Annotated in this window: 99 protein-coding genes (2 of these 99 running past the window's edge); 59 read left to right on the top strand and 40 right to left on the bottom strand. The window is 60.2% G+C overall.

What is annotated here, in order from left to right; genetic code table 11:
- Together dnaN and dnaA are read right to left on the bottom strand one after the other, a co-directional pair.
- On the bottom strand, positions 1-432 hold the 5' end (the start) of the coding sequence (gene dnaN, locus AACY19_RS19870) for a DNA polymerase III subunit beta (RefSeq protein WP_339453159.1). 672 nt of this gene lie to the left of the window's left edge; 432 of the gene's 1,104 nt are visible here — the first part of the coding sequence; its start codon is at positions 430-432; its stop codon lies off the left edge, out of view.
- 39 nt (positions 433-471) lie between these two features.
- Positions 472-1,998, bottom strand: a complete 1,527-nt coding sequence (dnaA, locus tag AACY19_RS19865) for a chromosomal replication initiator protein DnaA (RefSeq protein ID WP_339453157.1) — start codon at positions 1,996-1,998, stop codon at positions 472-474.
- Positions 1,999-2,565: 567 nt separating this feature from the next.
- Here dnaA and rpmH point away from each other — a divergent pair.
- The 24 genes from rpmH to AACY19_RS19745 all read left to right on the top strand — a co-directional run bounded on the left by rpmH (position 2,566) and on the right by AACY19_RS19745 (position 26,758).
- Positions 2,566-2,700, top strand: a complete 135-nt coding sequence (gene rpmH, locus AACY19_RS19860) for a 50S ribosomal protein L34 (RefSeq protein WP_003213577.1) — start codon at positions 2,566-2,568, stop codon at positions 2,698-2,700.
- Positions 2,701-2,716: 16 nt separating this feature from the next.
- Positions 2,717-3,118 carry a ribonuclease P protein component gene (rnpA, locus tag AACY19_RS19855; RefSeq protein WP_339453175.1) on the top strand — a complete coding sequence of 134 codons (402 nt, stop codon included), beginning with the start codon at positions 2,717-2,719 and terminating at the stop codon, positions 3,116-3,118.
- Positions 3,111-3,356 (top strand): membrane protein insertion efficiency factor YidD, encoded by a 246-nt coding sequence (gene yidD, locus AACY19_RS19850; RefSeq protein WP_010465488.1) that lies wholly within the window; start codon positions 3,111-3,113, stop codon positions 3,354-3,356. Before rnpA ends, yidD begins: the two co-directional genes overlap by 8 nt.
- A gap of 2 nt (positions 3,357-3,358) precedes the next feature.
- Positions 3,359-5,041, top strand: a complete 1,683-nt coding sequence (gene yidC / locus AACY19_RS19845; RefSeq protein ID WP_339453155.1) for a membrane protein insertase YidC — start codon at positions 3,359-3,361, stop codon at positions 5,039-5,041.
- A gap of 81 nt (positions 5,042-5,122) precedes the next feature.
- Positions 5,123-6,493 (top strand): tRNA uridine-5-carboxymethylaminomethyl(34) synthesis GTPase MnmE, encoded by a 1,371-nt coding sequence (gene mnmE, locus AACY19_RS19840; protein WP_339453153.1) that lies wholly within the window; start codon positions 5,123-5,125, stop codon positions 6,491-6,493.
- A gap of 555 nt (positions 6,494-7,048) precedes the next feature.
- Entirely contained in the window at positions 7,049-8,947 is a 1,899-nt protein-coding gene (gene mnmG, locus AACY19_RS19835) for a tRNA uridine-5-carboxymethylaminomethyl(34) synthesis enzyme MnmG (RefSeq protein WP_339453150.1), read from the top strand.
- Positions 8,944-9,588 carry a 16S rRNA (guanine(527)-N(7))-methyltransferase RsmG gene (gene rsmG, locus AACY19_RS19830; protein WP_007911906.1) on the top strand — a complete coding sequence of 215 codons (645 nt, stop codon included), beginning with the start codon at positions 8,944-8,946 and terminating at the stop codon, positions 9,586-9,588. Before mnmG ends, rsmG begins: the two co-directional genes overlap by 4 nt.
- Before the next feature lie 18 nt (positions 9,589-9,606).
- Positions 9,607-10,404 carry a ParA family protein gene (locus tag AACY19_RS19825; RefSeq protein ID WP_008084406.1) on the top strand — a complete coding sequence of 266 codons (798 nt, stop codon included), beginning with the start codon at positions 9,607-9,609 and terminating at the stop codon, positions 10,402-10,404.
- Between the two features lie 9 nt (positions 10,405-10,413).
- Complete coding sequence (locus tag AACY19_RS19820) at positions 10,414-11,286, top strand: ParB/RepB/Spo0J family partition protein (RefSeq protein ID WP_250605570.1); 873 nt, start codon at positions 10,414-10,416, stop codon at positions 11,284-11,286.
- A 148-nt stretch (positions 11,287-11,434) separates the two neighbouring features.
- On the top strand, positions 11,435-11,842 hold the full coding sequence (locus AACY19_RS19815) for a F0F1 ATP synthase subunit I (protein ID WP_008084411.1): 408 nt from the start codon (positions 11,435-11,437) through the stop codon (positions 11,840-11,842).
- Positions 11,843-11,858: 16 nt separating this feature from the next.
- Positions 11,859-12,728: a F0F1 ATP synthase subunit A gene (atpB, locus tag AACY19_RS19810; RefSeq protein ID WP_339453143.1), complete on the top strand. Its 870-nt coding sequence runs from the start codon at positions 11,859-11,861 to the stop codon at positions 12,726-12,728.
- A 134-nt stretch (positions 12,729-12,862) separates the two neighbouring features.
- Positions 12,863-13,120, top strand: coding sequence for a F0F1 ATP synthase subunit C (atpE, locus tag AACY19_RS19805; protein ID WP_003097235.1), 258 nt, complete (start codon positions 12,863-12,865; stop codon positions 13,118-13,120).
- A 59-nt stretch (positions 13,121-13,179) separates the two neighbouring features.
- Positions 13,180-13,650 carry a F0F1 ATP synthase subunit B gene (locus AACY19_RS19800; protein ID WP_003229781.1) on the top strand — a complete coding sequence of 157 codons (471 nt, stop codon included), beginning with the start codon at positions 13,180-13,182 and terminating at the stop codon, positions 13,648-13,650.
- Between the two features lie 12 nt (positions 13,651-13,662).
- Entirely contained in the window at positions 13,663-14,199 is a 537-nt protein-coding gene (locus AACY19_RS19795) for a F0F1 ATP synthase subunit delta (protein WP_007911956.1), read from the top strand.
- Between the two features lie 21 nt (positions 14,200-14,220).
- Positions 14,221-15,765 (top strand): F0F1 ATP synthase subunit alpha, encoded by a 1,545-nt coding sequence (atpA, locus tag AACY19_RS19790; protein ID WP_016984064.1) that lies wholly within the window; start codon positions 14,221-14,223, stop codon positions 15,763-15,765.
- Positions 15,766-15,815: 50 nt separating this feature from the next.
- Positions 15,816-16,676 carry a F0F1 ATP synthase subunit gamma gene (atpG, locus tag AACY19_RS19785; protein ID WP_007911960.1) on the top strand — a complete coding sequence of 287 codons (861 nt, stop codon included), beginning with the start codon at positions 15,816-15,818 and terminating at the stop codon, positions 16,674-16,676.
- Positions 16,677-16,703: 27 nt separating this feature from the next.
- The gene (gene atpD, locus AACY19_RS19780; RefSeq protein WP_016772406.1) at positions 16,704-18,083 is read left to right on the top strand and encodes a F0F1 ATP synthase subunit beta; all 1,380 of its coding nucleotides are present in this window, start codon (positions 16,704-16,706) and stop codon (positions 18,081-18,083) included.
- A gap of 45 nt (positions 18,084-18,128) precedes the next feature.
- Positions 18,129-18,554 carry a F0F1 ATP synthase subunit epsilon gene (locus AACY19_RS19775; protein WP_007954164.1) on the top strand — a complete coding sequence of 142 codons (426 nt, stop codon included), beginning with the start codon at positions 18,129-18,131 and terminating at the stop codon, positions 18,552-18,554.
- Between the two features lie 118 nt (positions 18,555-18,672).
- Positions 18,673-20,040, top strand: coding sequence for a bifunctional UDP-N-acetylglucosamine diphosphorylase/glucosamine-1-phosphate N-acetyltransferase GlmU (gene glmU / locus AACY19_RS19770; protein ID WP_339453138.1), 1,368 nt, complete (start codon positions 18,673-18,675; stop codon positions 20,038-20,040).
- A gap of 229 nt (positions 20,041-20,269) precedes the next feature.
- On the top strand, positions 20,270-21,046 hold the full coding sequence (locus AACY19_RS19765) for a DeoR/GlpR family DNA-binding transcription regulator (RefSeq protein WP_339453136.1): 777 nt from the start codon (positions 20,270-20,272) through the stop codon (positions 21,044-21,046).
- 2 nt (positions 21,047-21,048) lie between these two features.
- Positions 21,049-22,881, top strand: coding sequence for a glutamine--fructose-6-phosphate transaminase (isomerizing) (glmS, locus tag AACY19_RS19760; protein WP_339453134.1), 1,833 nt, complete (start codon positions 21,049-21,051; stop codon positions 22,879-22,881).
- A gap of 125 nt (positions 22,882-23,006) precedes the next feature.
- Entirely contained in the window at positions 23,007-23,924 is a 918-nt protein-coding gene (locus AACY19_RS19755) for a LysR family transcriptional regulator (RefSeq protein WP_339453132.1), read from the top strand.
- A gap of 113 nt (positions 23,925-24,037) precedes the next feature.
- The gene (locus tag AACY19_RS19750) at positions 24,038-24,664 is read left to right on the top strand and encodes a glutathione S-transferase family protein (RefSeq protein ID WP_339453131.1); all 627 of its coding nucleotides are present in this window, start codon (positions 24,038-24,040) and stop codon (positions 24,662-24,664) included.
- A gap of 63 nt (positions 24,665-24,727) precedes the next feature.
- Positions 24,728-26,758 carry a pyridoxamine 5'-phosphate oxidase family protein gene (locus AACY19_RS19745; RefSeq protein ID WP_339453129.1) on the top strand — a complete coding sequence of 677 codons (2,031 nt, stop codon included), beginning with the start codon at positions 24,728-24,730 and terminating at the stop codon, positions 26,756-26,758.
- A gap of 45 nt (positions 26,759-26,803) precedes the next feature.
- Here AACY19_RS19745 and AACY19_RS19740 read toward each other — a convergent pair whose 3' ends face one another.
- From AACY19_RS19740 to AACY19_RS19705, 8 genes are read right to left on the bottom strand one after another with little or no spacing between them, the layout of a single operon-like run.
- Positions 26,804-27,934, bottom strand: coding sequence for a glycosyltransferase family 4 protein (locus AACY19_RS19740; protein WP_339453127.1), 1,131 nt, complete (start codon positions 27,932-27,934; stop codon positions 26,804-26,806).
- Positions 27,935-29,065, bottom strand: a complete 1,131-nt coding sequence (locus AACY19_RS19735; protein ID WP_339453125.1) for a glycosyltransferase family 4 protein — start codon at positions 29,063-29,065, stop codon at positions 27,935-27,937.
- Positions 29,049-30,425, bottom strand: a complete 1,377-nt coding sequence (locus AACY19_RS19730) for a glycosyltransferase family 4 protein (protein WP_339453123.1) — start codon at positions 30,423-30,425, stop codon at positions 29,049-29,051. Before AACY19_RS19730 ends, AACY19_RS19735 begins: the two co-directional genes overlap by 17 nt.
- On the bottom strand, positions 30,422-31,687 hold the full coding sequence (locus tag AACY19_RS19725) for an ABC transporter ATP-binding protein (RefSeq protein WP_339453121.1): 1,266 nt from the start codon (positions 31,685-31,687) through the stop codon (positions 30,422-30,424). The genes AACY19_RS19730 and AACY19_RS19725 overlap by 4 nt, the downstream gene beginning before the upstream one ends.
- Positions 31,687-32,484 (bottom strand): ABC transporter permease, encoded by a 798-nt coding sequence (locus AACY19_RS19720; protein WP_339453119.1) that lies wholly within the window; start codon positions 32,482-32,484, stop codon positions 31,687-31,689. Before AACY19_RS19720 ends, AACY19_RS19725 begins: the two co-directional genes overlap by 1 nt.
- Positions 32,485-33,927, bottom strand: a complete 1,443-nt coding sequence (locus AACY19_RS19715) for a mannose-1-phosphate guanylyltransferase/mannose-6-phosphate isomerase (RefSeq protein WP_339453117.1) — start codon at positions 33,925-33,927, stop codon at positions 32,485-32,487.
- A 3-nt stretch (positions 33,928-33,930) separates the two neighbouring features.
- Positions 33,931-34,902, bottom strand: coding sequence for a GDP-mannose 4,6-dehydratase (gene gmd, locus AACY19_RS19710; RefSeq protein ID WP_339453115.1), 972 nt, complete (start codon positions 34,900-34,902; stop codon positions 33,931-33,933).
- On the bottom strand, positions 34,899-35,813 hold the full coding sequence (locus AACY19_RS19705; RefSeq protein WP_339453113.1) for a GDP-mannose 4,6-dehydratase: 915 nt from the start codon (positions 35,811-35,813) through the stop codon (positions 34,899-34,901). The genes gmd and AACY19_RS19705 overlap by 4 nt, the downstream gene beginning before the upstream one ends.
- A gap of 426 nt (positions 35,814-36,239) precedes the next feature.
- On the opposite strand from AACY19_RS19705, the gene AACY19_RS19700 reads away from it, so the two are divergent.
- The 7 genes from AACY19_RS19700 (at position 36,240) to AACY19_RS19670 (ending at position 45,482) form a co-directional block, all read left to right on the top strand.
- A complete protein-coding gene (locus tag AACY19_RS19700; protein WP_339453111.1) occupies positions 36,240-37,892 on the top strand; it encodes a glycosyltransferase in 1,653 nt (550 codons plus the stop codon).
- Positions 37,886-39,181, top strand: a complete 1,296-nt coding sequence (locus tag AACY19_RS19695) for a glycosyltransferase (RefSeq protein ID WP_339453109.1) — start codon at positions 37,886-37,888, stop codon at positions 39,179-39,181. Before AACY19_RS19700 ends, AACY19_RS19695 begins: the two co-directional genes overlap by 7 nt.
- Entirely contained in the window at positions 39,178-40,053 is an 876-nt protein-coding gene (locus tag AACY19_RS19690) for a class I SAM-dependent methyltransferase (protein ID WP_339453107.1), read from the top strand. Before AACY19_RS19695 ends, AACY19_RS19690 begins: the two co-directional genes overlap by 4 nt.
- Positions 40,050-41,204 carry an acyltransferase family protein gene (locus tag AACY19_RS19685; RefSeq protein ID WP_339453105.1) on the top strand — a complete coding sequence of 385 codons (1,155 nt, stop codon included), beginning with the start codon at positions 40,050-40,052 and terminating at the stop codon, positions 41,202-41,204. The genes AACY19_RS19690 and AACY19_RS19685 overlap by 4 nt, the downstream gene beginning before the upstream one ends.
- Positions 41,198-42,013: a class I SAM-dependent methyltransferase gene (locus AACY19_RS19680; RefSeq protein WP_339453103.1), complete on the top strand. Its 816-nt coding sequence runs from the start codon at positions 41,198-41,200 to the stop codon at positions 42,011-42,013. Before AACY19_RS19685 ends, AACY19_RS19680 begins: the two co-directional genes overlap by 7 nt.
- 156 nt (positions 42,014-42,169) lie before the next feature.
- Complete coding sequence (locus tag AACY19_RS19675) at positions 42,170-43,357, top strand: DUF3142 domain-containing protein (protein ID WP_339453101.1); 1,188 nt, start codon at positions 42,170-42,172, stop codon at positions 43,355-43,357.
- A complete protein-coding gene (locus AACY19_RS19670; RefSeq protein ID WP_339453099.1) occupies positions 43,344-45,482 on the top strand; it encodes a hypothetical protein in 2,139 nt (712 codons plus the stop codon). The genes AACY19_RS19675 and AACY19_RS19670 overlap by 14 nt, the downstream gene beginning before the upstream one ends.
- On the opposite strand, the gene AACY19_RS19665 is transcribed toward AACY19_RS19670, so the two are convergent.
- On the bottom strand, positions 45,479-46,108 hold the full coding sequence (locus AACY19_RS19665) for a LysE family translocator (protein ID WP_339453097.1): 630 nt from the start codon (positions 46,106-46,108) through the stop codon (positions 45,479-45,481). The genes AACY19_RS19670 and AACY19_RS19665 overlap by 4 nt on opposite strands.
- Before the next feature lie 144 nt (positions 46,109-46,252).
- Between AACY19_RS19665 and AACY19_RS19660 the strand changes: the two genes are divergently transcribed.
- Positions 46,253-46,726 carry an Lrp/AsnC family transcriptional regulator gene (locus tag AACY19_RS19660; RefSeq protein ID WP_339453095.1) on the top strand — a complete coding sequence of 158 codons (474 nt, stop codon included), beginning with the start codon at positions 46,253-46,255 and terminating at the stop codon, positions 46,724-46,726.
- 66 nt (positions 46,727-46,792) lie between these two features.
- Here the strand turns inward: AACY19_RS19660 and lpdA are convergent, their stop codons facing one another.
- The gene (gene lpdA / locus AACY19_RS19655) at positions 46,793-48,193 is read right to left on the bottom strand and encodes a dihydrolipoyl dehydrogenase (RefSeq protein WP_339453093.1); all 1,401 of its coding nucleotides are present in this window, start codon (positions 48,191-48,193) and stop codon (positions 46,793-46,795) included.
- 211 nt (positions 48,194-48,404) lie between these two features.
- On the opposite strand from lpdA, the gene hflK (AACY19_RS19650) reads away from it, so the two are divergent.
- From hflK (AACY19_RS19650) to cfaB, 8 genes are all read left to right on the top strand, one after another.
- A complete protein-coding gene (gene hflK, locus AACY19_RS19650; protein WP_339453091.1) occupies positions 48,405-50,357 on the top strand; it encodes a protease modulator HflK in 1,953 nt (650 codons plus the stop codon).
- The gene (hflC, locus tag AACY19_RS19645; RefSeq protein ID WP_339453089.1) at positions 50,354-51,394 is read left to right on the top strand and encodes a protease modulator HflC; all 1,041 of its coding nucleotides are present in this window, start codon (positions 50,354-50,356) and stop codon (positions 51,392-51,394) included. Before hflK (AACY19_RS19650) ends, hflC begins: the two co-directional genes overlap by 4 nt.
- Positions 51,391-52,452 (top strand): protease modulator HflK, encoded by a 1,062-nt coding sequence (hflK, locus tag AACY19_RS19640; protein WP_339453087.1) that lies wholly within the window; start codon positions 51,391-51,393, stop codon positions 52,450-52,452. Before hflC ends, hflK (AACY19_RS19640) begins: the two co-directional genes overlap by 4 nt.
- The gene (locus AACY19_RS19635; protein ID WP_339453085.1) at positions 52,449-54,356 is read left to right on the top strand and encodes a heavy metal translocating P-type ATPase; all 1,908 of its coding nucleotides are present in this window, start codon (positions 52,449-52,451) and stop codon (positions 54,354-54,356) included. The genes hflK (AACY19_RS19640) and AACY19_RS19635 overlap by 4 nt, the downstream gene beginning before the upstream one ends.
- A gap of 110 nt (positions 54,357-54,466) precedes the next feature.
- On the top strand, positions 54,467-54,718 hold the full coding sequence (bufA2, locus tag AACY19_RS19630) for a BufA2 family periplasmic bufferin-type metallophore (RefSeq protein ID WP_339453083.1): 252 nt from the start codon (positions 54,467-54,469) through the stop codon (positions 54,716-54,718).
- Between the two features lie 63 nt (positions 54,719-54,781).
- Positions 54,782-55,627, top strand: a complete 846-nt coding sequence (bufB, locus tag AACY19_RS19625) for an MNIO family bufferin maturase (protein WP_339453081.1) — start codon at positions 54,782-54,784, stop codon at positions 55,625-55,627.
- Entirely contained in the window at positions 55,618-56,406 is a 789-nt protein-coding gene (locus tag AACY19_RS19620) for a DNA-binding domain-containing protein (protein ID WP_339453079.1), read from the top strand. Before bufB ends, AACY19_RS19620 begins: the two co-directional genes overlap by 10 nt.
- Before the next feature lie 85 nt (positions 56,407-56,491).
- Complete coding sequence (gene cfaB / locus AACY19_RS19615; RefSeq protein WP_339453078.1) at positions 56,492-57,679, top strand: C17 cyclopropane fatty acid synthase CfaB; 1,188 nt, start codon at positions 56,492-56,494, stop codon at positions 57,677-57,679.
- An 11-nt stretch (positions 57,680-57,690) separates the two neighbouring features.
- Here cfaB and cls read toward each other — a convergent pair whose 3' ends face one another.
- The gene (gene cls / locus AACY19_RS19610; RefSeq protein ID WP_339453076.1) at positions 57,691-59,130 is read right to left on the bottom strand and encodes a cardiolipin synthase; all 1,440 of its coding nucleotides are present in this window, start codon (positions 59,128-59,130) and stop codon (positions 57,691-57,693) included.
- Between the two features lie 131 nt (positions 59,131-59,261).
- On the opposite strand from cls, the gene AACY19_RS19605 reads away from it, so the two are divergent.
- Positions 59,262-59,780 (top strand): DUF3617 domain-containing protein, encoded by a 519-nt coding sequence (locus tag AACY19_RS19605; protein ID WP_339453074.1) that lies wholly within the window; start codon positions 59,262-59,264, stop codon positions 59,778-59,780.
- Between the two features lie 83 nt (positions 59,781-59,863).
- Here the strand turns inward: AACY19_RS19605 and AACY19_RS19600 are convergent, their stop codons facing one another.
- From AACY19_RS19600 to folE2, 6 genes are read right to left on the bottom strand one after another with little or no spacing between them, the layout of a single operon-like run.
- A complete protein-coding gene (locus AACY19_RS19600) occupies positions 59,864-61,195 on the bottom strand; it encodes a dihydroorotase (protein ID WP_339453071.1) in 1,332 nt (443 codons plus the stop codon).
- Positions 61,196-61,199: 4 nt separating this feature from the next.
- Positions 61,200-61,760, bottom strand: coding sequence for a gamma carbonic anhydrase family protein (locus AACY19_RS19595; RefSeq protein WP_339453069.1), 561 nt, complete (start codon positions 61,758-61,760; stop codon positions 61,200-61,202).
- Complete coding sequence (locus AACY19_RS19590) at positions 61,757-62,632, bottom strand: metal ABC transporter substrate-binding protein (RefSeq protein WP_339453067.1); 876 nt, start codon at positions 62,630-62,632, stop codon at positions 61,757-61,759. Before AACY19_RS19590 ends, AACY19_RS19595 begins: the two co-directional genes overlap by 4 nt.
- A gap of 11 nt (positions 62,633-62,643) precedes the next feature.
- On the bottom strand, positions 62,644-63,510 hold the full coding sequence (locus AACY19_RS19585) for a metal ABC transporter permease (RefSeq protein ID WP_339453065.1): 867 nt from the start codon (positions 63,508-63,510) through the stop codon (positions 62,644-62,646).
- Positions 63,510-64,178: a metal ABC transporter ATP-binding protein gene (locus AACY19_RS19580; protein ID WP_339453063.1), complete on the bottom strand. Its 669-nt coding sequence runs from the start codon at positions 64,176-64,178 to the stop codon at positions 63,510-63,512. The genes AACY19_RS19585 and AACY19_RS19580 overlap by 1 nt, the downstream gene beginning before the upstream one ends.
- A complete protein-coding gene (folE2, locus tag AACY19_RS19575) occupies positions 64,175-65,071 on the bottom strand; it encodes a GTP cyclohydrolase FolE2 (protein ID WP_339453061.1) in 897 nt (298 codons plus the stop codon). The genes AACY19_RS19580 and folE2 overlap by 4 nt, the downstream gene beginning before the upstream one ends.
- 85 nt (positions 65,072-65,156) lie before the next feature.
- Between folE2 and AACY19_RS19570 the strand changes: the two genes are divergently transcribed.
- On the top strand, positions 65,157-66,359 hold the full coding sequence (locus AACY19_RS19570) for an N-acetylmuramoyl-L-alanine amidase (protein ID WP_339453059.1): 1,203 nt from the start codon (positions 65,157-65,159) through the stop codon (positions 66,357-66,359).
- Here AACY19_RS19570 and AACY19_RS19565 read toward each other — a convergent pair.
- Positions 66,356-66,733, bottom strand: a complete 378-nt coding sequence (locus tag AACY19_RS19565; protein WP_339453057.1) for a glutamine synthetase — start codon at positions 66,731-66,733, stop codon at positions 66,356-66,358. The genes AACY19_RS19570 and AACY19_RS19565 overlap by 4 nt on opposite strands.
- Before the next feature lie 226 nt (positions 66,734-66,959).
- On the opposite strand from AACY19_RS19565, the gene zigA reads away from it, so the two are divergent.
- Both zigA and AACY19_RS19555 read left to right on the top strand, forming a co-directional pair.
- Positions 66,960-68,168 (top strand): zinc metallochaperone GTPase ZigA, encoded by a 1,209-nt coding sequence (gene zigA / locus AACY19_RS19560; protein ID WP_339453055.1) that lies wholly within the window; start codon positions 66,960-66,962, stop codon positions 68,166-68,168.
- Entirely contained in the window at positions 68,168-68,818 is a 651-nt protein-coding gene (locus AACY19_RS19555; RefSeq protein ID WP_339453053.1) for a DUF1826 domain-containing protein, read from the top strand. The genes zigA and AACY19_RS19555 overlap by 1 nt, the downstream gene beginning before the upstream one ends.
- A 4-nt stretch (positions 68,819-68,822) precedes the next feature.
- On the opposite strand, the gene AACY19_RS19550 is transcribed toward AACY19_RS19555, so the two are convergent.
- Complete coding sequence (locus AACY19_RS19550) at positions 68,823-69,179, bottom strand: NADH:ubiquinone oxidoreductase (protein ID WP_339453050.1); 357 nt, start codon at positions 69,177-69,179, stop codon at positions 68,823-68,825.
- 28 nt (positions 69,180-69,207) lie between these two features.
- On the opposite strand from AACY19_RS19550, the gene AACY19_RS19545 reads away from it, so the two are divergent.
- Positions 69,208-70,173 (top strand): CobW family GTP-binding protein, encoded by a 966-nt coding sequence (locus tag AACY19_RS19545; protein WP_339453048.1) that lies wholly within the window; start codon positions 69,208-69,210, stop codon positions 70,171-70,173.
- 39 nt (positions 70,174-70,212) lie between these two features.
- Here the strand turns inward: AACY19_RS19545 and AACY19_RS19540 are convergent, their stop codons facing one another.
- A complete protein-coding gene (locus AACY19_RS19540; RefSeq protein ID WP_339453046.1) occupies positions 70,213-70,626 on the bottom strand; it encodes a DUF3301 domain-containing protein in 414 nt (137 codons plus the stop codon).
- Between the two features lie 117 nt (positions 70,627-70,743).
- On the opposite strand from AACY19_RS19540, the gene pdxY reads away from it, so the two are divergent.
- The gene (pdxY, locus tag AACY19_RS19535) at positions 70,744-71,616 is read left to right on the top strand and encodes a pyridoxal kinase PdxY (RefSeq protein ID WP_339453044.1); all 873 of its coding nucleotides are present in this window, start codon (positions 70,744-70,746) and stop codon (positions 71,614-71,616) included.
- A gap of 104 nt (positions 71,617-71,720) precedes the next feature.
- Here the strand turns inward: pdxY and AACY19_RS19530 are convergent, their stop codons facing one another.
- Positions 71,721-72,203: an acyl-CoA thioesterase gene (locus AACY19_RS19530; RefSeq protein WP_339453042.1), complete on the bottom strand. Its 483-nt coding sequence runs from the start codon at positions 72,201-72,203 to the stop codon at positions 71,721-71,723.
- A 280-nt stretch (positions 72,204-72,483) separates the two neighbouring features.
- Between AACY19_RS19530 and AACY19_RS19525 the strand changes: the two genes are divergently transcribed.
- A complete protein-coding gene (locus AACY19_RS19525; RefSeq protein ID WP_339453041.1) occupies positions 72,484-74,247 on the top strand; it encodes a cation:proton antiporter in 1,764 nt (587 codons plus the stop codon).
- Positions 74,248-74,267: 20 nt separating this feature from the next.
- Here the strand turns inward: AACY19_RS19525 and AACY19_RS19520 are convergent, their stop codons facing one another.
- The 3 genes from AACY19_RS19520 to uvrD all read right to left on the bottom strand — a co-directional run bounded on the left by AACY19_RS19520 (position 74,268) and on the right by uvrD (position 78,168).
- Complete coding sequence (locus AACY19_RS19520) at positions 74,268-74,675, bottom strand: SMI1/KNR4 family protein (RefSeq protein ID WP_339453039.1); 408 nt, start codon at positions 74,673-74,675, stop codon at positions 74,268-74,270.
- 139 nt (positions 74,676-74,814) lie between these two features.
- Positions 74,815-75,690: a Tim44 domain-containing protein gene (locus AACY19_RS19515; protein WP_339453037.1), complete on the bottom strand. Its 876-nt coding sequence runs from the start codon at positions 75,688-75,690 to the stop codon at positions 74,815-74,817.
- Positions 75,691-75,984: 294 nt separating this feature from the next.
- Entirely contained in the window at positions 75,985-78,168 is a 2,184-nt protein-coding gene (gene uvrD, locus AACY19_RS19510; RefSeq protein WP_339453035.1) for a DNA helicase II, read from the bottom strand.
- A gap of 257 nt (positions 78,169-78,425) precedes the next feature.
- Between uvrD and AACY19_RS19505 the strand changes: the two genes are divergently transcribed.
- The 3 genes from AACY19_RS19505 (at position 78,426) to AACY19_RS19495 (ending at position 82,721) form a co-directional block, all read left to right on the top strand.
- Positions 78,426-81,299 carry an EAL domain-containing protein gene (locus AACY19_RS19505; protein ID WP_339453033.1) on the top strand — a complete coding sequence of 958 codons (2,874 nt, stop codon included), beginning with the start codon at positions 78,426-78,428 and terminating at the stop codon, positions 81,297-81,299.
- A gap of 127 nt (positions 81,300-81,426) precedes the next feature.
- Positions 81,427-82,293: a transcriptional regulator HexR gene (hexR, locus tag AACY19_RS19500; RefSeq protein ID WP_007912071.1), complete on the top strand. Its 867-nt coding sequence runs from the start codon at positions 81,427-81,429 to the stop codon at positions 82,291-82,293.
- A gap of 224 nt (positions 82,294-82,517) precedes the next feature.
- On the top strand, positions 82,518-82,721 hold the full coding sequence (locus tag AACY19_RS19495) for a PA3496 family putative envelope integrity protein (protein ID WP_339453031.1): 204 nt from the start codon (positions 82,518-82,520) through the stop codon (positions 82,719-82,721).
- Here the strand turns inward: AACY19_RS19495 and AACY19_RS19490 are convergent.
- Positions 82,663-83,625: a LysR family transcriptional regulator gene (locus AACY19_RS19490; RefSeq protein ID WP_339453029.1), complete on the bottom strand. Its 963-nt coding sequence runs from the start codon at positions 83,623-83,625 to the stop codon at positions 82,663-82,665. The genes AACY19_RS19495 and AACY19_RS19490 overlap by 59 nt on opposite strands.
- A 190-nt stretch (positions 83,626-83,815) precedes the next feature.
- Between AACY19_RS19490 and AACY19_RS19485 the strand changes: the two genes are divergently transcribed.
- Both AACY19_RS19485 and oadA read left to right on the top strand, forming a co-directional pair.
- Complete coding sequence (locus AACY19_RS19485; protein ID WP_025112637.1) at positions 83,816-85,231, top strand: acetyl-CoA carboxylase biotin carboxylase subunit; 1,416 nt, start codon at positions 83,816-83,818, stop codon at positions 85,229-85,231.
- Positions 85,232-85,242: 11 nt separating this feature from the next.
- Complete coding sequence (gene oadA / locus AACY19_RS19480) at positions 85,243-87,051, top strand: sodium-extruding oxaloacetate decarboxylase subunit alpha (protein WP_339453026.1); 1,809 nt, start codon at positions 85,243-85,245, stop codon at positions 87,049-87,051.
- 140 nt (positions 87,052-87,191) lie between these two features.
- Here oadA and AACY19_RS19475 read toward each other — a convergent pair whose 3' ends face one another.
- The 4 genes from AACY19_RS19475 to AACY19_RS19460 form a co-directional block, all read right to left on the bottom strand.
- Positions 87,192-88,793: an autotransporter outer membrane beta-barrel domain-containing protein gene (locus AACY19_RS19475; protein WP_339453024.1), complete on the bottom strand. Its 1,602-nt coding sequence runs from the start codon at positions 88,791-88,793 to the stop codon at positions 87,192-87,194.
- Between the two features lie 323 nt (positions 88,794-89,116).
- Positions 89,117-89,788: a GNAT family N-acetyltransferase gene (locus AACY19_RS19470; protein WP_339453022.1), complete on the bottom strand. Its 672-nt coding sequence runs from the start codon at positions 89,786-89,788 to the stop codon at positions 89,117-89,119.
- A 12-nt stretch (positions 89,789-89,800) separates the two neighbouring features.
- Positions 89,801-90,247, bottom strand: a complete 447-nt coding sequence (locus AACY19_RS19465; RefSeq protein ID WP_339453020.1) for a GNAT family N-acetyltransferase — start codon at positions 90,245-90,247, stop codon at positions 89,801-89,803.
- A gap of 10 nt (positions 90,248-90,257) precedes the next feature.
- Positions 90,258-90,881 (bottom strand): FMN-binding negative transcriptional regulator, encoded by a 624-nt coding sequence (locus AACY19_RS19460; RefSeq protein ID WP_339453018.1) that lies wholly within the window; start codon positions 90,879-90,881, stop codon positions 90,258-90,260.
- A gap of 93 nt (positions 90,882-90,974) precedes the next feature.
- Between AACY19_RS19460 and pdxR the strand changes: the two genes are divergently transcribed.
- Positions 90,975-92,531: a MocR-like pyridoxine biosynthesis transcription factor PdxR gene (gene pdxR, locus AACY19_RS19455; RefSeq protein ID WP_339453016.1), complete on the top strand. Its 1,557-nt coding sequence runs from the start codon at positions 90,975-90,977 to the stop codon at positions 92,529-92,531.
- Positions 92,532-92,564: 33 nt separating this feature from the next.
- Here the strand turns inward: pdxR and AACY19_RS19450 are convergent, their stop codons facing one another.
- From AACY19_RS19450 to AACY19_RS19430, 5 genes are all read right to left on the bottom strand, one after another.
- On the bottom strand, positions 92,565-97,091 hold the full coding sequence (locus tag AACY19_RS19450) for a hypothetical protein (protein WP_339453014.1): 4,527 nt from the start codon (positions 97,089-97,091) through the stop codon (positions 92,565-92,567).
- A gap of 30 nt (positions 97,092-97,121) precedes the next feature.
- Positions 97,122-101,726, bottom strand: coding sequence for a hypothetical protein (locus AACY19_RS19445; protein WP_339453012.1), 4,605 nt, complete (start codon positions 101,724-101,726; stop codon positions 97,122-97,124).
- 157 nt (positions 101,727-101,883) lie between these two features.
- Positions 101,884-102,984, bottom strand: coding sequence for a polyamine ABC transporter substrate-binding protein (locus AACY19_RS19440; RefSeq protein ID WP_339453010.1), 1,101 nt, complete (start codon positions 102,982-102,984; stop codon positions 101,884-101,886).
- Positions 102,981-104,006: a histone deacetylase family protein gene (locus AACY19_RS19435; protein ID WP_339453008.1), complete on the bottom strand. Its 1,026-nt coding sequence runs from the start codon at positions 104,004-104,006 to the stop codon at positions 102,981-102,983. Before AACY19_RS19435 ends, AACY19_RS19440 begins: the two co-directional genes overlap by 4 nt.
- Before the next feature lie 192 nt (positions 104,007-104,198).
- Complete coding sequence (locus AACY19_RS19430) at positions 104,199-105,194, bottom strand: AraC family transcriptional regulator (RefSeq protein ID WP_339453006.1); 996 nt, start codon at positions 105,192-105,194, stop codon at positions 104,199-104,201.
- Between the two features lie 373 nt (positions 105,195-105,567).
- Between AACY19_RS19430 and AACY19_RS19425 the strand changes: the two genes are divergently transcribed.
- Positions 105,568-105,999: a hypothetical protein gene (locus AACY19_RS19425; RefSeq protein WP_339453004.1), complete on the top strand. Its 432-nt coding sequence runs from the start codon at positions 105,568-105,570 to the stop codon at positions 105,997-105,999.
- A 60-nt stretch (positions 106,000-106,059) separates the two neighbouring features.
- Here the strand turns inward: AACY19_RS19425 and AACY19_RS19420 are convergent, their stop codons facing one another.
- From AACY19_RS19420 to aspA, 3 genes are all read right to left on the bottom strand, one after another.
- Positions 106,060-107,064, bottom strand: coding sequence for an asparaginase (locus tag AACY19_RS19420; RefSeq protein ID WP_339453001.1), 1,005 nt, complete (start codon positions 107,062-107,064; stop codon positions 106,060-106,062).
- Positions 107,065-107,172: 108 nt separating this feature from the next.
- Positions 107,173-108,621 carry an alanine/glycine:cation symporter family protein gene (locus AACY19_RS19415; protein WP_339452999.1) on the bottom strand — a complete coding sequence of 483 codons (1,449 nt, stop codon included), beginning with the start codon at positions 108,619-108,621 and terminating at the stop codon, positions 107,173-107,175.
- A 533-nt stretch (positions 108,622-109,154) separates the two neighbouring features.
- Positions 109,155-110,579, bottom strand: coding sequence for an aspartate ammonia-lyase (gene aspA / locus AACY19_RS19410; protein ID WP_194935750.1), 1,425 nt, complete (start codon positions 110,577-110,579; stop codon positions 109,155-109,157).
- Positions 110,580-110,759: 180 nt separating this feature from the next.
- Between aspA and AACY19_RS19405 the strand changes: the two genes are divergently transcribed.
- From AACY19_RS19405 to AACY19_RS19380, 5 genes are all read left to right on the top strand, one after another.
- Positions 110,760-111,668, top strand: coding sequence for a LysR substrate-binding domain-containing protein (locus AACY19_RS19405; RefSeq protein ID WP_123469962.1), 909 nt, complete (start codon positions 110,760-110,762; stop codon positions 111,666-111,668).
- A 331-nt stretch (positions 111,669-111,999) separates the two neighbouring features.
- Positions 112,000-112,491: a 5-(carboxyamino)imidazole ribonucleotide mutase gene (gene purE, locus AACY19_RS19395; RefSeq protein WP_007954291.1), complete on the top strand. Its 492-nt coding sequence runs from the start codon at positions 112,000-112,002 to the stop codon at positions 112,489-112,491.
- 10 nt (positions 112,492-112,501) lie between these two features.
- Positions 112,502-113,584, top strand: a complete 1,083-nt coding sequence (locus AACY19_RS19390; protein ID WP_339452986.1) for a 5-(carboxyamino)imidazole ribonucleotide synthase — start codon at positions 112,502-112,504, stop codon at positions 113,582-113,584.
- Between the two features lie 111 nt (positions 113,585-113,695).
- Positions 113,696-113,941 (top strand): GlsB/YeaQ/YmgE family stress response membrane protein, encoded by a 246-nt coding sequence (locus AACY19_RS19385; RefSeq protein ID WP_007920223.1) that lies wholly within the window; start codon positions 113,696-113,698, stop codon positions 113,939-113,941.
- A 93-nt stretch (positions 113,942-114,034) separates the two neighbouring features.
- Complete coding sequence (locus tag AACY19_RS19380) at positions 114,035-114,571, top strand: DUF3299 domain-containing protein (protein WP_339452985.1); 537 nt, start codon at positions 114,035-114,037, stop codon at positions 114,569-114,571.
- Positions 114,572-114,681: 110 nt separating this feature from the next.
- Here AACY19_RS19380 and AACY19_RS19375 read toward each other — a convergent pair whose 3' ends face one another.
- A protein-coding gene (locus AACY19_RS19375) for a D-hexose-6-phosphate mutarotase (protein ID WP_339452983.1) crosses the window boundary here: on the bottom strand, positions 114,682-115,343 show its 3' portion. Its footprint extends 238 nt past the window's final position; the window shows 662 of its 900 coding nt (coding positions 239-900); its start codon lies beyond the right edge, outside the window; its stop codon occupies positions 114,682-114,684.

Below are 115,343 nucleotides of genomic sequence, written 5' to 3'. Positions count from 1 at the left end.
GAAACTGGTGCGCTCGATGAGACGACGCAGTTTGCTCTGCTCGAGGCTGCAGGTCAGCGAACCCGGGCCTTCTTCAACCGTCGGGAAATCGTTGGCTGGCAAAGTCGACAGGGTGAAGCGGCTACGGCCAGCCTTCACGACCAGCTTCTGCTCGTCGACCTTGATGTCAATCAGCGCGTCGTTGGGCAGGCTCTTGCAGATGTCCATCAGCTTGCGCGCAGGCACGGTGATGGAACCTGTTTCAGCCGGCTCCTCAAGTTGCACGCGACCGACCAGTTCGACTTCCAGGTCAGTACCGGTCAGCGACAGTTGCTGGCCTTCGACTACCAACAGCACGTTGGAGAGTACCGGCAAGGTCTGTCGGCGCTCGACGACGCCTGCGACCAGTTGCAGGGGTTTCAACAGGGCTTCGCGTTGAATGGTGAAATGCATGGTCTAGTCCCTTGCCTTAATAAGCTGCGCTGGTGTTCATCAAGTGGTCAGTGTACGCAGCAGGTTCTTGTAGTCCTCGCGGATGTCCGCGTCGGATTCCTTAAGTTCGTTGATCTTGCGGCAGGCGTGCAACACGGTCGTATGGTCGCGGCCGCCAAACACATCGCCGATTTCCGGCAGGCTGTGGTTGGTCAGTTCCTTGGACAAGGCCATGGCCACCTGACGTGGACGAGCGACCGAGCGCGAACGGCGCTTGGACAGCAAGTCGGAAATCTTGATCTTGTAGTACTCGGCGACCGTGCGCTGAATGTTATCCACAGAGACCAGTTTGTCCTGCAGCGCCAAGAGGTCTTTCAGGGATTCGCGAATCAGCTCGATGGTGATGTCGCGGCCCATGAAGTGCGAGTGGGCGATCACGCGTTTCAGCGCGCCTTCCAGCTCACGGACATTGGAACGAATGCGTTGGGCAATGAAGAACGCGGCATCGTGCGGCAATTCGACTTTGGCCTGATCGGCCTTCTTCATCAAGATCGCGACACGGGTTTCCAGCTCCGGCGGTTCGACGGCAACCGTAAGGCCCCAGCCGAAGCGGGATTTGAGGCGTTCTTCAAGGCCTTCGATTTCTTTCGGGTAGCGGTCACTGGTGAGAATGACCTGCTGGCCACCTTCAAGCAGAGCGTTGAAGGTGTGGAAAAACTCTTCCTGCGAACGCTCTTTGCGGGCGAAGAACTGAATGTCGTCGATCAGCAACGCATCCACCGAACGGTAAAAGCGCTTGAACTCGTTGATCGCGTTCAGTTGCAGTGCCTTGACCATGTCGGCGACGAAACGCTCGGAATGCAGGTACACGACCTTGGCATTCGGGTTCTTCTTTAATAGATGGTTACCCACCGCGTGCATCAAGTGGGTTTTACCCAGGCCGACGCCGCCATAAAGAAACAGCGGGTTGTAGCCGTGCTTGGGGTTGTCCGCCACTTGCCAGGCCGCCGCGCGGGCGAGCTGGTTGGATTTACCTTCGACAAAGTTTTCGAAGGTAAAGGTGCGATTCAAGTAGCTGGTGTGCTTGAGCGCACCTTCAACCTGCACGGTGCGCTGTTCGGCGCGAACCGGCGCCTGCTGAGACGCGGCACCGGACATCGGATCAAAACTGTCGCGAGACGGTTCATCGCTGACTTCGGGGCTTTTCTGCGTAGAGCGCTTGGCCGTCGGCGCAGGCGTCTGCGCGGGTGCCGGCGTGCTGACAGGCGCGGCATTTGCCTGGGCCTGGGAAACCTGTGCGGCGGCCAATGGCGCATTGGGTGCGGCACGCGGTGCCGAGCTGCGCTTGCTGCCTATTAACAAGGAAAGCGCCGGCGCCAAACCATTGCCATGCTCATCCAGCAGTTCAAGGACGCGGCCCAGGTACTTTTCGTTGACCCAGTCCAGCACAAAACGGTTCGGTGCGTAGACGCGCAACTCGTCGCCTTCGGCTTCGACCTGTAGTGGACGGATCCAGGTGTTGAATTGTTGGGCAGGCAGCTCTTCGCGCAAAAGCTCCACGCACTGCTGCCAAAGTTCCACTGACACGGATATCCCCTAAGTTTGAAAGCCGGTGAGGCAAAAACAAGCGGCCATTGTAGCGGCCAGCCGTCCACTTATCCACATGCAGGTTGCCCGGTCGCCATGATTTATCAATACGTTAAATCGAAAAAAGGCGACCAACGGTGGGTGAATAAGCTCTGTGGATAACCGCCTCTAAGGGCACTGGACAACTGGGGGTTGAACTCAGTGGATAACCAGCCTGTGGATAACAGCCCATTCCACACACAGGTTATCCGATAGCGCAGCACAGGCTGAACACGGTTTTCCACTGTAGTTGTCATTCTCTGTACATCACGCCGTTTAAGGGCTTATGCCACTTATCCACAGAAGAGGGCGTACCTAGCTTTTACAAGCTTTACAGAAAAGCTTTAAATAATTCCCTTCTTTATTTTTATGTTTGGCAGACGGGCTTTCAGCCAGAGATAGCCTCGAGATCTATTTATAAGGAAACGCTGGTTGGAAATTGACCTGAAGGCTTGCTTTCTCTAGAATCCCCGGTCTCTTAAAACGGGGGCCATTCCGGCCCGTTGTGGACGAACCAGGTAACACGACATGAAACGTACTTTCCAACCAAGCACTATCAAACGCGCTCGTACCCACGGTTTCCGTGCTCGCATGGCTACCAAGAACGGCCGCGCAGTCCTGTCGCGTCGTCGCGCCAAAGGTCGTGCGCGTCTGGCAGTTTGATAATCCGGTACTGGAGGTGAGTCAGGACTTCAGTCGGGAAAAGCGTCTGCTTACCCCCCGGCATTTCAAGGCAGTCTTTGACTCCCCTACCGGCAAGGTTCCGGGGAAAAATCTCCTGCTCCTTGCACGCAACAACGATCTCGATCACCCCCGTCTCGGGCTGGTTATCGGGAAAAAGAGCGTAAAGCTCTCCGTTGAGCGCAATCGCCTCAAGCGTTTGATGCGCGAATCGTTTCGTCTGCACCAGGATTCACTGGTCGGCTGGGACATCGTTATCGTCGCGCGCAAAGGTCTGGGCGATGTAGAAAACCCCGAATTGATTCAGCATTTCGGCAAACTCTGGAAGCGTCTGGCACGCAGCAAGCCAGTTCCAGCAGCCAAAACCGAAACTGTAGGGGTAGACAGTACCGATGCGTAAACTGGCCCTCGTTCCGATCCAGTTTTATCGCTATGCCATTAGTCCTTTGATGGCCAGTCACTGTCGTTTCTACCCCAGTTGTTCCTGCTACGCGTATGAAGCCATTGAAAATCATGGCCTTCTGCGCGGTGGCTGGCTGACCTTTCGTCGTTTAGGTCGCTGTCATCCGTGGAATCCCGGTGGTTATGACCCGGTTCCACCTATCCCTACCTCCCGTTCTTCTTCGATGGCCGAGTAATCATGGATATCAAACGCACGATCCTGATCGTCGCCCTGGCAATCGTGTCCTACGTTATGGTTCTTAAATGGAACCAGGACTATGGCCAGGCTGCCCTGCCGACTCAGAATGTTGCTTCCAGTACGACTACATCCGGTTTGCCGGACACCGCCACTGGCAATAATGCTGCCGCCAGTGACGACATTCCGCGCGCCGCAAGCGATACCAGCGCACCTGCCGAAACACCGGTAGCCGCCAGCAAGGATCTGATCCAGATCAAAACCGACGTGCTCGATCTCGCGATCGATCCACAGGGTGGCGATGTCGCTCAACTGACCTTGCCTCTGTATCCACGTCGTCAGGATCGTCCTGATGTGCCGTTTCAGTTGTTCGATAACGGCGGCGAGCGTGTTTACCTGGCGCAAAGTGGCTTGATTGGCACCAACGGTCCGGATGCAAACCCGGCCGGTCGTCCGGTTTACTCCTCCGAGAAGAAGACTTATCAACTGGCTGACGGTCAGGATCAACTCGTCGTTGACCTGAAATTCAGCAAGGACGGCGTCAACTACATCAAGCGTTTCACCTTGAAACGCGGCCTGTATGACGTAGCCGTTTCCTACATTGTGGATAACCAGAGCGCGCAGCCCTGGAATGGCGCGATGTTCGCCCAGTTGAAGCGTGACGACAGCGCCGATCCTTCGTCCACAACGGCTACTGGCACCGCGACTTACCTGGGCGCAGCCCTGTGGACAAGTTCGGAGCCGTACAAGAAAGTGTCCATGAAGGACATGGACAAGGCGCAGTTGAAAGAAACCGTTACCGGTGGTTGGGTAGCCTGGCTGCAACACTACTTCGTAACCGCGTGGATTCCGGCCAAGGGCGAAAACAACATCGTCCAGACCCGTAAAGACAGCAAAGGCAACTACATCATTGGTTACACCGGTCCTACGCTGACCGCTGCACCGGGTGCGAAAGTTGAAACCAGCGCTGTTCTGTACGCCGGTCCGAAAAGCCAGGCTGTGCTGAAAGAGTTGTCCCCAGGTCTGGAACTGACCGTCGACTACGGCATTTTGTGGTTCATTGCCCAGCCGATCTTCTGGTTACTGCAACACATCCACGCCATTGTCGGTAACTGGGGCTGGTCGATCATCTTCCTGACCATGCTGATCAAGGGCCTTTTCTTCCCTCTGTCGGCTGCCAGCTACAAATCGATGGCGCGCATGCGTGCCGTTGCGCCGAAACTGGCGGCTCTGAAAGAGCAACATGGCGATGACCGGCAGAAAATGTCGCAAGCCATGATGGAGCTGTACAAGAAAGAGAAGATCAATCCACTGGGCGGCTGCTTGCCGATCCTGGTGCAGATGCCGGTTTTCCTCTCGCTGTACTGGGTTCTGCTGGAAAGCGTGGAAATGCGTCAAGCGCCGTTCATGCTGTGGATCACTGACCTGTCGATCAAGGACCCGTTCTTCATCCTGCCGATCATCATGGGTGCAACCATGTTCATCCAGCAGCAGCTGAACCCGACTCCTCCGGACCCTATGCAGGCGAAGGTCATGAAAATGATGCCAATCATCTTCACCTTCTTCTTCCTGTGGTTCCCGGCTGGTCTGGTGCTGTACTGGGTTGTGAACAACTGCCTGTCGATTGCACAACAGTGGTACATCACGCGTAAGATCGAAGCGGCGACGAAAAAAGCCGAGGCGTAACTTGCACTGTGGATAACACCACTCAAAACGCCCCCTAGTGGGGCGTTTTGCTATCTGCCACTTTTGTCTGGATTCCGGTTTATGAGCACACCTCGTGAAACCATCGCCGCTGTCGCCACCGCCCAAGGTCGTGGCGGTGTGGGCATCGTCCGTATTTCCGGGCCGTTGGCCAGTGTGGTGGCCAAAGCCATCAGCGGCCGCGAGCTGAAACCACGCTACGCCCATTACGGGCCGTTTTTCAGTGATGACCAGCAAGTACTCGATGAGGGGCTGGCGCTGTATTTTCCGGGACCGAACTCCTTCACCGGCGAAGATGTGCTGGAACTGCAGGGTCACGGCGGCCCTATCGTGCTGGATATGTTACTCAAGCGCTGCCTGGAGCTGGGCTGTCGCCTGGCCCGTCCGGGAGAATTCAGCGAACGCGCCTTTCTTAACGACAAACTCGACCTGGCCCAAGCCGAAGCGATTGCCGATCTGATCGAAGCGAGTTCTGCACAGGCAGCGCGAAATGCCCTGCGTTCCTTGCAGGGCGCATTCTCCCAGCGTGTGCATAACCTCACCGAACAGCTGATCGGTTTGCGCATCTATGTCGAAGCCGCCATCGACTTTCCGGAAGAAGAAATCGACTTCCTTGCCGATGGCCATGTACTGAGCATGCTCGACAAGGTGCGGGATGAATTATCCACAGTCCTGCGCGAAGCCGGACAGGGGGCTTTGTTGCGGGACGGCATGACCGTGGTAATTGCCGGTCGTCCGAATGCCGGCAAGTCCAGCCTGTTGAATGCTTTGGCAGGACGCGAGGCGGCCATCGTTACCGAAATTGCCGGCACCACCCGCGACATCCTGCGCGAACATATCCACATCGACGGCATGCCACTGCATGTTGTAGATACTGCCGGGCTTCGCGATACCGATGATCAAGTGGAAAAGATCGGCGTCGAACGTGCGCTCAAAGCTATTACAGAAGCCGACCGAGTGTTGTTGGTCGTCGATGCTACAGCGCCGGAAGCCGCAGATCCGTTTGCCCTGTGGCCGGAATTTCTCGAAACCCGGCCCGATCCGGCGAAAGTGACCCTGATCCGCAATAAGGCGGACCTGACAGGCGAGGCGATTGCCCTGGAAGTCAGCGATGATGGGCACGTCACCATCAGCCTCAGCGCCAAAGCGGCGGGTGAAGGGTTGGAATTGCTGCGCGAACACCTCAAAGCCTGCATGGGCTACGAACAGACCTCGGAAAGCAGCTTCAGCGCACGCCGCCGGCATCTGGAAGCTCTGCGCCACGCCAGTGCAGCGCTGGAGCACGGTCGCGCGCAACTGACGTTGGCCGGGGCTGGTGAACTGTTGGCTGAAGATTTGCGTCAGGCCCAACACTCTCTGGGTGAAATTACCGGTGCATTCAGCTCGGATGACCTGCTTGGAAGGATCTTCTCCAGCTTCTGCATCGGCAAATAACCCTCCTGCCATTCACAGACAGGTCCGTTCGGGACCTGTCTGCTCCCCTCCTTTTTAAATTCCTTCCACGAGTGCCGGGCAGATTTTTTCGCCCTGAGCGGTTTTCCGCTGCCCGCTACCTCCTCGTTCATCAGATTTCTGTGGATTAAGCCCTGTGAATAACTGCCACTGAGGGCAGTTGATAACAGGGCCTGAAAACTGGATATAAACCCCTCTGTGGATAAGCACCTCATTCATCCACAGGCTTACACCGGTTATCCAAGGGCCTTATTGGCACATGAGCACAGGGTTTTGAATCTCTGTACACATTGTAAAACAAGGCCTGTAGAGATCTATCCACAGAAATGGATGTCAGTAAGAATAAACATAAAAACAAAGGTTTTATAAATTTCTCTCTTTTTTATTCTTTTAACCTCGAGTTCTCCACAGCTGGTTAAATTTTGTGCAAAGGGTTCTTTAGGAAGGGCGAAGTCCCTATACTTGTCGACCAGGTTCAGAAACCTGATCTCAATCTATATTCCTGAATGACCTACTTAAGCAGGCACGAGGTGCGTGGTGGATTTCCCTTCCCGTTTTGAAGTGATCGTCATCGGCGGCGGTCATGCCGGTACCGAGGCAGCACTGGCCTCAGCACGCATGGGTGCAAAAACCCTGTTGCTGACGCATAACGTGGAAACCCTCGGTGCCATGAGTTGCAACCCGGCCATCGGTGGCATCGGTAAAAGTCATCTGGTCAAGGAAATCGATGCCCTTGGCGGTGCCATGGCCACGGCCACCGATCTGGGTGGCATCCAGTTTCGTGTGTTGAACAGCCGTAAAGGCCCGGCCGTGCGTGCAACACGCGCCCAGGCCGACCGTATTCTTTACAAAGCCGCTGTCCGCGAAATCCTGGAAAACCAGCCGAACCTGTGGATATTTCAACAGGCCGCCGACGACCTCATCGTCGAGCAGGAACAGGTTCGTGGTGTTGTCACGCAAATGGGTCTGCGTTTCTTCGCTGATTCCGTAGTGCTGACCACTGGTACGTTCCTTGGCGGACTTATCCACATCGGTTTGCAGAATTTTTCCGGCGGTCGTGCCGGTGATCCACCGTCGATTGCACTGGCTCACCGTCTGCGTGAACTGCCATTGCGTGTCGGTCGTTTGAAAACCGGCACACCGCCGCGTATCGATGGCAAGTCTGTGGACTTCTCGGTGATGACCGAGCAACCGGGTGATACACCCATCCCGGTGATGTCGTTCATGGGCAACAAACAACAGCATCCGCGCCAGGTCAGTTGCTGGATTACTCACACCAATGCCCGCACCCACGAAATCATCGCGGCGAACCTCGATCGTTCGCCGATGTATTCCGCTGCGGGTGAAATCGAAGGCATCGGCCCGCGTTATTGCCCGTCAATCGAAGACAAGATCCACCGCTTTGCCGACAAGGAAAGCCATCAGGTGTTCATCGAACCGGAAGGTTTGACCACCCATGAGCTGTATCCGAACGGGATATCCACAAGCTTGCCGTTCGACGTGCAATTGCAGATCGTGCAGTCGATCCGTGGCATGGAAAACGCGCACATCGTGCGTCCGGGTTATGCGATCGAGTACGACTACTTTGATCCGCGCGATCTGAAATACAGCCTGGAAACCAAAGCCATCGGCGGTCTGTTCTTCGCCGGGCAAATCAACGGCACCACCGGTTACGAAGAAGCCGGAGCTCAAGGTCTGCTTGCTGGCGCGAATGCCGCACTGCGGGCCAAGGGCAAAGAAGCCTGGTGCCCGCGTCGCGACGAAGCCTATATCGGTGTATTGGTCGACGACCTGATCACCCTCGGTACCCAAGAGCCGTACCGCATGTTCACTTCCCGTGCCGAGTACCGTCTGATTCTGCGCGAGGACAACGCCGACCTGCGTCTGACCGAAAAAGGTCGCGAGCTCGGTCTGGTCGATGACGCGCGTTGGGCGGCCTTCTGCAAGAAGCGCGAAAGCATCGAACTCGAAGAGCAGCGCCTGAAAAGCACTTGGGTTCGCCCGAATACGCAGCAGGGCGATGCGATCGCGGAAAAATTCGGCACACCGCTGACACACGAATACAACCTGCTCAACCTCTTGAGTCGTCCGGAAATCGACTACGCTGGTCTGGTCGAAGTGACCGGCAACGGCGCTGAAGATCCACAGGTCGCCGAGCAGGTTGAAATCAAGACCAAATACGCCGGTTACATCGACCGTCAACAGGACGAAATCGCCCGTCTGCGCGCCAGTGAAGACACGAAACTGCCTGTGGATATCGATTACACCAACATTTCCGGCCTCTCCAAGGAGATCCAGAGCAAGCTCGGTGCCACGCGTCCAGAGACGCTGGGTCAGGCTTCGCGGATTCCCGGAGTGACCCCGGCAGCGATTTCGCTGTTGATGATTCATTTGAAAAAACGCGGCGCGGGCCGTCAGTTGGAGCAAAGCGCTTGAGTTCTAAGGTCACTTCGCAACACGCCGAAGAGTTATCCACAGGAGCCCGCGAGCTCGGTGTCAATCTCACTGAAACCCAGCACGAATTGCTACTGGGTTATCTGGCCCTGTTGATCAAATGGAACCAGGCCTACAACCTGACTGCTGTGCGTGATCCGGACGAGATGGTTTCGCGTCACTTGCTCGATAGTCTGAGCGTGATGTCGTTCATCGAAAACGGCCGCTGGCTCGATGTCGGCAGCGGCGGCGGCATGCCGGGGATTCCGTTGGCGATCCTGTATCCGGACTCGCAAGTGACCTGTCTGGACAGCAACGGCAAGAAAACCCGTTTCCTGACCCAGGTCAAACTCGAACTCAAACTGGATAACCTGCAAGTTATCCACAGTCGTGTCGAAGCCTTCCAGCCTGCCCAGCCGTTTAACGGGATCATTTCCCGGGCATTCAGCAGCATGGAGAACTTCACCAACTGGACTCGTCATCTTGGCGATGCCGATACACGCTGGCTGGCAATGAAGGGCGTTCATCCGGCCGATGAGCTGGTAGCATTGCCGGCAGACTTCAAACTCGATAGCGAACACGCCCTGGCCGTACCCGGTTGCCAAGGCCAACGCCATCTGCTGATACTGCGCCGCACGGCATGATTGGGAACACAAGCAAGAATGGCTAAGGTATTCGCGATAGCGAACCAAAAGGGTGGTGTGGGCAAGACCACCACCTGTATCAACCTCGCAGCATCCCTGGTCGCGACCAAGCGCCGGGTGCTGTTGATCGATCTCGATCCACAGGGCAACGCCACCATGGGTAGCGGTGTGGATAAACACGGTCTGGAAAACTCGGTCTATGACCTGCTGATCGGCGAATGCGACCTGGCCCAGGCCATGCATTATTCCGAGCACGGCGGTTATCAACTGCTGCCGGCCAACCGCGACCTGACCGCTGCCGAAGTCGTGCTGCTGGAAATGCAGATGAAGGAAAGCCGTCTGCGCAGCGCACTGGCACCGATCCGTGAAAACTACGATTACATTCTGATCGACTGCCCGCCGTCGCTGTCGATGCTCACGCTCAACGCACTGGTCGCCGCTGACGGGGTCATTATCCCCATGCAGTGCGAGTACTTTGCGCTCGAAGGTTTGAGCGACCTTGTGGATAACATCAAGCGTATCGCTGAACTGCTGAACCCCAACCTGAAAGTCGAAGGTTTGCTGCGGACCATGTATGACCCGCGTCTGAGCCTGATGAACGACGTTTCGGCGCAGCTCAAGGAACACTTTGGCGATCAGCTGTACGACACGGTAATTCCACGCAACATCCGTCTGGCGGAAGCGCCGAGCTATGGTATGCCGGCCCTGGCGTATGACAAGCAATCCCGTGGCGCGCTGGCCTACCTGGCCCTGGCGGGCGAGATGGTTCGCCGCCAACGCAAAAATTCACGTATCGCCGCCGCTCAGGCAACTTAAGGAATCCCCATGGCCGTCAAGAAACGAGGTCTCGGACGTGGACTGGATGCACTGCTGAGTGGTCCGACCGTCAGCGCGCTGGAAGAACAGGCTGCGCAAGCTGACACTCGCGAGCTGCAGCACTTGCCGCTGGATCTGCTCCAGCGCGGTAAATACCAGCCGCGTCGGGACATGGACCCGCAGGCGCTTGAGGAGCTGGCTGCGTCGATCAAGGCTCAAGGTGTCATGCAGCCGATCGTGGTGCGCCCGATTGGCGGCGGCCGTTTTGAAATCATCGCGGGTGAACGCCGCTGGCGCGCGAGTCAACAGGCCGGGCAGGAAACCATTCCGGCCATGGTCCGCGATGTGCCGGATGAAACCGCGATAGCCATTGCGCTGATCGAGAATATCCAGCGCGAAGACCTCAACCCGATCGAAGAAGCGGTGGCCCTGCAGCGTTTGCAGCAGGAATTCCAGCTGACGCAGCAACAAGTCGCTGAGGCTGTGGGTAAGTCTCGCGTCACTGTGGCTAACCTGTTGCGGCTTATTGCGCTGCCGGAAGTCATCAAGACCATGCTGTCCCATGGCGACCTGGAAATGGGTCATGCCCGGGCATTGCTCGGTCTGCCGGACAATCAGCAGGTGGAAGGGGCGCGACATGTTGTCGCACGCGGCCTGACTGTGCGCCAAACTGAAGCACTGGTTCGCCAGTGGTTGAGTGGCAAACCAGAGCCTGTGGAAGCCGCCAAACCCGACCCGGATATCGCCCGCCTCGAACAGCGTCTGGCCGAGCGCCTGGGCTCTGCGGTGCAGATTCGCCACGGGAAGAAGGGAAAGGGACAGTTGGTGATCGGTTATAACTCGCTCGATGAGCTTCAAGGTGTGCTCGCACACATCCGCTGAAACATTTACTCATGTAGCGCGCAGTCGGAAATCACTACCTGACAGTTGAATAGGGGCAGAACCGCCCCTATACTCTGCGCGCATTTTGTCGGCACAAATTATGCCAAGTTATTGAATTCTGGCAGCCGACCATTGGAGAGCAAATGTGATGGAAACCCGCAAGCCAAACCGCCTGCCGTTCCATCGCCTGGCGGTTTTTCCGGTGTTGATGGCTCAATTTGTCATTTTGCTCATTGCCGCTTTGGCGCTCTGGCAATGGCACGGAGTCGTTGCCGGATACTCGGGACTTTGCGGAGGCCTGATAGCCTTGCTGCCCAATGTTTATTTCGCTCACAAGGCATTTCGGTTTTCCGGCGCCCGAGCAGCCCAGTCCATCGTCCGGTCTTTTTATGCCGGCGAGGCAGGCAAACTGATTTTGACGGCAGTGCTTTTTGCGCTGGTGTTTGCAGGTGTGAAGCCATTGGCGCCGATAGCTGTATTCGGCGTGTTCGTGTTGACTCAGTCGGTCAGCTGGTTCGCTCCCCTGCTCATGAGAACAAGACTTTCGAGACCTTAGGGCGTTTGAGGCAACCATGGCAGAAACAACCGCTTCGGGCTATATCCAGCACCACTTGCAGAACCTGACCTTCGGTCAGCTACCTAACGGCGGCTGGGGCTTTGCCCATACCGCAGCAGAGGCCAAAGAAATGGGCTTCTGGGCTTTCCACGTCGATACTCTCGGCTGGTCGGTCGCGTTGGGTCTGATCTTCGTACTTCTTTTCCGCATGGCGGCAAAGAAAGCGACTTCGGGTCAGCCGGGTGCTTTGCAGAACTTCGTTGAAGTATTGGTCGAATTCGTCGATGGCAGCGTGAAAGACAGCTTCCATGGCCGTAGCCCGGTGATCGCACCGCTGGCACTGACCATCTTCGTCTGGGTGTTCCTGATGAACGCCGTCGACCTGGTACCGGTCGACTGGATTCCTCAACTGGCCATCCTGATCTCCGGCGACCAGCACATCCCGTTCCGTGCGGTGTCAACTACCGACCCGAACGCGACTCTGGGCATGGCGTTCTCGGTGTTCGCACTGATCATCTTCTACAGCATCAAGGTCAAAGGCCTCGGCGGCTTCATCGGCGAGCTGACCCTGCACCCGTTCGGCAGCAAGAACATTTTCGTTCAGGCCCTGCTGATTCCGGTGAACTTCCTGCTGGAATTCGTCACCCTGATCGCCAAGCCGATCTCTCTGGCTCTGCGTCTGTTCGGCAACATGTATGCCGGTGAGCTGGTGTTCATCCTGATCGCTGTGATGTTCGGCAGCGGCCTGCTCTGGCTGAGCGGCCTGGGCGTTGTTCTGCAGTGGGCGTGGGCTGTTTTCCACATCCTGATCATCACCCTGCAGGCATTCATCTTCATGATGCTGACCATCGTCTACCTGTCGATGGCGCACGAAGAAAACCATTAAGACCAGTTTCGACTAGTCTGATGTCCCTCCCGGTCAAACGGGAGGGGGCTCCTCACGGAGCACCATGAAACGATTTGTTTTACCGCTTTAATCTAAAAAACCTAAACCATACGACGTAAAAGTCGGGAGGAAAGATGGAAACTGTAGTTGGTCTAACCGCTATCGCTGTTGCACTGTTGATCGGCCTGGGCGCACTGGGTACCGCAATTGGTTTCGGCCTGCTGGGCGGCAAGTTCCTGGAAGGCGCAGCGCGTCAGCCAGAAATGGTTCCAATGCTGCAAGTTAAAATGTTCATCGTTGCCGGTCTGCTCGACGCCGTAACCATGATCGGTGTTGGTATCGCTCTGTTCTTCACCTTTGCGAACCCGTTCGTTGGTCAGATCGCTGGCTAATTACCCGGATTCTTCCGAGTAATTTGGTGTGATGGACAACGTAACTGCGAGGTGTTGGCGTGAACATTAATGCGACCCTGATTGGCCAGTCCGTTGCGTTCCTGATTTTTGTACTGTTCTGCATGAAGTATGTATGGCCTCCGGTCATCGCTGCTCTGCACGAACGTCAAAAGAAGATCGCTGATGGTCTGGACGCTGCCAGCCGTGCAGCTCGCGACCTGGAGTTGGCCCAAGAAAAAGCGGGTCAGCAACTGCGCGAAGCGAAAGCTCAGGCAGCTGAAATCATCGAGCAAGCCAAGAAACGCGGTAACCAGATTGTCGAAGAGGCCGTTGAAAAGGCCCGTGTCGACGCTGACCGTGTGAAGGTTCAGGCTCAAGCCGAGATCGAACAGGAACTGAACAGCGTCAAAGACAAGCTGCGTGCCCAAGTGGGCTTGCTGGCTGTCGGCGGCGCCGAGAAGATCCTGGGTGCCACAATCGATCAAAACGCGCACGCAGAGCTGGTTAACCAACTGGCTGCTGAAATCTAAGCGAGGGCGATCATGGCAGAACTGACCACGTTGGCCCGACCTTACGCTAAGGCGGCCTTCGAGCACGCTCAGGCCCACCAGCAACTGGCCAATTGGTCAGCCATGCTCGGCCTGGCTGCAGCGGTGTCGCAAGACGACACCATGCAGCGCGTGCTCAAGGCCCCGCGACTGACGAGCGCAGAAAAGGCCGCCACGTTTATTGACGTGTGCGGCGACAAGTTTGATGCCAAGGCACAGAACTTCATCAATGTCGTTGCCGAAAACGACCGTCTCCCGCTTCTGCCGGAGATTGCCGCTCTTTTCGACCTGTACAAGGCCGAACAAGAGAAGTCGGTAGACGTTGAAGTGACCAGTGCTTTTGCATTGAACCAAGAACAGCAAGACAAACTCGCCAAGGTTCTCAGTGCACGACTCAACCGGGAAGTGCGCCTGCAAGTTGCGGAGGATGCTGCCCTTATAGGTGGTGTCGTTATCCGCGCCGGCGACCTGGTTATCGATGGCTCGATTCGCGGCAAAATCGCGAAACTTGCCGAAGCATTGAAATCTTGAGTTTGAAGGGGCAGCAGAGCAATGCAGCAACTCAATCCTTCCGAAATAAGTGAAATTATCAAGGGCCGCATCGACAAGCTCGATGTGACCTCCCAAGCCCGTAACGAAGGCACTGTCGTCAGCGTGTCTGACGGTATCGTGCGGATTCACGGTCTGGCCGACGTTATGTACGGCGAGATGATCGAGTTTCCGGGCGGCGTCTACGGTATGGCCCTCAACCTGGAGCAAGACTCCGTAGGTGCCGTTGTACTGGGCGCTTACCAGTCTCTGGCTGAAGGCATGAGCGCCAAGTGCACCGGCCGCATCCTTGAAGTTCCGGTTGGTAAGGAACTGCTGGGTCGCGTAGTCGACGCACTGGGTAACCCTGTTGACGGCAAAGGTCCACTGGGCAACACCGAGACCGACGCGGTCGAGAAAGTTGCTCCGGGCGTGATCTGGCGTAAGTCGGTAGACCAGCCTGTACAGACTGGCTACAAGGCTGTCGATGCCATGATCCCTGTCGGCCGTGGCCAGCGTGAGCTGATCATCGGTGACCGTCAGATCGGTAAAACCGCTCTGGCAATCGACGCGATCATCAACCAGAAAGACAGCGGCATTTTCTGCGTCTACGTAGCTATCGGTCAGAAACAATCGACCATCGCCAACGTGGTTCGCAAGCTGGAAGAAAACGGCGCCCTGGCCAACACGATCATCGTGGCTGCCAGTGCTTCGGAATCTCCTGCGCTGCAATTCCTGGCACCGTACTCCGGTTGCACCATGGGTGAATTCTTCCGCGACCGCGGTGAAGACGCGCTGATCGTTTATGACGATCTGTCCAAGCAAGCAGTGGCTTACCGCCAGATTTCCCTGCTGCTGCGCCGTCCACCAGGCCGTGAAGCTTACCCAGGCGACGTGTTCTATCTCCACTCCCGTCTGCTGGAGCGCGCATCCCGTGTTTCGGAAGAATACGTAGAGAAGTTCACCAACGGCGCAGTGACCGGCAAAACCGGTTCCCTGACCGCACTGCCGATCATCGAAACCCAGGCTGGCGACGTTTCCGCGTTCGTTCCGACCAACGTGATTTCCATCACCGACGGTCAGATCTTCCTGGAATCGGCCATGTTCAACTCGGGCATCCGCCCTGCAGTGAACGCCGGTGTTTCGGTATCCCGTGTGGGTGGTGCCGCTCAGACCAAGATCATCAAGAAGCTGTCCGGTGGTATCCGTACCGCTCTGGCTCAGTACCGTGAACTGGCGGCATTCGCCCAGTTCGCTTCTGACCTGGACGAAGCGACCCGTAAGCAACTTGAGCATGGTCAGCGCGTTACCGAGCTGATGAAGCAGAAGCAATACGCACCAATGTCGATTGCTGACATGGCGCTGTCGCTGTATGCCGCTGAGCGTGGGTTCCTGACTGACATTGAAATCGCCAAGATCGGTAGCTTCGAACAAGCGCTGATTGCTTTCTTCAACCGCGATCACGCCGATTTGATGGCCAAGATCAACGTTAAAGGTGACTTCAATGACGAAATCGACGCTGGCATGAAAGCCGGTATCGAGAAGTTCAAGGCCACCCAAACCTGGTAAGCCGCAGCGGGAGCCGCGAGGCTCCCGCTTGCTAACCTGATAGGTGTTACATGGCAGGCGCAAAAGAGATTCGCAGTAAGATTGCGAGCATCAAAAGCACGCAAAAGATTACCAGCGCCATGGAAAAAGTGGCGGTCAGCAAAATGCGCAAGGCACAAATGCGCATGGCTGCTAGCCGTCCTTATGCGGAGCGTATCCGCCAGGTAATTGGGCATCTGGCCAACGCCAACCCGGAATACCGCCACCCGTTCATGATCGACCGCGAAATCAAGCGTGTGGGTTATGTCGTCGTGAGCAGTGACCGTGGTCTGTGCGGCGGCTTGAACACCAACCTGTTCAAGGCCCTGGTCAAGGACATGGCGGTAAACCGCGAAAACGGCGTCGAGATTGATCTGTGTGTTGTTGGTAGCAAGGGTGCGGCCTTTTTCCGCAACTTCGGCGGTAACGTCGTTGCAGCTATCAGCCACCTGGGTGAAGAGCCGTCGATCAATGATCTGATCGGCAGCGTCAAGGTGATGCTGGATGCCTACCTGGACGGCCGTATTGACCGCCTGTCCGTGGTGTCCAACAAGTTCATCAACACCATGACGCAACAGCCTACCGTGGAGCAGTTGATTCCACTGGTGGCCACCCCGGATCAGGATCTCAAGCACCACTGGGACTATCTCTACGAACCGGATGCCAAAGAGCTGCTTGACGGCTTGATGGTCCGCTACGTTGAGTCGCAGGTCTACCAGGCGGTGGTCGAGAACAACGCGGCTGAACAAGCTGCGCGGATGATCGCGATGAAGAACGCTACCGACAACGCCGGTGATTTGATCAGCGATTTGCAGCTGATCTACAACAAGGCGCGTCAGGCTGCGATCACCCAAGAGATCTCGGAAATCGTCGGCGGCGCTGCCGCGGTTTAACGGTTCAAATATTCAGAGGATCCAGCTATGAGTAGCGGACGTATCGTTCAAATCATCGGCGCCGTTATCGACGTGGAATTTCCACGCGACAGCGTACCGAGCATCTACAACGCGCTGACTGTACAAAGCGCGGCCGCAACCACTCTGGAAGTTCAGCAGCAGCTGGGCGACGGCGTGGTTCGCACCATTGCGATGGGTTCCACCGAGGGCTTGAAGCGCGGTCTGGAAGTTACCGACTCTGGCGCAGCCATCTCCGTACCGGTCGGTAAAGCGACCCTGGGCCGGATCATGGACGTCCTCGGCAACCCGATCGACGAAGCTGGCCCGATCGACACCGAAGAGCGCTGGGGCATTCACCGCGCAGCACCTTCGTTCGCTGAACAAGCAGGCGGCAACGACCTGCTGGAAACCGGCATCAAGGTTATCGACCTGGTTTGCCCGTTCGCCAAGGGCGGTAAGGTCGGTCTGTTCGGTGGTGCCGGTGTAGGCAAAACCGTAAACATGATGGAACTGATCCGTAACATCGCCATCGAGCACAGCGGTTATTCCGTGTTCGCCGGTGTGGGTGAGCGTACTCGTGAGGGTAACGACTTCTACCACGAGATGAAGGATTCCAACGTTCTGGACAAAGTGGCACTGGTTTACGGTCAGATGAACGAGCCGCCGGGAAACCGTCTGCGCGTAGCACTGACCGGCCTGACCATGGCCGAGAAGTTCCGTGACGAAGGTAACGACGTTCTGCTGTTCGTCGACAACATCTATCGTTACACCTTGGCCGGTACTGAAGTATCCGCACTGCTGGGCCGTATGCCTTCGGCAGTAGGTTACCAGCCGACCCTGGCTGAAGAGATGGGCGTTCTGCAAGAACGTATCACTTCGACCAAGGAAGGTTCGATCACCTCGATCCAAGCGGTATACGTACCTGCGGACGACTTGACCGACCCGTCGCCAGCGACCACCTTCGCCCACTTGGACGCCACCGTCGTTCTGTCCCGTGACATCGCTTCCCTGGGTATCTACCCAGCGGTAGATCCACTGGATTCGACTTCGCGCCAGCTGGACCCGAACGTAATCGGCCAGGACCACTACGACACCGCTCGCGGCGTTCAGTACGTTCTGCAACGTTACAAAGAGCTGAAGGACATCATCGCGATCCTGGGTATGGACGAGCTGTCGGAAGCCGACAAGCAGTTGGTAAACCGTGCTCGTAAGATCCAGCGCTTCTTGTCGCAGCCGTTCTTCGTGGCTGAAGTCTTCACCGGTGCATCGGGTAAATACGTTTCCCTGAAAGACACCATTGCTGGCTTCAAAGGCATCCTCAACGGTGACTACGACCACCTGCCAGAACAAGCGTTCTACATGGTTGGCGGCATCGAAGAAGCGATCGAGAAAGCCAAGAAACTGTAATCCCGGCGCCCGGCAACGGGCGCTCATTTAGGTTGAGGCAATCAGATGGCTATGACAGTCCATTGCGATATCGTCAGCGCGGAAGGGGAAATCTTTTCCGGCCTGGTCGAGATGGTGATTGCGCACGGTGCACTGGGTGATCTTGGTATCGCTCTGGGTCACGCGCCGCTGATCACTAATCTGAAGCCAGGTCCGATCCGCCTGATCAAGCAAGGCGGGGAAGCCGAGGTGTTCTACATCTCCGGTGGTTTCCTCGAGGTTCAGCCGAACATGGTCAAGGTGCTTGCCGATACCGTGCAACGTGCCGCCGACCTGGATGAAGCTCAGGCTCAAGCAGCTCTCAAGGCTGCCGAGGCTGCTCTGCACGAAAAGAGCGCAGACTTCGACTACGGAGCTGCCTCCGCGCGTCTGGCCGAGGCTGCAGCTCAGCTGCGCACCGTCCAGCAGATCCGCAAGAAGTTTGGCGGTTAATCCGTCAGCCGCTTGTTGTGCGATTGATAAAAAAGGGTAGCCTCGGCTACCCTTTTTTCTTTTCCGAATTCCCAAAAACCGGTCGCAGTTGCTGACCACCCAGGATTGGTAGCCAGTCATGTCTCTTGAAATCGTTATCCTCGCGGCCGGACAAGGCACTCGTATGCGTTCGGCCCTGCCGAAGGTTTTGCACCCGATTGCCGGCAATTCCATGTTGGGCCATGTTATCCACAGCGCCCGGCAACTTGATCCGCAGCGCATTCACGTGGTCATTGGCCACGGGGCCGATGTGGTGCGTGAGCGGCTGGCGGCGGATGACCTGAATTTCGTCCTGCAGGACAAGCAACTGGGCACTGGCCACGCCACCGCTCAAGCGGTGCCGTTTATGACTGCCGACACCGTGCTGATCCTGTACGGTGATGTACCGTTGATTGAAGTCGAAACCCTGCAACGTCTACTCAAGCACGTGGTACCGGGGCAGATGGGGCTGTTGACCGTTGAGCTGGAAGACCCGACCGGTTATGGCCGTATCGTGCGTGACGCTGACGGCAAGGTCGCGGCCATCGTCGAGCACAAAGACGCCAGCGAAGCGCAGCGCGCAATCACTGAAGGCAACACCGGTATTCTCGCCGTGCCGGCCAATCGCCTGGCTGACTGGATGAGCCGGCTGTCGAATAACAATGCCCAAGGCGAGTACTACCTGACTGACGTGATCGAAATGGCGGTTAACGATGGTCTGGTCGTGGCCACTGAGCAACCGCATGACCCGATGGAAGTGCAGGGCGCCAATGATCGCAAGCAACTGTCCGAACTCGAGCGTCATTACCAGTTGCGCGCCGGCCGTCGCTTGATGGCACAAGGCGTCACCCTGCGTGACCCGGCGCGTTTCGATGTGCGTGGTGAGGTCACCGTCGGCCGCGACGTGCTGATCGACATCAACGTGATCCTCGAAGGCCGCGTGGTCATCGAAGACGACGTGGTGATCGGCCCTAACTGCGTGATCAAGGACAGCACCTTGCGCAAAGGCGTGGTGATCAAGGCTAACTCGCACATTGAAGGGGCGATTCTTGGCGAAAACAGTGATGCCGGCCCGTTCGCTCGCCTGCGTCCGGGCACCGTGCTTGAAGCGCGCGCGCATGTGGGTAATTTCGTTGAACTGAAGAATGCGCACATGGGCGAAGGCGCCAAGGCCGGGCACCTGACCTATCTGGGCGACGCCGAAATCGGCGCGCGCACCAACATCGGTGCCGGCACCATCACCTGCAACTACGATGGCGCCAACAAGTGGAAGACTGTGCTGGGCGCCGATGTGTTCATTGGTTCCAACAACTCGCTGGTGGCGCCTGTGGATATCTCCAGCGGTGCAACCACTGCGGCGGGGTCGACCATTACCCAAAATGTGGATAACGCCCAGTTGGCGGTTGGCCGCGCGCGGCAGAAGAACATCGATGGCTGGAAGCGGCCGGAGAAGATCAGGAAAGACTGAGTTATCCACAGTTTCATCTAGCGGCGCAAATCCAATGTGGGAGCGCGCTTGCTCGCGAAAGCGGTAGATCATTCAACATTGATTTGACTGACACCACGCCTTCGCGAGCAAGCCCGCTCCCACATTTTTATGTGCGTCCTTGTCGCAAAGGTGTGACTGCCGCTTGACGGTTTATGGCCAATAGGTTTTGATTGCTTCCGTTATCTTTCGAATCGAAACTTAAGCCGCCATGTCGAAACGCAACACCCCCCAACGCCGCCACAACATTCTCGCCTTGCTCAACGAGCGGGGAGAGGTCAGCGTGGATGAACTGGCGAAGCGCTTCGAAACCTCCGAAGTTACGATTCGCAAGGATCTGGCCGCGCTTGAAAGCCATGGTCTGTTGCTGCGCCGTTACGGCGGCGCAATCACTATGCCTCAGGAGCTGGTCGCGGAAACCGCGCAAAGCGTTTCCCGCTACAAACAGGCGATTGCCCGCGAAGCGGTGAAACGCATCCGCGAACACGCGCGCATCATCATCGATAGCGGCAGCACCACCGCCGCGATGATTCCCGAACTCGGCCAACAGCCGGGTTTGGTAGTGATGACCAACTCCCTGCATGTCGCCAATGCCTTGAGCGAACTTGAGCACGAACCGGTGCTGTTGATGACCGGTGGCACCTGGGACCCGCATTCGGAGTCCTTTCAGGGCCAGGTCGCCGAGCAGGTACTACGCTCTTACGACTTCGACCAACTGTTCATCGGCGCCGATGGCATTGACCTGGTGCGCGGCACCACGACCTTCAATGAACTGCTCGGTCTGAGCCGGGTGATGGCGGAAGTGGCGCGAGAAGTCATTGTCATGGTCGAGGCCGACAAGATCGGTCGCAAGATTCCCAATCTGGAGCTGCCATGGAGCAGCGTCCATACCCTAATTACCGATGATCGCCTGTCGCAAGAGGCACGGGATCAGATTCAGGCCCGCGGTATCACCGTGATTTGCGCGGCTGTCAGTCAGGAGAAATAAGCATGTGTGGAATTGTCGGCGCAGTAGCTGAACGTAATATCACCGCCATCCTGCTCGAAGGTCTCAAGCGCCTCGAATACCGTGGCTATGACAGTGCCGGTGTTGCGGTGTACACCAACGACGAAACCCTCGAGCGCATGCGTCGTCCGGGCAAGGTCAGCGAACTTGAAGCGGCATTGGCCGAACACCCGCTGGTGGGTCGTCTCGGTATTGCCCACACCCGTTGGGCTACCCACGGTGCGCCGTGCGAACGTAACGCCCACCCGCATTTCTCCGGGGACATCGCGGTGGTGCACAACGGCATCATCGAAAACCATGAAGCCCTGCGTGAGCAACTGAAAACCCTGGGTTACGTGTTCACCTCCGACACCGACACCGAAGTCATCGCCCACCTGCTCAGTCATAAGCTCAAGGATCAGCCAGACCTGAGCGTTGCATTGAAAGCCACGGTCAAGGAATTGCACGGTGCCTACGGTCTGGCAGTGATCAATGCACAGCAACCGGACCGTCTGGTCGCCGCGCGCAGTGGCAGCCCGTTGGTGATCGGTCTGGGCCTGGGCGAGAACTTCCTCGCGTCCGACCAGTTGGCCCTGCGTCAGGTCACCGATCGTTTCATGTACCTGGAAGAGGGCGATATCGCCGAAATTCGCCGCGATAGCGTGCAGATCTGGGACATCAACGGTCATGCTGTCGAGCGCCAGACCGTGCAGTACAGCGACGGTGCCGAAGCCGCCGACAAAGGCGAATTCCGCCACTACATGCTCAAGGAAATCCACGAACAACCGGCTGTGGTGCAGCGCACCCTCGAAGGTCGCCTGAGCAACGATCAGGTATTGGTCCAAGCCTTCGGCCCGCAAGCCGCCGAGCTGTTCGCCAAAGTGCGCAACGTGCAGATCGTCGCGTGCGGCACCAGCTATCACGCCGGCATGGTTGCCCGTTACTGGCTGGAAGAACTGGCCGGCATCCCGTGCCAGGTCGAAGTCGCCAGCGAGTTCCGCTATCGCAAAGTGGTGGTGCAGCCGGACACGCTGTTCGTGACTATCTCGCAGTCGGGCGAAACTGCCGATACCTTGGCAGCCTTGCGCAACGCCAAGGAATTGGGGTTCCTCGCCAGCCTGGCCATCTGCAACGTCGGCATCAGCTCGTTGGTGCGTGAGTCCGACCTGACTCTGCTGACCCAGGCCGGCCGGGAAATCGGCGTCGCCTCGACCAAAGCGTTCACCACGCAGCTGGTCGGCCTGTTGCTGCTGACCCTGTCGCTGGGTCAGGTGCGCGGCACATTGGCCAACGGTGTAGAAGCCCGTCTGGTCGAAGAACTGCGTCGCCTGCCAACCCGTCTCGGCGAAGCACTGGCCATGGACAGCACGGTGGAAAAGATCGCCGAGCTGTTCGCCGAGAAAAACCACACCCTGTTCCTCGGTCGCGGTGCGCAATTCCCGGTCGCGATGGAAGGCGCGCTGAAGCTCAAGGAAATTTCCTATATCCACGCCGAAGCCTACCCGGCCGGTGAACTCAAGCACGGCCCGCTGGCGCTTGTGGATAACGATATGCCGGTGGTCACCGTGGCGCCGAACAACGAACTGCTGGAAAAGCTCAAATCCAACCTGCAGGAAGTCCGCGCCCGTGGTGGTGAACTCATCGTGTTCGCCGACGAGAAAGCCGGGATGACCAACGGCGAAGGCACCCACGTCGTGCAGATGCCGCACATCCACGACATCCTTTCGCCGATCCTCTACACGATTCCACTGCAATTGCTGTCTTACTACGTCGCGGTGCTCAAGGGCACGGACGTCGATCAGCCACGCAACCTGGCGAAGTCGGTGACGGTGGAATAAGTTATCCACAGCTGAGACACGCGAAAAGATCGCGGCCTGCGGCAGCCCCTGCACCGGAATCGTATTCCACCGGCAGGCGCTGCCGCAGGCCGCGATCTTTTGATTTTCAAGTGAGGGTCGAGCCCATGGACCGCTTTCAGGAAATGCACATCTTCGTCACGGTCGCTCAGGAGCAAGGCTTCTCCGCGGCGGCGCGGCGCCTGGGGTTGTCGGCGGCGAGTGTCACGCGGGCAGTTGCAGCGGTGGAGTTGCGCATTGGTACGCAATTGCTGGTGCGTACCACGCGCACGGTGCATCTCACGGAGGCGGGGCAACGGTATCTGGAGGATTGTCGGAGAATTCTTGCCGAGGTGCAGGAAGCCGAGGATTCCGCTGCCGGCAGTCACGCCGAGCCGCGTGGGCAATTGACCGTGACGGCGCCGGTGCTGTTTGGCGAGTTGTTCGTCACCCCGATCATGGCTGATTACCTGACCCAGTACCCGGATGTTTCAATCAATGCCGTGCTGGTCGACCGGATCGTCAGCATGGTCGAGGAGGGTATCGATGTGGCAGTGCGCATCGGTGAGCTCGCCGACAGCAATCAGCACGCAATCCGGGTCGGCGAGGTACGGCGGGTGGTCTGTGGTTCGCCGCAATACCTGGCGCGACATGGCTGGCCCCAACATCCCCAGGCGCTGACTGGATTGTCGGTGGTGTCGACGGCGGCGACCGGGCAGATGCGCAATTGGCCGTTTCTCGAAAATGGCGAGCCGCTGATCGTGCGTCCCGAACCGCGTCTGGTGGTCACGGCCAATCAGGCAGCGATTTCAGCGGCGTGCCTTGGGTTGGGGCTGACTCGGGTGCTGTCTTATCAAGTGGCGAACAAGGTTGCCGCCGGCGAACTGGAGATCGTCCTCGCCGAATTCGAATTGCCGCCCCTGCCGATTCACGTGGTTTATCAGGGCGGGCGCAAGGCGCCGGCGCGGGTGCGCAGTTTTGTTGATTTCACCGTCGATACCTTGCGCGAGCATCCAGCGTTGAAGCAGCAGGCGTTATTGCGCTAGATGAAATAATCGATTGCCAATGCTGGTTATTCTGCTGATTTGAAGATCGGCGGATGATGGCCCTCCATCAGTGCTGCCAACCCGCGCAGTGCGATCATCCCGTGGAGTCGACCATGCAAGCGATCAAGTTTTACAACTTCCCGCGTTCCGGCCACGCCCACCGCGTCGAGCTGATGCTATCGCTGCTGCAACTGCCGACCGAGAAGATTCTGGTCGACCTCGCCAAGGGTGAGCACAAGCAGCCTGCCTATCTGGCGATCAACAGTTTCGGTCAGGTGCCTGCCATTGACGACAATGGCGTGGTGCTGGCGGATTCGAACGCGATTCTGGTGTATCTGGCGCAGAAGTACGGCAAGGGTCGCTGGCTGCCCGCCGATCCCGAGGGCGCCGCGCGCGTGCAGCGCTGGTTGTCGGCGGCGGCAGGCCCGATTGCCTTTGGCCCGGCTGCCGCACGCCTGGTCACGGTGTTCGGCGCGCAGTTGAACGCCGAAGAAGCCATTGGCCGCGCGCATAACCTGCTCAAGGTAATGGACGTCGAGTTGGGTAACGCCCCGTATCTGGTGGGTGAGGAACCGACCATCGCCGACATTTCCGCCTACAGCTATATCGCCCATGCGCCGGAGGGCAATGTCTCGCTGGATGACTACGCCAACGTCCGTGCCTGGCTCGCTCGTGTCGAAGCATTGCCCGGTTTTGTCGGCATGCCGCGCACCGTAGCGGGTTTGCAGAAAACGGCCTGATGTCTTTGGCCCGGTTGTGTCCGGGCCTTTCAGACTGCGCCAGCGGCGCAGGGGAGACGTGTGATGGAACGTTCACCGTGGCACGCTGGCGAGCAGCAATTGCAGGCGCATGTCGGCGTTGCCGAACGTATGGAGGCCTTCGGGCGCAAGGTGATTCGCACCTGGATGCCGGATCAGCACCGTGCGTTCTATCAGCAGTTGCCGTTCATGCTCTACGGTGCGGTCGATGCTCAAGGCCGGCCATGGGCCAGCGTGCTGGAGGGCGCGCCGGGCTTCGCCCATTCGCCGGACCCCGAACATCTGCATTTCAACACTCAGCCCGCCGCCGAAGACCCGGCGCAGTTGCGCAATGGCGAGCCTATCGGTCTGCTCGGCATTGAGCTGCACACGCGGCGGCGCAACCGTCTCAACGGTCATGTCGGCCAGCTCGATGCCGACGGGTTTGAGCTGAGTGTCGATCAGGCGTTCGGCAACTGTCCGCAATACATTCAGCTACGCCAGTTCGAGCGTGTCCCGCTGACCGATCCACTGACCCGTCCGGCTCAGCACCTCGACTCACTTGATGAGGTCGCCACGGCCCTGATCGCCGGCGCCGATACCTTCTTCGTTGCCAGTTATGTCGACGTCGATGGCCAGCGTTCAGTGGATGTTTCCCACCGTGGAGGTCAGGCCGGGTTTGTACGGGTGGAAGGCAATCGTCTGACCATCCCCGACTTCGCCGGCAACCTGCACTTCAATACCCTCGGCAACTTGCTCCTCAATCCCAAGGCGGGCTTGCTGTTCATCGACTTTTCCACAGGCGATATGCTGCAACTGAGCGGCCGCACCGAGATCATTCTTGAAGGCCCGCACATCGAAGCCTTTCAGGGCGCGGAACGCCTGTGGACGTTTGAAGTGGAAAAACTGGTGCGCAGGCCGGCAGCGTTGGCATTGCGCTGGCGCTTCGACGGCATGTCGCCGACCAGCCTGTTGACCGGCAACTGGGCCGAGGCGGATGCCCGTTTGCAGGCGCAGGCGCTGGGCAACCGGTGGCGACCGTTGCGGGTGGCGAAGATCGAGGCGGAGAGCAAGAGCATCCGCTCGATTTACCTGGAACCGGATGACGGTGCCGGTTTGCCAGTGTTTCTCGCCGGCCAGCATCTGCCGCTGCGTTTCACCCTTGATGGCGAGGTACACATCCGCACCTACAGCCTTTCAAGTGCGCCGTCGGACGGTTTCTACCGCATCAGCGTCAAACGCGAAGGTCTGATTTCGTCGCATCTGCATGAGCAGATCCGCGTGGGCGATGTACTTGAAGCGCGGGCGCCGCAAGGGCATTTCACCGTGGCGCCGCTGGAGCACAGACCGTTGGTGTTGCTGGCCGCGGGTGTGGGCATCACGCCGTTGCTGTCGATGTTGCGCGAGGTGGTGTACCAAGGCCTGCGCACTCGCAGGATTCGTCCGACGTGGTTGTTGCAGAGTTCACGCAGCCTTGCTGACCAGCCTTTTCGCAAGGAACTCGATCGCTTGCTGGAAACGTCGGGCGATGCGGTGCGGATCGTGCGGTTGCTCAGCCAGCCGGAAGCGGATTGCCGTGAGGGTGAGGATTTCGACCTGCAAGGGCGCATCGACGGTGATGTCCTGCGCAACCTGCTCGACGTCGACGATTTCGATCAGCTCGATTTTGTGCTCTGCGGCCCGGGGGCTTTTACTCAAGGCCTGTATGACAGCCTGCGCGAACTGGACGTGCGTGATGCGCAGATCTTCGCGGAAACCTTTGGTCCCTCGACACTGAAGCGGCTGGCCGATCCGGATGCCATCGTCATCGAACAACCGCCGGCAGCCACCACATCCGTACCCGTCGTGTTCGAGCGCTCGGCGAAAGAGGCACGCTGGCGGCCGGATGGCGGAAGCTTGCTGGAGCTGGCGGAAAGCCGTGGATTGCGACCGGAATTCAGCTGTCGCGGTGGCTCGTGCGGCACCTGCAAGACCCGGCTGGTCAGCGGTGCGGTGAATTATCCACAACCCCCCGCCGATGTTCCGGAGGCTGGGCATGTGCTGATTTGCTGTGCGGTGCCGGCGCAAAGCAACCAGCCGTTGGTGCTGGATCTGTAACCCGGTGTTCTGATCCTGCTCGCAGACTTCAGCCACTTCAGGGCCTCAGGCGTAGGACAGCGACTTTTCCTCCAGCAACTCCTCGTAAAGGGCCGTCCACTTGCGGCCCATTTCATCGGCGGTGAACAACTGCCGGTAACGCGCTTCGGCTTTTATCCCCATGGCCGCTGCGCGCTCCGGGTTTTCCCAGAGGGTGCGCATCGCCTCGCGAAATGCCTGTGGATGACTCGGTGGCACCACCAGCCCGGTCTCGTTGTGGATATTGATGTAGCTGGTGCCGGTGCCGATCTCACTGGAGATCATTGGCTTGCCGTACATGGCGCCTTCCAGCAACGAAATGCCGAAGGCTTCGGAACGCAGGTGCGAAGGGAAGACGATGGCGTAGCTCAGTTGCAGCAACGCGACCTTGTCTTCGTCACTCAGACGCCCGAGGAAATGAATGTTGCGCAGACCCAAGGCTTGCGCCTGGGCGTGCAACTCCAGTTCCAGTGGGCCGGCGCCGACGATGACCACCGGGTAGTCGACATCTTTCAGCGCATCGAGAAGGATGTGCAGGCCTTTGTAATAGCGCATCACGCCGACAAAGAGGAAAAACTTATCCCCAACCTGCTGGCGCCAATGGTTCATCCGTTGCGTGTCCGGCTGTGGATAACCGGCCTTGTTCAAACCGTAGGGAATCACCCGGGTCTTGTTCTGGAACCGCTGCAAAACATCGCTGGTGTGCAAATAGTTCGGCGAAGCGGCGACGATGCGGTCGGCGCTGGCGAGGAAGCGGTTCATCAACGGGCGGTAGAGCTTGAGCAGGTGTTTCTGGCGGATGATGTCCGAGTGATACGTGACCACGCTCGGCTTTTTCAGGGCGCTGGCGAAATGCACCAGATCCATGAAGGGCCACGGGAAGTGGTAATTGACCACATCGGCCTCGGCGGCCATCTCGCGAAACTGTTTGAACACGCTCCAGGAAAAACCGGTGGAGGCGAACTGGATGTCGAGTCTGGCGCGGTGCACTTCGTGCTGGCCGAGGCGAACCACGGGAGGATTCGGGTCGGCGCTGAGCGTCAGAACCTGGCCTTCGATGCCGTGCTGGGCACCGCTTTCGCACAGCTGGAAAATCACCTGTTCGATGCCGCCGACCGAGTCAGGCAGGTACGTCTTGAAAAAATGAAGAACTCGCATTCAACCTCCCATGGCCTGGCGGTAGGCACCGGCCGTCGCCTGTGCACAACGCGTCCAGGAAAAAAGCCGTGCCTGCTGCAATCCGGCTTCCTGACATCTCTGCCAATGCGCTTGATCGTCGACCAGCCGGCTCATCGCATCCCGCAAGCCTTCTGGATCGTCAGCTTCAATATAGTTGCCCGCCGCACCCGCGACCTCCGGCATGGCCGAAGAGCGGGTGATGACCACCGGCGTGCCGCTGGCCATCGCCTCCAGAACCGGCAGGCCGAAACCTTCATAAAGCGAAGGGAAAATCAGCGCCCGGGCGCCGGACAGCAGTTGCGCCACCTGTTCGTCCGGCAGATAACCGAGCAGACACACGTGTCCGCCGGCCAAGGCCTGGCGCAACGGCTCGCTGAACTGTTCGCGCTCCCAGCCCGCCATGCCGACGATCAGCAGCGGATAGCGCTGGCGCAGGTTTTCCGGCAACAAGGCGTGGGCGCGCAGCGCGAGGCTGAGGTTCTTGCGCGGCTCCAGTGTGCCCACGCAGAGGAAATATTGCCGCGCCTCGACCGCATGGGCCTTGAGCACCGCATCGATGGCTTGCGGATCGCGTGGATAAAAGCGCTCAGCGACACCCAGAGGCGCCACGACAAACCGCTCGGCGGGCAAGCCGAAATACGCTTGCGCCTCGTCGGCGATTGCCTGCGAGTCGGTGAGAATCAGCTGTGCCTGTTCGACGCCAAGCGCCAAGCGTCGCTCGATTTCCCTGAGTCGTGCCGGCGGCTGGGTCTCGGGAAAATGCAGGTGCGTCAGATCGTGCAGGGTAATCACCGTCGGGCCGTCGAAGGCCAGCGGCCACAGGCTCGGCTCGTGGTACAGGTCGATGCCTTGGGCGCGGCCCTGATCGAAGCGTTTCTGTTCCAGCCAGCGCCGCGCCTGATACGCCCCGGGAATCTGCCGCAGCAACGGCGTCAGCCGCGAATACCCGGGCATCGCCGCCTGCGGCAACGCCGAACTCCAGCCCCAGCCGTGGAACAGGCTGACCTCAACGTCGGGTTCACTGCGCAACGCCGTCACCAGTTCGGCGACGTATTGGCCGATACCGGTGCGTGGCGCCTGCAGAATCCGTGCGTTAAGGGCAATGCGCATGCTGACTCTCGGCGGCGGGCAGGGGTGTCTTCAGGTTGTGCTCGATGCGTTGAACCAGTTGCGCACTGGCTTCGCGCCAGCTCAACCAGCGCCATTGGTCCAGGCTCAGTTTCGCCGGGAATGCCTTGGAGCGATCCATGCCGGTGATCAGATCGGTCAGGCTCTGTGGGTCCGCCAGATCGAAATAGGCCATGTAATCGCCGCCGATTTCACGGAACACCGGAATATCGCTGCCCATCGCCGGCAAGCCGCGCTGCATGGCTTCCACCAGCGGCAGGCCGAAGCCTTCAACGAACGACGGGAACACCAGCGCCGTGGCATGGGAATAGGCGTGTTCGAGGCTGTTGTCCGCGAGCTTGTTGTACATGAACAGGCGCCGGTTCAGCTCGGGGTGTTGGCGAATGCGTTCGATCAACGCCTCGCACTTCCAGCCAATCTTGCCGACGATGCACAAGCGGGCCTTCGATCCGCCGGCCCAGGCGCGTTCGAAGGCATCGAGCAGGTATGCATGGTTTTTGCGCGGTTCGATGGTGCTGACCATCAGAAACACCGGGTCCGGCGTTTCGAACATGCGCAACAGGTCTCGGTCGACCTCGACGTCGGCGTCAGCCAGATCCAGCTCGGAGCCGAGATGGAAGTGATCGAACCAGCGCTGCGCCACCTTTTGCGCGCCGATGCGGCGGGTCATTTCCTCGCGCACCTGATCGCGGATGGTGGTCGAGATTGCGACATAGCCATCGGCGGTGCGCGCGATCCAGTCGAACCAGTCGTTGAACACCTTGACCAGCCCGGCATCGCAAAACTGTGGATGGGTCAGCGGGATCAAGTCGTAGATCACCGAGACGATGCCGACGCCGTCGCGCTTGAGTTGTTCGGCCAGGGGGAAGAAGTTGGCGTGCCAGGACGAATCGAGCAGCACCAGTTGATCGCCGGCGCGGTGGGTTAGCGGCACGCAGCGCTGAGGAATCGACTTGCCCTTCAGGAGACGTGCGAGCAAGCGCATCGGCAGACTGAAACAGGCGAACGCAGTGAGTCGGCAACCGACGTACAGCACCCGCCGGGCGAAATGCGACTGGCTGAACGGGCGGCGCCGCTCAAGGGCACGGTGGCGCAGCCAGAAGGCGTTGGCCCATTGTTCCAGCTTCACGCGCAGGGCGATCAGATCAAGCTTCACCGATTTCAGCGGGGCCAGGCTTTTCACTTCAAACAGACCGCCGTCGATCATCACCACCGGGATGCACTCGGTGTTTTCATCGGCCTGCGGCAGTTGCTGAATGACGTTGCGCACGACGCGCTGAATCCCCGAGTTTGCAGACGGATGTTCGAAAACGTAGGTGCATTCGACCAGCAGGCGGGTCATCGCGTGATCTCCGTATCAGGCGTTGGTACCGGGTTTTCCGTGGAGCGGCTGATAGAGGTTTGCGCCTCAAGCCACGAGCAGCCGACAAAGTTTTCCTGACGGTTGTTGATTACATGGAAAACCAGGCCCAGATCCCGCCACTCGTAATTGCGGTCCAGGTGCGAGTCGAGGCGCGACAGACTCAAGGCCACCGAGTAGCTGCCCTTGCCCAGGCGCATGTCGAAGGCAAACCGGAAGGTCACCCGCTCACCCGCCGTCAGGTCGGTGACCGCCTGATCGAGACGATGGGTGTTGATACCGTAGATCGCCTGACCCAGACGATCCTTGATCAGAAAGCCGAGCACCAGACGTTCGATATCGGTACGGACCTGCGCCTGTACTTCGAGCACGACAGGCTGGCCGACTTCGGCCACTTCAAGGCTGCGGCCCTGGGTGTCGAGTAATCGCACACTGACAATGCCAGCCTCGCCGGTGCCGGAAATGGTCTGCATCTGACCGTTGGCGAGCATTTCCTGACGGACGATCTGGCCTTCGCGCTGGGCGAGCATGGCGTTGTAATAGTCCATCACCTCTTCGGGTTTGCCGCGCATCGCCAGGCGACCGTCCTCCAGCAGAATGGCGGTGTCGCAGATCGACTGAATGGCCGAGCGGTCGTGGGACACGATCAGCAGCGTGGTGCCGGCCTTGCGGAAACTGCGGATGCGCTCGAAGCTCTTGTGCTGAAAATAGGCATCGCCCACCGAGAGTGCTTCGTCGACGATCAGGATGTCCGGGCGGCGCGCCGTAGCAACGCTGAAGGCCAGGCGCATCTGCATCCCGCTGGAATAGGTACGAACCGGTTGATCGATGGCTTCGCCGATTTCCGCAAAGCTTTCGATCAGCGGCATCAGCGCCTGGATTTCTTCGACCTGCATGCCCAGTAACTGGCCGGCCATGAAGGCATTCTGGCGTCCGGTGAAGTCGGGGTGAAAGCCCATGCCCAGTTCCAGCAACGCGGCTACGCGACCTTGCAGTTGAATCTGCCCGCGGGTTGCCTGGGTGGTGCCGGTGATCATCTTCAACAGCGTGCTTTTGCCCGCGCCGTTGACGCCAACGATGCCCACGGCTTCACCGGGCTGGATCTCGAAATCGATGTCTTGCAGCACCCAGTGCAGGTGGTGCCGGGGACGAGAAAAAGGCACCAGCCATTCCACCAGACGACTCCATCGATTGGGGTATTGCTTATAGGCCTTGGCCAGGCCACTGACGCGTATATGTCCCATCAGAGCTCATCCACCATTTCACCGACACGCTGACGAAACAGCCGCAGCGCCAGGGCGCAGAACAGCAGGCCGAGGATCAGCAGGGGCAGCAATGAGTTCCAGTCCGGCCACTGGTTATAGAGAAAGACATTCTGGTAACTGGTCATCAGGGCCGTCATCGGATTGAGACTGATCAGGTGCTGGATGCCTGGCGGCAGGATCGACAGCGGATAAACGATGGGCGTCAGCCAGAACCAGAATTGCAGGCAGATGCCGAACATCTGCCCGACGTCGCGAAAGAACACATTGAGAATGCCCAGCAGCATGCCCAGCCCGGCGGCGAACAGCACTTGCAGGAGCAGCAGCGGGATCAGTGCCAGCAACGCCATGCCGGGCAAGCGTCCGCTGATCAGCAGGAAGCCGAAAAACAGCCCGAGAATGATCGCGAAGTTGATGCCGGCATTGAGCAGCGCAATCACCGGCAGGCAAATGCGCGGGAAGCTGATCTTCTTCAGCAGGTTGGCGTTTTCCAGAAACATGCTCTGGCTGCGCGCAGTGATTTCCGCGAACAGGCCCCAGGTCAGCAGGCCTGCACACAGGTAGACGCTATAGGCCAGGCCATCGTCCACACCGGGCAGGCGGGCGCGCATGATCTGGGAAAAGATCACCGTGTACACAACGATCATCGACAGCGGATTGAGCACTGTCCACAGCGCACCGAACAACGAATTGCGATACCGCGCTTGAAACTCTCGCTTGACGCTACCGAGGATGAAACCCCGGTAGCTGCGCAGCGAGCGGTACAGGGAAAGCAGCATTCAAACCGTCCTGCCGTAGTGGTCTTCGAAGCGGACAATATCGTCCTCTCCCAGGTATTCCCCGCTTTGCACTTCGATGATCACCAGATCAATCACCCCGGGGTTTTCCAGGCGGTGCTTGTGGCCGGCGGCAATGAACGTCGATTCGTTCTTGGCCACCAGATGAGTGCCGGTGCCGTTGTTGGTGACCTTGGCCATGCCTTCGACCACGACCCAGTGTTCGTTGCGATGATGGTGCATCTGCAGTGACAGCTTGCCACCCGGCTTGACCACGATGCGCTTGATCTTGAAGCGCGGGCCTTCCTCGAGCACGGTGTAGGTGCCCCACGGGCGGCTGACCGTCCGGTGCAGCCGGTAGGCTTCGTGGGATTTGTCCTTGAGTTGCTTGGCTACGCGCCGCACATCCTGCGCGCGGTCGGCATGGGCCACCAGCACGGCGTCGGCGGTGTCGACCACGATCAGGTTATCCACACCCACCGTTGCCACCAGCCGGCCGTCGCTCTGGACGAAGTTGTTGTGGCTGTCGATGAAAATCGCTTCGCCGCTGGCGCGGTTGTTGTCGGCATCGGCCGGCACCAGCGCCGCGACGGCGCCCCAGGAGCCGATATCGCTCCAGTCGAAACCGGCCGGCACCACCACGACTTTTTCCGAACGCTCCATCAACGCGTAGTCGATGGAAATGTCGGTGATCTCGGCGAACAGCGTCGATGACAGTTCCTGTTGCAGGCAGCCGACGGTTTCCACCGGGGCGCTGGCGTCCATGCACGCGCGGGTCTGTGCCAGCAACTCGGGGGCATGCACTTGCAACTCGGCGATCAGGGCGGCCGTGGTGAAGCAGAACATCCCCGAGTTCCACAGGAAGTTGCCGCTTTCCAGATAATGCGTGGCGGTTTGCAGGTCGGGTTTCTCGACAAAGCGCTGCACTTTCGCCGCGCCTTTGGCATCCAGCGGCGCGCCGGTTTCGATGTAGCCGAAGCCGGTTTCCGGTGCGGTCGGCATGACACCGAAGGTCACCAGGTAACCGTCTCTGGCCAGATTGACCGCGTGCTCGACAGCCGTTTTCAGCGCGTCCTGATTGACGATCAGATGGTCGGCGGGCATCACCACCATGATCGCGTCATCACCATGCAATGCCTGCAGCGAGAGGGCGGCGGCAGCGATGGCCGGGGCGGTGTTGCGCCCGGTCGGCTCCAGCAGGAAGTGACCGCGATGACGCGACACATGGGCGGCGCAATAGTGATCCTTGCTCTGGAAGTAGTACTCGCGGTTGGTCACCGTGACAATGTCGCCCCAGCCGTCCAGTAGTGCGGCGGCACGCTGGTAGGTCTTGCCCAGCAGCGACTGGCCGTCGGGCAGGGTCATGAACGGCTTGGGATGGCCCTCGCGGGACACCGGCCATAAACGGGTGCCGGCACCGCCGGACAGAATCACGGGGATCAGCATGGCCTACTCCTTGGCGACGCGTTTCATGTCCGCATCCATCATCATGCGGATCAAGGTATCCAGGTCGGTTTTCGGTTTCCAGCCCAGCACGCGCTGAGCCTTGGCCGGATTGCCGAGCAGCACTTCGACTTCGGCCGGACGGAAAAACGCCGGGTCGATCTTCACGTAGTCGCGGTAGTTGAGGCCGACGTGATCGAAGGCGATGCGGCACATTTCGCGCACCGTGGTGGTCACACCGGTGGCGACCACGAAGTCGTCAGGCTTGTCCTGTTGCAGCATCAGCCACATGGCTTCGACGTAATCGCCGGCAAAACCCCAGTCGCGTTTGGCATCGATGTTGCCCAGGGCCAGTTCGTGCTGTTTGCCCTGCTTGATGCGGGCGGCGGCGTCGGTGACTTTGCGGGTCACGAACTCGATGCCGCGCAGTGGCGATTCATGGTTGAAGAGGATGCCGCTGCTCGCATGCAGGTTGAAACTTTCGCGGTAGTTGACGGTGATCCAGTGGCCGTACAGCTTGGCCACGCCGTAAGGGCTGCGAGGGTAGAACGGAGTGTTTTCGTCCTGTTGCTCAGCCTGGATCAGGCCGAACATTTCGCTGGTCGACGCCTGATAGAAGCGCGTGTGCGGGCTGAACTGGCGGATCGCTTCGAGCAGATGCGTCACGCCGAGGCCATCGACGATGCCGGTGGTGACGGGTTGATTCCACGACGCGGCGACAAAACTTTGTGCGGCGAGGTTATAGACCTCGTCCGGCGCCGACTGAATGACCGCACGTTGTACCGAGCAGGCGTCGGCCATGTCGCCGTCGAGGTAGACGATGTCGGCTTCGACGCCCATCTCGCGCAGGCGCCAGCGCGAATCGCTGCTGCGCCGCGCGACGAGGCCATGAACCTTGTAGCCTTTGTCGAGCAGCAGCCTGGCCAGATACGCGCCGTCCTGGCCGGTAATCCCTGTGATCAGTGCACTTTTAGTCATTCTTGTCGTACTCGCGTCTCCCAGTCGGACAGGATCGCCCGCAGGGATTGTTGTGTGGTGATGTCTGGCGCCCATCCGGTGGTGTTGGCCAGTTTTGCGTGGCTGCCGCAAACGCGACGCTGATCGGCACGACGCAGGCGCGCCGGGTCCTGAACCAGTTGCGTCTCGACCCCGGCCAGATCGGCCAGTTGTTCGATCAGGCTGCGGATACTTTGCTCGTGCCCAGAGCAAATGTTGTAGACCTGCCCTGGGGTGCCTTTTTCCAGCAGGGCGAGATAAGCCGAGACCACATCGCCGACATCGAGGAAATCGCGCGTCACGTCGATGTCCCCGACTTCCAGCTGTGGCGCTTGCAGGCCTTGCCTGATGCGGCTGATCTGGCGGGCAGCGCTGGCGATGACGAAACTGTCTTTCTGCCCGGTGCCGATGTGGTTGAACGGCCGTGCGACCAGCACCGGCCAGTGTTCGCTCAGGCCCCATTGCAGGCTGAGGAACTCCGCCGAGAGTTTGCTCACCGCATATGGATTGCGCGGGCAGGGCGGCTGTTGCTCGGTGATCGGCAGGTCGCTTTCGCCGACCTGGCCGTAAACGTCGCCGGAGCTGACATACAGGAAGGTGCCGGCAAAGCCACGGGCCTTGAGCGCTTGCAGCAGATTGAGGGTGCCGAGCAGATTGATGTCGAGGGTGCGTGCCGGATCACGAAAGGCTTCGGGAACGAAGGTTTGCCCGGCCAGGTGAATAACGGCATCGGGCAATTGCGGCCACAGATCGACGAGGCTGTCGGCGTCAGTGAGGTCGTAGGGTGCGGCGGCAGGCAGCAGCTCCCAGGACGAATCAGGCAATGCCAGACGTGACTGAATATGGTGTCCCACGAATCCGCTAAGACCCGTGACGAACAGACGCTTTTTCAAACAGCGACCCCTTGGTCTTGAACTTGCGCCACTTTCCCACAGGCTTTAAGGGAATGTCCGTCAGATCAATAGAAAAACTGGCTGACAGGCAGGCGAAGTCAAATGTTGTAGTTGTTTGTGACCAATCTGTGCCAATTGCTCGGCAATTTCAACAGGCCAAACCGTGACCGGTCAGTTCTCGTTAGCGTAGACAGATTTATTCTCGTCGGGCGGTTCACGAATGCTCGACGGATGTGTTTAGAATGCCCCTCGTCGCCATCCCCCAGGTATGCCGCGGGCATTGCGCAACAGGGTGAAACCGACCACTAAAACAAGAACGAAGACGTGCCTGAAGACGCTGGACAAGAATCGGTGAAACCGCCTTGATCCGACGCCGGGCCGTCATGCCATGAAGCGGCCGGGATGGCCGTTTCATCGTGGGATGCCATGAATTTCATTCTTTACTCGGACATCAACGACCGCTCGATCAGCCAGAGCCTGGGACGTCCCGAATACAGCTACTATTTCGTGCTCAAGGCCTATCGCCCGGTGTTGGAAAGCCTTGGCCGCGTGCATGTGGTGACCGCTGTCGCCGACGTCGACCCTCTCTATGAGCAATTGCGCCAGGCCGGCCAGGAATGCCTGTTCCTGTCTTTCGCGCCGCCGCACAAGACCCCGACCGATCTGCAATGCCCGATGGTGTGCGTGATCGCCTGGGAATATGACTCGATCCCCTACGAAAGCCCGGACAACGACCCCCGCCAGGACTGGAGCCGGATGCTTGCGCGGCATGGCCGGGTGATCACGTTGTCCACGCACACCGCGCAAGCCATCCGCCGCACTCTTGGCGAAGCGTTCCCGGTGCTGGTGCTGCCGACGCCGCTATGGGACAGCTTCGCGACGGTCCGTGAGGACTATCCACCGGCGCCGGTGAACCCCGGTGTCACGTTGCAGATCAAGGGCTGCATCATCGACAGCCGTGCCTTGGGGCTGTCCGCCGACGGGCTGATCGCGCCGATTGAAAATGAACAGGAACTGGAAGCCCGCGGCCTTGCCCAGGCGGCTCCCGCAGAGGCCCCGGAGCCGCCAGCTCCACCCGAGCTGAACTTGCGCCGCCGGGCGTTCATCACCAAGCATTATTTGCGCGAAAGCTTGCACGCCGTGACGCAGCCTTCCGAGCATCGGCGCGGGTTTTTGCTCAAGCACAATCTGCTGCAGTGGTACCGCGAAGCCGTGCGCGACCTGACGCCCGACGCATTGCGCCGGCAGTTGGCGAAGTTGCGCACGCCACTTCCGGTGCCCGAGGCCGAGGCGTTGCCATTGCCGCTGCCGACCACCGTCAGTGAAGCGCTGGCCCCGGCCGAACACCCGCAAGCCGTGCTGCCCGACACCCGCGAACAGGTGCAGATCGACGTCAGCGGCGTGGTGTACGTCAGCGTGTTCAACCCCGAAGACGGGCGCAAGAACTGGCATCACCTGATCACGGCGTTCTGCTGGGCGATGCGCGATGTCGAAGACGCCACGCTGGTGTTGAAGATCACCCAAAACGACTTGTCGAGCTACTACGTCCACCTGATTACCCTGCTGTCGCAGCTTTCGCCCTTCGCCTGTCGGGTCGTGGTGCTGCATGGTTATCTGCAGGACGAGGAGTTCGCCCGTCTGTATGGCGCGGCGAGTTTCTACGTCAATGCGTCGCGCTGCGAAGGTCTGTGCCTGCCGCTGATGGAGTTCATGTCCTGCGCGCGCCCGGTGATTGCACCGAACCACACGGCGATGAGCGATTACATCGATGACAAGGTCGGGTTCATCGTCAAGTCGAGCCAGGAGCCGACGATCTGGCCGGAAGACGTGCGCATCCTCTATCGCACCCTGCGCCATCGTCCGGATTGGGGCTCGCTCAAAGCCGCTTACGAAGACAGTTATGCCCTGGCCAGGCATCGCCCCGAGGCCTATCAGGCGATGGCCGCCGCTGCCAGTGAACGCATGCGTGACTACTGCGGATTCGTTCCGGTACAGCAGCGCGTCATGCAGTTCTTTGCCTTGGAGCCGCTGGCTGAAAAGGTGCCGATGAGTGCAGAGGCGGGAGCAGAACCATGCTGATCATCATTCATTCGGAAACCAACAAGAGCAACATCCAGCAGAACCTCGGGCGCCCGGAATACAGTTATTACTTTGTGCTCAAGGAATTCCGTCCGGTGCTCGAACGCATCGGTCAGGTCATCGAAGTCAGCAACCCCGACGAATTGGTTGATCGTCTGTATTTCGATTGTCTGAGCCGTGGCGAGGATTGCGTCTTCCTGTCGTTCTCGCCGCCGCATCGCACCCCGATTCATTACACCTGCCCGACCATTCCGGTGTTCGCCTGGGAGTTCAGCACGCTTCCCACCGAGAGCTGGCAGGGTGAGCCACGCCACGACTGGCGGGTGGTGCTGGAGGCTTGCGGTCGGGCGATCACGCATTCCTCGTTCACCGTCAGCACCGTGCGCGACGTGATGGGCGCCGACTACCCGGTCAGCGCGATTCCGGCGCCGGTGTGGGATCGATTCGCCGCGCGCGGCGAACAACCGGAGCAGCGTGCGCTGGTCGAGCCGGTCATCCTGAACCTGCGCGGCTTGCTGATCGACAGCCGCACGGTCGACCTGCGCCCGTATGGGCCGCCGGGGCTGTGCGAAGGCGAGCCGATGTCGTTCAGCGCGCCGCCGCAGGATTGCCAGTTGCAACTTGAGGGCGTGGTCTACACCTCGGTGTTCAACCCTTACGACGGGCGCAAGAACTGGCAAGACATGATCAGCGCGTTCTGCACCACGTTTCGCGACACCCGTGATGCCACGCTGGTGCTCAAACTCACCCACCATGACATCGGCAACGCGCTGGCCGACATGCTGCATCATCTCTACAAGAATCAGGCGTACCAGTGCCGGATCGTGCTGATTCACGGCTATCTGGCGGACGCCGATTACGAGCGCCTAGTGGAGGCCACCAGCTACGTGGTCAACAGTTCGTATGGCGAAGGGCAGTGCTTGCCGCTGATGGAGTTCATGTCCTGTGGCAAACCGGCGATTGCGCCCCTGAACACCGCGATGGCCGACTACGTGAACAGTGACAACGCGTTTATCGTCGACTTCACCGAAGAGCTGACCGCCTGGCCCCACGACCCGCGGGCGGCCTATCGCACCCTGCGCTACATGACCAATTGGGATTCGCTGTGCGCGGCCTATCGCGCCAGCCATGCCGTGGCCAAGAGCGACGCGCTGCGTTACGCGAGCATGTCCGGCGAAGCGGTACGCAGCCTGCAACGCTTCTGCAGCCAGGCCAGCACCGAACAACGCTTGCGCGCGTTTTTCGCGCAGTCGCCGCGAGCCTTGCCCGTGCAAGATGCGCGCGCATGATCCGTCGCCTGCTCGCGCGATTTCGTCCCGCTGCGCCGACGGCGCCTGCAGCGGCATCACCGATTCACGCTTCGCCGCGTTATGTCGGGCTGCGTGATGCGGTGCTTGATGGCTGGTTCTCGAGTGACACGGGCGAGCTGCTCAAGGGATTCAAGATCAGCGCTGACGACACCTTGCTCGATGTCGGTTGCGGCGAAGGCGTAGCAACCTTGTTTGCCGTGCGCCAGGGCGCCTCGGTGATCTTCACCGACAGTGAGCACGACAAAGTGCGCGACCTCGCCCGTCAGGTTGCCGCGCAAAGCACTCAGGCCAATCTGGGGCTGGTCAGCAACAGCCTGCCGTTGCCTCTGACGGATGGCTGCGCGAGCAAAGTGGTGTGCATGGAAGTGCTCGAACACATCGATCAGCCTGAGCCGTTCATGGCCGAGCTGGTGCGCATGGGCCGTCCCGGCGCGCAGTTCCTGTTCAGTGTGCCGGCGCCCGTCGGTGAGCAGTTGCAAAAGGGCATCGCCCCGGCCAGCTATTACCAGTCGCCCAATCATGTGCAGATATTTACGCCGGAGCGTTTCGCCGCGCTGGTCGAGGACGCGGGTCTGGTGATTGAGCATCGACAGGCCAACGGCTTTTTCTGGGTGATGGGCATGATCTTCTTCTGGGCCGGTGAGCGTGCGGCCGGGCGCGCCCCCGAAGGCGCCGTGCGCGACCGTATCCAGGAACCGTTCACGCCCTTGATGGAAAGCTGGGCGCGCACCTGGCAGGACTTGCTCGATCAACCTGATGGTCTGGCGATCAAACAGATGCTGGACGGGTTGATGCCCAAGAGCCAGGTGATCATTGCCCGCAAGCCACTCGCCGGCGGGGATGCACCATGAGCGGCAAGCGCATCATGGACATCGAAGTGCTGCGCGCGGTCGCGGTACTCGGGGTGTTGTTCCATCATTTGCAGGGCAGCCTGTTCACCGATAACGTGCCGCTGCTGGAGCAGATTCATGCTCGGGCGCAGCATTGGTGGGGCGTGGATCTGTTTTTTGCGATCTCCGGTTTTGTCATTGCCCGCAGCCTGATCCCGGCATTGCAGGGTTGCACCACCCGCCAGGAATACTGGGCGCAAACCCGAAATTTCTGGCTGCGCCGGGTGTTTCGGCTGTTGCCCTCGGCGTGGTTGTGGCTGGCGCTGATACTGCTGGCGTGCGTGTTTCTCAACCGTTCGGGAGCGTTCGGGAGCGTGTCCGCCAACCTCCAGGCGACGCTGGCCGGGGTGTTGCAGTACGCCAACTTCCGTTTTGCCGACAGCTTCTTTCACTACGAGTACGGCAGCAGTTTCGTCTACTGGAGCCTGGCGCTGGAGGAGCAGTTCTACCTGTTGTTCCCGCTGTTGATTGTGCTGTGTCGCAAGCATCTGGTCTGGGCGTTGCTGGCGCTGGTCGCGGTACAGATATTCACCGTGCGAACGCCGTTGCTGATGGTGGTGCGCACGGACGCCCTGGCCCTCGGCGTGCTGCTGGCAATGTGGAGCGCGCAGCCGGGTTATCAGCGTTGGCGGCCGACGTTTTTGCACCGACCTTGGGCCGGGGTTTCGACATTGATCGGGATTGGCCTGCTGTTGAGTTTCATGGCGACCGACCGTTTTACCTTGTCGGCCTACCGCATCGGCTCCATTGCCGTGCTCAGCGCAGTGCTGGTGTGGATCGCCTCGTACAACCGCGATTACCTGATGCCCGCCGGTGCGGTGCAACGTTTGCTGGGGTGGATCGGCAGCCGCTCCTACGGCATTTATCTGATCCACATTCCCGCGTACCTGCTGGTGCGTGAACTGATTTTCCGCTTGCAGAGCACCGGACTGCCGAGCCCCGCCGGGCATCCGATTGTCACGCTGGTGCTGGCCTTCGGGCTGATCGTGCTGCTCAGCGAACTGAATTACCGTCTGGTCGAAATGCCGATGCGCAATCGTGGCGCTGCACTGGTCAAGCGCCTCGGCACCGCCCGTCCCGCAGTCCCATCCTCTGGAGCCACTTCATGCTGAGCCTGTTCAAGAAACTTACGGCACCGACGCCAGCACAGCCGGTCGTTGCGGTTGCCGAGAAAGCCGATCCGTACATGCTCGGTCTGCACGATGCCGTGCTCAGCGGCTGGTTCAACCAGCAGACCAACGAGCTGTTCACCGGGTTTCCCGTCAGTGCTGACGACACCGTGCTCGATGTCGGCTGCGGCGATGGCGGCAACGTGCATTTCTGTGGCATGCGTGGGGCGAAGATCATCATTGCCGACATCGACGGGGCCAAGGTCGAATCCACCCGTCTGCGCTTGAGCGATACCCCGGCGCGGGACATCGAATGCCACGTCACCGACTGCAATCCGCTGCCCATCGCCGACCACACCGCCACTCGCGTGGTCTCCACCGAAGTCATCGAGCACGTCGACGACCCGGCGCAGTTTCTCGCCGAACTGGTACGCGTCGGCAAGCCTGGTGCGCTGTACCTGCTGAGCGTGCCGCACCCAAGCTCCGAAAACCTGCAGAAAGACATCGCCGCCGCCGAGTATTTCCAGAAGCCCAACCACATTCGTATCATCAGCGAAGAGCAGTTCAAGGCGATGGTCAGCGAGGCCGGGCTGGAGATCGTCAGTCACAGCCAGTACGGCTTTTACTGGTCGATGTGGATGCTGCTGTTCTGGGAAGCCAAGGTCGACTTCAGCAACCCGGATCATCCGTTGCTCAATCACTGGGCGAGCACCTGGCAAGCGGTGCTCGACTCACCGCGCGGCGCGCAGATCAAGCAGGCGCTGGATGCGGTTGTGGCGAAAAGCCAAGTGATCATTGCCCGCAAACCCTGAGCCCGACGCGCTGATCCTGCAGGCGCTGCGCCACGCTGTGATCATTTGATACTGATCGTTCAAACCCGATCACACGATTGCAGCCTCGTTTCATCGACAGCGCCTACAGGGTTTTGTGTACCCTGCGCTCATGTGTTCGCAAGGGTTGGCGATTTGATGCGGTTTGGTGTTTCGATTCTGATCACGGTGTGGTTGCTTGTGGGCTGCAAGCCGCAAAACGCGCCGCCCCTCGACCAGCAACTGTACATCTGGCAACGCCAATGGACGCCGGCTCACGACGCGGCGTTGCGCAACAGCCACGCTGACTTCTCGACGCTGCGCGTGCTTGCGCTGCAAGCCTTTCCCAATGCCGGATGGCACCGCGCGCGGATCAATGCGCCGCTGTTGAAAGCCGATGGCCGCCCGTTGATCGCGGTGATTCGTCTCGACGGCCAGCTCAAGTCGCTGGATCAGGATCAAGTCACCACGCAGATTGTGCAGGTACTTGCCGACTGGCAGGCGCAAGGCCTGAGCCTGAGTGGCGTCGAGATCGATCATGACGCCGGCAACACGCGTTTGCCGGCCTACGCTGAATTCCTCAAGCATCTGCGTGCGGCATTGCCGGCCCACATGGCGCTGAGCATCACCGCGCTGCCAGCCTGGCTCGGCAGTGCGCAATTGCCCGCACTTGTGCAAACCGTCGACAGCAGCGTGCTGCAAGTCCACGCCGTCAGCGATCCGCGTCGTGGGCTGTTTGATCCTGAGCAGGCGTTGAAGTGGGCCAAGGGGTGGGCGCGGGTCACTGACAAACCGTTTTATCTCGCGCTACCGGCTTACGGCGTTGCGCTGCTGGCGGATGATGGCGGGGCGCCGCTGGTGGAAAGCGAAGTGCCGATTGAGCGCAGCGGTGAGCGTCGGGAGCTGCTGGCCGATCCGCTGCAACTGAGCCAGCTCGCCAAGGCGCTGCAGGATGATCCACCGACGCATCTGGCCGGGCTGATCTGGTTTCGCTTGCCGCTGGCCAATGACCGCCGCGCCTGGAGCCTGACCACTCTGCGCGCCGTGGCACGGGGTGAGGCGTTGACCAGTCGGCTCGGGCTGCTGTTCAGCGAACAGAACGGGCTCTACGACATCAGACTGGGCAATAACGGCAATCTCGACAGTGCCTGGCCTGCGCGCATCACGGTCAAGGCCCGGGGCTGTGAAGGCGCCGATGCGCTGGCCGGTTATGCATTGCAACAAGGCCCGGATCTGCTTACCTTCACCCGCCTGCGCGACGGCCGCTTGCCGGCGGGCGGACAACGCGCCATCGGCTGGGCACGTTGCGCAATCATTGATCAAGGAGGTTCGCATGTTGACCCGTAACTGGCCCCGCCATCTGCTCTGCCTGAGCCTCAGCCTGCCGCTGGGCACGGCGCTGGCCTGCGGCCCGGACTTCCCGATGCGCTTGCTCGACAATCGCGGGCAGACCCTGGCGGATCTGCCGGAGGGCAACTTCCACTTTGAACTCGGCCGCCTCGGCAAAACCATCGCCGGGCTGAACAATGTCACCGCTGCGACGCACAATCCCAACGACCTGTACGGCGACGAAAACGCGTCCGCCGAGGCTCGCGACAAGGCCGAACAAACCGGGCTGAGCTCCGAGCAACAGACGCTGGTCAAGCGCTTGCGCGGGTTGACCGATGCGCATCAGGTCGAGGCGCAAGGCGCCAGTCTGCCAGCGGAAATCCGTTGGTACGTGGCCGGTGCGGTAGCGTTTGCCACCGGCGATCATCAACTCGCCGTCGAATATTTCAACAAGCTGTTGGCGCTGCCGGCTGATCAGCGTCCGTTGCGCAGCACCTGGGCGGCGTATTCGCTGGGCCGAACCTGGTTTGCCATGAGCCGTGCGGCCGGGGATGCGGGAGGGGCGCTGGAGCAGTCGCGTGATGCGTTTCGTCAGGCCCGGCAACTGAGCATCGACGGTTTCAGCGATCCGCTGGAGCTGGGTGTTGCCAGCCTCGGCGAAGAGGCGCGGGTGGTGCGCGCGGCGGGCGATTGGAGCGGCGCCATCGAACTGTATGAGGCGCAAAACCTGCACGGGTCCGCCGTGGGTTACACCTCGCTCAAGCAATTGATGAATGAGCTGGCGCAATTGCCCGAAGCCGAACTGGCCGAGTTGCTCCAGCACAAAACGGTACAGCAACTGGTCACCGCCTCGCTGGTCAGCCGTCAGGGCTGGTCGTTTGGCGACGAGCCGCCAAACGAGAAGAAACTGGTCAGGCTCCTGCAAAACAGCACTCGCGGCAGCCTGGAAAATGCTGATCGCCTGGCCGCGATGAGCTATCAACAAGGCGATTACGCGGGCGCCCGGGCCTTCCTCGAAAACGCTGGCGATGGCGGGCTGGCGTGGTGGCTGCGAGCGAAACTGGCGGTGCGTGACGGCGACAGGAATGCCGCCGCCGCAGCCTATTCGAAAGCAGCCCAAGCGTTCCCGCAGCAAGAAGACTGGGGGGATCGACGCACCCCGGACTGGGCTTACGAAAGTCTCCAGCCGAAATGCCGGGTCGAAGGCGAAAGCGCGATCCTCGCCTTGCAGCGTGGCGAATACCTGCAAGCCTTCGTGCAGTTGTATCGCAGCAACAACGTGTACTGGTTCGATGCCGCAACCGTGGCCGAGCGCGTGCTGACCGTTGATGAACTCAAACAGTATGTCGACGAAAACGTGCCAGCGCCGCCCGCACTGACTCAACAGGAGCGCGACAGCTACGTGCCGCTGCCCGTCGCCGCGAGCCTGCGCAATCTGCTGGGCCGGCGTCTGTTGCGTGAAGGGCATTACACCGACGCGGTCGCTTACTTCGACAATCCCGACCTGCAAAAAAAGGCCCGGCTCTATGGCGAGCAACGCTTGAAGGCAGATGCCGCGTGGTGGCCGACCCAACGCGCCAGTGCGCTGTATAACGCTGCCTGGACCGCGCGCGAGTGGGGTATGGACATTCTTGGCTATGAGATGGCCCCGGACTACGCCACGTTCGGCGGCAACTACAGCCTGGAAACCACCGAGCTGAAGGTCGGCCCGCTGGTGTCCGAAGCCGAAGTGCAGCGCCAGCAGGCCAGTGCGGCGCAGCCGGATCAGCGCTACCACTATCGCTTCGTCGCCACGACGCTGGCCGGACGCGCCGCCGACAATCTGCCGCACACCAGCCAGGCGTTTGCCGCCGTGTTGTGCAATGCCGCCGGGTGGAACAGCAGCCTGGAAGACCAGAGCGCGTTGTATCAACGCTATGTGAAGGAAGGCCCCTTTGTGCCGTGGGCGGTGGATTTCGGTCATCAATGCCCGTACCCGGATTTCGAAAACGCCGACAAGCGCTACGTCACCCAGGTGACCGATGCGGCGCGCCAGGCACTGCGTCCGTACAAAGGGCCGGTGCAGATCGGCGCGTTGGTGCTGGTCGCGGCCGGCGCGTTGTGGCTGATCAGCCGTCGCCAGCGCAAGGCGGGCAAGGGCTAAGCCTCCTGGATGAACGTCAGGCGCACGGCAAAGCCGATCAACAGGCTACCGAACAGCCACTGTTGCACCCGTTGCGCCGTTGGACTGTGTTGCAGCCAACGGCCCAGCGCGGCGCCCACCATGGCGTAAGTGCTGTCGAACAGCAGGCCAACGCCTACCAGCAGCAGGCCGAGGAGGGCGAACTGGTGGAGCACGGGAGCGCCGTCGTTGACGATGAATTGTGGCAGCAAGACCGAACAGAAGAGCAGCGCCTTGGGATTGAGCAGATTGGTCAGCAGCCCTCGACGAATCGCCTCACGCCATTGCCCTGGCGCATCAGCAAGGCCGCCGCTCTCCAGGTTCGGCAGCAATGTGCTGCGCAGGCATTGAAGGCCGATCCACAACAGATACGCCGCGCCGGCCAGACGTACTGCCTCGAATGTCCACGGCGCTGCCTTGAACAGCGCCGCCAGTCCCAACCCCGCCAGTGCCACGTGACAACCCCGGGCGATGCCCAGGCCGACAGCGGTGGCGAGCGCCGCACCACGACCCTGACGGGCGCCGGTTTGCAGGAGCAGAATCATGTCCGGCCCGGGCAGCAGATACACCACCGTCAATGCCAGGAAAAACAGCCAGAGTGTTGCCACGTGATACCCCCTTTCGTTGTCGATCCGGTGACTCAGTCTAGGGGGCAAGGGCGGGGCAGGTGCTTGCGTAGTCAGCTTCAAAATTCAGTGCGCTTGGCATAATCTGCTGGTTTTAAGCGCTACAGCCATTGGAATCTGCCAAACATGAAACTTGACGCCTTTGATCGCAAGATTCTCGCCGCGCTGCAACGCAACGGACGCCTGAGCAATGTCGAGTTGGCGGATGAAATCGGCTTGTCGGCGTCACCGTGTCTGCGCCGGGTGCGGATGCTTGAGGAGGCGGGGGTCATTCGCGGCTATCAGGCCAATCTGGATCGCGATGAAGTCGGTTTGGGGTTGACGGTGTTTGTCGGGGTCAAGGTCGAGCGGCACAACGATGAACAGGCTGAAGCGTTTTACACGGCGGTGACGGCGTTGCCCGAGGTGATTTCAGCGTTTCTGGTCTCCGGCGAATCGGATTTTCTCCTGCAAGTGGTGGTGCCGGACCTGCGCGCCTACGACCGCTTTCTCAGCGGTTGCCTGTTGAAGCTGCCGGGGGTGAGCGATATTCGCAGCAACTTTGCGATTCACACGGTGAAAGCGCCGGGGCCATTGCCTCTTGGGCATCTCCCGGTCTGACGAGCAAAAACCGCCGCCTGCGGCGTAACCCCTTAGGGCTGCCTAAAGCAGCGATCTTTGCCCCGTTTACATCTGCGTCGCCATCCCCTCGACATTCATCGCCGCCTGACGCAACGCTTCCGACCGGGTCGGGTGCGGATGGCAGGTCAAGGCGATGTCCTGCGCCGATGCACTGAATTCCATCGCCACACAGAACTCGCCGATCATCTCGCTGACGCTTGGACCGACGAGGTGCACGCCCAGCACTTCATCCGTGCGTTCGTCGGCGATGACTTTGGCAAAGCCCTCGGTCTCATGGTTGATTTTCGCCCGGCTGTTGGCCGTGAACGGGAACTTGCCGACCTTGTAAGCGCGGCCTTCAGCCTTGAGTTGCTCCTCGGTCTTACCGACGCTGGCCAGCTCGGGTTTGGTGTAGATGACGTTGGGGATCAGCGCGTAATTGACCTCGCCGGCCTTGCCGTGGATCTGCTCGACGCACGCCATGGCTTCATCTTCGGCCTTGTGCGCGAGCATCGGGCCGGAGGTTACGTCACCGATCACCCAGACCCCCGGGGCTTCGGTGCGGTGTTGTCTGTTGGCGAGCATGCCGCGCTTGTCGGTGCTCAGGCCGACGTTCTCCAGGCCCAGGCCTTGGGTATACGGGCGGCGACCGATGGCCACCAGCACGTAATCGGCTTCGACTATTTCGGCGGTGCCGCCGGCCGCTGGTTCGACGCTGAGTTGCACGCCATTGGTCGAGGTGGTGGCGCTGGTGACCTTCGAACTCAACTTGAAACGGATGCCTTGCTTGCTCAGCGAGCGCTGCAAGGTTTTGCCGGCCTCGCCATCGACACCGGGACAGATGCGGTCGAGGTACTCGATCACGGTCACTTGAGCGCCAAGACGTCGCCAGACAGAACCCAGCTCCAGGCCAATCACACCGGCGCCGATCACCACCAGGTGCTTGGGCACCTCACTCAATGACAGCGCTCCGGTGGAATCCAGAATGCGTTGGTTGTCGATCTCGACGCCGGGCAGGGGAGTGGGTTCCGAGCCGGTGGCGATGATGATGTCTTTGGCGGTCAGTTCGATCTTGCTGCCCTGGTCGCCGGTCACACTGACCTTGCCCGGGCCGTCGATGTGGCCCCAGCCCTTGATCCAGTCGACCTTGTTCTTGCGAAAGAGAAATTCGATGCCCTTGGTCAGGCCGGCCACGCTCTCGTCTTTCTGCTTCATCATTTGCGCAAGGTTCAGCGTCGGTTTGACCTCGATGCCAAGGTTGGCGAATTCCGCGCCCATCGCTGCGTCGTAGAGCTCTGAAGCGTGCAACAAGGCTTTGGACGGCATGCAACCCACGTTCAGGCAGGTACCGCCGAGGGTCGCCCGGCCTTCGACGCAAGCGGCTTTCAAGCCCAACTGGCCAGCACGGATCGCCGCGTTATAGCCGCCGGGGCCACCGCCCAGAATCACCACGTCATAGTTGCTCATGCGTTTGCTCCAGTTGGATGGGTGCGGATCGTTAAAAGTAGCTTTCAAGCAAAATTACGAACGTAATATGTGCGTTGGCGGACATTTCGGTCAAGGCTTCAGGCAAGCGACAGGTCGGGCATCTTTGAATAAGGGTAATTGTGTACGAATATTTCACGTTTATCGTTATATCGTAACGCTATGAACAGCGAGTCAATGGTGTCGGGGTGATATGCAAGTTGATCTGGAGGTGGAAGGCACGCAAGTGACCGGGCTGCCGCGCTTTCAGCAAGCGGCCACGCAAGGACGGCGCTTGCGGCGCTGGGCTATCGGCCTCGGCGCATTGGCCGGTGCAGGCTGGGTCCTGGCATTTTTTGTCGGGCTGTTTGCTCCGCAAACGATGTGGGTACCGCTGCTGGTTAACCAGAGCGCAGCGCTTTTGGTGCTGGTGGCCGGGCTGCAATCGGCGGGGTGGGTTGCGCGATGGCGCGCGCGGGTGATTGATCCGCTGACGCCAATCGAGATTGCCGAGCATGCCGCGCCGGATGGCTGGTACGAGCGCCTGTTGGATCGCTTGAGCCAACGCAGCGTGCATGTGCTCGGCCAGATCGGGGCGCCGGCGCTGTGGCTCGCGGGTTGGGCAATGCTGGTGGTGCTGAGTATCGACCAGGTGTGGAACCTGACATTGCCACCCGCGATGGTTGGGTTGTCTGCCACGGTGGGCGCGGCGCTGGCGTTGTTGCTGGCGTTTGGTCTGCTGGTGCTGGAGAGGCAACTTGCCCAGGAAAAACCGGCGCAATGGCCTGAGGCCGGCGCGCTGGCGCAACTGACGCGCGTCACCCTGATCAGTCTGGTAGTGGGCGCGTTGTGTTTGCTGTTTGCCAGTGACAGCACGGTGTGGCCGGTGCGCGTCGCGGTACTGATGGGCATCTTGCCGGGATGGGTTGCGATTGAGCTGCTATTGCGTGCCGTACTATCGGTATTCAGCCCGCGCCGCGAGCAGCTGGAACCGACGTTGCTGGCGCGCAGTGTTGTCGCCGATATGTTGTGCTGGCCGCCGCAGCCATGGCGGGTGTTGCAGCATGAATTGCACAATCGCTTTGGTATTGATCTGCGCCAGATCTGGGCATTCAGCTACATGCGTCGGGCATTTCTGCCGGTGCTGGCGTTCGTAGTTGCGGTGGGCTGGTTGCTCACGGGTATCCACGAAATCCCCCTGCAAGGACGGGGCATCTACGAGCGTTTCGGCAAACCGGTGCAGGTGTTCGGGCCCGGCTTGCACGCCGGTTTGCCTTGGCCGCTGGGCCGTGTATTGAACGTTGAAAACGGTGTGGTGCATGAACTGGCCACCAGCGTGGGTGAAAACTCGGCACCGGTTCAAGCCGACCCGGCTGAAGGCCCGGCGCCGATGACCGCCAACCGTTTGTGGGACGCCAGCCACGTCAATGACAAATCGCAGGTTATCGCCAGCAGCCGTGGCGACCAGCAGGGCTTCCAGATCGTCAACATGGATGTGCGCTTCGTTTACCGCATCGGGCTCAGCGATCAGGCTGCATTGGCCGCGACCTACAACAGCGCCGATGTGCCGACGCTGATTCGCAGCACCGCGAGCAGGATTCTGGTGCACGACTTTGCCTCGCGAACCCTCGACGGTTTGCTCGGTGCGGACCGGGTAGGCTTGGGCGAGGAGATCGGTCGCGCGGTGCAGGACGATCTGCAAAAACTCGATAGCGGCGTGGAAATTCTTGCCACCGTGGTTGAGGCGATTCATCCGCCGGCAGGTGCCGCCAATGCCTATCACAGTGTGCAGGCGGCGCAGATCGGCGCGCAGGCATTGATCTCCCGTGAACGCGGCGCGGCGGCCGAGGTGAGTAATCAGGCGCAGCTGCAGGCCAGTCTGGCCAAAGATCAGGCCAGCGCCAACGCCAGTGAAACACGCGCCGCTGCCCAGGCCGCCGACCTGAAATTCAGTGCTGAACAAAAAGCCTACGCCAGCGCCGGTCAGGCCTTCGTTCTGGAGCAATACCTCAGCCAGCTCAGTCTGGGCCTGAGCAAAGCCAGGCTGCTGGTGCTCGACCATCGTCTGGGCGGCAGCAACGCGCCGACCATCGACTTGCGAACGTTCACGCTGCCGGCTGATCCCACGCCCGCGCGCTCCACCGCTCAACCAGGAGTTGCCCATTGAGCCAGTCGCACACGCACGATCATCACGACCACGCTGGACACACTCACGGCCACGGCGGGCATCACCATCATCATGGTCATCATCACCACGGTGCGCCGCAAGAGGCGGGGCCTTTCCCGTGGCGTCGCATGGGCTGGGCGCTGTTGCTGGTGGCATTCGCCATCGCGGCGGCCAGTCTGGTGCAGGTGCGCTCCGGTGAGGCGACGGTCATTACCCGCTTCGGCAATCCGTCGCGGGTGTTGCTTGAGCCGGGATTGAACTGGCGCTGGCCGGCACCGTTCGAGGCGGCAATTCCAGTGGATTTGCGTCTACGGACAACGTCCAGCGGACTGCAGGATGTCGGCACCCGCGATGGTTTGCGCATCATCGTTCAGGCTTACGTGGCGTGGCAGGTTCAGGGTGATCCCGACAATGTGCAGCGTTTCATGCGCGCCGTGCAGAATCAGCCGGACGAGGCGGCGCGGCAGATTCGCACGTTTGTCGGTTCGGCGCTGGAAACCACCGCCAGCAGTTTCGACCTGGCCAATCTGGTCAACACCGATGCCGGTCAGGTGCGCATTGCCGATTTCGAAGCGCAATTGCGCCAGCAAATCGATCAACAGTTGCTCGCGACGTATGGTGTGCGCGTGGTGCAGGTGGGCATCGAGCGTTTGACCTTGCCCTCGGTGACGCTCACCGCGACGGTCGATCGCATGCGTGCCGAGCGTGAAACCATCGCCACCGAACGCACCGCCATCGGTAAGCGTGAGGCTGCGCAAATCCGCTCCGCTGCCGAGCGCGATGCGCGCATTGTTCAGGCGGATGCCTCGGTAAAAGCGGCAGACATCGAAGCTCAATCCCGGGTCGAAGCGGCGCAGATTTATGGGCGCGCTTACGCCGGTTCGCCTCAGCTGTACAACCTGCTGCGATCACTGGACACGCTTGGCACCCTCGTCACGCCGCAGACCAAGCTGATTTTGCGCACCGACGCTGCGCCGTTCCGTGTGCTGGTCGATGGCCCGCCAAATCTCGACAACAAATCCGGATCGCAACCATGAATGATGAAGTTCCACGTGGAACACATTCGTTAAGTAGCCCATGGATTCAGGCCGGACGGCTGGCTTTTTTCGCGTTATACGCGGTGACGGTGTTGGCCGCGTTAGCGTGGGCGTTCTCCAATGTACGGCAGATCGATCCGCAAAACCGCGCGGTGGTCCTGCACTTTGGCGCTCTCGAACGCATTCAGAATGCCGGCCTGCTGTTGGCCTGGCCCCAGCCATTCGAGCAGGTGATATTGCTGCCCGCGGCGGATCGAGTGATCGAACGTCGCGTCGAAAACCTGCTGCGCAGCGATGAGGCAATCAAGGCGGACAGGGTCGCTTCATTCGCCACTCCGCTGAGTGATGCGCTGGCCGGCTCTGGCTATTTATTGACCGGTGATGCTGGCGTGGTGCAATTGGATGTGCGGGTGTTTTACAAAGTCACTGACCCTTATGGCTTCGTGCTGCAAGGGGATCATGTGCTCCCTGCATTGGACCGTCTGGTCACGCGCAGCGCGGTGGCCTTAACCGCCGCCCGCGATCTCGATACCATTCTGGTCGCGCGCCCGGAACTCATCGGCGCCGACAACCAGGCTGCCGAGCGTCGCGAGCGACTGCGCGGTGATCTGGTGCAAGGCATCAACCAACGGCTGGCAGAACTCAAGGCCAGCGGGCAGGGCATCGGCATCGAAGTGGCGCGAGTCGATGTGCAGTCGAGTCTGCCGTCTCCTGCTGTCAGTGCCTTTAACGCGGTGTTGACCGCCAGTCAGCAAGCCGACAAAGCCGTGGCCAACGCGCGCACCGACGCCGAAAAACTCACCCAGACTGCCAACGAACAAGCCGACCGCACGCTGCAAGTCGCTCACGCCCAAGCGGGAGAGCGCTTGGCCAAAGCCTCGTCGGACACCGCGACGGTAATGAGCCTGGCCAAGGCGCAGCAGCAAGGAACCGATCCGCAGATGCTCTTGCGCCTGTACCGCGAACGTATGCCGAAGATTCTCGGTCAGGCCGGTTCTGTCACGACGGTCGACCCGAAAGACGATTCCCGTCTGATCATCCAGGGAGCCAGTCAATGACTGCGTCCACCGCTGCACCGAGCCTGTTGTCCTCCGCCGAACAACGCCGCGCGGCGCGCCAATTGACACTGGCGATGCTCGCGCTCGGACTGCTGGGCCTCGGTTTGATCTGGCGGTGGCTGCTGCCGGAGCAAACCGGTGTCAGTCAGTTGCTACTGGGTTTTGCGTCTTTACTGGTTGCGGTGCCGGTGATGCGCTCGGCGTGCTTCAGCCTGCGCTATCCAAGCTTGCATGGCATCACCGATCAACTGATCGCCTTGGCGATGTTGGGTGCCTGGGCGACCGGTGATCTTCTCACCGCAGCGTTGTTGCCGATCATCATGATCTTCGGTCACGTGCTGGAGGAGCGCAGCGTCATCGGTTCGCAGGAAGCGATTCATGCCCTCGGCCAGTTGACCCGCAGCCACGCGCGCAAGGTTCAGGCGGACGGTACGATTATCGAAGTGGACAACGCCACATTGAAACCCGGCGACACCGTCGAGGTGCGTGCCGGGGATCGCGTCCCGGCGGACGGTCGCGTGTTGTCGGGGCAGGCGAGCCTCGATACCGCGTCGATTACCGGTGAATCGGTGCCAGTGGAAACCGCGGTCGGCATGAGCGTGTTCGGCGCAGCGATCAACCTTGACGGTCTGCTGCGCATCGAGGTGACGCGCACGGGCGATGAGTCGACGCTGGGCAAAGTCATCGCCCTGATGCAGAACGCCGAGCGTTCGAAGCCGCCGATCACCCGGTTGCTCGAGCGCTACGCCGGGGGCTACATGGTGCTGGTATTGCTGCTGGCTGCGGTGACCTGGTTTATCACCCATGATGCGCAGGCGATGCTCGCGGTGCTGGTCGCCGCCTGCCCGTGTGCGCTGGTGTTGTCGGCACCGGCGACGGCGATTGCCGGGGTGGCGGTGGCGGCGCGGCACGGCATTCTGATTCGCAGTTCGGCGTTCCTCGAAGAGCTGGCCGACCTGACGTCACTGGTCGTCGACAAGACCGGCACCCTGACTTACGGCACCTTGCGTTTGCAGTCGATCAACAGCCCGCGCGTGGACCCTGCTGCGGTGATGGCCCTGGCCGCCAGCCTCGGCGCGGCGAGCAGCCATCCGGTCAGCCGCGCACTGGCAGGATTGGTCAGTCCGGAACACAGCCTGCCGCTGACCGATATTCATGAGCGCCAGGGCCTCGGTGTCGTGGCCATGACCGGGCAGGGCGAAGCGGCGCTTGGCCGTCCCGAGCTATTCGCGCAGTTGGCAATCGCCACCACGACCGTTCCCGACCACGATGGGCCGATTGCCGGCCTTGCGCTCAACGGTGAGTTCCTCGCCTGGCTGTTGCTGGCCGACAGTGTCAAACCTGAGGCGCGCTTTGCCTTGAGCGAATTGCGAGCGTTGGGCTTGGGTCGGCAATTGTTGCTGACCGGCGACCGGCAAGCCGTTGCGCAGGCCCTGGCCAACGATGTCGGTTTGCATGAAGTCGAAGCCCAGGCCTTGCCCGAAGACAAGCTCAATCGCGTACTCAAGGAAATCGACAAGGGATTCCGGCCGATGGTGGTCGGCGATGGCATCAACGATTCGCTCGCGCTGAAAGCGGGTGTGGTCGGCGTGGCGATGGGCGCGGGTGGCGCGGACATTGCGTTGGCGTCGGCGGACATCGTGCTGATCGGCAGCGATTTGCGTCGGCTGGGCACCTGCGTGCGTTTGAGCCGCCAGTGCCGAAGGACGTTGCAGGTCAACGTCATCATCGGTCTGGGCTGGACGCTGGCGATTGTCGTGTTCGCCGCGTTCGGCTGGCTCGGTGCTGCGGGGGCGATGATTGCCGCGTTGCTGCACAACCTCAGCACCTTGCTGGTGCTGGGTAACGCCGGGCGATTGCTGCGGTTCCAGGAGCCATTATTGAAGCTGGAAAAACAAATCTGAAATTTCTTTGCGTGGCGATGTAACGCCGTCAGGGTCGCGCTCTCTAGTGCTGTGTCGGCGCGCAACAACCGTCCAGCCGACATCCCTGACGATTACCGAGGATAAGAAAAATGACCATCAAGACCGCTGCTGCGGGTGCCGCTCTCGCTCTGGCCGCCGCCACAATGTTTGCCGGTGTTGCCACCACGGCGATGGCCGCCGATGCCAACGTTCACTGCTACGGCGTGAATGCCTGCAAAGGCCAGAATGACTGCAAAACCAAAGACCACGCCTGCAAAGGTCAGGGCGAGTGCAAAGGCCAGGGCTTCAAGGCCATGACCCAGGCGGCTTGCGACAAAGCAGGTGGCAAGGTCGGCGAATAACTGACCGCCCGGTGCCGCCGCAGTGGTTGACGCCACTGCGGCCACTTTGCCAGGAGCCCGCACATGACTGCTTCAATTCCTTCCCTCGGCTACGGCCTGGGATTGCGTAGCGCTTACTACCAGCAGATCCTCGAAGAGTCGCCGGATGTCGACTGGTTTGAAGTGGTCTCGGAAAATTTCATGGTGCAGGGCGGCAAGGCCCTGTATTACCTGGATGCTGTCGCCGAGCGTTATCCGCTGGTGATGCACGGCGTGTCCTTGTCCATCGGCGGGCCGCACGCCCTCGATACGGATTATCTGCAACAACTCAAGCGATTGGCCGTGCGGGTCAAACCGGCATGGATTTCTGATCATCTGTGCTGGAGCCGTGGCAACGCTCATCAGTTGCATGATCTGCTACCGCTGCCCTACACCGAAGAAAGCCTTGATTACATCGCGGCGCGGGTGGCGCAGGTTCAGGATGTGCTGCAACGTCCGCTGGTGCTGGAGAACGTCTCCAGTTACGTGCGTGCCGCGTCGGATGACTTCACCGAGTGGGAGTTTCTCGCCGCGCTAAGCCGCAAGAGCGGCTGCGAGTTGCTGCTCGACGTGAACAATGTCTATGTCAGTTCGCGTAACCATGGCTTCGATCCGTGGACCTTCATACAAGGCCTGCCCGTCGAAAAAGTCCGCCAATTGCATCTGGCCGGCCATAGCGATTACGGCGACTACGTGATCGATACCCACGACCAACCGGTCAGCGATCCGGTCTGGGCGCTCTATCAGCGCACGCTGGAACGCTTCGGCGCGGTCGCCACTTTGCTCGAGCGCGATGATCATTTTCCGCCCTTTGGCGAATTGCTTGATGAGTTGCGAAAGGCCCGTGAGCTGGGTGAAAAGGTCCAGGCCGGGAGACAGCAATGCGCTTGAAAGATTGGCAACTGGCTTTCGAGTCGTTTCTGCTGGATGAAGATGCCACGACACACGTGGGCCTCGTCGACAGCCTGATCGGCGGCCCGACGCTCGATGTCGACACCGGGTTGGCGATCTATCACAACGCCTATAAAGGACGTTTGCTGGACGTCCTGCGCGGTGACTTCCCGACGATCTGGCGCTGGCTGGGCGACGAAGAGTTCGACCTGCTCGCCAGCGCCTATCTCCGCCAAAACCCTTCGGCGCACTACAGCCTGCGCTGGTTGGGCAAAGGTTTTGAAAATTTTATCCGTGAACATCGGGTGCCCGGGCAGAGCGCTCCTCTGACGGAAATGGCCAGGCTGGAATGGTCATTCACGCTGGCGTTTGATGCGCCCGCCGGCGAGCCGCTGACGATTGCGAGCATGGCGACGCTGGCCCCGAAAGACTGGCCTTTGCTGCAATTCAAACCCGTTCCGTCGTTGCAATGGCTGCATTGTCGGTTCAATAGCCTTGCCCTGTGGCGCTCGGCCAAGGAAGAGGCCGATTTTCCTGACAGTGTGGCCCTCGACAATCCCCTGGTGTGCCTGATCTGGCGCAGCCATCTGATCTGCAATTACCGCAGCCTTGAGGCCGCCGAAGCCAGCGCGCTCGACGGGCTGTTAAACCGCTGCTGGAATTTCTCCGAACTGTGCGCAGCCTTGGCAGTCATTTATGGTGAGGGCGCGCCGTTGCAAGCGGTGACCTGGCTGAAACAGTGGATACAGGACGGTTTGCTGGAGCGGCTGTACGAATAGAAAAGGCTAATCAAATCGATAGCCTGCTATTTTTCCGGGATGGTCTACCCTCAGATCAGACGTCTGAAACAAGGGGGGATTTTCCATGTTCGCGCAACTTCCACCGGCCTTGCAGAATCTGCAGCTACCGCTTCGCTTGCGGCTCTGGGACGGTCATGAGTTCAATCTGGGGCCGGAGCCCAGCGTCACCATTGTGGTCAAGGACCCGCAGATGGTGACCCAATTCACCCATCCAAGCCTCGATACGCTGGGGGCGGCGTTCGTGGAAGGCAAGCTGGAACTGGAGGGCTCGATCAGCGAAGTCATCCGCGTCTGCGATGAATTGAGCACGGCTTTGCTCGGTGATGATGACGACAGCCAGCCGGTTCGGACCTTGCACGACAAGGAAACCGACGCCAAAGCCATCTCCTATCACTACGATCTGTCCAACGCGTTCTACCAGCTGTGGCTGGACAGCGACATGGCGTATTCCTGCGCGTATTTTGAAACTGGCAGCGAGACCCTTGAACAGGCGCAACAAGCCAAATTCCGGCATTTATGCCGCAAGCTGCGTTTGCAGCCGGGCGAGTATTTGCTGGATGTCGGCTGCGGATGGGGTGGTCTGGCTCGGTACGCTGCGCGGGAGTTCGGCGCCAAGGTGTTCGGCATCACCCTGAGCAAGGAACAACTTGAACTGGCCCGTGAGCGGGTCAAAGCCGAAGGGCTGGAACAGCAGATCGAACTGCAACTGCTCGACTATCGCGACCTGCCGCAAGATGGCCGGTTCGACAAAGTGGTCAGCGTCGGCATGTTCGAACACGTCGGCCACGCCAATCTCGCCGAATACTGTAAAACCCTGTTCGGCGCGGTGAAGGAGGGCGGGCTGGTGATGAACCACGGTATCACTGCCAAACATACCGATGGCCGGCCGGTCGGGCGCGGTGCGGGGGAATTCATTGAGAAGTACGTGTTTCCCAATGGCGAGTTGCCGCACCTGGCGATGATTTCCGCCGAGATCAGCGAAGCGGGGCTGGAGGTTGTCGACGTCGAAAGTCTGCGTCTGCACTACGCCCGTACCCTGGATCACTGGAGCGAGCGCCTTGAGGACAACCTCGAAGCCGCCGGCAAACTGGTGCCGGATCAAGCGCTGCGTATCTGGCGGTTGTATCTTGCTGGCTGCGCCTACGCTTTCGCGCGCGGCTGGATCAATCTGCACCAGATCCTCGCAGTGAAGGCGCATCCAGACGGCAGCCACGAATTGCCCTGGACTCGCGACGACATCTATAACCCTTGAGGCGATGGCGCTCAGAGAATCGGTGAGATCAGCCGGGCGATCCGCATGCCGACTTGTTGCAGGCGGTGGATCTCCCGGCTTTCTTCTTTGGCGACCTCGTAGGCTTGCTCGAAATCCTGCTTGAGCATGTGTTCCACGCTGGCGGCGAAGTCGCTGTCGACGGTCAATAACATCACTTCGAAATTCAGCCGGAACGAGCGGTTATCCAGATTCGCGCTGCCGATGGCGCTGATCTCGCTGTCGATCAACACGACTTTCTGATGCAGGAATCCGGGCTCATAGCGAAACACACGCACACCGGCGCGCACGGCTTCGAACGCGTACAGACTGGAAGCGGCATAAACGATGCGGTGATCCGGACGCGATGGCAGCAGCAAGCGCACATCGACACCGCGCAAGACTGCCAAGCGCAACGCCGCGAACACGGCTTCATCGGGGATGAAATACGGGCTGGTGATCCACACTCGCTCGGTCGCCGCATGAATCGCTTCGACGAAAAACAACGAACAGGTTTCATAGGCGTCTGCCGGCCCGGTCGCGAGCAGTTGGCAGAGGACGCCATCGTCTGGATATCGATCCGCAAGTATCAGCGGTGGCAGGGTGCGTGCGGCCCAGAACCAGTCTTCGGCGAACGACTCCTGCATGCACGCAACCACCGGGCCGCGCACTCTCAGATGGGTATCGCGCCACGGCGCCAGCGGCGGTTTCTCGCCCATGTATTCATCGCCAACGTTGTGCCCGCCGACGAACCCGATCACCCCGTCGACCACGACGATTTTGCGGTGGTTACGGAAGTTGACCTGAAAGCGGTTGAGCCAGCCGCTGCGTGTGGCAAAGGCTTTGACCTCAACGCCGCCATCGCGCAGCGCCTGCACGTAGCTGTGAGGCAGGGCATGGCTGCCGATGCCGTCGTAGAGCAAATGGATGGCCACACCTTCCGCGGCTTTTTTCAGCAGCAGATCACGCAGGCGCTGGCCGAGGCGATCATCGTGGATGATGAAGAACTGGATCAGCACGGCTTCTTTCGCCTGATCAATGGCGTGGAAAATCGAATCGAAGGTGGCCGTGCCATTCACCAGCAACTGCACTTCATTGTTCGCCAGGCACGGCATACGGCCCAGTTTCGGCATGGCGCGCAACGACGCATAGGCATTCGACGCGCGCGCAGTCAGGGCTTCTTCCACCCAAGGGCGCCAGTTCAGTTCGGATATTGCCTGGCGCATCTGTTCGTTGGCCTGACGCCGCGCTTTGATGTAGCCGTCGAATGTGCTGCGGCCAAACACCAGATAAGGAATAAGCGTGAGGTAGGGAATGAAGATCAGCGACAACGCCCAGGCAATCGAACCTTGGGCCGTGCGGACGGTGAGCACCGCGTGAAGGGCGGCGATCACGCCGAGGGTGTGTATGAGGGCGATCAGATAACCGAAAATATGCGGTCCAAAATAATCCATGGGGCAGCCTTGCTCCGGAAGATTCAATGCTTAACAGACCATGTTCTGTCGCGATTGTCGCTATTTAATTGGAGCATGAACCGAAGCACTCGGCCGGCGTCTAACGGCCACTACTGATCAGGAGTTTATCGATGAACGTTCGTCTGCTGGGTTTGGCGCTGGGCCTGGGTTTGGCATTGCCGGTGGTTGCGCAGGCGCAGATGCTGCAGCCGGGGCTGTGGGAAATGACGTCAAGCAACGTCAAGGTCGATGACCAGCCGATGGATGTGCAATCGATACTCGGCCAGTTGCAAGGCCAGATGACCCCTCAGCAGCGCGCTGCGCTGGAAAAGAACGGGATCAATATCGGCGGCAAAGGCATTCGCGCCTGCCTGACCCCTCAGCAAGTGGCGACGAACGATATTCCGTTGGCCGATCCGCAATCGGGCTGCAAACAACAGATTACCGAGCGCACGGGCAACCAGTGGAAATTCCGCTTCAGTTGCCCGAAAGCGCAGGGCACGGGAGTGGCGACGTTCCTCAGTGACCGCGAGTTCACCACCGTCGCCAATGGCACCTTCAACGCCATCGGCATCAACCAGAAGGGCAGTCTGGAGACTCGAGCGGTGTGGCTGGGCCAGGATTGCGGCGCTGTTAAACCAAGAGCTTAATAGCTTCGCGAGCGAACTTTGCTCCTGCGGTGAACCGCATGAGTCTGCAGGGGCAGAGCTTGCTCGCGAAAGCGTCATCCAATTCAGCGCATGAACCTTAGCGCCAGTCCCCGACACGCCTCATTCACCCGACCTTCTCGCCAGGCAATTTGCCCTGACACCAACGTCGTCGTCACCCGATGGCGAAAGCGACGACCGGCAAACGGTGTCCATCCGCACTGAGACAGAACCGGTTGCCGATTCACCTCCCACTCCTGCGGTTCAATCAACACCAGATCAGCCCAATAACCCTCACGCAGATAGCCACGGTCGGGAATGGCGAACAGATCCGCCACTCGATGGCTGGTCTTGGCCACCAGCGTGGTGATCGTCAGCACACTGTCCGCCACCAATTCCAGTAGCGCCGGTAACGCGTGTTGCACCAACGGCAATCCCGAGGGGGCTTCAGTGTAAGGTCGCTGCTTTTCGTCCCACGTGTGCGGTGCATGATCGCTGCCGATCACGTCCAGCCGATGGCTGTTCAAGGCTGCCCGCAAAGCATCGCGATCGGCTTGGGTCTTGATCGCTGGATTGCACTTGATCAGGTTGCCGAGCAGCGGATAGTCGCGATCATCAAACAACAAATGATGCAGGCAGACCTCGGCAGTAATGCGTTTTTGCGACAACGGTTTGTCTTCGAACAAGTCCAGTTCCCGCGCCGTGGTCAGGTGCAGAACGTGCAGGCGTGTGCCGTGACGCTGGGCCAATTGCACGGCCAGCGAGGAGGATCGATAGCAGGTCTCGGCATCGCGAATAACGGCGTGGGCGGCGGTCGGTAGATGGTTGCCGTGCTGTTCACGCAGGCGTGCGGCATTGGCATCGATGCTCGGTGTGTGTTCGCAGTGTGCCAACAGAATCGTCGGCACTTCGGCGAACAGTCGCTCTAGGATCTTCGGGTCATCCACCAGCATGTTGCCGGTGGAGGCGCCCATGAATACTTTGACGCCGGCGACTTCACACGGATTGAGTGCTGCAACGGTGTCGAGATTGTCCTGACTCACGCCGAAGTGGAAACCGTAATTGGCCACCGAATTCATCGCCGCCCGACGCTTTTTATCGGCGAGTGCTTCAAGGGTGAGGGTGGCGGGTTGGGTGTTGGGCATGTCCATGAAACTGGTGATGCCGCCGGCCACCGCCGCGCGAGACTCGGTATAGAGGCTGCCTTTGGCCGGCGCTCCGGGTTCGCGAAAATGCACCTGGTCATCGATCATTCCCGGCAACAGCCATTGACCGTTCGCGTCGATTTCCACCGTAGCGTTTTCGCCTTCGATGCTGCCGGCAATCTTGACGATGCGCCCGTGGCTGACCAACAGATCAGCGTCGATTTGACGCCCTTCGTTGACCAGCCTGGCATTGCGAATCAGCACACTGCTCATCGGCTCAAAACTCGTTCTGCAAGGCTTTGTAGCCGCGCACCAGGTCGACGTTGGTGCGAGCCACGTCTTCGGAAAACTCCGAGGCGCTGACGCTCACCGGCGGGAATAACGACAGGTCGGTGGTTGGCCCGATGCGGGTGGTGGAGGGTACGTAGAACGCGTCCGGCAAGTCGCGCCCGTCGACCACTGAGTTGTGCCGCACGACGCAACCGTTGCCGACCATGCAGTTGAACAGCACGCTGTTGAAGCCGATGAACACCCGGTCGCCGACCACGCATGGGCCATGCACGATGGAGCGGTGGGCAATCGAACTGAACTCGCCGATGGTCACGGCGGCGCCGGATTTGGAGTGGATCACCACGCCATCCTGAATGTTCGAATTGGCGCCGATGGTAATCGGTTCCATGGCACCCGAGGCATCCACTTCGTCGGCGCGGATGACGGCGTAAGGGCCGACGAAGACGTTTTCGCCGATGACCACTTTGCCGCAGATGATCGCGGTTTTATCGATGTAGGCTGACTCGGCAATTTGCGGCAAATCGCCTGATGGGTTCTTGCGGATCATGGCTGGCTCAGTGCGTCGTAAAGGGTGTTGAGGTTGTATTCGAACAAACCGGTGAACGTGCTCGCCGGGCCATTGGCAGCAAGCGCATCGGAGTACAGCGTGCCACCGATGTGCGCGCCGCTTTCGTCAGCAATCTGTTTGAGCAAGCGTGCGTCCTTGATGTTTTCCATGAACACCGCTTTGACGTTGGCCTGGCGGATTTGAGTGATCAACGCGGCGACTTCGGCGGCCGACGGCTCACGCTCAGTGGACAATCCTTGGGGCGCCATGAAGTCGATGCCGTAGGCCTGACCGAGATAACCGAAGGCATCGTGGCTGGTGACGATCTTGCGATTGCCCGGTGGCAGTGAGCCGAGTTTGCTTTTGGCTTCGGCGAGCAGGGCGTAGATCTGCTTGAGGTACGCCTGACTGTTACGTTCGTAGTCGGCCTTGTTGGTCGGGTCGGCCACGCTCAGTGCCTTGGTGATATTGGCGACGTACAACTCGGCGTTGGCCAGGTTGTGCCAGGCATGCGGGTCGGGAACGGTTTCGCCGTCTTCATCCAGCGAGCGCGGGATCACGCCGTGGCTGGCACTGATGACCGTAGCTTTGGTGCCGGTGCTGGTGACCAGTCGATCCAGCCAGGGTTCGAAACCCAGACCGTTCTTGATGATCAGCCTGGCTTTGAGCAGGGCCTTGGCGTCGTCAGGCGTGGGCTCGTAGGTGTGTGCGTCAGCGTCGGGGCCAACCATGTCGGTGATCTGGATATGTTCGCCACCGATCTGATGAACCATATCGGCGAGGATGCTGAAGCTGGTGACCACGGGGAGTTTTTCCGCCGCCGACAATGACATCGACAACATCAGACTGAACAGCACGAGTAAAGCGCGCATCGGGAAACACCTCATTGGGATGTGAGCAAAGGCGGGCGGCGCAACAGACCGTGAACCGGCCCGAAGACCACGGACAGCAGATAGCCGACACCGGCGACCAGTACGATGGCCGGACCGCTGGGCAGCGAGTAATAGAACGACAACAACAGGCCGAGCCACACCGACAAGCAAGCCATGACGGCGGCTATGGCGATCAGCATCGGCAGGCGTCGGCTCCAGAATCGGGAAGCGGCGGCGGGGAGCATCATCAGTCCGACCACCATCAGTGCACCGATGGCCTGGAAGCCGATCACCAGGTTCAGGACAACCAGGGTCAGAAACACACCGTGAGCGAGCGGACCGAGGCGGCTGACGGTTCGCAGGAACAGCGGATCGAGGGTGTCGAGCAGCAACGGTTTGTAGATCAGCGCCATGGCGATCAGGCTGATTGCGGAGACCCACAACATGCCATTGAGGGTTGGCCCGTCAACGGCCAGCGCCGAGCCAAACAGCAAGTGCAGCAAGTCGAGGCGTTTGCCGGCAATGCCGAGAATGAGCACACCACTTGCCAGTGAGATCGGGTAGATCGCAGCGAGACTGGCGTCTTCGCGCAGACCGGTGCGGCGGGTGATCCAGGCGGCGAGGCCGGCCATGCTCAATCCCGCGCCGAGTCCGCCGAGCGTCAGCGCGGGCAAGCTCAGGCCGGCGAACCAGAAACCCAACGCAGCGCCGGGGAGGATGCCGTGGGCGACGGCATCGCCGATCAGGCTCATCCGGCGCAGGATCAGAAATACGCCCAGCGGCGCTGTGCTGCAAGCCAATACCAGGCCGCCGAGCAGGGCGAGGCGCATGAACAGGAATTCGCTGAACGGCTGCCAGAAGTGGGCGACGGCGTGCATCAGGCCACCTGCATGTTGGGCGTCGGTTGAATCAGTTCGACGCTGGCGCCGAATACGCAGGAGCTGTTTTTGATCAGCAGGGTTTTGGGGATGTGCTTGCGAACGGCCGCGAGGTCGTGGCAAACCACGACGAGGGTTCGGCCCTCTGCATGCCATGCGTGGATGTGCTGCCACAATAGCTGTTGGCCAAGCTCATCGAGCGCGGCGTGGGGTTCGTCGAGCAACAGCACGGGCGCGTCCGTCAGGCTCAGGCGAGCCAGCAATGCGCGTTGCAGTTCACCACCGGACAGCGCCATGAGCGGGCGATGTTCCAGACCGCTCAGGTGCCAGTTTTCCAAGGCGGCTTTAAGCCGTTGGGCGCGCAGGTGAGTGGAGAGGCGCCGGCCCCAGAACCCGGCAGCGATCAGCTCTTCGAGGCTGATGGGAAATTGGCGGTCCAGATGCTGTTGCTGGGGCAGGAAAGACAGTCCGCTCTGCCGTGGAACACTGAGCGAGACTTTGCCATCCAGTGGTTTTTGCAGCCCGGCGATGACTTTCAAAAGACTGCTCTTGCCGCAGCCATTGGCACCGATGATTGCCGTCAGGCTGCCGCTGTCGAACTCGAGATTGAGCGGAGATGTCAGCGGTTGGCCAGGCGCGCCCCAGCTCAGGGATTGGCAACGTATCATGCGGGCTCCCGCTGCCAACTGCTTTCGGCGACAGCATCGTGAGCGTGAAGGCTCTCGGCATGAATCACTCTGAGGTGGAAAGCGCTGATGCCCGGTGTACGACGCAGGGCGAGATGCAGGCGGCGGGCGGCATCTTCACAAAACATCAGGTTCTGTCCATTGGCGAGGGCGAAAGCTTGTTCGTCAGCGCGCTTTACGGCGGTTTGTACTGCGGTGCCGAGGGCGGCTTCGGCGTCGTTGATGATTTCGGTGAGTGGTAGCTCGTCGATGAACTCATCGAGATGAAGGTGTAATTGCGCGGTGCTGCGTTGACTGTGGGGGGTAGCGACAATGCCTTGAGTCGAGCCGAGCCACGCCAACACATCGGCGTGTTGCAGTGACTTGTTGGCGAAATCATCGATGAATTGTTGCTGGATCAGCTGTCGCGCCAAGGCTGCCGAGCAAGGGCAAGTTGAGGAGTAGGGCACTTCAATTTTGAGTTCCACGTGGAACATGTTGTTTTTCAGCCTGGCTGAAATCGTCGCTGGATAGGACTTCCACCCCGCTAGTGGGCTGATCAAGGCCGGTCGTTTCAGCAGCCAATCGGTGTGGATATTCAAGTAAGCGCCAGTGGACAAGCCTTCATGGCTGCTGAGAAATTGCGTAAGAATCTCGCGCAGCAGCGCGGGACAAAGTCTTGCTGTTTCGAGCGGCTCCAGCGCCAGATAAAGCCTCGACATGTGAATACCGCGCGCCTCGCCGTCATCGAGACTTACCCCCGCATCGGCCGTGGCACTAAGGCGTTGGCCCTCCAGTAAAACGGGCAGGGCGATGCCGCGCATGCCCACCCATTCGAGCGGTAGCGCTTGGCGACTGGCCTGCGCGGCAATATCCGGAAGCGTCAACGCATTCATGTTGAGATCCATCGTGTTGATTGAATTAGATGTTACATTATAACAATTCAGATCACGATGCATTTTTTATGAACGGGTTTTCATCATGCACAGACGCCAACTGCTCAATCTAATTCTTGCCAGTGCTTCCTTTGCATTTCCTTTCAGTGTCTCGGCGACGCAAATTCGCAATGCGCGTCTCTCGCGTTCGGAAAACAAGCTTCGGTTGGTGTTCGATTTGAGTGGGCCAGTGCGCTATAAAACGTTCGCTCTGAGTGCGCCAGAACGGTTAATCATCGATTTGAGCGGGTCGAGTCTGAGTGGTGATTTCAGTCAATTGGCGCTGGCCGATACGCCAATTCGCGCTATTCGATCCGGGCATTTTGGTCAGGGTGATACGCGGATCGTTCTCGATCTAAGCGGTCCCGTTCAGCTCAACAGTTTCATGTTGGCGCCTCAGGACGGACAGGGATACCGTCTAGTGCTGGACTTGCTCAGTGCTAAACAGCCGCCGATCACTGCAATGGTTCCACGTGAAACACCCTCTAATGGTCCGCATCCCAAGCGCGACATCATCGTTGTCGTCGACCCTGGACACGGCGGAAAAGACCCCGGCGCCATAGGTGCGAAAGGCGAACGAGAAAAAGATGTGGTGCTTTCCATCGCACAATTGCTCGCGAAGCGTCTGAAAAGGGAGAAAGGTTTCGACGTGAAACTGGTGCGCAACGACGACTTTTTCGTACCGTTGCGCAAGCGTGTGGAGATTGCCCGGCAGCATAAGGCGGACATGTTTATCTCCGTGCACGCTGATGCGGCGCCGCGCCTCACGGCTTCCGGAGCCTCAGTGTTTTGCCTTTCTGAAGGTGGTGCAACCTCAGCGACCGCACGTTTTATGGCGCAGCGAGAAAACGGTGCGGACCTGCTGGGGGCAACAGCTCTGCTGAACTTGAAGGATAAGGACCCGATGCTTGCGGGTGTAATCCTTGATATGTCGATGAACGCGACCATCGCCGCCAGTTTGCAACTTGGCAGCTCGGTGCTCAGTAGCCTGGCAGGTATCACGGCCTTGCATCAGAAGCGCGTCGAGCAGGCGGGTTTTGCCGTACTGAAGTCTCCCGACGTTCCTTCGATTCTCGTGGAAACCGGCTTCATCTCGAATGTTCGGGACAGCCAACGTTTGGCCACCGCAAGGCATCAGCAAGCAATCGCTGACGGTTTACTCGATGGCTTGAAGCGCTATTTCCTCAAAAATCCACCGCTCGACAGTTACATCGCCTGGCAGCAGGCGCAGAAAAGTACCCAGGTTTAGCAGCCTGTCATCCGGCTACAGGTGAACTTCGCGCTGCTTCCGCCCGAGCTGGAGAATCGATTGATCGTGGTCCAGCCTACCCGGCGCGTGTACCCGACCCAGGCTTCTCCGTCAGAGGCGATTCCTGTGAAGAACGTCAGTTGCCCGAATCGGCTGTTGGTTTGCGCCCAGTAACGCCGCCCTGTCTTTTCAAAACCGCGCAGGTAAAGCGTACTGCCAACCGTGTTGACACTGTAAGCGTTGCCGTCGGCATCCACGCAGGCCAGCAGATTGGCGCTGCGCGTGCAGGTGGCCGTTGCTGGAATCTGTCCCCAAGCTGTACTGACCATCACCAACAGCCCGCTAAAGACTGAGCACCTCAGCGCGTTGTTCATCTCTCATTCTCGACGTGCGAAATGGAAGCAGCTTCGGGCTGTTGGTCGTTGAGCGCAAGAGCAAAGCTGGTTTAATTGTGTTGTTATACTATAACATAAGCAGCCGCTAAGCCTGCGCTAGTCGATTTCAAACGTTTCCTCCGCCGCAGATCTCCTTCGTGGGAGGCCAAAAACGTCAAGCGCTTCCAAAAGCGTTGATCGATGCTCACCTGATGAGGATTATCCAATGTCAGAAAAATTGCCCGTCACCGTACTTTCAGGATTTCTCGGCGCCGGAAAAAGTACACTTTTGAATTACGTACTACGTAATCGAAAGGGCCTCCGTGTTGCAGTTATCGTCAATGATATGAGCGAGATCAACATTGATGGCAGCGAAGTCCAGCGTGATGTCAGCTTGAACCGAGCTGAAGAGAAGCTTGTCGAAATGAGTAACGGCTGTATCTGCTGTACGTTGCGCGAAGATTTGCTGGAAGAAGTCAGCAAGCTCGCCCGGGATGGCCGCTTTGACTATCTGTTGATCGAATCCACCGGCATCTCCGAACCGTTGCCCGTGGCGGAGACCTTCACCTTTCGCGACGAGCAGGGCCAAAGCCTCGCTGACATTGCGCGTCTGGACACGATGGTGACGGTAGTCGACGGGATGAATTTCCTCCTGGACTATCAGGCCGCCGAAAGCCTCGCTTCTCGCGGTGAAACACTCGGCGACGAGGATGAGCGCTCCATCACTGACCTATTGATCGAGCAAATTGAATTCGCCGACGTGCTGTTGATCAGCAAAATCGACCTGATCAGCCAGCGTGAACGTGAAGAACTGATCGCGATTCTCAAGCGCCTCAACGCCCACGCTGAAATCATTCCGATGGTGATGGGTGAAGTGCCGCTGGAAACAATCCTCAATACCGGTCGCTTCGATTTCGAAAAGGCCGCTCAAGCCCCGGGGTGGCTACAGGAACTACGCGGGACCCACATTCCGGAAACCGCCGAATATGGAATAGCCTCGACGGCTTACCGCGCGCGCCGACCGTTTCATCCACAGCGCTTCTTCGACTTCATCGACCGTCCATGGCTGAACGGCAAACTGCTGCGCTCCAAAGGCTTTTTCTGGCTTGCCAGCAAGCCCACGGACGCCGGTAGCTGGTCACAGGCCGGTGGTTTGATGCGGCATGGGTTCGCCGGGCGATGGTGGCGCTTCGTGCCGAAAGACCAATGGCCACAGGATCAGGAAAGCATCCAGTCAGTCATGGAAAACTGGACGCCAAGCGTAGGAGATTGTCGTCAGGAGCTGGTTTTCATCGGCCAAAACATCAATTTCCTACAGCTCTCTGCGGAACTGGATGACTGTTTGCTGACCGATGATGAGATGGCGCTCGGTGCAGAAGGCTGGCGATTGCTGGCAGATCCGTTTGGCCCGTGGCATGAAGAAGAGGCTGCCTGATGCCTGCACTGAAATTGATGCAAAGCCCAACGCGCAATCAACATCAGGGCCCGACACCCAAGGCTTTGACGCGAATCCTCGAAGACGATATCAACCTCGCGGTATGGCAGCGGCAACTGCCGTTGCACATCGCGGAGTTCGCCCAGCTTCTAGTCGCACTCAACGAGCCTTTGGCGGAATCAGTGTGTCTGGAACTGCTTGATGAAGACGACGAGCCGGATCTCACCGGTTTGGCTTCGGGCTTTCGCGATGTGGAAGGCTATGGGGGCTTTATTGCCGACCTGAAATGGCTGGTCAGTGCCTTCGCCTGCCTGCTCGGCGCACGCCGTATCGGCCTGCGTCTGCGGGTACTGGACAAGGCCATGTGTCCGCGCTTTCACGTTGATCATGTGCCCGTTCGTCTGATCAGTACCTACGCCGGCGTGGGCAGCCAATGGCTGCAGGAGGGCGCGATGGATCGCGCGCAACTCGGCCAGGAAAGCGCCGAGCCGCAAGATGCAACGCAGATCGAGCAACTCGGCAGCGGTGAAGTCGCGTTGTTGAAAGGCGAAAAGTGGCATGGCAATGAAGGCTTTGGTCTGATCCACCGTTCGCCAAAACTGGCACCGGGCGAGCGCCGGTTGATATTGACCCTCGACTGGCTCGGCTAGCGTTTCAAGGCTTGAGCCACGTTCCCCGGCTCTGGCCTTCGCAATACGGTTGCAGATACGCCGCGTCGGTGGTTACGCCGTAATAGTGGATGTCTTGGCGGTAGGGCATATTGGCGACTTGCGCATTGCTGCACACACCGAAAGCGCCGTTCGGGCATTGGTCGACGTATTGCACCTCAACCTTCTGCCCGGCCAATGTCGGCTGGCAGAAACCGTCATTGAACAATTTTGCCGGAATGTTGCGGTTCTGCTGGCAGACTTTGACGTCAATCCGCTCACCCTGACTGTGTACCACACAGGCTTGGGCCCAGGCTTCGCTCGACATCAGCGCCAACAGCAACGACCATCCCATCCACCGCATCTTTGATCTCCTCAGAAAACTCCTGACCATGTTGCAGAACATTCCTACCCATGTCATCGCAGGCCCATTGGGCGCCGGCAAGACCAGCCTGATTCGCCAGCTCATGGCACAGCGACCGGACGGCGAGCGCTGGGCGGTGTTGATCAACGAATTCGGCCAGATCGGTCTCGATGCCGCGTTGCTGACCCACGGCGCCGATGGTATCGCATTGGGTGAAGTGGCCGGAGGCTGCCTGTGTTGCGTGAACGGTGCGCCGTTTCAGATCGGCCTCGGGCGGTTGTTGCGCAAGTCCAGGCCGGACCGACTGTTCATCGAGCCTTCCGGGCTGGGGCATCCCGCGCAGTTGATCAAACAGTTGACTGAGGCACCGTGGCGGGGCGTTCTCGCCGTTCAGCCGTGTGTCCTGGTGCTGGATGCCCAGGCGCTGAGCGCAGGGCAATCGTTGCCCGAGGCGCAGGAGGATGCGCTTTGCAGCGCCGGTTTGCTGGTGCTCAACAAGGCTGAAAACATCAATGAAGCGGAACAACAGAACATCAGCGCTCAGCTTCCCCCGGTCAAACTGATCTGGACACAGCACGCGCAGTTATCCTTGAGTGAACTGCCTGGCTTAGCCGTGCGGGCGCTTGAGGGTGTGGATAACCTGAGCGTGCCCCAGGGCCTGGCGCAGATGCCGGCAATCTGGAGTGACCCGACCTTACCGATTTGTCTGAGCCAGGCGCAGGAGGGGGGATGGAGCATTGGTTGGCGTTGGCACCCGGGCCAGACGTTCGACCAGCAACGCATTGCCGATTGGCTGGCGAAGCTCGATTGGCTGCGGGCCAAGCTGGTTATCCACAGTATGGACGGCTGGGTTTCGGCGAATGCTCTGGAGAGTGCAGAGTTGATATGGCAGGCCAGTGAATGGCGAAAAGATTCGCGCATCGAGCTGATTTTCCGTGATGCGCAGGATATTGAGGTGCTGCGGAGCGGGTTGTCGGCGTGCCGAACGGGTTGAGATCAAAAGATCACAGCCTTCGACAGCTCCACAGATGAGCTAGGGTTTCCACTTCGTATGCTCCTGCCGCCATTGGCTCAGCTCAATGACTTCTGCCCGCGGCTTGTGCACCTCGACCACCGGTGGCGTGTCGTCGAACGGCGCCGGGTAGGGCGCCAGTTCGATGTGCGCGCTGTGCGCGCCGAACTGGGTGATCGTGCCGTTATGCCGGGTTTCGCCGGTCACGGTGAATTCAAAGTTGTACACCCGCGCCAGACGTCGCCGACCACTGGCATCCTTGATGAAGCCGATCTTTTTCAACGCGACGTTGCCGTCCAGCAACTCGACGCCGATGTTGGTGCAATGCTGTTTAACCCGTTCCAGTGCGCGCTCGCGCAAGCCGTGATTATGCCAAAGCCATGCGCCGGCAGCGGCGAACAGCATCAGCACGAAGATGTTTTCGAGGGTCAGCATCAACATCACACTCCAAAAGATGGCATCAGCTTAACTGCGTCGCCGGTCTGTCGTACAGGCTGTGTTTCGTCGCATACTGCGCGGCTTCAATTTCAATCGTTTTACGGAATGTCCCGAATGAAACGCACGCCTCATCTGCTCGCTATCCAGTCCCACGTGGTTTTCGGCCACGCCGGCAACAGCGCTGCGGTTTTTCCGATGCAGCGGGTCGGGGTCAATGTCTGGCCGCTCAACACCGTGCAGTTTTCCAACCACACCCAGTACGGCCAGTGGGCCGGCGAAGTGTTGGCACCGCAGCAGATTCCCGAGCTGGTCGAAGGGATCGCGGCGATTGGCGAACTGGGCAACTGCGATGCGGTACTGTCCGGTTATCTCGGCAGTGCGGCGCAGGGGCGGGCGATTCTCAGCGGCGTCGAGCGCATCAAAGCGATCAATCCGAAGGCGCTTTATCTGTGTGATCCGGTGATGGGCCACCCGGAGAAGGGCTGCAGTGTGCCGACCGAGGTCAGCGATTTCCTGCTGGAAGAAGCGGCGGCCGTGGCGGACATCATGTGTCCGAATCAATTGGAGCTGGACAGCTTCTCCGGACGCAAACCGCAATCGTTGTTCGATTGCCTGGCGATGGCGCGGGCGCTGCTGGCACGCGGGCCGAAAGCCGTTCTGGTGAAACATCTGGATTACCCGGGCAAGCCGGCGGATGGCTTCGAAATGTTGCTGGTCACCGCTGAAGGCAGCTGGCACCTGCGGCGGCCACTGTTGGCGTTCCCCCGTCAGCCGGTCGGCGTTGGCGATCTGACGTCCGGCCTGTTTCTGGCGCGGGTGCTGTTGGGCGATAGCCTGGTAGCGGCGTTCGAATTCACGGCGGCGGCGGTGCATGAGGTGCTGCTGGAAACTCAGGCGTGCGCCAGTTATGAGCTGCAACTGGTGCGGGCGCAGGACCGGATTGCGCATCCGCGCGTGAAGTTCGAGGCTACCGCGATCAGTCTTTAAGACCGCGTCGCCCCAATTCGCGAGCAGGCTCGCTCCCACAGTAGCGCGTCAACCTTGTAGGAGCGAGCCTGCTCGCGAAAGCGGTCTTCAGATCGCGACCAATCTCAGGCGTCGCCCTTGATCTCCTGATACCGCTTCTCCAGCTCCTGGCGAATCTGCCGGCGCTGCTGCGCCTGCATGTAACGGCGCTTGCCTTCGCTATTCTGCGGTTGCAGCGGCGGCACGGCGGCCGGCTTGCGCTGGTCATCCACCGCCACCATGGTGAAGAAGCAACTGTTGGTGTGACGTACCGAGCGCTCGCGGATGTTCTCGGTCACCACTTTGATACCGACTTCCATCGAGGTGTTGCCGGTGTAGTTGACCGAGGCAAGGAAGGTCACCAGTTCGCCGACATGGATCGGCTCGCGAAAAATCACCTGATCCACCGACAGCGTCACCACATAGCGACCGGCATAACGGCTCGCGCAGGCGTAGGCCACTTCGTCGAGGTATTTGAGCAGGGTGCCGCCGTGGACATTGCCAGAGAAGTTGGCCATGTCGGGGGTCATCAGTACCGTCATCGACAGCTGGGCGTTTCCGGGTTCCATAACGTTCTCACGGGTCAAGGCTGGGTTGCTGGAAGCACCTCTGCGGGTGCCTGGTCGATTTTCAAAAGCACCGTTATCGGGACGCCGGGCGACAGGCCGCCGTCACGCCGGAATCGATCTGTTTCCATATATTGCACCGCCTTCCAGGCCGAAGTCGCGGTGTTAACCTGCAAAAGCCTCTTCCGAGGGCAATTCCCACATGAAAAGCGGATTTTTGCTTCGCTTGCCCAGACTTTTCTGACGTCTGCAGGCGAGCCTCGTCATTCAAGGAGCCCACGCCATGCATGCCATCAGTTTTATTCAGGATCTGGCAGTGATCATGCTGGTCGCAGGTGTGGTGACCGTGTTGTTCCACCGTTTCAAACAGCCGGTGGTGCTGGGCTATATCGTCGCCGGCTTCATCATCGGCCCGCACACGCCGCCGTTCGGCCTGATCCACGACGAAGACACCATCAAGACCCTCGCCGAACTTGGCGTGATCTTTCTGATGTTCTGCCTCGGCCTGGAGTTCAGCCTGCGCAAGCTGTTCAAGGTCGGTGCCACGGCGTTTATCGCGGCATTCCTCGAAATCGTCCTGATGATCTGGATCGGCTACGAAATCGGCCAATGGTTCGATTGGAATACCATGGATTCGCTGTTCCTCGGCGCTATTCTGGCCATCTCCTCGACCACCATCATCGTCAAGGCTCTCAACGATCTGAAGATGAAAAACGAGCGCTTTGCGCAGTTGATCTTTGGTGTGTTGATTGTCGAAGACATCCTCGGCATCGGCATCATTGCCTTGCTGTCGAGCATCGCGGTCAGCGGCACGGTCAGCTCAGGCGAAGTGTTTTCCACGGTCGGTAAACTCTCGCTGTTCATGATCGTCGCACTGGTCATTGGCATTCTGCTGGTGCCGCGCCTGCTGGCTTACGTGGCCAGGTTCGAAAGCAACGAAATGTTGCTGATCACCGTGCTCGGCCTGTGCTTCGGCTTCTGCCTGCTGGTGGTCAAGCTTGAATACAGCATGGTGCTCGGCGCGTTCCTGATCGGTGCGATCATGGCCGAGTCGCGACAACTGCTGAAAATCGAGCGCCTGATCGAGCCGGTTCGTGACCTGTTCAGTGCGATTTTCTTTGTCGCCATTGGCCTGATGCTCGACCCGATGATCCTCCTCGAATATGCGTGGCCGATTGCTGTCATCACCGTCGCCGTTGTACTCGGCAAGATGTTGTCCTGCGGCCTCGGGGCATTTATTGCCGGCAATGACGGACGCACCTCACTGCGCGTCGGGATGGGTCTGTCACAGATTGGCGAGTTTTCCTTCATCATCGCCGCGCTGGGCATGACCTTGCAGGTCACCAGCAACTTTCTTTATCCCGTTGCGGTAGCCGTGTCGGTGATTACCACGCTGCTGACGCCGTACCTGATTCGTGCGGCTGATCCGCTGTCGATCAAGTTGTCCGCGGCTGTCCCCAAGCGCCTGGGGCGCGTGCTCGGCATGTATGGTGAATGGTTGCGCAGCATTCAGCCGCAAGGCGAGGGCGCGATGCTGGCGTCGATGATCCGGCGGATTCTGTTGCAGGTCGGGGTCAATCTGGCACTGGTGATCGCAATCTTCTTCGCCGGCGCGTACTTCGCCCAGCGTATCTCGCTGTGGCTGGTGGACTGGATCAGCGATCCGAGCTGGCAGAAGGCGCTGATCTGGGGCGGGGCGTTGCTGGTTTCGTTGCCGTTCCTGATCGCGGCGTACCGCAAGCTCAAGGCGTTGTCGATGTTGCTCGCGGAAATGGGCGTGAAGCCGGAGATGGCGGGGCGTCACACGCAGCGAGTGCGCCGGGTGATCTCCGAAGTGATCCCGATCCTCTCGCTGCTGGTGATTTTCCTGCTGTTGGCAGCCTTGTCGGCCAGTATCCTGCCGACCAACAAGTTGCTGGTGCTGATCGCCGTGGTTGCGGCGGCCGTGGCGGCGCTGCTCTGGCGCTGGTTCATCCGCGTGCACACGCGGATGCAGGTGGCGCTGCTGGAAACCCTCGACAACCACAAGGAGTCGTCGGGGCATTGATCATTCGGGGCGTGGGTTGATCAGCTTTCCAGCCAGACGTCCCGCGCCCAGTGCCACACCGATTCCCAGGACTCTTCGGTGATCAACTCTTCTTTGCCGGACCACAGCACGACGGTGTCGTCTTCTTCGACGCAGTAGTAGTCGTCGCCGTCCTGACAGACCGGGATCAGGTCACGCGGTACACCAGCGTCCCAGGCATTGGCCGCAACTTCCGGCAAATAAGTGTGCGATTGCGGGTCGGTAACCGTCACTGGCTCCAGGCTGCCGTATACGACATCGCTGACGGTCGACAGAAACTCTCTGAAGATGAACGGGATGTTGATGAACAGTTGTTCTTCGACTTCCACCAGTTGGTCTTCGTCAGGCAACTCCAATGGAACCGGTACGGGTTCGTTGGCGTTGCGCAGTTGTTCGATGATTTCTTCCACGTCCGGGATCCTCTTGCTTGAATGGCGCGGTTCATATGGGCCGGTTTATACAGTAGCTCGCTATAGATGCAACCATGAAATAGAAAACCCCAGCCGAGGCTGGGGTTTTTTATTACCGCAAGTGAAACGTGCGGGGGGATCAGCCGTTCTGGCGGATACCGGCCACCAGCCAAGGCTGGTTCTCGCCCTGCGGACGCTCCATGTTCCAGCTTTCACTGAACACTTCGCCCTGATCGAAGCGCGAGGACTTCGACACGCCGTTGAAGGTCAGAGTGGCGATGGTCTTGTCGGCACGGTCATCAACGCCGTCCAGTTGAACCTGGAGGTTATCGATATAGGTCGACTGGAACGCGTCACCCAGTTCCGCACGCTCACGCTTGAGGAACTCAAGCATTTGCGGGGTTACGAACTCGGCGATCTTGTCCATTTCGTTGGCGTCCCAGTGCTGCTGCAGTGCCTGGAAGTGGCTGCGCGCGGCTTCAAGGAAGTTCTGCTCGTTGAACCACGCAGGTGCGTTGATCACCGGACGGGCGGCAGCAGGCGCGGCCGAACCACCGAAGATCGAACCCATGGCGGCGGGTTTCTGCTCGAACACTTCACGCTGCATTGGCGCGCCGGCCGGAGCGAACTGCTCCTGCTGCTTGCGTCGACGTGCGGCGATGAAGCGGAAGATCACGAACGCGATCACGGCCATGATCAGGATGTCGAAGATCTGCATGCCCTCGAAGCCGCCGCCCATGAACATGGAAGCGAGCAGGCCACCAGCGGCGATGCCGGCCAGAGGGCCGAGCCACTTCGAAGCACCGCCGGCCTTGGCCGCAGCGCCAGCGGCTCCGGCAGCACCTGCGGTCGCTGCTGCGCCGCCCATGCCTGGAGAAGAAGGCGCCATCTGGCTGGTCTGGTGCGTCGGCGCAGCGCCGGCGCTTTTGCCACCACCAAAGCGCTTGGCGTTGGCGTCGAGGCTCATCGTCAGGCCGATGCACAACGCCATGGCGATGCTAAGAAAACGTTTCATAAAGGGTATTCCCGTTTGTGGAGACACGCGCGCCATGTTGCACAGCTGAAGTGTTACTGGCTAGCGAGAGAGTGTTTCGGGCTTTTGCCTGACAGGTTGCGTTCAGCTTCGCGAGGCAATCAGCGGATGTACTTTTGGCTGTAGGAAAAGGGGATTGGTTCCGCGGGATTGTTGGTCAGAACACCAAACCCTGTGGGAGCGAGCCTGCTCGCGAAAGCTGCACCGCGATCTGTCATCAACCGCGGTGATTTCATTCGCGAGCAGGCTCGCTCCCACAGAAAAGCGAAATCGGCGTCAGATCGCTTCCAGCTTCGCGTAACCGAGCATCAGCCATTTGCTGCCTTCGCTGAAGTTCACCTGCACCCGCGCTTGTGCGCCGGCGCCCTCGAAGTTGAGGATAACGCCGTCACCGAAGATCGAGTGCCGCACCGTCTGACCGAGGCTGAATCCCGTTTCCGGAATTTCGCTGCCGCTGAACAGGTTGCTGCCGCTCATCGACTGGTTGCCGCCGAACGGCCGGCTGACGCTGTTCGACAGGCGCACTTCCTGAATCAGGCCTTTCGGCACCTCGCGGACGAAACGCGAGACCTTGTTGTAGGTTTCGCTGCCGTACAGGCGACGGGTTTCGGCGTAGGTCATCACCAGATTCTGCATCGCCCGGGTGATGCCGACGTAGGCCAGGCGCCGCTCTTCCTCAAGACGCCCAGGCTCTTCCAGACTCATCTTGTGCGGGAACAGGCCTTCTTCCATGCCCACAAGGAACACGTAAGGGAATTCCAGGCCTTTGGCACTGTGCAGCGTCATCAACTGGATGCTGTCTTCGTGTTCGTCGGCCTGGGTGTCGCCGGCCTCCAGCGAGGCATGGCCGAGGAACGCCGCCAGTGGCGTCAGTTCTTCGTCTTCTTCAGTGTTTTCGAAGTTGCGTGCGGCGCTGACCAGTTCCTCAAGGTTTTCTACCCGGGCCTGGCCTTTCTCGCCTTTTTCCGCTTCGTGATAGGCGATCAGGCCGGATTGCTCGATGACGGTTTGCGTCATCAAATGCAGCGGCATTTCCATGCACTTGGCGGCGAGGTTTTCGATCAGCTCGATAAACGCGCCCAGAGCACCTGCAGCACGACCGGTCAGGCCTTTATTGGCGACCAGTTGGCGCATCGCTTCCCACATCGACACATCGCTGTGACGGGCGTGCTCGCGAATGGCTTCGACGGTTTTTTCGCCGATGCCACGGGCCGGCACGTTGATCACCCGTTCCAGCGCCGCATCGTTGCCACGACCTTCCAGCAAACGCAGGTAGGCCATGGCGTTCTTGATTTCGGCCCGTTCGAAGAAGCGCTGGCCGCCATAGATGCGGTAGGGGATGCGTTCGCGCAGCAAGGCTTCTTCGAGAACGCGCGATTGGGCGTTGGAGCGGTACAAAATCGCAATATCGCTGCGTGCCAGGCCGGTTTTCAGCGCATTTTCGATGGTTTCGACAACGTAACGTGCTTCGTCGTGTTCGTTGAACGCGGCGTACAGATTGATCGCTTCGCCGTCGCCGCCGTCGGTCCACAGCTCTTTGCCCAGGCGCCCGGTGTTATTGGCGATCAGGGCGTTGGCAGCCTTGAGAATGCCGGCGGTGGAGCGGTAGTTCTGCTCCAGACGAATGGTCTCGGAGTCCGGGAAGTCGGACGAGTACTGGTGAATGTTCTCGATTTTCGCGCCGCGCCAGCCGTAAATCGACTGGTCGTCGTCGCCGACCACCATCAGGCTGTCGCCGCCCTTGCCGAGCAGACGCAACCAGGCGTACTGCACGGCGTTGGTGTCCTGGAACTCGTCCACCAGAATATGGCGGAAGCGCTTTTGGTAGTGCGCCAACAGGCCCGGATGATCGCGCCACAGGTCGAGGGCGCGCAGGAGCAACTCGGAGAAATCGATCACGCCGGCACGCTGGCACGCAGCCTCGTAGGCCTCGTAGATGCCGCGCATGGTTGCCAGGTACAGATCGCCGCTGGCCTGAATGTGTTGCGGCCGCAGACCTTCGTCTTTCTGGCCGTTGATGAACCACTGCGCCTGACGGGCGGGCCAGCGTTGCTCGTCGAGGCCCAGCTCGCGGATCACCCGCTTGACCAGCCGTTGCTGGTCGTCGCTGTCGAGAATCTGGAACGTCTGGCTCAAGCCCGCTTCCTGCCAGTGCGCCCGCAGCAAGCGGTGCGCCAGGCCGTGGAAGGTGCCGACCCACATACCGGCCGGGTTGATCCCCAGCAACTGCTCGATGCGATGGCGCATCTCGGCAGCGGCCTTGTTGGTGAAGGTCACCGACAGGATGGAATGGGGCGAGGCGTTTTCAACCTGGATCAACCAGGCGATACGGTGCACCAGCACTCGGGTTTTACCGGAGCCGGCACCGGCCAGGACCAACTGACGGCCAACGGGGGCTGCTACAGCCTGGCGTTGGGCGTCGTTGAGGGAGTTCAGCAGAAGGGAGAGATCATCGCGCATCGGGGCATTCTAGGGTGCGCCGCAGGCCCGGGCAAACCGAGCTTTGCATTAGCCGATGAAAGTGCTGTCGATGACGACCGGTCGGTCACCCGCTACAGGCGTGAGCCCGCCTCACTCTGCGGGTTTTACCGGGGTTGTGAGGGGGAAAGGATTCGGTGAAATTATGATCCGGGGCAGTTTGGCAACGGAAGCGGCTTGTGTATGCTCCGTCCACGTTTCGGGCGCACGCCCTCCTTATAAGAACAAGAACGTTGCCCATGACCCTCAGCTCCGAACTGTCGGGCCCCTCCGTGGAACCCCGGGTTATACGCAAGCACTACGCCACCGAGATGGCGGTCGAGCGCACGCGCCTGCTGTATCAGGGATCTTTATTGCCCACGCTGTTCATGTTGATCAATGGTCTGGTCTGCGCCGCTTTGCTCTGGAGCCCGCAGCGCTATTTCGTGGTCAGCGTCTGGCTGGTGTGGTTGCTGTCACTGGTCGCACTGCGGGTGATCCAGGTCGCGGCATTCGATTCGGCCATACCCAATCGCCAGGCCCAGCCGGTCTGGTTCCGCATGTTCCTGCTCGGCTCGACCATGACCGGCCTCACACTGGCTGGCGCCGGTATTGCTCTGGTGCCTGCCGACAACTTTATGCAGCAGGCCTGGGTATTCGGCCTGATCGGCGCCGCAACCCTGTCGGCCAGCGTCGCCTACGCGGTGAGCCTGCCAGCGTTTCTGTCGTTTACTTTGCCCTGTCTGTTGCCGGCGATCGGTTATCTGTTCTGGGGCGGCGACGAACAGGCGCGCGGCTGGGGCTGGCTCGGGCTGATCCTGCTGGGTTCGCTGAGTGTGGTCGCATGGCAGGTCAATCGGCTGATTGATCGCGGCTTGCTGCGGCGCTTCCAGAATCAGCACTTGATCGAACACCTGCAGCAGACGCAGTCGCGCAGCGAGCAGCTCAATCAGGCGTTGGCGAAAGAAATCGACCAGCGCCGCTGCGCCGAGGGCAAATTGCGTGAAGCGCAGGTCGAACTCGAAGACCGCGTCGCCCAGCGCAGCCGTGAACTGGACGCCGCCAATCAGGCCCTGAGCAAAAGCGAGGCGCGCCTGGCGCTGGCGTTGAAGGCCAGTGAGCTGGGCCTGTGGGACTGGAACCTGCAAACCGACGAAGTCCACCACACGCAGATTCAGGAACTGTTCGGCCTCGCGCCGGAATACGTCACCGCGCTGTTGCGCGACCTCAAGCCACGTCTGCATCCCGACGATGTGCCGACGCTGAAATACGCGTTGATCGAACATTTGAAAGGGCGCACCGAGGACTACCAGATCGAATACCGCGTGCGTCACGGCGACGGTCATTGGGTCTGGATCGAGGACCGTGGCCGTGCAGTGGAACGCAGCGACAGCGGGCGGGTGATCCGCATGGTCGGCACTCGCCGCGACATCAGCGCCAGCAAAAGCCTCGAAGAACAACAGCGCCTGGCGGCTACCGTGTTCGAAGCGGCCAGCGAGGGTATTGTGATTCTCGACCCGAACTACGCGCTGATCGCGATCAATCAAGCGTTCAGCCGCGTCACCGGTTACGACATCGAAGACATGCTCGGGCGCAACGTCGTCGAGCTGCCGTGCAGTCGCGATGCCCGACGTCATTACGTGGCGATCCGGCATGCGCTGGAGCAGCACGGCAGTTGGCAGGGCGAACTGGTCGAGACGCGCAAGAATGGCGAGCTGTACCCGCAGTGGCTGCAACTGAATGCAGTGCGCGATAGTCGGGGAAATGTCAGCCATATCGTCGGCTTCTTCGCCGATCTGTCGGCTCGCCGCGAATCCGAAGAGCGCATGCGTTACTTGACCCACTACGACGAACTGACCGGACTGGCCAATCGCTCGCTGTTTCGTGAGCGCCTGCATGAAGCCCATCAACGGGTACGGCAGGGCGGGCGGCGCAGTCTGGCGTTGCTGCACGTCAATCTGGATCGCTTCAAGTTGCTCAACGACAGCCTCGGCCACGAAGTCGCGGATCAACTGCTGCAGAAAATGGCGCGAAGACTGGTCAACGCCTTGCCTGAGGCGGACACCATCGCCCGTTTGTCCGGCGATGAGTTCGCGGTGCTGTTCGATGCCTACGGCAATTTGTCGAGTCTGGCCCGGGTCGCCACGCGGTTGTCGAGCAAGCTGCGCCTGCCTTTGACGGTGGAAGGCCATGAGCTGGTGGTCAGCGCCTCTATGGGCATCAGCATGCTGCCGGACAACGCCAGGGAGATTTCCGCGCTGGTCAGCCAATCGAACATGGCCATGCAGCACGCCAAACACCTGGGGGGTAACAACTTCCAGTTCTACACCGAGAGCCTGCAGGCCAGCACCCTTGAGCGCTTGCAGCTGGAAAACCAGTTGCGCAAAGCCATCGAAGAAAAGCAGTTGAAGGTCTTCTATCAGCCGAAATTGTGCCTGCAGACCGGGCGCCTGAATGCTGCGGAAGCGTTGGTGCGTTGGGATCACCCGACCATGGGCCGCGTGCCGCCCGGGGACTTCATCGGGCTGGCCGAGGAAACCGGACTGATCGGACCGATTGGTGAATTCGTCCTGCGTCAGGCGTGCTGGCAAGCGTGCGAATGGCAGCGCCAAGGGCTGGAGCCGATTCGTGTGTCGGTGAACCTGTCGGTGCACCAGTTGCGCCAGGGCAAACTGGTCAGCCTGGTGCGCCAGGTGCTGGAGGAAACGGGGCTGGCCCCGCACTACCTCGAACTGGAACTGACCGAAAGCCAGTTGCTCGACAGCGTCGAGCACATCATCGCGACCTTCCAGCAACTGCGCGATCTGGGCGTGAAACTGGCCATCGACGACTTCGGCACCGGTTATTCGTCATTGAGTTATCTCAAGCGCATTCCGGTGGATTACGTGAAGATCGATCAGGCCTTCATCCGTGGGTTGGGCGAGGGCAGTGAGGATGCCGCGATCACTCGCGCCATAATCGCCATGGCTCACGGTCTGTCATTGAAAGTCGTGGCTGAAGGCGTTGAGCGGCAGGATCAGCTGGAATTTTTACGCGCCGAGCGCTGCGATGAGGTGCAGGGGTATCTGATCAGTCGGCCGGTGGAGGCTGCCGCTCTGGCTGGGCTGTTGCGCGATCAGGGAAAACCGCTTTAAGGGCTACATGCACGCCATCGCGCCTGATATGGGGACATGGAGTTACGCATTGAGCAGGCAAAAAGCCAATTCATGTAGTATAACTACAAGCGTGCTACATCCTTGCCCATAAGAAGAGTCCAGCCCCTTGAATCTGCTGCAACACATTGCCCAGTCACGTCACCTGTTACGCAAGTCGGAGCTCAAGGTCGCCGACCACGTGCTGCTTGACCCTGCGGCGGTGATGCACAGTTCCATGGCCGACCTGGCCCACAGCGTCGGCATCAGCGAGCCGACCATCGTGCGCTTCTGTCGCGCCATCGGTTGCTCCGGGTTTCAGGATCTGAAACTCAAACTGGCGCAAAGCCTGGCCGCCGGTGCCAGCTTCGGCCAGTTCGCGATCCACGAAGATGACTCGGTCGCCGACTACAGCCTGAAGATTTTCGACACCACGTTGCACACGTTGATGGAGGTTCGCGAGAAGCTCGATCCGGTGGAGTTGCAGCGCGCGGTAACGCTGATGTCCCAGGCGCAGCGGGTCGAGTTCTACGGCTTCGGTGCCTCGGGTGCGGTGGCGGCGGATGCGCAGCACAAGTTCTTCCGTTTGCTGCTCACCGCAGCGGCGTATTCCGATCCGCACATGCAGGCGATGTCGGCGGTGACGTTGAAGCCGACGGATGTGGCGATCTGCATTTCACAGTCGGGGCGTTCCAAGGATTTGCTGATCACCGCCAATCTGGTTCGTGAGAGCGGGGCATCGCTGATCACCTTGTGCCCGAGCCAGACACCGCTGGCCGAACTGTCGACGGTCAATCTGGCGATCGATGTGCATGAGGACACTGAAATCTATACGCCGCTGACGTCGCGTATCGCGCATCTGGTAGTGATCGATGTGCTGGCGATGGGGGTGGCCATGGCGCGTGGGCCAAGTCTGGTCAATCACCTGAAGAGCGTGAAGCGCAGCCTGCGTAGTTTGCGTTTGTCACCCAAGGCCGCCAAAGCGCTTGATGATTGAAGCAAGGTCGTTCCGACCTTGATCGCGAGCAGGCTCGCTCCCACAGGAGATCTCCTGGGCACACAAACTCTGTGTCATGCCGAGGTCAAAGGTGGGAGCGAGCCTGTTCGCGAAGGCGTCCTCAAAAACACCGCAAGTTTCATCGCACTGTCATCCGCGAGAAGCCAAACCGTCATCCCTCCCGCCTATCGTGAAACTCCCGTACTCGCCTTGGGAGACTCGAAATGGCTCAGCCTTACGAAGAACGCAACAGCGCCGCGAAAACCCGCCGTCAGCAGGAAGACCAGCGCCGCATGGAGTTTCGCCGTGCTATCGAAGATCGCTTCGAACTTCGTCAGCTTCAGGCTGAAATCGGCGATTTTCCCGATATCACTCATTGGCAGGCATCGCCCGCAGCTTCCCGTCGAAGCGCTCAACCAGCGCGCTGATCTGCACCCGCTCGCTGCGGATAAACGCCAGGAAGGCGTGGGCCACCGGTGACAGGCGTTTGGCTTTGGCTTGCACCAGGCACCAGCTACGGAACAGCGGCAATTCCTCGACCGGCAGTTCGACGAGCCCGCCGGTCGCCAGCTCCAGGTTCAGGGCGTGGCGCGTCAACAGTGCCAGGCCCAGACCCGCCTGCACACATTCACGTTGCGCTTCGGCCGAGGCGACTTCCTGGGTCTGAGTGAAGTGCACGCGCTTCTCTTTGAAATACTCTTCGCAAGCCATTCGCGTACCCGAACCGGGCTCGCGGATCAGCAATGTGTAAGGCTCCAGATCCTGTAAACGCAACGGGCCCATGTGCGCCAGTGGATGATCCGGACGCGCCACGGCAACAATCGGGTTGTTGAGGAACGGCAGGAATTCCAGGCCCATGTCCTGGGGCACCATCGACATGATCACCAGGTCATCGCGGTTATCGGAAAGCCGCCGAATCACTTGTCCACGGTTGACTACGGTGAGTTGCAGATTCACTTCCGGGTGCTGGCGCTTGAAGGCGGCGAACAGGTGCGGAACGAAGTATTTGGCGCTGGATTCCACTGCCAGCTTCAGTTGGCCTTGCAGCGAACCCTGCATGTCCGACAGCTGCATATCGAGGTTTTCCAGGCGCCCGAAAATGTCCCGGCTCGCGCGCTGGAGTGCTTCGGCGGCCTCGGTCATGTAGAGTTTTTTGCCGACATAATCGAATAATGGCTGCCCGATCAGCTCTTCCAGCTGACGAATCTGTAGGCTGACGGCCGGTTGTGTGAGCGACATTTCCTCGGCTGCACGGCTGTAAGAGCGTAAATCACACACCTCATTGAAGATCTGCAGTTGACGCAATGTCATACGCATCAAGGATTTACGCATTTTTTATAGGCTCTGACGGCGGATGGGCCGTTTAACTATAAGTCTTTGCTTATGCCTGACCCAATTTTTATTCATTTTTGTTAATTCCTCATGAGCGCTAGTGTGGGCCTGCGACTAAATTGAAACATTTAGTCACGCGTCGACCTGGGTCTAGCAGGTCGTGGTGCCACCGGCTCAAGGGAACCTCCAAGTGATAACAAAGATCCTGATCGCCAACCGTGGTGAGATTGCCGTGCGAATCGTGCGAGCCTGCGCCGAAATGGGCATCCGTTCGGTTGCGATTTTTTCCGACGCCGACCGTCACGCCCTGCATGTGAAGCGTGCGGACGAGGCCCACAGCATCGGTGCCGAGCCATTGGCCGGCTACCTCAACCCGCGTAAGCTGGTAAACCTCGCCGTCGAAACCGGTTGCGATGCACTGCACCCCGGCTACGGATTCCTTTCGGAAAACGCCGAGCTGGCTGATATCTGCGCCGAGCGCGGGATCAAATTCATTGGCCCGTCGGCAGAAGTCATTCGCCGCATGGGCGACAAGACCGAAGCGCGTCGCAGCATGATCAAGGCCGGGGTGCCAGTGACGCCGGGCACCGAAGGCAACGTTGCCGATATCGAAGAAGCGTTGGCCGAGGGTGATCGCATCGGTTACCCGGTGATGCTCAAAGCCACCTCCGGTGGTGGCGGTCGCGGTATCCGTCGCTGCAACAGCCGAGAAGAACTCGAACAGAATTTCCCTCGGGTGATTTCCGAAGCGACCAAGGCCTTCGGTTCTGCCGAAGTGTTCCTGGAAAAATGCATCGTTAACCCCAAGCACATCGAAGCGCAGATTCTCGGCGACAGCTTCGGCAACGTTGTGCACCTGTTCGAGCGTGATTGCTCGATCCAGCGTCGCAACCAGAAGCTCATCGAAATCGCCCCGAGCCCGCAACTGACTCCGGAGCAGCGTGCCTACATTGGCGATCTGTCGGTGCGTGCGGCCAAGGCTGTGGGCTACGAGAATGCCGGCACCGTGGAGTTCCTGCTCGCCGAGGGCGAGGTGTACTTCATGGAGATGAACACCCGGGTGCAGGTCGAACACACCATCACCGAAGAAATCACCGGGATCGACATCGTCCGCGAGCAGATTCGCATCGCCTCCGGCCTGCCGCTGTCGGTGAAACAGGAAGACATTCAGCACCGTGGTTTCGCGTTGCAGTTCCGCATCAACGCCGAAGACCCGAAGAACAACTTTCTGCCGAGCTTCGGCAAGATCACCCGTTACTACGCCCCCGGCGGCCCGGGCGTGCGCACCGACACCGCGATCTACACCGGTTACACCATTCCGCCGTTCTACGACTCGATGTGCCTGAAACTGGTGGTCTGGGCACTGACCTGGGAAGAGGCAATGGACCGTGGCCTGCGTGCGCTGGATGACATGCGTCTGCAGGGCGTGAAGACCACCGCCGCGTACTACCAGGAAATCCTGCGCAACCCGGAATTCCGTAGCGGCCAGTTCAATACCAGCTTCGTTGAAAGCCACCCTGAATTGACCAACTACTCGATCAAGCGCAAACCCGAAGAGCTGGCCCTGGCCATCGCCGCCGCCATCGCCGCCCACGCAGGCCTGTGAGGAATACAACAATGTCCAAGAAGATTTTTGTCACCGATACCATCCTGCGCGACGCTCACCAATCGCTGCTCGCCACCCGCATGCGCACCGAAGACATGCTGCCGATCTGCGACAAGCTCGACAAGGTCGGCTACTGGTCGCTGGAGTGCTGGGGCGGTGCGACATTCGACGCCTGCGTGCGCTTTCTGAAAGAAGACCCTTGGGAGCGTCTGCGCCAACTGCGTGCGGCGTTGCCTAACACGCGTCTGCAAATGCTCCTGCGCGGCCAGAACCTGTTGGGCTATCGCCACTACAGCGACGACGTGGTCAAAGCCTTCGTTGCCAAGGCAGCGGTCAATGGCATCGACGTGTTCCGCATCTTCGACGCGATGAACGACGTGCGTAACCTGCGCGTGGCGATTGAAGCGGTGAAAGCTGCCGGCAAGCATGCTCAGGGCACCATCGCTTACACCACCAGTCCGGTGCACACCATCGACGCGTTCGTGGCGCAAGCCAAGCAGATGGAAGCCATGGGTTGCGACTCGGTGGCGATCAAGGACATGGCCGGCCTGCTGACCCCATACGCCACGGGTGAACTGGTTCGCGCGTTGAAGGCCGAGCAATCGCTGCCGGTGTTCATCCACTCCCACGACACGGCTGGTCTGGCGACCATGTGCCAGCTCAAGGCCATTGAGAACGGTGCCGACCACATCGACACCGCAATCTCCAGCTTCGCCTCCGGCACCAGCCACCCAGGCACCGAATCGATGGTCGCGGCGCTCAAGGGCACCGAGTTCGACACGGGTCTGAACCTCGAGCTGCTGCAAGAGATCGGCCTGTACTTCTACGCCGTGCGCAAGAAATACCACCAGTTTGAAAGCGAATTCACCGCCGTCGACACCCGCGTGCAAGTCAACCAGGTGCCGGGCGGGATGATTTCCAACCTCGCCAACCAGTTGAAAGAGCAGGGCGCGCTGAACCGCATGGCCGAAGTACTGGCGGAAATCCCGCGCGTGCGTGAAGACCTCGGCTTCCCGCCGCTGGTGACGCCGACTTCGCAGATCGTCGGCACTCAGGCGTTCTTCAACGTGCTGGCTGGCGAGCGCTACAAGACCATCACCAACGAAGTGAAGCTTTACCTGCAAGGCGGCTACGGCAAGGCGCCGGGCGTGGTGAATGAAAAACTGCGTCGCCAAGCCATCGGCAGCGAAGAAGTCATCGACGTGCGTCCGGCCGATCTGCTCAAGCCGGAAATGACCAAACTGCGTGCTGACATCGGCGCGCTGGCCAAGTCGGAAGAGGACGTACTGACTTTCGCCATGTTCCCGGACATCGGGCGCAAGTTCCTCGAAGAGCGTGCCGCCGGCACCCTGACGCCGGAAGTGCTGCTGCCGATCCCAGAGGCTGGCAGCGTTGCGTCGGCGGGTGGCGAAGGCGTGCCAACCGAGTTCGTCATCGACGTTCACGGCGAAACCTACCGCGTCGACATCACTGGCGTCGGCGTCAAGGCCGAAGGCAAGCGTCATTTCTACCTGTCCATCGACGGCATGCCGGAAGAAGTGGTGTTCGAACCGCTCAACGAATTCGTCGGCGGTGGCAGCAGCAAGCGCAAGCAAGCATCGGCCCCGGGCCACGTCAGCACCACCATGCCGGGCAACATCGTCGATGTGCTGGTCAAGGAGGGCGATACCGTCAAGGCCGGCCAGGCTGTGCTGATCACCGAAGCGATGAAGATGGAAACCGAAGTCCAGGCAGCGATTGCCGGCAAGGTCACCGCGATTCACGTCGCCAAAGGTGATCGAGTGAATCCGGGCGAAATCCTGATTGAGATCGAAGGCTGAGATAACCGCCGCGATCCAGCGTTTTAAACCTCGGGGGGGCATGTGCTCCCCTTTTTTTTGCACGCAATTTCCCCGTTGCCCAAATCCCCTGTGGGAGCGGCGGTGCGACCGCCGCTCCCACAATGACGGCGTTCAGTTCATCAGAACCCCATGCGCCATTGAGCCATCACGCCGTGCGTGCGGCTCTCGGTGCCGAATTCGCCAGTAAGGCCTACACCGAGCGTGTGGTTGGCCGACAGACCCAGATCCAGACCCGCGTCCACGGCCAGACTGTTGCGATCCAGTTCCGCACCCGTCACCGCGAAGCGTTTCCCGCCTTTGACCAGTTGCTGACGGGTGTCGCCATCAAGCTCGCCGTAAAGGTGTTTCCAGCCGGCACTGAATCGCGGTGTCAGGCTCATACCGTTATTCAAGTGGCCGGTTTTCGCTGTGCGAAAGCCTAGCGTGGTGCTGAGGTTGTCACGGGTTTGGCCAAAGATTTTCAGCGCCGCATCGCCGCCTTTTTCCGTGTAGCTGTCGCGCTGATAACGTTGATAGCCGAGGCTGGCGAACGGTTCGAGCGTGACGTTGTTGCGCCCGAGGTTGAAGCCCAGTTCGGCAAAGGCTTGTTGGGTGTTGGCGTCGTAGTTGCCTCTGAGGCGGTCGTTGAAGCCGTCGAACGCGACCCGCCGTTTGCTGGTGCCTTCATGGCTGGCAAAGGTCGCACCGAGGCGCAGCGCCAACGGGCCATCCTGACGTACTGCGTAAGCACCGAGGTGCCAGCTGTCGAGCGCGCCGTCGTATCGGTGCGCATCGAAACGGGTTTGCGATTTGCCGCCGACAAGGCCCACGTGCCATTGCTCATCGATACGCCAGTCAGCGCCCAGGATCAGGCCTTGTGTGGCGTGCTTGAGCGTGCTGTCGAAATCGCGGTCGACCGTGCCACCGTGACCGAGTCCCTGAATCCACACCCGTCCGGCCGCTTCATTCCCTGCCGCGCGACGGGGGGCGTTGGCGCCGCCATGGCCGCTGCCTGCGCGATGATCCAGTTGGCGCATCGCCGAGAGCATGCTGGTGCTCACCGGCATGACACTGCTTAACGTGGCTTTGGCGAGGTTGGCGTTACTGCCGGCGGCGAGCTGTTCGAGCGCCACCCGAGCTGTGGGTTCGTTGGCGGCAAGCAGGGCCTCGACCGCGGTGTTTGGCGGCGCGACATGGTTGCTGGTTTCCACTGGTTCGCGAGACGCCTCAGGCTCTTCAGGTTGCTGAGGTTGCTGAGGTTGCTGAGGTTGCTGAGGTTGCTGAGGTTGCAGGGGGTGCTGAGGTTCATTCGGTGACGCGGGCGTTTTTTCGATGGTCTTCGCGAGTTCTCGAGCATTGCGACTGGATGCGAGATCGTCGAGCGGGGTGTTATTGCGTGGCTCCAACGGCGTGTTCACCGTCGGCGTTTGCTGGTTTGCGCTGTCGGGAACGTTTTCACCGGGCGCTCCCGTCGAATGCATGGGGCTTGGTGAGGGCGGGGGTGACGGTGCGGTGGAGGGCAGCGCGGGATTCTGCATGGCCACTTCGGTCATCACGCTTTCAACAGATCCGACTGGCGGTTTGGGTGTTCTCTTGCGCGGCGGCTTCTTGGGTTTTTCTTCAAAAGCGTTTTCGACAACCGGTATGTCCGTCTGCTGCGCTGCGGACATTTCAGCGCATCCGAGCGTCAACGCAATGGCCAAGGCCAAGTGGTGGGGGCGGAACGTGTGCTGTAGGGACATCGAGTCGGGCCTCTCTGGATTGAAGGCCCCCACTCTATGAATGCCGCAAAAAATCCGCTGTCGGTCGCTTCCCGCAGCGGCGCAGGCGACATCGGATTCTGCCGGAGAAAATAGCCGAGAGCTGTGCAATCGAAGTTTTTACTCGACGCCATCAGCTCCCTTTCCTACAAGAAAATCAGACCAGGCCAACTGTTCATCCATCAGAAACTCATCGACCACGGTCCCGATCAAGCCGCAATCGGGGCAGTTGCATGCCTCCCAAAGCAGCTACAAGACGTAGGCAGCTCCTGTAGGTGCCGACGCAGGCTTTGATCGTTGGCGTTTTAGCCACGGCACTCCACCAGACCTTTCACCTGGCCGGTCGGCGTCTGGTTGTCATCGCTCAACCACTGTCTGAACCCCGCGCCAATCGACGGCCATTCCGAATCCAGCATCGAGTACCACGCGGTGTCGCGGTTCTGCCCCTTGACCACCATGTGCTGGCGGAACACGCCCTCAAAGCTGAAGCCCAAGCGTTCGGCGGCGTATCTGGAGCGGGCGTTGCCGTTGTTGCATTTCCATTCGAGGCGGCGGTAGCCCAGTTCGAAGGCATGTCTGGCCAGCAGGTAAACGGCTTCGGTACTTTTCGGCGAGCGCTGCATCGGCGCGCCGAAGGTCACGTGGCCGATTTCGATGCGGCCCTGGAGCGGGACAATCGACATCAGGCTGAGGATGCCTTGCACCTGGCCGGTGGCGCGGTCGACGACGCTGAAGAAATACGGGTCGCTGCTGGCCGCGTGGTTGTTCAGCCAGTCGTTGAACACGCTGCGCTCGGGAAACGGGCCGTAGGGCAAATAATCCCAGAGTTTCGGGTCGGCGCCGGGGCCTTCGAGGGCGTTGAACAACTCGTCGCCATGCCGTGCCGGATCGAGTCGCTCCAGGCGGATGAAGCGACCTTCAAGCAGGGTGGCCGTGGGGGCGGGAACGCCTTTCCAGTCGGCAAGTGAAGTGGTCATCGGTGCGGCTCCTTAAATGGCTTTGCGAAACTGGATGAAACCCGGGCGCTCGGCCATGCGCTCGTAGAGCTGGATCGCCGTGGCGTTGGTGTCGTGGGTCAGCCAGTGCACTTTGCAGCAACCGTCGGCCCTGGCGGTGGCGTAAACATGTTCGATGAGCCGGCGACCGACGCCGGTGCCGCGAGTATCCGGCACCACCAGCAAGTCCTGCAGGTAGCAGGCGTTTTCGATGCTCCAGTTCGAGCGATGGTAAATGTAATGCACCATGCCGACCGCTTTTTCACCCGCCCAGGCGAGGGCGGCGTGGGTCGGTTCGCTCGGGTCGAGGAAGCGCTGCCAGGTGCTGCCGGTCACGGTGTCCGGCAGCTCTGTGTTGTAGAAACGCAGGTAGGCCTGCCACAGCGGCAGCCACGCGGCGTGGTCGGCGGCGCTGACCTGGCGAATGTCGATCTGGCTCATGGTGATTTCCTTAGCGCATCAATCGGGCGAGGGTTTGATCATTGATTTCAGGGCTGGCAGCCAGGCCTTCGCGCACCCCGGCAATGTCTGCGGCGCTGCGGTTCTGGCTGAGCTTGCGCTTGCCTTCGAGACGGTCGATAGGGATGGCGAAACCGACAATGGCCTTGAGCATGCCGTCGATGTAATCAGCCGGTGCGTCGTCGACTTTCCACGGTTGCGCGCGGCCTGCTTCATGGCGGTCGGTGAGGGTGCTGACGATGTCGAGCAAGCGTCCGCCGTCACTGAAGGTTTCGGCGTGGCCATAGGCGTGAACGGCGACGTAGTTCCAGGTCGGGACGACTTTGCCGTGCTCGGCCTTGCTCGGGTAGAAATCGGGGCTGACGTAGGCGTCGGCGCCAGCAAAGATCAGCAGGGCTTCGGCGCCATCGCGCAAGTCTTTCCACTGTCGATTGGCTTTGGCCAGATGCCCGTACAGCGTGCCGTGCTCGCCTTGTTCACGATGCAGCAAAACCGGCACATGGCTGGCTTGCAGACCGCTTTCGCCATGGGTCACAAGGATGGCGAGACGGGTGGCGAGGATCAGTTCGTGCAGTTGCGACAGCTCGTCGATGGCAAAGGCGCGGGGCGTATACATGGTGAGATTTTCCTTGGCGAATGCCTGCATCCTAGGCAGGCTATTGGTCTGTTGTAAGAGCCATTGAAGGCCAATTTCATAGGTCCAATTGCCATGCCCGAAACACCTGCTCTGTCTTTGTCGTTCAACCCGGCGGGTATCGAACTGGATCGCCGTCAGGGCTTGAGTCGTCAGCTCTATCAAGCGCTGCGCGTTCGCGTACTGGATGGCCGCCTCGTCGGCGGCACCCGTTTGCCGGCCAGCAGGGACCTGGCAGCAGCGCTGGCTATTTCTCGTAACAGTGTGGTGCGGGCTTACGATCAGTTATACGCGGAAGGCTTCATCGAAGGGCGGGTCGGCGACGGCACTTATGTTGCGCAATTACCGCAAGCAGCGCTTCCCTCGAAAAAACTATCCACAAAAGTATCCACAGGGTTTTCAACAGGCTTACCCACAGCCTTATCCACAAATTGGCTGGATTTACCTGTTGATGCATCCAGTAAAGTTATCCACAACGATCCACTGAACCGCGTGAAAAACAACCATTTGCCCCGTCCGCCAAGCGGTCCGCCGCGGGCTTTTAGGGTGGGTGTTCCGGCGTTTGATCTGTTTCCTTTTGGTGTCTGGGCCAAGCTGAATGCGGCTTTCTGGCGCAAGCCGGATTTGCAGCAGTTGTGTTACGGCGACCCGGCCGGTGACGCACGCTTGCGCGGCATGATAGCGGCATATTTGCGCAGCTCTCGGGGCATGCAGTGCTCGGCTGAGCAAATTGTGATCACCAGTGGCGCACAACAGGGGATTAGCCTTTGTGCACAGTTGCTGGTGGAGCCGGGCGACGGCGTGGCCATCGAGAATCCGGGGTATCGAGCGGCGGGTCATGCCTTTGCCGTGGCAGGGGCGGCACTGCATGGCGTTGCCGTGGACAGTGAGGGTATCGACTGCGCCGAACTGGCCGGGTTAAACGATTGCCGCCTGGCTTACGTCACGCCGTCCCATCAATATCCCACCGGGGTGGTGATGAGTCTTGCCCGGCGTCTGGAGTTGCTGGCCTGGGCCGAACGCACCGGAGGCTGGATCGTCGAGGACGATTACGACGGCGAATACCGTTACAGCGGCGCCCCGCTCGCGCCGTTGGCGGCGCTGGATCGGCAGGGACGAGTGCTGTACGTCGGGACGTTCGGCAAAGTCGCGTTCCCGGCGTTGCGCCTGGGTTATCTGGTATTGCCGCCAGGACTGGTCGAGGCGTTCTCTCAGCGGCGTGCGGTGGATGTGCGTCATTCCGAAGTCAGCACCCAGTCAGTGATGGCCGAATTCATGGCGGCGGGGCACTTTCAGCGGCATATCCGGCGCATGCGCCGTGCGGCCCTGAGCCGGCGCAACGCGTTGCTCAGCGGCTGGCCAGCGGACATTCCCGGGGTCGGCCCGGTGCCGACGGTGGCTGCGGGCTTGCACCTGACGGTACCGGTCGACAGCATTGGCCGTGAGCAGGCGTTGATCGAACAGGCTGCAAACGTCGATGTGGAGATCAATGCACTGAGCAGCTATTGGCTTCCTGCCTCGAGCACCCCGATGGAACAGCGCGCCGGGCTGGTGGTGGGGTTTGCCGCTGTGCCTGAACAGGCCATCGAGGCTGCGCTTGCCCGCTTGCGTGTGGCCTGGCGCGTGGGTTGAGGCGGGCCATTGGCAGCCCGCCCGGTGATGGCCTCAGCGGCGGGTTTCGAGCTTGAAGAACGGCGCCGGATCACTGATGCGCCGCATGACGTAGTCAATCGGCGCCAGTTCGGTCAGAGCCTGCTGCCGCTGGGCAGTGAACTGCTGCAGATGGCTGTCGGCGATTTTCAGGTGCGCCGCTGTGAATTCTTCCTGCGGGGTATGCAGCGAATCATAGTGAAAGTGCGCCACCCACAAGGGCTGATTGCGCTGGGTGAGGTCGAGAATCCGGTATTCCTGGAAGTAGTCGCGACGCTTTTTAGTCCTGATGCGTCCTTGCGCGTTTTTCTCGATGCGCACCTGATGATTGTCCAGCAACCATTGCAGATAGGCCTGGCGGGGCTGACGCTCCTTGAGCAGGCTGGCGCGCACACTGATGCCTTCGGCGCGTAGCCGCGTGGCCGCGCTCTCGAGTTCCGCCGGCAGGCTGCCCACCGGGAAGCTCCCGGCGCTTCGTGCCAGCACCTTCCGCACCGCTTGAGCAGCTTGTTCCAGGCGCTGTGCCTGCTGATCAAACAGGTCTTGCATGTCGGCCGGGATGCGATTGGGTCTGAACGCGTCCTTGCGCGTCTTATCGATGAAGCTCTGCACGCTTTCGTTCATCGTCGTGCCGTTATCGACGATATCGCTGTCTTCCAGTTGCGCCTGGACGGTGGGGCGGGGCCGTGACGGCAAGATGTCGTGGAAAGTCTGCTCGGTGATACTCGCAGGCTTGGCTGGCGCCGGGTCACGTGGGCGGCTCTTGGAGACTTTCACTGCTGGGCGGGAAGGACCGGCGACCGCCGGTTTTGGCGCGATGGGCGCGGGGCTGCTGACGGTTTCAGGCAACAATTGGCTCAATTGTTCCTGCGCCAGTTGCCGGAATTCTCCGATCAGCCCACGCACCCGGTCGATCTCGGTGGGCTCGATTTCATCGGGAAATTCGCTGGTCAGATCCTTGAAGCGCTGATCGGTATCGGCGTAGATGTCGAGCAACCGGCTCAGGGTTTCGATGCGTTGGGCGACAGGCTGGCTGCTGTCGAGAGTCTTGAGCAGTGCGGTATGTCGCTGGGTCGCGGATGCCGCTTCGATGATCAGCAACCCCGCGATATCGCGCAGGGGGCTATCCGCATTGGGAGCGCCGCGCAGGCACAGCTCATGGGACATGCCGATTTCGTTGGCCTTCAAGTCCCACGCGGTGAAGGCTGGCAGCAAGGCACGCAGGCTTTGCGCGGCGGTGATGCCGGCGCTGCCGGTGGCCTCCAGTTGCTCCAGCGTCGTTTGCGCCAGGTGCAGGCGAGCGACCATGCTCTGGCTCAAGGCCAAGGTCTGCCTGACCGTCGCGATGTGCGCCTGCAATCCAGCGCCTTCCTCGATGACGTTGTTGCCGCTGAGCTTCTGGTTGAGCGTGGCGTAGGCAGTGCGTTGCAGGGTGAGCCACAGGCTGAGGTTCTTGTGCAGAAATGTGGTCATGTACAGCAAGTCATGAAAATAGCCGTCGCTGCCACCGTTCAGGCGCCACTCCTGAAGGTTTTTCAGGGCGCCGTGATAATCGCCGATCAGTTTTTCCACCTGAGTGAGGTAACGCTGAGTGGCCTGTTCGTGGGCGGCTCCGGTGGCGGCCATCATCGCGTCCTGGGCGACTTTCAACGCTGCGTTACCGGCCGGCTCCTGCTGTTTGAACGTGTTCAGCGCGGTTTCCAGCTGTTTGCGCTGTTGCTCTTTGGCCCGACGCTGGGTGCGCAGCTGGCTTTGCAAGCTCTGGCCACCGGCCCCGCCGCGCAGACGTAGGCGGGTATCGATAAACCATTGACCTTGGCTGTCATGTGTCAACAGTGGTCCGGTTTGCGGCGGGTTCCCCGGGAACTCGATCTGGATCTGCTGGGCGTCATTTTCGACGACGCGGTACCAGTGCTCGCCGACTTGCGCGTAGAGATGTTCATCGCGGCGAAACAGCGAGGCGGGACCGTAGAGGATTTTTTCCAGTTCCGGACTCTTCAGGTCGAGCGGCGTCACGCTCGCCTTCTGCAAGTAGGCGATCAGCGCCTCGGGCGAGCGGCGTGGGACCGAACCCCGTGCCTCCAGCGAGGAGTAATGGCTGGACGGCAGTTCTCCGGTCAGCGCGGTCGGGTTGCGGGTCACCGCTGGCGCCGACGGCTGCACCACTATGGGCACGACGTCGGGCGCGGCGCGTTCAGCCAGGGATGACGGCTGACGGCGGCCATCCTGGCGGCGCGTCGTAGCACGATGGGCGAGGAGCAGGCCGAGACTCAGCAGCATGTCGCCGATGGCGTCCCATTCGGCGAGGGTGTCGCCACGTTGACGCGCCTGTAACGCTTGCTCGACTTCACTGAGACTTTGCCAGATCCATACGGCGGCGCCGGCCGGGCCGCTGAGGAAGTTCGCGGCAACGTTGAACAGGGCCCAGCCGCTGTCACGCAGCAGCGCCCAGCGGCGTTCGCTGTTGGACTGCGACGAGCGGTCGGCGAGGTCAACCATGGTCTGGGCATGGGTCTTGAACAGGATGCCGAACACATCGCCATGCAGCTCTTTCGATGACAGCTGGATCGGGCCTGTCCAATCGCTATCCGTCCACGGTTCGGCGAGCAATTGCGCGCTCGTCCACGCACTCGGCACGCCCACGGGAAAGGTGTACTGGGCGTATTTGAAACTGATCGCCGAATCCGCCAGCCAGGCCAGTACCGAGTCGCGCAGTTCGCCCGGCTGGTGCAAGGCGTACACAAGGTTTTGCGGGGAGGCGAACTGCAACAACGGCTGGTCGAGCAACGGGCGATACAACAAGCATGGCCCGCTTTCGGCCTGGCGCGGACCGATGAGGAACATGTTGGCCACCGTGTCTCCTTCGCTGCTGGCGTCGCGCATGAACGTCAGCGGACGAATGACCACCTGTTGCGGATGGCCGGGTGTCGGTTTCAGCCATTCGCGCACATAGGTGTAGCCTCGCTCATCAATGCCGCCGATGCGCCGGATCTTGCATTCCAGGGCAATCAGCGGAAGCAGGGCATGCAATTGGTGCACGTAGAAGGTTTTTTGCAGCGATGCCTGGATCGGATCATCGATCAGTGTGTCCTTGATCAATTGGGGGTAGGCCAGGCCGATGTCGACGGTGTTCGCCATGCGCGTCAGGTACGCCACATTCAGCCAGTCGGGAATCGCCCGCGGTGGATTGAAGCGCAGGGTGGCCTGGTAGGGCGGTGAATTCTGCAGTGCGTATTCGCCCAGGGTTTCGGTATGGCTGTCGAGCGGGTTGGGCAGTGTCAAACCACCGGATTCGAAACTGTTGGTGATGGTGATCTGCAGCGAGTCCAGCGCTAATCCTACGGCGGATGGTTGGTCGACAATGATCGCTTCGCGCATTTTCTGCTGGGCGAAGGTGTCGATGGGCTGCAGGTGAACCAGATTCTTGTGGGTGTGTTTGTACAGTTTGCCCAAGGCGCTGACGGAGCGGCTGTACTGGTCCATGTCAGCAGCCGTTGCGCCGGCCAGCCATTCGGGCAGGGCTTCATCGAGCGCCGCAAAGGTGTCTTTTTCCTCGGTCCTGGAATAGCCCGGGAGCGCAGTTGGCGGGCGGTGGATATCGGTATCGCTGGCGACGGATTCTCGGGTGATCTGGGCAATGGCATCCAGTTGTCCGGCGATCAACGCCCAGGCCATGTGGTCGAAAAAATTGCCTTCGGGCTCGAACAGCTGCCACTTCAGGCCGCGCCCCTCCAGTCGTTCCTGCAGGCGCTCCGGCAACGATGCGCCCAACGCTTCCAGGGACTCGAAGGATTCATAGCCGCGCTCCACGGTGTACATCATCACCAGGTCGCGCTCGCGATAGCGGCCTGTCAGCACGGCGGTGCCACCGACAATCAGGTGTCGGGTCACACCATCGGCGTCGACGGTGTCGATGTCGATCAGGTGCGTCCTGATCCCTGCAAGCGTCGGTTGCCGGGCATCACGCTGTTGTTTGTCGGGGTAAAGCGAGACGGCTCTGGCCACATGGCACTGATCTTTGTCCCAGCCGCTGACGCTCTGTACGTCGAGGGATTTGCGCAACGCATCGGCCAGTTCTTCCCAGTGTGGCGATTTGTGGCCCTTGCCGTTCCAGAATGCCAATTGGCGTTCGCGATAGGCTACGAACAACAGCGGCGAGTAGTCGTTGAGTATCGTCGCGATGGCCTCGATGCCGAGATCCAGATGCATCAAGGGGCGCGCGTGCGGGTCGGTGGTCAGAAAATGCTCGCCCTCCAGGTAATTGGCATCGGTGTCAGTGAAGAACCGGCGCACCAGCGCCTGGGTCAACGATTCGAAGGTGACCGACAGCGCCCGCAACTGGCCGGCGGACCACCGCCTGCGCGGCGTGCCGATCCAGGTGTGATCGGGGTCCAGGGTGCGATCCGGGAACTGTTTTTTCAGGGCATCGCGCAATACATGGGCGGCGACTTCATCGACGGTCGGACCCTGGCTGACCTGTTGTAGAACCAGATTGTTTTTCAGTTGTACGGGCACCGGGCTGTTGTCGGTCTGTTCGGTCATCGTCAGCTTCCTTTTTGACGTTCGGGGGTATTAAAAAAACAGTTTGCGTGCCAGTTGTGCACTGATCTCGCTGCGATAAATGGCGATCACTTGCGGGTTGGTCGTATCTGCACTGACCTCGAAGGCGCCCGCGAGCAAGCGTTGTCCGCTGGTTTTCAAATGGGCGGCGGTAAAGTTTTCCACCGGCCCATCCGGCGTGGCGTAGTGGAAGTGCGCGTACCACAGAGCCTTGCGGGTCTTCCGGTCACGAATCTCGTATTCCTTCAGATAATCCCGGCGCGGCCCCTTGAGTCGACGCCGTCCCGCGGTGGGCACGATGTCGATCTCGTCCTTGCTCAGTAGCCATTCGATGCGCGCGGCGGTGGGCGGCTGCTGTTTGATCATGTCGACCCGTAGTCGATAGCCCTCGGCATTCAATCGATCACGGGCCTGTTGCAGTTCGCTTTTCAGTTTCGTGCCGCTCAGGAGCTGGCTTTCAGTGGTATCGGAGCTGCTCAGGGCGCGTTCCAGAGCACGGGCGCTCTGATCGCAGTGTTCGCCTTTCTGGCGTAACAGATCCTCGATTTCCACCGGGATACGGCCAGCTTTCTTCGAACTCGTCTCGGTTTGCCGAATGAAATTGTCCAGCTCGTCGAGCAGTGTCTGCCCCTGGACCAGTTGCGCATCGAGCGTGAGCTGGGCGGCGGGGCGGCGAGGTTTGGTGGGCACGCGCTCGACCCACATGCCCGGCGTCTTTTCATGGAACGTGGCGATGACTTTGCCGGTCATCGGCGCGCGCACCTCCAGCAGCACGGGCTCACCCGGCGCCGAGGGCCGTTCCTCGCCGACGACCGTGCCTTTGAAGCGTGTCTTGACCACCCGTTTGCGCGGTGTCCGTGCAGGCTTCGAGGGGCCCGGTCGGGGCTCCGTCGGAACCTGCTCGCGCAGTAACTGCGCCAGATGATCTTCAGTGGTTTTCTGAAATTCGCCGATGCGCTTGCGCACATGCTGAAACGGCTGCTCAAGCACGGCTTCCTTGTGGTCGAGGGCGAAATCATCCAGTGCCTGGTCGATGGCGACAAACTGTTCGAGCAATCCGTCGAAGGCTTCGACGCGTTCGCCGATGGCGGTGGGCGTGTCTTCCAGCATCAATTCCTGAGAGGTCTGAATCGTCAGATTGGTGGTGTCGAGCAGGCGCGAAAAGTCTGCCCGGGCCTCGCCCAGTGCAGCGCTGTCGCCTTCCTTGAGGCACACCTCGCTGGCCAGGGAAACCTGCAGCGACTTGAGGTCGTTGACGCTGAATGCCGGCAAGCGCTGGCGGTACTGCACAACGACTTCGGCGGCACTGCGACCCAGCCGCTCCAGTGCCTGAAACTTCAGCTTTGCAAATTCGATCTTGTTGATCACGCCTTCGGTCAGGTCGACCATTTGCTCACACAGCGCACGATTTCCGGTGCCGACGCTGGTTTCTTCGGCCTCCAGCAGGGCCAGCGTGTCGCGCAGGGTCTGGACGAATGCGGGGTTCTTCTGATCGAGCCATGTCTGATTGAGATGCAGCTGGGTTTCGAGCATCGAGACCATGGCCTGACGGTAGTTGGGTACCGTGTCCAGCAGACTCAAGGCCTTGAGCTGTTCCATCGGCAGATCGTATTGCCGGGAGCGGGTTTCGAGCATTTCGAGAAACGCCTGCTGCAGTCCTGGCGATGCCTGGTCGCTGGCGCTTTTCATTTTCTGGTAGGCGGCGATCAGCTCGGTTTTGGCACTTTCGCGCTCGTTATCGAATTCGACCAGATGCTGCTTGAGATCGGCGATGCGTTGTCGGTTTTGCTGCTTCAGTGCTTTGCGCCGGGCCGACAAGCCGCCACCACGCAGGCGTAATCGGGTATCGACGAACCACTGGCCGCCGGTATTGTTGATCAGTGCAGGTCCGTGGCGTACAGGCTGCTGGCGAGTGTCGATCATTGCCACCGCGCCCGTGTCATCGACCGCCACTTCAAACCAGCGTTCGCCAATCGGCACGTAGTAGCGAGTGCCGAGGCGATGCAGGTGACGGTAAAGACCACTGGTGCTGTCGGGCGAAACCATTAATGGCGGGCGGGGGATCGCGAAGCTTTCCAGCGTTTGCGTAAGGCTCAAGGCACTATCGGTAAGCACGCTGGTGCGGTGTTGCGCCGGGTTCGAGTCACCGGTGATATCGGGCAAGCGGACAATGCTCAAAGGCGCCTGCGGTTTTTCCTCAAGGCGGGCCTGGTTGGCGTCCGAGGTTTTTTTCTCAAGGCCTTTGGTACGCGACTGGCGGGTACTGGCGTGATGGGCGAGCACCATTGCGAGGATCAGCAGCAGGTCGGTCATGGCGCTGAACTGTTGCTGTTGATCATCGCGCTCGACAGCGTCGAGGGTCTGCTGCACGTCGTCCAGCACCTGCCAGATCCAGGCAACGGTACCGACCGTGCGGCCGAGAAAAGGCAACGCGGCGTTGAAGATCATCCAGGCACTCTGCTTGAAAGTTGCCCAGCGGTTTTGCGCATTGGACACCGATTGCCGGTCCGCCAGTTCGACCAGCGCATCGGTGTTGGCCTTGAACAGGAAGGCCAGATAATCGCCGTCGATAACCCGCGAGCCCAGGGCCAGCGTGCCGCCCATCTGCAGCGGGGTCAGCGGGTCTGCCAGTAACTGCGCAAGCGACCAGACCGACGGCAGGCTGCCGGTGAGCGCGTAGCTGGCGTAGTTGCTCGTTACGCTCTCGGGTAACCAGGCCAGCACCGATTGACGCAGCGTCGCCGAGTGCTTGATGGCGTAGATCAGGTTGGTCGGTGTCGGGTATTGGCTCAAGGGCTGAGCGAGCAGGGGCCGGTAAAGCAGGCAGGGCCCTTTGTCCATTTGCCGGGGGCCGATCACGAACATGTTGGCCACTTCATCCGGCGCACCCACCAGGCGCCAGCCGGGATTGAACGCCAGTGGGCGGATGACGATTTCCTGACCATCGACCCAGCGATTGGCCTCGAGCGGCTGAACCACCGCAGCGACATAGCGGTAGCCCAACTCGTCGATCCCGTACTTGCCTTGAATCTTTTGCTGCAAGGCCAGCAGCGGTAGCTCCACGCGCAAGTGACGGGTAAACAACGTCTGCCGGCGCAGGCTTTGCGCAGGATCGTCGAGCAGTTTGTTCTTGATCAGCGCCGGGTAGGTTTTGCCAATGTCGACGCTGACGATCAACGCTTCCAGAAAAGTCACCGTCATCCACGACGGCAGCGTGGCCTTGCTTTTGCTGCGCACGATCTTGTTACCCAGCGGCTCGGCGATCAGGTTTTGCAGCGCCAGGTCGACCAGGCTCAGCGTGGTGCGCTCCGGCTCCATCAGCGGCACGAAGGTGCCCCAGACCACGACGCTGTCGACTTCGATTTCGATGTCCGCCAGATTCACTGTCGTCGCGTCCGCGTGTTGTTTGAGCATGGCTTCGCGCAGGCTGTCCAGGGCGAACTCGCGGATCGGCTTGATGCCGTCCTCAAACGATTGGCCCTTGCTTTGCGTGCGCACGGTCGCCAGGTCCATCAAGTGACGGCTGTATGCGGTGAGGTCGGCGGGCGAGGCGTCGATCATCCAGTCCGGCAGACTCTGCTCGACCCGGTTGAATTGCGAAGAGGCCTTTTTGTCCGTGGGGTCGAGTTCGATGTTGGCCTGGCTGATATGCGGGGCCGGATCGCGCGTTGCGGCATCGCTGTCCTTGGCCAGTGCGCCGATGGCGTCGGCTTGCAGGGCAACCAGGCTGCAGGCCAGATGATCGAAGTAATTGCCGTCGGGTTCGATCAGTCGCCATTGCAGAGCGTTGCCGGGTTTCTTTCCATCGGTATACCTCGCCAGCGATTCGCCGAGCGCCGACAGCGTGTCGTGGCGCTCAAAGCCAGCGGTCACGGTGTGCGAGATGATTACGGTACGCGCGCCTGCGGTTCCGATCAGCACGGCCATGTCGAGGGTGTTGAAGTGGCTCGTAACGCCCTCTTCGCGAACGTAGTCGAGGTCGATCAGGCAGGCGCGTGATTGATAGCGGTCGGCTGTCGCGCGCGCGTCTTTTTCCGGGTGGGCGAACAGGTGGCGGGCCATGCTGACCTCGTCACTGCTCCAGTCCGGCCCGGCGTCGACGTTCCAGCAATCGCGCAGGGAGTTGGATAACTGTTTCCAGCGCGGTGTCGAGGGCATCACAAGCTGATTCCAGTAACCGATCTGCTGTTCTTCAAAGGCAAAAAACAGCAACGGCGCCAGTTCGTTGAGCAACTGCCCGATGGCCTCGATGCTGACAGGCATCTGCACCGTGACGGGCGCGGCGAGGTCCTGGGTGAGGTAGTGCTCACCATCGAAATAACGCACCGTGCTCGACGTCACGCCATGACGGACCAAGGCATCGGTGAGTGATTCATAGTGGACCGGTCCGGGGTGGACGTGCTCTTCGTCAACGCGCCAGGTGGGCGTCACCACCAGCGCCAGGCGCGGATCGATATCGAGTTGCGGATAAAGGCTTTTCAGTGCCGGCAGTAATGCCTGCGTGGCGACTTCGCGGATCGACGGGCCGGCCACCAATTGGGTGAGCAAATTGTCCTGATCATTGGAGAGGTCGAGGTCGAGGTCGAGGTCGGCGGCGGTGCTGGAATCTTCGCTCATGGTCACTTCCTGTGAGGTGGGCGTCGGCACCGTCGGGCGTTCGGTGCGCGTTCCGTTGCACGTTAGTGACGATCAGGGTCGGCGTGGCGGTATATAGATATCGCGGGCAAAAAAAGACCTGCACGCAGGCAGGTCTTTGAGAGGGCGAAAGTGCGGGTCAGGTGCCGGACTTGATCCTGGTCCAGGCCCGGGTGCGTGCCCGCTCGGCATCCCGTGGCAGCGGTTGCAGGGTATAGAGCGTACTCATCGCCGCATCGGTCGGGTACAGGTTGGGGTTGTTGCGGATCGCCGGATCGACCAGGCCGGTGGCGTCCTTGTTCGGGTTCGGATAGCCGACAAAATCGCTGACCGGGGCGATCACCTGGGGTTGCAGCAGGTAGTTGATGAAGGTGTAGGCGTCTTCGGTGTTTTTCGCGCCTTTGGGCATGGCGAGCATGTCGAACCAGATCGGCGCGCCTTCCTTGGGCAGACGCATGTCGACCACCACGCCGTTCCTGGCTTCCTTGGCGCGGTTGGCCGCTTGCGAGAAGCTGCCGGAATAACCGACCGCCACGCAGATGTCGCCGTTGGCAATGTCGGCCATATACTTGGACGAATGGAAGTAAGTCACGTAGGGGCGGATCTTCATCAACAGCGTTTCAGCCTTGGCGTAATCCGCCGGGTTCTTGCTGTTCGGATCGAGGCCGAGGTGCTGCAGGGCCAGTGGCAGAATCTCCGACGGCGAATCGAGCAGGGCGACGCCGCACTGCTTGAGCTTGCTGATGTTCTCTTCCTTGAAGATCAGATCCCAGCTATCAATCGGCGCGTTGTCGCCCAGCGCCGCTTTCACCTTGGCCGGGTTGAAGCCGATCAGAATGGTGCCGTACATGTACGGCACGGCGAATTTATTGCCCGGGTCGTTGGCTTCGATCAGCTTCATCAGTTTCGGATCGAGGTGGTTCCAGTTCGGCAGCTTGCTGCGGTCCAGCGGCTGGAATACCCCGGCCTCGATCTGCTTGGCGAGGAACACGTTGGACGGCACCACCACGTCGTAGCCGGAGTTGCCGGTGAGAAGCTTGGCCTCCAGCGCTTCGTTGGTGTCGAAGATGTCGTAGACCAGTTTGGTCTGGGCGTTCTGCGCCTTGAAGTCTTCCAGTGCCTTGGGCGTGATGTAATCGAACCAGTTGTAGACGCGCAGGGTGCGTTCTTCAGCATGCGCGGCAGTGCTCAGGAGCGCAGCGCACAGGACTGGCGCGATAACGTGCTTGAGGGTTTTCATTGCTCAAAACCTTCCAGCACGTTCACCGCGTTGATGCCGATTTCTTCCACGGCGTAACCGCCTTCCATGACGAACAGCGTCGGCTTGCCGAGGGCGGCAATACGCTTGCCCATCGCCAGGTAATCCGGGCTGTCGAGTTTGAACTGCGAGATCGGATCGTCCTTGAAGGTGTCGACGCCAAGCGAGACGACAATGATATCGGCGCCATAGCGGTCGATCTCGTCGCAGGCTTGATCCAGCGCCGCGCTCCACACATCCCAACCGGAGCCGGCCGGCAGCGGATAGTTGAAATTGAAGCCTTCACCGGCACCTTCGCCGCGCTCATCGTCATAGCCGAGGAAGAACGGGAATTCTGCTTCCGGATGACCGTGGATCGAGGTGAACAGCACGTCACTGCGCTCGTAGAAAATCGACTGCGTGCCGTTGCCGTGGTGATAGTCGACGTCGAGGATCGCGACCCTCTTGTGGCCCTGATCGAGGAACGCCTGCGCGGCAATGGCGGCGTTGTTGAGATAGCAATAACCGCCCATCAAATCGCTGGCGGCGTGGTGGCCCGGTGGACGGCACAGGGCGAAGGCCGCACGGGCGCCGCGCTGGATTTCCGCTTGGGCGGTGAGGGCAACTTGCGCGGCGCTGTAGGCGGCTTGCCAGGTGCCGGCGGTGATCGGTGCACCGCCGTCGAAGCTGTAATAGCCGAGCTGACCGTGCAGGCTGGTCGGTTTGATCGCACGCAACGTGCGCGCCGGCCAGGTGTAGGGCAGCAAGTCGCCGTCGGTGTTGAATTCAGTCCAGCGATCCCATGCGCCCTTGAAGAAGTCGAGGTAGTCGCGGCTGTGGATGCGAGCGATGGGCTCCAGACCGAAATCCGCTGGTTCTTCGACCGCGCCCAGGTTCTGGTTTTTTACGCGCTGCAAGACGTGGTCGGCACGCGACGGCATTTCGAAGCACGGCTTGAGCTGGCCATCGATGAGTTCGCAGCGGCCATGGTGCAGGTGGTGATCGTCTGAGTAGATCGTCAGCATTTGTTGTTCTCCGCAGGGCTGATTCGGTTGCCCCCAGTGTTGCGGCGTGAAGCGAATCGGAAAACGGCAGGAAAGGCCAAAAGGGGATTGATGTGGCCAAAAACTCTGACCGAAATTCGCCCCTCGATGACGCCGATTCGGGGATGAAATACAAAACCGTTGTGGGAGGCGCCGTGCTTGCGCATCTGATTTTCAGTGCGGTCTGAACTGGCTCGGTGCTACGCCACTCCAGCGCACGAACGCATGGCGGAAACTCGCGGTCTCGCTGAATCCAAGGGTTTCGGCAATGCGATAGATCGGCAGTTGATCCTCACACAGCATCTGCTTGGCGCGCTCGAAACGCAGCTCATCGAGCAGTTCCTGATAACTGCTGCCCATGTCCTTGAGATGCCGACGCAAGGTGCGCGGTGAGCAGTTCATCTGCTGCGCCAGTCCTTCCAGTCCCGGTGCGGCATTCAGTTGAGCGCTGAGCAATTGGCGGATTCGCCCGAGCCAGGCCTGGCGCCCGGTGAATTCCAGGTTCTGTTTGCGGCAGCGCTCGGCCATGGCTTGATGGGTGATGGCATCCGCCAACGGCAGCGGCTGATCGAGCCAATGTCGATCAAAGGCAAATGCGTTGTCTTTGGCGCAGAAGTGCAGCGGCGAGTTGAAGTGCTCGGCATAGCTGTCGCGGTAATCCGGCGCTGAGTGTTCGAACCGCGTGGCAAGCAATGGCAGCGGATGCCCGAGCAAGTCATCGCAAATCACTTTCAGCGAGACCAGGCAGAACTCGGCATTGAACGCCGCCATCGCCGGGCTCTCGCGATAATCCGCCGCGACGAACCAGACGCGCTCACCATCCTCTTCCAGGCTTAGCTCGAAAAGTGTTCCCAACAGCGCTGGATAGCGAATCGCCAGGCGCAAAGCGTCACCGAAGGTGGCACAGGTCAGCAGGGCGTAACCGAGGATGCCGTAGCAGGAAACGTGCATGCGCCGGCCCAGTTCCAGACCGATATCGTGCTTGAGCGCGACCGCGTTGGCGCAGACCTGCATTTCCTGATTGGTGGTGATGCGCGTGTCGGCGCGGTTCAGATCCGCTGCACTGATGCCGCTGCCGGCCAGCAGCGCCTCGCTCGACAGGCCTTCGGCCTTGAAGGTGTTGAGGATCAGCGAGACCGCATTGAGGGTGGTGAGGTGAGAGTGCAACATAAAAAGTTTCCGGCCATGGACGGTAAATCTCAGCAATTTATGTGCCGTTCACCTCGATTGATGAATTGAAGATTAAATAATGACAAAATTTTCAATAGCAAACAGGAGGCTGTTTTTAATAAGTCATTTGTTTGATTATCTTTAGTTGGTTTTTTGGAAACTTTATAAAGCGTTGTGTATGCCAATTTTAAAGTTGAAGCCGGTTGACGTCTACTGTCAGAAATTACAGGTTTTTTAACGATTTTCTTGCCGCTCGTCGTATATGTTTATCACGATTATTTTTTTACAGGGGGTTGAGTCGGGACTAAGTTGCCATTGCGCTTCTCGCTGAGAGGATATGAACTTTAATTGATGAGTTAGAAAGGAGATTTATATGAGTCGTTCAAATTCTGAAAAATATACGGCGGAATTTTTCAAAGGGATCAAAATGGCAGCTGAGGGTCAAATCAAAGTTAAAGTAGATGAAGTCGAGCAGACGTATCCGGTTAGCCGCGCCGAGGTGCGCGCAAATGAAGTTGTTATGGAATTCGATATGCGTGGTGGGAATCCGAACCTTAATCACTTCATTTATCTGGTTATTAACAAGTCCCTCTTGAGTCAGAAAGTGAACTTCACCGCACCGGGTGTACCAGTCTACTTCTTATTCCAGAACTCTACACAAGAGTGGTTGGCAGCAAGTGGCTGGATTCGTGTCGAGTGGCAAGAGGGCAGCAAGAAAATCGAAGGGTTGCTGGATGACATTGATGGTGGACGGGAAGGGGACTCCAGACTTTCCAGCGGACAATTTTCAGTGACATTGAGTTGATCGTTCAAACCTTCCTGCAAACAGGTTTGCAGGAAGGTTTGATTATGTTGCCAACGCTGATCAGAGGCGTTCACCGCAAAGGTCAAGTTCGATGAGTCGGCGCACTTCCTGCGTTTCAAGCCCTGCACCAAGCAGTCCATGAAGCTTGCCGAACGCCGCCTCGCGCGTCATACCACCGCCAGACAAAACGCCAACTTCACGCAAACGGCTGCCCGCTTCATACACATCCAGCTCAACCCCACCTTCATGGCACTGCGTGACCGCGACCACCACCACACCGTTGTCTCTCGCACGGCCAAGGCTGGCGAGAAACGTCGGGTTGTCACTCGGCCCGGTGCCGCTGCCGTAGCACTCCAGCACCAGACCCTGAATGCCGCTGTCGAGCAGACCGTCGAGGACTTCCGCGCTGATGCCCGGGAACAGCGGCAGCACGGCAACCTTGGCCAGTTGCCTGGGCTGGTTGTAGCTTAACGCCGCAGGAATCGAAGGGGCTTTTACCCCGCCACCCTGACGTTCCAGGCGCTTGAATGGATGACGCCCGAAGCTGCGCACTTTCGCGCAGCGGGTCGGCGCCAGCAGTTCGCCGTGGAAGTACAGGTGCACGCCCGGCGCCAGACCTTGGCCGAGGGCAACCAGTGCGCCACTGAGGTTCTCCCAGGCATCGCTGTCGGTGACGCCCGCTGGCAACATGGAGCCGGTGAAGCATACCCGTGCATGCAGGCCGAGCAACTGGAAGCTCATCGCCGCGGCGCTGTAGGCCAGGGTGTCGGTGCCGTGCAGGATCAGCACGCTGTCGCAGCCTTGCACGTCAACGGCATCGACCACCGCTTCGCGCAGTTGCTGCCAATAGGTCGGGGTCATGTTGGCGCTGTCGATCAGCGGCGACATCTCGCGAAAGCGCCACTGCGGCACCACCAACTCAGGCTGGCTGTGCAGATAGTCACGCATCCGCGCTTCGAAACCGGACGCCGGGGCCAGACCATTTGCGCTGGCCTGCATGCCGATGGTGCCACCGGTGTAGAGCACCATGACGTGTTGGGCGGCGGGATAAGTCGAAGGGTTCATAGGATTCTCCGAAACGATGAGTTCCTGTGGGAGCGAGCAGGCTCACTCCTACAGGTTATTGCATCACAATAACTGACGGGCGCAGGGGATGCGTCCGTCATTTACCTGTCAGCGTTGCGCTGCAGGTACGCCTTGCGGCTCGGCTTCGGTCTTGCCGGGAGCCGCAGACGGGTTGGTCGGCCAGGCCTTCAGGTCCAGGTCCAGATCGGTAAATTTGCTGGAGTCGAACACGGGCTGTTTGACGCCGGCGCGGCGTTGCGCGTCGTAGTCACGCATCACACGCATGCCGACCTTGAACAGCATGGCCAGGGCCACGAGGTTGACGAAGGCCAGGCAGGTCATGGTGATGTCGGCAAAAGCGAACACGGTCGACAGGTCCTGCATCGAGCCCCAGACCACCAGCGCCAGCACCAGGCCGCGGAACACCATCAGCGCGGCGCGGTTGCGGGTGAGGAACTGCAGGCTGTTTTCGCCCAGGTAGTAGTTGTAGAGGATGCAGGTGAAGACGAACAGCGACAGCGCGACGCTGACGAACATGCGACCCCAGTCACCGACCACGGCGGCCAGCGAGTTCTGGGTCAGGACGATACCGTCACCTTCGAAGCCCGGGGTGTAGAAGCCCGAGAGCAGGATCAGCAGCGCGGTGCAGGTGCAGATCAGGAAGGTGTCGAGGAACACGCTGAAGGCCTGAACCACGCCCTGCGCGCCCGGGTGCTTCACCGCAGCCACGGCGGCAACGTTCGGCGCACTGCCCAGGCCCGCCTCGTTGGCGAACACGCCACGCTTCACGCCCATGACGATGGCGCTGCCGAGCAGGCCACCGAAGGCCGGATCGAGGCCGAAGGCGCTCTTGAAGATGGTCTCCAGCATGGCGGGCACGTGTTCGATCTGGGTGCCGATCACGTACAGGGTCACGCCGATATAGGCCAGGGTCTTGATCGGTACCAGCAGGTCGGACACCGAGGCGATGCGCTTGATGCCGCCGATGAAGGTGATCGCCAGCAGCACGGCCAGGACGATGCCAGTGTGTTGTGGGTCGAAGGCAAAGGCGTTCTGCAGCGAGTGGGTCACGGTGTAGGACTGCAGGCCGATGAAGGCGAAGCCGTAGGTGACCAGCAGCAGGATCGAGAAAACCACCGCCATGCCTTTGAGCTTCAGGCCGTGCTGGATGTAGTAGGCCGGGCCGCCACGGTACAGGCCGTCGCCATCGGCGCGCTTGTAGACCTGAGCCAGGGTGCATTCGAAGAAGCTGCTGGACATGCCGACCAGAGCGGTCACCCACATCCAGAACACCGCGCCCGGACCACCGAGGGTCACGGCGATGCCGACACCGGCGATGTTGCCTGCACCGACACGGCCGGCGAGGCTGAGCATCAGGGCCTGGAACGAGCTGAGTTGCCCGGCGCTGCCTTTGAGGCTGTCGCGGAACACCGCGAACATGTGGAAGAAATGACGCAGTTGAACGAAACGCGAGCGAATCGTGAAGTAGCTACCGAGCCCGACAATGAGCACGATCAGTACTTTCCCTGAGAGGAAGTCGTTAATGACTTCGAGCATGGATTTTTCCTCGCTGTTTATTGTGTAAGCAAATGCTGGATGGAAGAAACATCGTGTTACACCGGTGTGCACACGGCACCACAGGTGAGGCGAAGGTTTCGTCCCGTTTCCATTTCGCGGGTTTGTTATTAGTTCGGGTTTCACATGGGTTGTGGCCTCGTTACCGACGACCGCTCATGCGAAGAGGGGCGGCACTATACCGATCAGTGGCGCGCCCGTCTGCACAGTCGTGGTGCAAGCGACGAAACGAGGCTTTGAAGCACCCGGCGTTACCGGCGCCGGGCTTGTACAGAAACTGCTCTTTTGTGGGAGCGGGCTTGCTCGCGAAAGCGGTGTGTCAGGTTCATTGATGCTGACTGACGCGACGCGTTAGCGAGCAAGCCCGCTCCCATATAAAGCAGTTTCCGGACATACGGGTCTCAGGATCAGAAAGTTAAAAAAAAGGGCCTGGGGACTAAATCCCCAAGCCCTCAAAAGGTGAGAGGTGTCTAGTCCCTCGACCTGGTGAGCGGTGCTAACAGTTACGTGTCGGTTCAGGCTTTGAGCGGAACCAGACGCGGAGCAATCATGTTTTCCGGGCGCAGGATGTCGGCGAGCATGGCTTCGTCGAGCAGGCCTTCTTCGCGCACCAGTTCCAGCACGCCGCGGCCGCTTTCCAGAGCGAGACCGGCGATGCGGGTGGCGTTTTTGTAGCCGATGTACGGGTTCAGGGCGGTAACCAGACCAATCGAGTGCTCGACCAGTTCACGGCAGCGCGCTTCGTTGGCGGTGATGCCGACGATGCAGTGCTCGCGCAGCATGTCCATGGCGCGTTGCAGCAGGCGGATCGAGTCGAAGATCTTGAAAGCGATCAGCGGCTCCATCACGTTCAACTGCAGTTGGCCGCCCTCGGCTGCCATGGTCAGCGCCAGATCGTTACCGATGACCTGGAACGCCACCTGGTTCACGGCTTCCGGGATGACCGGGTTGACCTTGCCGGGCATGATCGAGCTGCCTGGCTGACGCGCTGGCAGGTTGATTTCGTTGATGCCGGTGCGTGGGCCGCTGGACAGCAGGCGCAGGTCGTTGCAGATCTTCGACAGCTTGACCGCGGTGCGCTTGAGCATGCCGGAGAACAGCACGAAGGCACCCATGTCGGAAGTCGCTTCGATCAGGTCGGCGGCTGGAACCACCGGTTGACCGCTGATCAGCGCCAGACGCTGTACCGCCAGCGCTTGATAGCGCGGGTCGGCGTTGATGCCGGTACCGATGGCGGTGCCACCCAGGTTCACTTCAGTCAGCAGTTCCGGGGCCAGCGTCTTCAGACGGGCCAGGTCTTCGCCCATGGTGGTGGCGAAAGCACGGAATTCCTGACCCAGGGTCATCGGCACGGCGTCTTGCAGCTGGGTCCGGCCCATTTTCAGGACGTGATCGAATTCTTTGCCCTTGGCCGCGAATGCCTGAATCAGGCTGTCGAGGCTGGCCAGCAGGGTGTCGTGACCGAGCAACAGGCCCAGACGGATTGCCGTCGGGTAGGCGTCGTTGGTCGACTGCGCCATGTTGACGTCGTCGTTCGGGTGCAGGTACTGGTACTCGCCTTTCTGGTGACCCATTGCTTCGAGCGCAATGTTGGCGATCACTTCGTTGGCGTTCATGTTGGTGGAAGTACCGGCGCCACCTTGAATCATGTCGACCACGAACTCTTCGTGGAAGTCGCCGCGGATCAATCGCGCACAGGCTTCGCTGATGGCAGCGTGCTTGGCTTCGCTCAGGTGACCCAGCTCGCGGTTGGCGTCAGCGGCGGCCTGTTTGACCATCGCCAGGCCGACAACCAGTTTCGGGTAATGCGAAATCGGAACGCCGGAGAGACGGAAGTTGTTCACCGCTCGCAGGGTCTGGATGCCGTAATACGCTTGAGCCGGTACTTCGAGGGCGCCAAGCAGGTCGTTTTCTGTGCGGAAAGATGCAGCGGAGGACATGATAGAAATCATCTCGATATGGACCCGGTCTATGCCGGAACGCTGCGAATGCTAGGCTTGTGGGGGATTTTGGGCCAATGCTGTTAAGCACTGCCCTATGCACATTCGGCATAATGCCCGTGTGACGCCGCGTGTGCGGCAGACGTGTGACCTGTTTTGGTGCGTGTCCGGGAGGACGTGATGAATCTGGAAAGCAAATGGCTCGAGGACTTCAGTGCTCTGGCCGCCACCCGCAGCTTTTCGCAAGCAGCCGAGCGACGCTTTGTGACTCAGCCGGCGTTCAGTCGGCGTATCCGCAGCCTTGAAGCGGCGCTGGGACTGACATTGGTCAATCGCTCGCGCACGCCCGTCGAACTGACGGCGGCGGGGCAACTCTTTCTGGTGACCGCGCGCACCGTGGTCGAACAACTCGGCGAAGTGCTGCGCCATCTGCATCATCTGGAGGGTGGGCAGGGCGAAGTGATGCAGGTGGCGGCGGCTCACTCGCTGGCGCTGGGTTTCTTCCCGCGCTGGATTGCCCAGTTGCGCAATGAAGGGCTGAACATCGCCACACGGCTGGTCGCGACCAACGTCGGCGATGCGGTGCATGCGCTGCGCGAAGGCGGTTGTGACTTGATGCTGGCGTTCTATGACCCGGACGCGGCGATGCAGATGGACCCGGAGATCTTCCCGTCGCTGCATCTGGGCCAGACCGAGATGTTGCCGGTGTGTGCGGCGGATGCCGAGGGCAAGCCATTGTTCGATCTGGAAGGCGATGCGAGTGTGCCGTTGCTGGCGTATAGCGCAGGCGCGTTTCTTGGGCGTTCGGTGAATGGCTTGCTGCGTCAGCGTCAGCTGCGTTTCACCACGATCTACGAAACGGCGATGGCCGACAGCCTGAAGAGCATGGCGCTGGAAGGACTGGGCATCGCCTGGGTGCCGCAGTTGAGTGTGCGCGCCGAACTGGCTCGCGGCGAACTGGTGGTGTGCGGCGGCCCGCAGTGGCACGTGCCGCTGGAGATCCGCTTATACCGCTGCGCGCTGGTGCGCAAAGCCAACGTGCGCCTGCTGTGGCGCAAGCTTGAAGGCGGCGCTGCCCAAAACTCTTGAACCCACCCGCAGCCCTGTGGGAGCGAGCTTGCTCGCGAAAGCGGTGTGCCAGACAACATCAATGTTGCCTGACACTCCCTCTTCGCGAGCAAGCTCGCTCCTACAGGGGGGTTGCGGTGTTCTGTCGCTGACCTTCAAGTCAATAAAACCGGGCTTTTGCGGCAGATGACAGATGGTCGTGCGGGGGGCTGTTTATTGCTTTCTTTGCGGTATACTGCGCGGCCTTCGGCCGGTACGTCCGGCCATTTTTCGCACAATCAAGCCACGCAACCTGCGTGGCTTGTTGTTTTATGACGCGCCTGCGGGCGCTCCAGAGAGAAGAGGCGCGACGATGAGTGCACTGGTTGGCGTGATCATGGGCTCCAAGTCCGATTGGTCCACCCTTAGCCACACCGCCGATATGCTGGAAAAGCTCGGCATCCCTTACGAGGTCAAGGTGGTTTCTGCTCACCGGACCCCGGATCTGCTGTTCCAGTACGCCGAAGAGGCTGAAGGCCGCGGCATCGAGGTGATTATCGCCGGTGCCGGTGGCGCAGCTCACCTGCCAGGCATGTGTGCGGCCAAGACCCACCTGCCGGTGCTGGGCGTGCCGGTGCAGTCGGCCATGCTCTCGGGCGTCGATTCGCTGCTGTCGATCGTGCAGATGCCGGCGGGCATTCCGGTTGCCACCCTGGCCATCGGCAAGGCCGGCGCAATCAATGCAGCCTTGCTCTCGGCGAGCATCCTCGGCGCCAAGCATCCACAGTTCCATGCGGTACTGAAAACCTTCCGTGCCGAGCAGACAGACAGCGTCCTGGACAATCCAGACCCACGTATTGCCTGAGGTTGTTGAGATGAAGATCGGTGTAATCGGTGGCGGCCAGTTGGGTCGCATGTTGGCCCTGGCGGGCACTCCGCTGGGCATGAACTTCGCTTTCCTCGACCCTGCGCCGGACGCCTGTGCGGCCGCGCTGGGCGAACACCTGCGGGCCGATTACGGCGATCAGGATCATCTGCGCCAGCTCGCCGATGAAGTCGATCTGGTGACCTTCGAATTCGAAAGCGTCCCGGCCGAAACCGTGGCGTTCCTCTCGCAATTCGTGCCGGTCTACCCGAGCGCCGAAGCCCTGCGCATCGCCCGTGATCGCTGGTTCGAAAAGAGCATGTTCAAGGACCTGGGCATCCCGACTCCGGCCTTCGCTGACATTCAGTCGCAGGCCGATCTGGACGCTGCGGTCGCTTCCATCGGTCTGCCGGCCGTGCTGAAAACCCGCACCCTGGGTTACGACGGCAAGGGCCAGAAAGTCCTGCGCAAGCCGGAAGACGTGGTCGGCACCTTCGCCGAACTGGGCAGCGTGTCCTGCCTGCTGGAAGGTTTCGTGCCGTTCACCGGTGAAGTCTCGCTGATCGCCGTGCGTGCTCGAGATGGTGAAACGAAGTTTTACCCGCTGGTGCACAACACCCATGACAGCGGCATCCTCAAGCTGTCGGTGGCCAGCACCGATCACCCGTTGCAGGCATTGGCCGAAGACTACTCGAGTCGGGTGCTCAAGCAACTCGACTACGTTGGCGTCATGGCGTTCGAGTTCTTCGAAGTCGACGGCGGCCTGAAAGCCAACGAAATCGCTCCGCGCGTGCACAACTCCGGGCACTGGACCACCGAAGGCGCCGAGTGCAGCCAGTTTGAAAACCATCTGCGCGCCGTTGCCGGCCTGCCGCTGGGTTCGACGGCCAAGGTCGGCGAGAGCGCGATGCTCAACTTCATCGGTGTCGTGCCGCCGGTAGAGAAAGTCCTCGCGATCGACGATTGCCATCTGCATCACTACGGCAAGGCTTTCAAGGCCGGGCGCAAGGTCGGCCACGCCAACCTGCGCTGCGCCGACATGGCCACGCTTGAAGCGCAGATCCTCAAGGTCGAAGCGCTGATCGCCGAGTAACGGCAGTTTCATGTGGCGGCGGCGGAACCATTCAGGGGCCGCCGTTCTCTCATGGCAGGATGCCAAAGTCTGACTAGGCTTTCGCATATCTACTATTCAGAGGGAAATGCCATGGGAATTATCGGAACCATCTTTATCGGCTTGATCGTCGGCCTGCTGGCGCGGTTTCTGAAACCGGGCGATGACAGCATGGGCTGGATCATGACCATCCTGCTCGGTATCGGCGGTTCGCTGGCGGCCACTTACGGCGGCCAGGCTTTGGGCATCTATCACGCAGGCGAGGGCGCAGGCTTCATCGGCGCGCTGGTCGGCGCAATCGTGTTGCTGGTGATCTACGGCCTGATCAAAAAGAACTGATCCAAAGCGACAAAGTCCTCTCTGTCAACGCGGCGGGGAGGGCTAGAATGCTCGGCGATTCAATGTTCCTTCCTTTCTATACCGAGCACCTTCATGCGCCGTCTTCTGTTGACTCTCCTTTTCCTGGGCAGCGGTTTGGCCCACGCCGGCGAACTGCCGGAAACCGACTGGCTCGAACTGATGCCCAAGTCGGATCAAAAGGCCCTTGAGGCCATGCCTGAAATCGATCACAACTCCCCGGAAGCGACCGGCACCTTCACCGAGAAGGGCGGGATGAAACAGGCCAAAGGTCTGCCGGCGGTGATGTATTCGACCAAAACCGTGGCATCGATGAACGACAGGCACATCCGCATCGGGGGTTACCCGGTGCCGCTGGAATCCGATGCCAAGGGCCGCAGCACACTGTTCTTCCTCGTGCCATATCCGGGCGCGTGCATCCACGTACCGCCACCGCCACCGAATCAGCTGGTACTGGTGCGTTATCCGAAAGGTTTGAAGCTCGATGACATCTATACGCCGCTGTGGGTGACCGGCACGCTGAAGGTCGAGAAGGTCAGCAATGATCTGGCCGACGCGGCGTATGCGCTGGACGCGGACAAGGTGCGGGTGGTGCAGGAGTCCGATCTCTAAGCGTTGTACACAACACATGTGGGAGGGGGCTTGCTCCCGAAGGCGGTGTGTCAGTCAATGGAGTTGTCGACGGACATATCGCTTTCGGGAGCAAGCCCCCTCCCACATTTTTAGAGCGGTTTGCTGGCGACACTGACACCCATGGTATGGCTCGCACCCGGTGCCAGCTTGACGATGTCGTCCATCACATTCGCCGTTTCGATGCACAACATGCGCTGCCAGCCATCGTTGTCCATGTCGGCCAGCGCTGCGGCGCGGTCGATCCACGGGTTCCAGATCACCGCCGTGCGTGAGCCGGTAGCGGTCAGCACAATGCGTCGCTCCCACGCCGGATCGACAATGCTCAGTTGAGGCGGCGCATCGAGGTAGATGCGGTCGGTTTCGCCGGCAAACTGCAAGTCGCCTTGCTGACTGTTGGTTTTCCAGTCATCCAGCGTCTCGATGTAATTCAAACCATCTACACCGTCGACGTGCACATTGCGCACATCACTGACCGCGAAATACGTGTGTAGCGCCTGACTCAGGCTGACGGTGTCACTGCCACGGTTATGGCTGGTCAGGCTGAAGCTCAGTTGTTCGGACAAATGCAGGGTCAGGGTCAGGTCAACCTGATGCGGCCAGCCCGGCAGGCCGCCTTCGGGACAAGGCAGCTTGAATTCGACCTTGACGCCGCCAGCCTCTGATTCGATGCCGCCCAGCTCCCAGTCCATTGCCCGCACCAGACCGTGTGCGGGTGCCGGTTGCTCACCGGCGTACATGGCCTGCACGCCCT

Origin of the sequence: Pseudomonas sp. EA_5y_Pfl2_R50, from assembly GCF_963970475.1 — a bacterium.
Taxonomy (GTDB): domain Bacteria; phylum Pseudomonadota; class Gammaproteobacteria; order Pseudomonadales; family Pseudomonadaceae; genus Aquipseudomonas.
Note: the sequence above shows the minus strand (reverse complement) of the source record. Positions and strands in the feature narration are given on the sequence as shown.

Coding starts and splice junctions, on each gene's coding strand:
- rpmH (WP_003213577.1), top strand. CDS start 2,566: ATGAAACGTACTTTCCAACCAAGCACTATCAAACGCGCTCGTACCCAC.
- yidD (WP_010465488.1), top strand. CDS start 3,111: ATGCGTAAACTGGCCCTCGTTCCGATCCAGTTTTATCGCTATGCCATT.
- yidC (WP_339453155.1), top strand. CDS start 3,359: ATGGATATCAAACGCACGATCCTGATCGTCGCCCTGGCAATCGTGTCC.
- mnmE (WP_339453153.1), top strand. CDS start 5,123: ATGAGCACACCTCGTGAAACCATCGCCGCTGTCGCCACCGCCCAAGGT.
- AACY19_RS19825 (WP_008084406.1), top strand. CDS start 9,607: ATGGCTAAGGTATTCGCGATAGCGAACCAAAAGGGTGGTGTGGGCAAG.
- AACY19_RS19820 (WP_250605570.1), top strand. CDS start 10,414: ATGGCCGTCAAGAAACGAGGTCTCGGACGTGGACTGGATGCACTGCTG.
- AACY19_RS19815 (WP_008084411.1), top strand. CDS start 11,435: ATGGAAACCCGCAAGCCAAACCGCCTGCCGTTCCATCGCCTGGCGGTT.
- atpB (WP_339453143.1), top strand. CDS start 11,859: ATGGCAGAAACAACCGCTTCGGGCTATATCCAGCACCACTTGCAGAAC.
- atpE (WP_003097235.1), top strand. CDS start 12,863: ATGGAAACTGTAGTTGGTCTAACCGCTATCGCTGTTGCACTGTTGATC.
- AACY19_RS19795 (WP_007911956.1), top strand. CDS start 13,663: ATGGCAGAACTGACCACGTTGGCCCGACCTTACGCTAAGGCGGCCTTC.
- atpA (WP_016984064.1), top strand. CDS start 14,221: ATGCAGCAACTCAATCCTTCCGAAATAAGTGAAATTATCAAGGGCCGC.
- atpG (WP_007911960.1), top strand. CDS start 15,816: ATGGCAGGCGCAAAAGAGATTCGCAGTAAGATTGCGAGCATCAAAAGC.
- atpD (WP_016772406.1), top strand. CDS start 16,704: ATGAGTAGCGGACGTATCGTTCAAATCATCGGCGCCGTTATCGACGTG.
- AACY19_RS19775 (WP_007954164.1), top strand. CDS start 18,129: ATGGCTATGACAGTCCATTGCGATATCGTCAGCGCGGAAGGGGAAATC.
- glmU (WP_339453138.1), top strand. CDS start 18,673: ATGTCTCTTGAAATCGTTATCCTCGCGGCCGGACAAGGCACTCGTATG.
- AACY19_RS19765 (WP_339453136.1), top strand. CDS start 20,270: ATGTCGAAACGCAACACCCCCCAACGCCGCCACAACATTCTCGCCTTG.
- glmS (WP_339453134.1), top strand. CDS start 21,049: ATGTGTGGAATTGTCGGCGCAGTAGCTGAACGTAATATCACCGCCATC.
- AACY19_RS19755 (WP_339453132.1), top strand. CDS start 23,007: ATGGACCGCTTTCAGGAAATGCACATCTTCGTCACGGTCGCTCAGGAG.
- AACY19_RS19750 (WP_339453131.1), top strand. CDS start 24,038: ATGCAAGCGATCAAGTTTTACAACTTCCCGCGTTCCGGCCACGCCCAC.
- AACY19_RS19745 (WP_339453129.1), top strand. CDS start 24,728: ATGGAACGTTCACCGTGGCACGCTGGCGAGCAGCAATTGCAGGCGCAT.
- AACY19_RS19740 (WP_339453127.1), bottom strand. CDS start 27,934: ATGCGAGTTCTTCATTTTTTCAAGACGTACCTGCCTGACTCGGTCGGC.
- AACY19_RS19735 (WP_339453125.1), bottom strand. CDS start 29,065: ATGCGCATTGCCCTTAACGCACGGATTCTGCAGGCGCCACGCACCGGT.
- AACY19_RS19730 (WP_339453123.1), bottom strand. CDS start 30,425: ATGACCCGCCTGCTGGTCGAATGCACCTACGTTTTCGAACATCCGTCT.
- AACY19_RS19725 (WP_339453121.1), bottom strand. CDS start 31,687: ATGGGACATATACGCGTCAGTGGCCTGGCCAAGGCCTATAAGCAATAC.
- AACY19_RS19720 (WP_339453119.1), bottom strand. CDS start 32,484: ATGCTGCTTTCCCTGTACCGCTCGCTGCGCAGCTACCGGGGTTTCATC.
- AACY19_RS19715 (WP_339453117.1), bottom strand. CDS start 33,927: ATGCTGATCCCCGTGATTCTGTCCGGCGGTGCCGGCACCCGTTTATGG.
- gmd (WP_339453115.1), bottom strand. CDS start 34,902: ATGACTAAAAGTGCACTGATCACAGGGATTACCGGCCAGGACGGCGCG.
- AACY19_RS19700 (WP_339453111.1), top strand. CDS start 36,240: ATGAATTTCATTCTTTACTCGGACATCAACGACCGCTCGATCAGCCAG.
- AACY19_RS19695 (WP_339453109.1), top strand. CDS start 37,886: ATGCTGATCATCATTCATTCGGAAACCAACAAGAGCAACATCCAGCAG.
- AACY19_RS19690 (WP_339453107.1), top strand. CDS start 39,178: ATGATCCGTCGCCTGCTCGCGCGATTTCGTCCCGCTGCGCCGACGGCG.
- AACY19_RS19685 (WP_339453105.1), top strand. CDS start 40,050: ATGAGCGGCAAGCGCATCATGGACATCGAAGTGCTGCGCGCGGTCGCG.
- AACY19_RS19680 (WP_339453103.1), top strand. CDS start 41,198: ATGCTGAGCCTGTTCAAGAAACTTACGGCACCGACGCCAGCACAGCCG.
- AACY19_RS19675 (WP_339453101.1), top strand. CDS start 42,170: ATGCGGTTTGGTGTTTCGATTCTGATCACGGTGTGGTTGCTTGTGGGC.
- AACY19_RS19670 (WP_339453099.1), top strand. CDS start 43,344: ATGTTGACCCGTAACTGGCCCCGCCATCTGCTCTGCCTGAGCCTCAGC.
- AACY19_RS19660 (WP_339453095.1), top strand. CDS start 46,253: ATGAAACTTGACGCCTTTGATCGCAAGATTCTCGCCGCGCTGCAACGC.
- lpdA (WP_339453093.1), bottom strand. CDS start 48,193: ATGAGCAACTATGACGTGGTGATTCTGGGCGGTGGCCCCGGCGGCTAT.
- hflK (WP_339453091.1), top strand. CDS start 48,405: ATGCAAGTTGATCTGGAGGTGGAAGGCACGCAAGTGACCGGGCTGCCG.
- hflK (WP_339453087.1), top strand. CDS start 51,391: ATGAATGATGAAGTTCCACGTGGAACACATTCGTTAAGTAGCCCATGG.
- AACY19_RS19635 (WP_339453085.1), top strand. CDS start 52,449: ATGACTGCGTCCACCGCTGCACCGAGCCTGTTGTCCTCCGCCGAACAA.
- bufA2 (WP_339453083.1), top strand. CDS start 54,467: ATGACCATCAAGACCGCTGCTGCGGGTGCCGCTCTCGCTCTGGCCGCC.
- bufB (WP_339453081.1), top strand. CDS start 54,782: ATGACTGCTTCAATTCCTTCCCTCGGCTACGGCCTGGGATTGCGTAGC.
- AACY19_RS19620 (WP_339453079.1), top strand. CDS start 55,618: ATGCGCTTGAAAGATTGGCAACTGGCTTTCGAGTCGTTTCTGCTGGAT.
- cfaB (WP_339453078.1), top strand. CDS start 56,492: ATGTTCGCGCAACTTCCACCGGCCTTGCAGAATCTGCAGCTACCGCTT.
- cls (WP_339453076.1), bottom strand. CDS start 59,130: ATGGATTATTTTGGACCGCATATTTTCGGTTATCTGATCGCCCTCATA.
- AACY19_RS19605 (WP_339453074.1), top strand. CDS start 59,262: ATGAACGTTCGTCTGCTGGGTTTGGCGCTGGGCCTGGGTTTGGCATTG.
- AACY19_RS19600 (WP_339453071.1), bottom strand. CDS start 61,195: ATGAGCAGTGTGCTGATTCGCAATGCCAGGCTGGTCAACGAAGGGCGT.
- AACY19_RS19595 (WP_339453069.1), bottom strand. CDS start 61,760: ATGATCCGCAAGAACCCATCAGGCGATTTGCCGCAAATTGCCGAGTCA.
- AACY19_RS19590 (WP_339453067.1), bottom strand. CDS start 62,632: ATGCGCGCTTTACTCGTGCTGTTCAGTCTGATGTTGTCGATGTCATTG.
- AACY19_RS19585 (WP_339453065.1), bottom strand. CDS start 63,510: ATGCACGCCGTCGCCCACTTCTGGCAGCCGTTCAGCGAATTCCTGTTC.
- AACY19_RS19580 (WP_339453063.1), bottom strand. CDS start 64,178: ATGATACGTTGCCAATCCCTGAGCTGGGGCGCGCCTGGCCAACCGCTG.
- folE2 (WP_339453061.1), bottom strand. CDS start 65,071: ATGAATGCGTTGACGCTTCCGGATATTGCCGCGCAGGCCAGTCGCCAA.
- AACY19_RS19570 (WP_339453059.1), top strand. CDS start 65,157: ATGCACAGACGCCAACTGCTCAATCTAATTCTTGCCAGTGCTTCCTTT.
- AACY19_RS19565 (WP_339453057.1), bottom strand. CDS start 66,733: ATGAACAACGCGCTGAGGTGCTCAGTCTTTAGCGGGCTGTTGGTGATG.
- zigA (WP_339453055.1), top strand. CDS start 66,960: ATGTCAGAAAAATTGCCCGTCACCGTACTTTCAGGATTTCTCGGCGCC.
- AACY19_RS19555 (WP_339453053.1), top strand. CDS start 68,168: ATGCCTGCACTGAAATTGATGCAAAGCCCAACGCGCAATCAACATCAG.
- AACY19_RS19550 (WP_339453050.1), bottom strand. CDS start 69,179: ATGCGGTGGATGGGATGGTCGTTGCTGTTGGCGCTGATGTCGAGCGAA.
- AACY19_RS19545 (WP_339453048.1), top strand. CDS start 69,208: ATGTTGCAGAACATTCCTACCCATGTCATCGCAGGCCCATTGGGCGCC.
- AACY19_RS19540 (WP_339453046.1), bottom strand. CDS start 70,626: ATGCTGACCCTCGAAAACATCTTCGTGCTGATGCTGTTCGCCGCTGCC.
- pdxY (WP_339453044.1), top strand. CDS start 70,744: ATGAAACGCACGCCTCATCTGCTCGCTATCCAGTCCCACGTGGTTTTC.
- AACY19_RS19530 (WP_339453042.1), bottom strand. CDS start 72,203: ATGGAACCCGGAAACGCCCAGCTGTCGATGACGGTACTGATGACCCCC.
- AACY19_RS19525 (WP_339453041.1), top strand. CDS start 72,484: ATGCATGCCATCAGTTTTATTCAGGATCTGGCAGTGATCATGCTGGTC.
- AACY19_RS19515 (WP_339453037.1), bottom strand. CDS start 75,690: ATGAAACGTTTTCTTAGCATCGCCATGGCGTTGTGCATCGGCCTGACG.
- uvrD (WP_339453035.1), bottom strand. CDS start 78,168: ATGCGCGATGATCTCTCCCTTCTGCTGAACTCCCTCAACGACGCCCAA.
- AACY19_RS19505 (WP_339453033.1), top strand. CDS start 78,426: ATGACCCTCAGCTCCGAACTGTCGGGCCCCTCCGTGGAACCCCGGGTT.
- AACY19_RS19495 (WP_339453031.1), top strand. CDS start 82,518: ATGGCTCAGCCTTACGAAGAACGCAACAGCGCCGCGAAAACCCGCCGT.
- AACY19_RS19490 (WP_339453029.1), bottom strand. CDS start 83,625: ATGCGTAAATCCTTGATGCGTATGACATTGCGTCAACTGCAGATCTTC.
- oadA (WP_339453026.1), top strand. CDS start 85,243: ATGTCCAAGAAGATTTTTGTCACCGATACCATCCTGCGCGACGCTCAC.
- AACY19_RS19475 (WP_339453024.1), bottom strand. CDS start 88,793: ATGTCCCTACAGCACACGTTCCGCCCCCACCACTTGGCCTTGGCCATT.
- AACY19_RS19470 (WP_339453022.1), bottom strand. CDS start 89,788: ATGACCACTTCACTTGCCGACTGGAAAGGCGTTCCCGCCCCCACGGCC.
- AACY19_RS19465 (WP_339453020.1), bottom strand. CDS start 90,247: ATGAGCCAGATCGACATTCGCCAGGTCAGCGCCGCCGACCACGCCGCG.
- AACY19_RS19460 (WP_339453018.1), bottom strand. CDS start 90,881: ATGTATACGCCCCGCGCCTTTGCCATCGACGAGCTGTCGCAACTGCAC.
- pdxR (WP_339453016.1), top strand. CDS start 90,975: ATGCCCGAAACACCTGCTCTGTCTTTGTCGTTCAACCCGGCGGGTATC.
- AACY19_RS19450 (WP_339453014.1), bottom strand. CDS start 97,091: ATGACCGAACAGACCGACAACAGCCCGGTGCCCGTACAACTGAAAAAC.
- AACY19_RS19445 (WP_339453012.1), bottom strand. CDS start 101,726: ATGAGCGAAGATTCCAGCACCGCCGCCGACCTCGACCTCGACCTCGAC.
- AACY19_RS19440 (WP_339453010.1), bottom strand. CDS start 102,984: ATGAAAACCCTCAAGCACGTTATCGCGCCAGTCCTGTGCGCTGCGCTC.
- AACY19_RS19435 (WP_339453008.1), bottom strand. CDS start 104,006: ATGCTGACGATCTACTCAGACGATCACCACCTGCACCATGGCCGCTGC.
- AACY19_RS19430 (WP_339453006.1), bottom strand. CDS start 105,194: ATGTTGCACTCTCACCTCACCACCCTCAATGCGGTCTCGCTGATCCTC.
- AACY19_RS19425 (WP_339453004.1), top strand. CDS start 105,568: ATGAGTCGTTCAAATTCTGAAAAATATACGGCGGAATTTTTCAAAGGG.
- AACY19_RS19420 (WP_339453001.1), bottom strand. CDS start 107,064: ATGAACCCTTCGACTTATCCCGCCGCCCAACACGTCATGGTGCTCTAC.
- AACY19_RS19415 (WP_339452999.1), bottom strand. CDS start 108,621: ATGCTCGAAGTCATTAACGACTTCCTCTCAGGGAAAGTACTGATCGTG.
- aspA (WP_194935750.1), bottom strand. CDS start 110,579: ATGTCCTCCGCTGCATCTTTCCGCACAGAAAACGACCTGCTTGGCGCC.
- AACY19_RS19405 (WP_123469962.1), top strand. CDS start 110,760: ATGAATCTGGAAAGCAAATGGCTCGAGGACTTCAGTGCTCTGGCCGCC.
- purE (WP_007954291.1), top strand. CDS start 112,000: ATGAGTGCACTGGTTGGCGTGATCATGGGCTCCAAGTCCGATTGGTCC.
- AACY19_RS19390 (WP_339452986.1), top strand. CDS start 112,502: ATGAAGATCGGTGTAATCGGTGGCGGCCAGTTGGGTCGCATGTTGGCC.
- AACY19_RS19385 (WP_007920223.1), top strand. CDS start 113,696: ATGGGAATTATCGGAACCATCTTTATCGGCTTGATCGTCGGCCTGCTG.
- AACY19_RS19380 (WP_339452985.1), top strand. CDS start 114,035: ATGCGCCGTCTTCTGTTGACTCTCCTTTTCCTGGGCAGCGGTTTGGCC.